A 110,087-nucleotide genomic window follows, 5' to 3' on the forward strand; every position below is an offset into this window, starting at 1 on the left:
GGCGTGCCCACGACACCTCTACGGCCCGGAAGATCGATTCCGGGTGGCCGTCGGAAGGGGGCGGACATAGCGTCGTACTAAAATTTCCGGCTTGTTACGGAGCTGGACCGGACAACCCCAGGCGCACTGCGGGCCCGCCGGCGCCCCGGAGGCTTCCGGGATCGAGACGCGAGGACCCGATGGCAGCCATGTACGAGAGCAGCGCTCTCGGTCTGCTCGACGAAGAGATCCGTGAGCGGTTCGGTGACACGGCACGTTTCTCCGGGGGCCCGGCGGCCTCCCCGCGCACGCTCGTCGACATCCTCGACGCGTCCGTACGCTCCTACCCGGACGAACTCGCCCTGGACGACGGCACCACGCGGCTGACCTACCGGGCGCTGGCGGCCGAGGTGGCGCGGGTGCGGCGGCTGCTCGCCGGGGCCGGGGTCGGACTCGGTGACCGGGTGGGCGTGCGGGTGCCGTCCGGGACCAACGATCTGTACGTCGCCGTCCTGGCGGTGCTCGCGGCCGGCGCCGCCTATGTGCCGGTCGACGCGGAGGACCCGGACGAGCGGGCCGAGCTGGTCTTCGGCGAGGCGGACGTCCGGGCCGTCATCGGGGCCGGGCACGAGATCACCGCGTACAGCCGGTCCGAGGTCCCCGCCGGGCGGCCCGGGGTGGAGCACGACGCGTGGATCATCTTCACCTCCGGTTCGACCGGCCGGCCCAAGGGTGTCGCCGTCAGCCACGAGAGCGCCGCCGCGTTCGTGGACGCCGAGGCCGCGCTGTTCCTCACCGAGGAGCCGATCGGGCCCGGGGACCGGGTGATGGCGGGGCTCTCGGTCGCGTTCGACGCGTCCTGCGAGGAGATGTGGCTGGCCTGGCGGTACGGCGCCTGTCTGGTGCCGGTACCGCGGTCGCAGGTGCGCAGCGGCGCCGATCTGGGGCCGTGGCTGGTCGAGCAGGAGATCACCGTGGTGTCCACGGTGCCCACGCTGGCCGCGCTCTGGGAGCCGGACACCCTCAACGAGGTCCGGCTGCTGATCTTCGGCGGTGAGGCCTGCCCGCCGGAGCTGGCGCAGCGGCTGGTGACCGAGGGCCGCGAGGTGTGGAACACCTACGGGCCGACCGAGGCGACCGTGGTGGCGTGCGCGTCGCTGATGTCGGGCGAGGAACCGATCCGGATCGGGCTGCCGCTGAACGGCTGGGAGCTGGCCGTCGTCGACGAGTCCGGGGAGCCGGTGCCGATGGGCGGCAGCGGCCAGCTGGTGATCGGCGGGGTCGGGCTCGCCCGGTACCTGGACGCCGAGAAGGACGCGGAGAAGTACGCGCCGCTGACGTCGCTGGGCTGGGACCGGGCGTACCGCAGTGGTGACCTGGTCAGGGCGGAGCCGGAGGGTCTGATCTTCCTCGGGCGGGCCGACGAGCAGATCAAGCTCGGCGGGCGGCGGATCGAGCTGGGCGAGGTCGACGCGGCCCTCCAGGCGCTGCCCGGGGTCGCCGGCGCCGCTGCCGCCGTGCGCACCGCCCGCAGCGGCAACCAGCTCCTCGTCGGGTACGTCGTCACCCAGGACGGCTGGGACCAGCCGGCCGCCGTCGAGAAGCTGCGCGCCGAACTGCCGGCCGCGCTGGTGCCGCTGCTGGCCCCGGTCGAGGACCTGCCGACCCGCACGAGCGGCAAGGTGGACCGCAACGCGCTGCCCTGGCCGCTGGAGGGCCTGGAGACGGGCAGCAAGACGGAGCGGCTCTACGGCACCGAGGCGTGGCTCGCCGAGCAGTGGACGGAGGTCCTCGGCATCCCGGTGACCGGTGCCCGGGACGACTTCTTCGCGATCGGCGGCAGCAGCCTGGCCGCCGCCCAGCTCACCACCCGGCTGCGCGAGCGCTACCCGAGCGCGGCCGTCCTCGACATCTACCAGCAGCCCACCCTGCGCAAGCTGGCCCGGCACCTGGAGGAGTCCGCGCAGGACGACGGCTCCCGGCGGACGATCGCCCCGGTGCCCCGGCGCGCGCAGGCGATCCAGCTCCTCGTGCTGCTGCCGCTGTTCACACTGCTCGGGCTGCGCTGGATGGTGCCGCTGGCGGCGCTCGGCAACGTCCTGACCGGGTACGGCTGGCTGCCGACCGCGCCCTGGTGGCTGGTGGTGGCCGGAGCGCTGGTGTTCTTCAGCCCGCCGGGACGGCTCGGCATCGCCGCGGGCGGGGCCCGGCTGCTGCTGCGGGGCGTGCAGCCCGGCCGGTACCGGCGCGGGGGCGGTGTGCACCTGCGGCTGTGGACCGCCGAGCGGCTCGCCGAGTTCAGCGGGGCGACCTCGCTGACCGGGGCCTGGCTGGAGCGGTACGCCCGTGCGCTGGGCGCCAGGGTCGGGCCGGACGTCGATCTGCACGCGCTGCCGCCGGTCACCGGCATGCTCAAGCTGGGCCGGGGCGCGGCCGTCGAGTCCGAGGTGGACCTGTCCGGGTACTGGCTGGACGGCGACCGGCTGGAGATCGGCGCCGTCAAGGTGGGCGCGCATGCCGTCGTCGGCACGCGCAGCCTGCTCTTCCCGGGCGCCCGGGTTGGCAAGCGGGCCGAGGTGGCGCCGGGTTCCGCGGTGACCGGAGGGATTCCGACCGGTCAGCGCTGGGCGGGGGCGCCCGCGGTGAAGCTGGGCAGGGCCAAGCGGAACTGGCCCAAGGACCGGCCGCGCCGCAGCGCGTTCTGGCGGGGCATGTACGGCGTGAGCGGGCTGGCGCTCAGTGCGCTGCCGGTGGTGTCGGGGGCGGCGGCGCTCGGTGTGGCGTATCCGCTCGTCGACGCCGATGCTCCTCTCACGGGTGCCGCGCTGGCGCTGGTGCCGGCCACGCTGGCCTTCGGGCTGACGTACGCGCTGCTGATCCTGATCGGCGTACGGCTGCTGAGTGTGGGCCTGAGCGAGGGCACGTACGCCACGCACAGCCGGGTGGGCTGGCAGGCGTGGACGGTCACGCAGCTCATGGACCGCTCCCGGGAGACGCTGTTCCCGCTGTACGCCGGTCTGGCCACGCCGGTGTGGCTGCGGCTGCTCGGCATGCGGATCGGCAAGGGTGCCGAGGTCTCCACGGTGCTGGCGCTGCCCGGCCTCACCACGGTCGGCGAGGGCGCCTTCCTGGCCGACGACACCCTGACCGCGCCGTACGAGCTCGGCGGCGGCTGGGTGCGGATCGGGCGCGCGGAGATCGGCCGGCGGGCGTTCCTCGGCAACTCGGGGATGACCGCGCCGGGGCGGAGCGTGCCGGACGACGGTCTGGTCGGGGTGCTGTCGGCGACGCCGAAGAAGGCCAAGAAGGGCACCTCGTACCTGGGGCTGCCGCCGGTGAAGCTGCCGCGCAGTGCGAGCGGCGGCGACCGGAGCCGGACGTACGATCCGCCGGCGCGGCTGCTGTGGGCGCGCGGTGCGGTGGAGCTGTGCCGGATCGTGCCGGTGTTCTGCTCGGCCGGGCTGGCCGTGCTGACGGTGGCGGCGCTGTGCGCGCTGGGCGGCTGGGCGTGGCCGCTGGGCGGTCTGGTGCTGCTCGCGGCGGGCGCGGCGGCGGGGCTGGTCTCGATGCTCGCCAAGTGGGCACTCGTCGGGCGGCACCGCGGCGGGGAGCATCCGCTGTGGAGCGGGTTCGTGTGGCGCAACGAGCTGGCCGACACCTTCGTGGAGGTGCTGGCCGTGCCGTGGCTGGCCGGTTCCGTGCCGGGGACCGCGGTGCTGACGGCGTGGCTGCGCGGGATGGGCGCGCGGATCGGCAAGGGCGTGTGGGTGGAGAGCTACTGGCTGCCGGAGACGGACCTGGTGACCCTGGAGGACGCGGCGACGGTGAACCGGGGCTGTGTGCTGCAGACGCACCTCTTCCACGACCGGATCTTGCGGACGGATACTGTGGTCCTCCGTGAGGGCGCGACGCTGGGTCCTGGCGGAATCGTCCTGCCCGGCAGCACGATCGGGGCCCGCACCACGCTGGGTCCCGCGTCGCTGGTGATGGCCGCGGAGTCCGTTCCCGACGACACGCGCTGGCTGGGCAACCCGATCGAGTCGTGGCGGCGTTGACCGGCGCCGCGGCGCCGGGGGGCGAGGAACGTCGTACGAGCGCAGCGCAGGGAGCAGACGCAGCAGTGGCAGTTCAGCAGTCCGTGGGTGCGGACCCGTACTTCCCCGACAACGGTGATCCCCGTTACCGGGTGCACCGGTACGAACTCGCGCTGGACTACCGCCCGGGCCCCAACCGGCTGTCGGGGACGGCCCGGATCAACGCCATCGCGGGCCGGTCGCCGCTGGCCGAGTTCCAGCTGAACCTGGCCGACTTCAGGATCGGCCGGGTCCGGCTGGACGGCCGGCAGGCGCACTACACGCACCGCGGCGGGCGGCTGCGGGTGAAGCCGGCCAAGGCGCTCCGGCCCGGGGCCGCGTTCACCGTCGAGGTGCACTGGTCGGGCAACCCCAAGCCGGTCGCCAGTCCTTGGGGCGGGCTCGGCTGGGAGGAGCTGGAGGACGGGGCGCTGGTGGCGAGCCAGCCGGTCGGGGCGCCCTCCTGGTACCCGTGCAACGACCGTCCGGCGGACAAGGCGTCGTACCAGATATCCGTCACGACGCCCTCGGCGTACGCGGTGGTCGCGGGCGGCCGGCTGCTCACCCGGACGACCAAGGCGTCGACGACGACCTGGGTGTACGAGCAGTCCGCGCCGACGTCCAGCTATCTGGTCGGGCTGTCGATCGGCAAGTACCAGACGGTGCTGCTGGGCGACCCGGGCCCCGGCGGGGTGCCGCAGCACGGGCACATCCCGGCGCAGCTGCTCCCCCGGTTCTCCCGGGACTTCGCGCGCCAGCCGCAGATGATGGAGCTGTTCCAGGAGCTGTTCGGGCCCTACCCGTTCGACGAGTACGCGGTCGTGGTGACCGAGGAAGAGCTCGATGTGCCCGTCGAGGCGCAGGGGTTGTCGCTGTTCGGCGCCAACCATGTGGACGGGGCGCGGGGTTGGGAGCGGCTGGTCGCGCACGAGCTGGCCCACCAGTGGTTCGGCAACAGCGTCTCGATCGCCGACTGGCGGCACATCTGGCTGAACGAGGGTCTGGCGAAGTACGCCGAGTGGCTGTGGTCGGAGCGGTCGGGCGGGCGTACGGCGCAGCAGCTCGCCGCCGCGGCGCACCGGTCGCTGGCCGCGCAGGCGCAGGACCTGAAGCTGGCCGACCCGGGCCGCAAGCTGATGTTCGACGACCGTCTCTACCAGCGCGGCGGGCTGACCGTGCACGCCCTGCGCTGCGCGATGGGCGACGACGCCTTCTTCCGCATGCTGCGCGGCTGGACGGGGCTGCACCGGGGCGGGGCGGTGAGCACGACGACGTTCACCGCGCACGTGGCCCGGTTCGCGAGCGAGCCGCTGGAGGAGCTGTTCGAGGCATGGCTGTACGGCACGGCGCTGCCGCCGTTGCCGGCGCCGGTGACGTCGTTGCCGGCGAAGCCGCCGTATCCGCCGAGCACGGGAGCCTCCGCATGAGCCGGTGTCCCTGTGGTGGGTCCGAGCCGTACGAGAAGTGCTGTGGCCGCTTCCACTCGGGTGCCGCCGCGGCGCCGACCGCCGAGGCGCTGATGCGGTCGCGGTACAGCGCCTTCGTGAAGGGGAACGTGCCGTATCTGCTGCGCACGTGGCACCCGCGGACCAGGCCCGCGCGGCTCGACCTGGACCCGTCGATGCGGTGGACCGGGCTGGAGATCCTGTCGGCCACCGAGGGCTCGGCGTTCCACTCCACCGGCACCGTGACCTTCCGGGCGTCCTTCCGGGGCGGCTCGCTGCACGAGCGGAGCCGGTTCGAGCGGGTGGACGGGGCGTGGGTGTACGTGGACGGGGAGTTCCCGGACCAGTAGGCGGGGACCGGCAGGCCGGGCTACGGGCCGGGGGCCAGGATGTCCAGTTCCTGGAGGGCGCCGACCGTGATCTCGCGGACCAGGTGTTCGGCGCGGGCCGCGTCGCGGGCGCGGACCGCCTCCGCCACCTGGACGTGCAGGGTGACGGCGGCGGGGTCGGGGTCCTCGAACATCACCTCGTGATGGGTGCGGCCGGCGAGGACCTCGGCGACCACGTCTCCGAGGCGGGCGAACATCTCGTTGCCGGAGGCGGTGAGGATGACCCGGTGGAAGGCGATGTCGTGGAAGAGGTAGCCCTCCAGCTGGTGGCCGCGGGAGTTGGCGACCATGCCGAGGGCGCACTCGGTGAGTTCGGCGCACTGTTCGGCGGTGGCGTTCCGGGCGGCGAGGCCCGCGGCGGCCGGCTCGATCGCGGAGCGCAGCACGGTGAGCGAGCGCAGCTGGTGGGGGCGGTCGGCGCCGGCCAGCCGCCAGCGGATGACCTGGGGGTCGTAGACGTTCCACTCGCACTTCGGGCGGACGGTCACGCCCACCCGGCGGCGGGACGCCACCAGATGCATGGACTCCAGGACGCGGACCGCCTCGCGCATCACCGAGCGTGAGACGTCGAACTGCTGGGCAAGTTCGTCGGTGCGCAGAACGCTGCCCGGGGGGTACTCGCCCGCGGTGATCGCGGGGCCGAGGGATTCGAGTACCTGTCCGTGCAGCCCCCGGCCCGTTGTGCTCATGCACACAGCGTACGGGGGAGCTCACAGGAACAAAAAGTCAGATTTATTTGTCACAGGCTCTTGAATTCGTCGTACCTAATGGGTTTCAGTGTGGCCGACGTCAGATGGCGACGTCGTATGTCGAGGAAGACAGCGAGGCAGTGATGCGTACCCCCTACGTCGTCGTGGTGATGGGCGTCGCCGGAACGGGCAAGACCACGATCGGTCCGCTGATAGCCGCCCGGCTCGGCGTCCCGTACGCCGAGGGTGACGACTTCCACCCGCAGGCCAACATCGCCAAGATGTCGGCCGGTACCCCGCTCGACGACGCGGACAGGTGGCCCTGGCTCGATGCCATCGGCGCCTGGGCGCACCAGCGGACGGGGCTCGGCGGGGTGGTCAGCAGCTCCGCGCTGAAGCGGTCCTACCGCGACCGGCTCCGGGCCGCCGCTCCCGGGGTGGTGTTCGTCCACCTCGCCGGCAGCCGCGAGCTGATCGAGGACCGGATGCGGCAGCGCAAGGGCCACTTCATGCCCACGGCCCTGCTGGACTCGCAGTTCGCCACGCTCCAGCCGCTCCAGGCGGACGAGGCGGGCGTCGTGGTGGAGGTCTCGGGCACGCCCGAGGAGATCGCCGCGCGTGCCGTGGCCGCGCTGGACGCCCTCGGCACTCCGCCGGACCCGGCGTCGTAACCCCCCACGCTCTCCTCTCCCCACCCCCGTAACCGCAAGGGAATCCCCCCGTGACCAGACTCAACGCCGAGCTGCTGGCAGCGGACACCGTCGAGCCGATCACCTCGGCCGGTCATGCCCAGCTGGGCATCGCCGTGCTGGCGGGCATCGCCGTCATCGTCCTGCTCATCACCAAGTTCAAGCTGCACGCCTTCCTGTCGCTGACCATCGGGTCGCTGGCGCTGGGCGCGTTCGCCGGAGCGCCGCTGGACAAGGTGATCACCAGCTTCACCACCGGGCTCGGCACCACCGTCGCCGGCGTGGGCGTGCTGATCGCCCTCGGCGCGATCCTCGGCAAGATGCTCGCCGACTCCGGCGGCGCCGACGAGATCGTCGACACGATCCTCGCCAGGGCGAGCGGCCGGTCCATGCCCTGGGCGATGGTGCTGATCGCCTCGGTGATCGGCCTGCCGCTGTTCTTCGAGGTCGGCGTGGTGCTGCTGATCCCGGTCGTGCTGATGGTCGCCAAGCGCGGCAACTACTCCCTGATGCGCATCGGCATCCCCGCGCTCGCCGGTCTGTCCGTGATGCACGGCCTGGTCCCGCCGCACCCCGGCCCGCTGGTCGCGATCGACGCGGTGCAGGCCAACCTGGGCGTGACGCTGGCCCTGGGTGTCCTGGTCGCCATCCCGACGGTGATCATCGCCGGTCCGCTGTTCTCCCGGTACGCCGCCCGCTGGGTGGACGTCCCGGCCCCCGACCGGATGATCCCGCAGCGCGCCTCGGAGGAGCTGGAGAAGCGCCCCGGCTTCGGCGCCACCCTCGCCACGATCCTGCTGCCGGTCGTGCTGATGCTGTCCAAGGCGCTCGTCGACATCATCATCGACGACCCCGAGAACACCACCCAGCGCGTCTTCGACGTCATCGGCTCCCCGCTGATCGCCCTGCTCGCCTCCGTCCTGATGGGCATCTTCACGCTGCTGCGCCCGGCCGGGTTCGGCAAGGACCGGGTCTCCGGCCTGGTGGAGAAGGGCCTCGCGCCCATCGCCGGCATCCTGCTGATCGTCGGCGCGGGCGGTGGCTTCAAGCAGACGCTGATCGACTCCGGGGTCGGCCGGATGATCCTGGAGATATCCGAGGACTGGTCCATCCCGGCGCTGCTGCTGGCCTGGCTGATCGCGGTGGCGATCCGGCTGGCGACCGGTTCGGCGACGGTCGCCACGGTCTCGGCGGCGGGCCTGGTCGCGCCGCTCGCGGCGGGCATGTCCACCGGCGAGACGGCCCTGCTGGTCCTCGCCATCGGCGCCGGCTCGCTCTTCTTCAGCCATGTCAACGACGCCGGTTTCTGGCTGGTGAAGGAGTACTTCGGGCTGAGCGTCGGCCAGACCATCAAGACCTGGTCGGTGATGGAGACGATCATTTCGGTGGTCGCGGGCGGCATCGTGCTGCTGCTGTCGCTGTTGATGTAGCGGCGTTGATGCAGCGGCCTTACGGCACCGCTGGGCCCATCCCGTCCTCGGCATCGAGGAAGGGGCGGGCCCTGCTGGTCACGGCCGCCACAGCGGATGCTCCCGCTGCGCCCACTCCCGGCTCACCGAGCCGGTGCGCATGCCGCGGCGGGCCTCCGGGTCGGCCAGGGCCATGCCGATGTGGCCCCCGAGGACGACGCCGATGGTCAGGGCCAGCCAGTCGTGGACGAAGGTGGCACCGGTACGCCAGGTCAGGGGCGTGAGGTGGGTGAACCACATCATCAGGCCGGTGCCGAGCATGACCAGCGTGGCGCCCGCGATCCAGGAGGCGTAGAGCTTCTGGCCGGCGTTGAACTTGGCGGCGGGCCGGGCACCGGGAGTCCGGTCGCGGCGCAGGGCGGCGCGCAGCCAGCGGCGGTCATGAGGGCCGAAGCGGTTCAGCCGGCCCAGGTCGGCGCGCAGGGCGCGGGAGACCAGGCCCGTCAGGAGCGGGACCGGAAGGGCGAGGCCCGCCCACTCGTGGACGCGGACCACCAGGGCGCGTCGGCCGACCAGCTCCGCGAGCTGGGGGACGTAGAGGCAGGCCGCCGTGGCCACGCAGAGGCCCATCAGGAGTGCGGTGGTGCGGTGGACCCACCTTGTCGCCCGGTCGAAGCGGCGGAGCGTCGGGGCGGGCGGGGGCTCAGTCCGTGGGTTCATCGTCGCGTCCGTTCGAGCGGCCCACCCAGGCGTCCACGTCGTAGCCGCGCTCCTCCCAGTAGCCCGGGCGCACGTCCTCGGTGACGGTGATGCCGGAGAGCCACTTGGCGGACTTGTAGAAGTACATGGGGGCCACATAGAGGCGGGCCGGGCCGCCGTGGCTGTGGCCGAGGTCCTTGTCCTGCATGCGCAGGGCGACCAGGACGTCCAAGCGGCGGGCCTGGTCGAGGGTGAGGCTCTCGGTGTAGACGCCGTCGAAGCAGGTGAAGCGCACCGCCCCGGCCGAGGAGCGCACCCCCGCCGCGTCCAGGAGCCGGGACAGCCGTACGCCCTCGAAGGGGGTGTCGGGGACGCGCCAGCCGGTGACGCACTGGACGTCGCGGACCAGGCGGGTCTGCGGCAGCGCGCGCAGCTCGGCCAGGGTGTAGGACCTCGGGCGGTCCACCAGTCCGTCGACGGTGAGGCGGTAGTTCCCGGCGCTCTTGCGCGGCACGGAGGAGGCGACGGAGTAGTAGCGGAAGCCGCCGCCGTTGGGGAGCAGCCCGGTCAGTCCGGTCGGGTCCCGCTCGGCGGCACCGGCGAGGAAGGACTCCAGGCCGCGCTGGAGGACGGGCGCGGCGGCCACGCCGAGGGCGCCCAGGCCCAGGGTGCCGAGGAGGACGCGGCGGCCGATCGGCGTGCCGCGCTCCTCGGGCCCTGCGGGGTCGTCGGGGTTCACCTGTTCATTCGAGCACCCGTGGCCCGGGGCGGGCCAGGGGCCGCGGGTGCCCGTCAGGGTTCCGTAATCTCGGTGCGTCGCCGTTCCGGGGTCTCAGTGCGTCGTCTCCGACGCCTTCTCCAGCTGGAACGCCTCGTTGCCCTGGCCGATGCGGGCGTGCGCCTCGGGGTCGCGGGCGCGCAGGACGAGGCCCTGGGCCAGGCCGCCGACCAGGGCGAGGGCGATGATGCCCGGCAGGAGCCAGTGCAGGGACGAGCCGGGTCCCGAGCCGACGAGGACGTCGAAGTCCTTGACGGTGTAGACGACGATGACGGACAGCGCGACCGTGGCGAGCCCGGCGGCGGTCAGCCGCCAGAACTGGCTGCCCGCGGCCCCGCGGCGGACGAAGAAGGCCACGACGGACACCGAGGCGATGGCCATCAGGAGCGTGACGCCGAGCGCGCCGACGTTGCCCATCCAGGTGAACAGGTGCAGCACCGGCGCGGTCGGGTCACCGGTCGGCTTGTCGTCGGCGAGCGCGAAGGCGCTCACCACCACCAGGGCGATCACCGTCTGGAGCAGGGAGCCGGTGCCGGGGGCGCCGCTCGCGCTGTTGGTGCGGCCGAAGACGGCGGGCAGCAGACCCTCACGGCCCATGGCGAAGGCGTAGCGGGCGACGACGTTGTGGAAGCTGACCATCGCGGCGAACATGCCGGTCACGAACAGGATGTGCAGCACGTCGGTGAAGGTCTCCCCGAGCAGGCCCTCGGTGAGGAAGAACAGCATTCCGGCGCTCTGCTCCTGGGCGGTGCCGACCACCGCGTCGGGGCCGGTGGCCACCGTGATCGCCCAGCAGCTGATCGTGTAGAAGACGGCGATGCCGCCGATGGCCAGGAACATCACGCGCGGCACGAGGACGTGCGGGCGGCTGGTCTCCTCGGCGTAGACGGGGGCCTGCTCGAAGCCGAGGAAGGCGGCGACGCAGAAGCAGAGGGCGGTGCCGATGCCGGCGCCGCTGAGCGTGTCCGGGTCGAAGGCGGCCAGGGACAGGCCCTCGGGGCCGGGGTCGCCGAGGGCGGCGATGTCGAAGATCACGACGAGCGCCACCTCGATGAGGAGCAGCACACCGAGCACGCGCGCGTTGAGGTCGATCTTCAGCAGGCCGAGCGCGCCGACGAGGAGCACGGCCAGCAGCGCCGGTATCCACCAGGCCAGCTCGATCTCCAGGTAGGTGGCGAAGAGGCTGGAGACCTCGAACCCGAAGATGCCGTAGATGCCGACCTGGAGGGCGTTGTAGGCGACCAGCGCGACCAGGGCCGCGCCGGAGCCGGCGGTGCCGCCGAGGCCCCGGGAGATGTAGGCGTAGAAGGCGCCGGCGTTGTGCACGTGCCGGCTCATCTCGGCGTACCCGACGCTGAAGAGGGCGAGCACCACGCCGAGCATCACGAACAGCAGCGGCTGCCCGGTGATGCCCATGACCCCGAAAGTCGTGGGCATGACACCGGCGACCACCATGAGCGGTGCGGTCGCGGCGAGCACGGACAGCAGCAGACCGAGGGTGCCGAGCCGGTCGGCGCGCAGGGCCCGGTCCTGGCCCTTGAACGTGCTGATGCCGCCGGCGGCGGGAGGACTGCTCGTTCTCGAACTGCCCGTGGTCATCGGGGGTGATCCTTTCGGGAGTGGCGGGGGTGAGGGGGTAACGGGTGGCAGGGGTGGCGGTGCGGGGCGTGCGGGTGCTTCACACCGTGCCGAGCGCGCTGTCGCGGGCGGCACGGAAGGCGGGGTAGGGGTCGCGGTCCGGGTACGACCAGGGCGCCGGGGTGACGTGGTCGCCGATGCGGTGGAACAGGGCGGCGGCCTCGGCGCCCCGGCCCTCGCAGTACTTGGCGTGGGCGAGGAAGTTCAGGTCGACCAGGCGGCGTGGATGGCCCTCGTGCTCCCACTCCAGCCACCAGTCGAAGGCGGCCTTCATCACCTGGCGGGCCCGGCGGCCGACCCAGTGCCCGGAAGCGGCGGGGTCGGCGGACTCGTGCCCGGCCGCGGCCAGCACCCGGTAGCGCTCGGCGTGCGCGATGACCGGCAGGATCGCGAGCGGGGAGTCGGCGGGTGCGCGGTCGGCGGCGCCGTTGGCGAAGTCGTAGACCTCGTGCAGCGGGTCCGGACCCAGGGCCGGGTGGCGCTCGGCGAGCCGGGCGACCATCAGGTGGTGGGCGTGGTGGTGGTCGGGGTGCCGGGCGCGGACCTCCTCGAAGAGCTTCAGCGCCTCCTCCTCGGTGCCGGTGCCCCGGGTGAGCATGAGCAGACCGAGCCAGGGGGTCGGGTCGGCCGGGGCGTGCGCGGCCGCGGTGTGGCAGGCCTCGCGGACGCGGTCCGGCTTCTCCTTGCCGCGCAGGGCGCGCTGGACCTGGGCGAGGGCGAGCAGGACGCGGGCGTCGGCGGACTCGGGTTCGGCGAGGAGCCACTCACGGGCCCAGGGGGCGCTGTAGGTCTCCTGGGCGAGGACGGCGACGCGATGGCCCCGGCGGTCCCAGTCGTCGGCGGTGTGCGCGAGCAGGGAGCGGGCGCTCTGCCACCGGCCCTGCGCCAGTGCCGCCCGCGCGGTGCTGAGGTCAAGGTCGTCGAGGGCGCCGTCTGGCGTCTGGGCCGCGCGCTTGCGGCCGCGGCCCAGGGGTGGGGGTGGAGACACCGCGGGAACATCCTCACGCGACGCGGGTCGACGTCTGTTTCGGTTTGCCATGGTTTCGGTTTGCCATCAAGCGATCACACACAGCCAACCCCCCGCCAATGCTTCGCGTCAAGGGCCACCGACGCGTTACACGCGTCAACTCCTGTGACGGATGAGGCAGTTGTGGCGTGTTGCGGGTCTTGCGATCGTCCGGATCGTGGGATTGGACCGTACCTGTGGCGTAGGCCATGGTGTTTCCGGCGCCGGGCGCGGACCATGGCGGGAAGTCCATCGCTCCCAGGGGCGCGCCGGCCCCCGGGAAGCCACGGTCGGCCACCGCGCGGTACGCGCCCCGAGCCCCGGCCGAACGATCGAGGAACGTCGCGTGTCGCTTCAGGTTCTGCTTCTCGCCGTGAGCGCCGCCTGCTGCCTGGGCTTCGGCTTCGTCCTCCAGCAGAACGCCGCCCAGAAGGCCCCGCTCAGCGACTTCCTCTCCCCGCGCCTCCTGCTGGACCTGGTGAGGGTGCCGCGCTGGCTCGGCGGCATCGCCCTGATGGCCGTCGGCATGGCGCTCGGCGCGGTCGCGCTCGGCCAGGGCCGGCTGTCCCTGGTGGAGCCGCTGCTCGCGACCAACCTGCTCTTCGCGATGGCCCTGTCCCGGTACCAGACCAAGCAGTCCCTGGGACGGCAGGGCTGGCTGGGTCTGCTGCTGCTCGCGGGGGGCGTGGCGACGTTCATCGTGGCCGGCGAGCCGACCGGTGGCGCCGCGCCGGCGGACCCGTTCCGGCAGTGGCTGATCATCGGCGTGATGACCGGCACGGCGCTGCTGCTCACCGCGTACGCCAGGCGCTCGCGCCTCGGCTCCGGGCCGGCCCTGCTCGCCACGGCGGCCGGTCTGCTCTACGGCGTCCAGGACGCCCTCACCCGGGTGACCGGCCAGCGCTTCGGCGAGGGCGGCCTCGCCGCGGTGCTGACCGGCTGGCAGCCGTACGCCGTGCTGGTGCTCGGGGTCACCGGTCTGGTGCTGGTGCAGAGCGCCTTCGAGACCGCGTCGCTGCGTGTGTCGCTGCCCGCCCTCACCGCCGCCCAGCCGCTGGCCGGCATCGCCTGCGGGGTCGGCTTCCTCGGCGACCGGCTGCGCACCGACGCGGGCGCCCTGGCCTGGGAGTCCGCGGGGCTCGCCGCGGTCGTCGTGGGCATCGTCCTGCTCGGACTGCACCCGGCGATGCCGTCCGGCCAGGCGGTCCGGGAACGGGCACGGGCCCTCCAGCCGAGCGCCTGACGTGGCGGGCCCTGCTTGGATGGCCCCATGAGCGCAGCTGACGAGATCCTCGACGTCGTCGACGAGAACGACCAGGTCATCGGCGTGGCCCCGCGCGGCCGGGTGTACGCCGAGGGGCTGCGGCACCGGTGCGTGTTCATCCAGGCCAGGGACGCCGACGGCCGCCTCTTCGTGCACCGCCGCACGCCGACCAAGCTGGTCTTTCCCTCCCTGTACGACATGTTCGTCGGCGGTGTCGTCGGCGCGGGTGAGTCCTACGCGCAGGCGTCCCTGCGGGAGGCGGAGGAGGAGCTGGGGGTGTCCGGGCTGCCGGAGCCGCGGTTCCTCTTCAAGTTCCTCTACGAGGACGACGCCGGCCACGGCTGGTGGTCGGCCGTGTACGAGGTGCGCTGCGAGCTGCCGGTGAAGCCCCAGGTGGAGGAGGTGGCCTGGCACGCCTTCCTGCCGGAGCCGGAGGTGGTGGCGCACCTCGCGGACTGGGAGTGGGTGCCGGACGGGCTCGCCGCGTACCAGCGGCTGCGGGCGCACCGGGCGGCGGAGGGCTCCCGGTAGGGTCCGGGGCGTGATCGAATTCGTACGGAACGTCCGGCTGTGGTTCGCGCCCGAGGAGATCCGGCGGGAGGGCGGCACACCGGACTACCGGTTCTCGCTGGCGAACGAGCGCACCTTCCTCGCCTGGCTGCGCACCGCGATGGCGCTGGTCGGCGGCGGTTTCGCGGTGGACCAGTTCCTGCCGGACCTGCGCTGGGGCTGGCGGGTCGGACTCGCGCTCGCGCTGCTCGCGGCGGGCGTGCTGTGCTCCCTGCGCGCGGTCAATCACTGGGTGGCCTGTGAGCGGGCGATGCGGCGCGGCGAGGATCTGCCGGTGTCCCGGTTCCCGGCGCTGCTGAGCGTGGTGGTCGCGGTGGTGGCGCTCGCGATGGTCGTGGTGGTGCTGGTCGGATGGGAGGGGTGACCCCGCCGCCGGCGCGGGACCCGGGGCTCCAGCCCGAGCGGACCCGGCTGGCGTGGCGTCGTACGACCCTGGCGGCCACCGTCGCCGCGGTGCTCGCCGTGAAGACGGCCCTGCACGGCGGGGTCTCGGCGCCGCGGATCGTGGTATGCGCCCTGTGCTGTGCGCTGTGGCTGGGCTTCCTCGCGGTCGCCAACCGCCGCATCCACACCCTCGCGGCGAGCCCGGAACCGACGGCCCTGGCCCCCCGGCACGCGACGGCGGCGGTGCTGTGCACGGTCGCGCTGGCGGTGTGCGGGGCGCTGCTGATCCTTTAGGGCGACGGCGACGGCCGGGACCGAGGGGAGTCCTCGTCCCACGGGACCGTCACCACGATCTTGCCTCTGGTGCGTCCCTCCTCGTTCGACCGGTAGGCCTCCGCCGCCCGCTCCAGCGGGTACGTCTCCGACACGTGGACCGTGATCACGCCCTGCTCGGCCAGCTCGGTCAGCCGCAGCAGGTCCTCGGCGTCGGGGCGGACGAAGTAGTAGCGGCCGCCGTAGTCGAAGACCTCCGCGTCGGCGAGGGACACCAGCCGCCCCTCCGGGCTCAGCACGTTCGCCGACGCCTTCAGCGCGTCGCCGCCGACGGTGTCGAGGACGGCGTCCACGCCCTCGGGGGCCAGGCCCCGTACCCGCTCGACCAGGCCCTCACCGTACTCCACCGGCTCACCGCCCAGGCCGCGCACGTAGTCGTGGTGGCGCGCGCTCGCCGTGCCGATGACCCGGGCGCCGAGGTGCCGGGCGAGCTGGACGGCGATGGAGCCCACCCCGCCGGCCGCCGCGTGCACCAGGACGGTCTCGCCGCGCCTGACCTGGAGCACCTTGACCAGCACCTGGTACGCGGTCAGCCCGACCAGCGGCAGCCCGGCCGCCTCCTCCCAGGTGAGGTTGCGCGGCTTGCGCGCGAGGGTGCGCAGCGGAGCCGCGACGTACTCGGCGAAGGTGCCGCGGGACAGGAAGTCCTCGCGCACGTACCCGATGACCTCGTCGCCGACGCCGAACTCGGTGACCGAGACCCCCGGTTGCACCACCACCCCGCACAGGTCCCACCCCGGCACCACCGGGAAGACCGCCGGCAGGGCACCGTCGAGCAGCCCCTCGCGGCACTTCCAGTCGACCGGATTCACGGCCGCGGCCCGCACCTTGACCAGCACCGAGTCGGGACCGACCTTGGGCTCGGCCAGCTCACCGTGCACCAGCACGTCGGGGCCGCCGTAGCGGGAGTAGCTGATCGCCTTCATGGCTCCGACCCTCCGGGGTACCCGGACGCCACGCAAGCCGAATGAGCGGATATGCGCCGTTCGCGTGGCAGCCTGTCCGACGTCATCCCCGCACCTCCGAAGGTGAGCACCATGACCACCCCCCACCAGGAACACGCCTCCCACGCCCACACCCACGGACCCGGCTGCGGACACACCGAGGTGCCGCACGGCGACCACGTGGACTACGCCCACGGAGGGCATCTGCACCGCGAGCACGGCGACCACTGGGACGAGTGCGAGCCGGACGGCCACGCCGGCCACGAGGGCCACGACCACCGGCACGGAGACGGCTGCGGGCACGAGAGCGTCCTGCACGGCGACCATGTCGACTATCTGCACGACGGTCACCGGCACGCCTCCCACGAGGGCCACTGGGACGAGCACTGACCCGCCGCCCCGGCCGGAAGGCACCCTCCGACAGCTCCCCGTCGCCCTGCGCGGGGAGCTGTCGGCCTATCGTGGCTCCGATCACTTTGGGCTCACCCCCTGGACGACATACCGACCGGTCGGCATCATTGGTCGGGACTCGTTCACCTGCCCGTAGGAGCCCCGATGAGCCCCGACCACCCGCCCGGACTCGATCTCGACCGGCTGCGCGCCCTGCTGGAGCGCGAGCGCCCCGGCCTGGTGCACGGCCCGCTGACCGGCCGGCTGATCGAGGGTGGACGGTCGAACCTCACCTACGCCGTCTCGGACGGCACCGCCCGCTGGGTGGTACGGCGGCCTCCGCTCGGCCATGTCCTCGCCACCGCGCACGACATGAAGCGCGAGCACCGGGTGATCAGCGCGCTGCACCCGACGAACGTCCCCGTGCCGGAGCCGGTGCTGCTGTGCGACGACGAGAGCGTACTCGGGGCGTCCTTCTACGTGATGGAGTTCGTCGAGGGCACCCCGTACCGCACCGCGGGCCAACTGGCCCCGCTGGGTGCCGCACGCACGCGGCAGGCGGTGCTCGGGCTGGTGGACACGCTCGTCGACCTGCACGCGGTGGACCCCGCCGAGGTGGGCCTCGCGGACTTCGGCCGCCCGGAGGGCTTCCTCGACCGCCAACTGCGCCGCTGGGGCAAGCAGTTGGACGCCTCCCGCAACCGTGACCTGGCTGGCATCGACGAGCTGCACGCCACCCTGGGACGCCGACTGCCCGGCTCCCCCGCGCCGACGGTGATCCACGGCGACTACCGCCTCGACAACGTCCTGATCGGCGACGACGACCGGATCAAGGCGATCCTCGACTGGGAGATGTCCACCCTCGGCGATCCGCTCACCGACCTGGGCCTGCTGGTGATGTACAGCCTGCCGCTGGACATGCCCGACTCCCCCGTCTCCACCACCGCCGAGGCCCCGGGGCACCCGGCTCCGGCCGAGCTGATCGAGCGGTACGCCGCGCGCTCGGGGCGCGATGTCTCCGCGGTCTCCTGGTACACGGCGTTCGCCTGGTTCAAGCTCGCCGTGATCCTGGAGGGCATCCACTACCGCTACACCCTGGGCCAGACGGTCGGACGCGGCTTCGACCGCATCGGCGACCTGGTCCCGGTCTTCATCGAGCACGGTCTGACCACCCTTCAGGAAGGCTGACGGCACATGGACTTCGCGTTCGACGCACGCACCGAGGAGCTGCGCGGCAAGCTGCTCGCCTTCATGGACGAGTACGTGTATCCGGCCGAGGCGGTGGCGGAGGAGCAGCGCGCCGCGCTGGCCTCGCCCTGGGACACCCCGGCCGTGGTCGAGGAGTTGAAGGCCGAGGCGCGCCGGCAGGGCCTGTGGAACCTCTTCCTCCCGGACACCGAGTACGGCGCCGGACTGACCAACCTGCAGTACGCCCCGCTCGCCGAGATCACCGGCCGTTCCCCGCACCTGGCGCCGACCGCGCTGAACTGCGCGGCGCCGGACACCGGCAACATGGAGGTGCTGTACCAGTTCGGCGACGAGCAGCAGAAGAAGCAGTGGCTGGAGCCGCTGCTGGCGGGTGAGATCCGCTCGGCGTTCGCGATGACCGAGCCCGATGTGGCCTCCTCCGACGCCACCAACATCACCACCCACATCGAGCGGGACGGCGACGAGTACGTCATCACCGGCCGCAAGTGGTACATCTCCGGGGCGATGAACCCGGACTGCAAGATCTTCATCGTGATGGGCAAGACGGACCCGGACGGCGAGGACCCCCGCCGCCAGCAGTCGATGGTCCTGGTCCCGCGCGACACCCCGGGCGTGACGGTCCGGCGCGCCATGCAGGTCTTCGGGTACGAGGACCACTCGCACGGCGGCCACGCCGAGGTGGTCTTCGACCACGCGCGCGTGCCGGTGGCCAACATCGTCGGCGAGGAGGGCGGCGGCTTCGCCATCGCGCAGGCCCGGCTCGGGCCCGGCCGTATCCACCACTGCATGCGGCTGATCGGCATGGCCGAGCGGGCGATCGAGCTGATGTGCCGCAGGGCGGTGGACCGTACCGCGTTCGGCAAGGCGCTGGCCCAGCAGGGTGTGGTGCACAACTGGATCGCGGACGCGCGGGTCACCGTGGAGCAGCTGCGCCTGCTGGTGCTGAAGACGGCCTGGATGATGGACACCGTCGGCAACCGGGGCGCCCACACCGAGATCCAGGCCATCAAGATCGCCACCCCGCGTGCGGTCGTCGACATCATCGACCGCGCGATCCAGCTGTACGGCGCGGGTGGTGTGAGCCAGGACTTCCCGCTGGCCGAGCTGTACGCGAGCGCCCGCACGCTGATGATCGCGGACGGGCCGGACGAGGTGCACCAGCGGTCGCTGGCGCGCCGGGAGCTGAAGAAGTACCGGTGAGGACCCTTACGGTCTGAGCGCCCTCAGCAGCAGGTCGGCCAGATGGTCGGCCAGCTCCTGGGGGCTCATCGGCCCGTCGGGGCGGTACCACGTCGACAGGTGGTGGACGGAGCCGAAGTGGTAGTCCACCACCAGGTCGGCCGGGGTCGCGGTGGAGAAGACCCCGGCCTGCTGGCCCTCCTCGATGAGCGCGCGGAAGCGCTCGTGGTAGCGGCGGCGCTCGGCGCGCACCTGCTTGTTCTTCTCGGGGCTCAGATGGTGCATCGAGCGGAAGAAGATCGACGCGTCGTCGAGGTTGTCGATCGTGGTCACGACGACGTCGGCCGCCGCGGCCCGCAGCCGCTTCTCCACCGGCTCGTCGGCGCCCGCGAGGGCGTCCAGACGCTCCTGCTGGACGCGCAGCACGCGCGCGTACACCTCGTGCAGCAGGTCGTCCTTGGAGCCGAAGTAGTGGTACAGCGCCCCCTTGGTGACGCCTGCCGCCTCCACGATCTCCTGTACCGAGGTCCGGTCGTAGCCCTGCTCGGCGAAGAGCCGGGTGGCGGCGGCCAGCAGCCGCTGCGGGACGGGGGTGCCGTCCGCGTCCGTCGTCCTGGGCACTGTGCCGCCACCTGCCTTTCGAGTTCTCACTGGCTGTCGTGCGCGCGGGAGCGCAGCTCCCGCCGGAGGATCTTCCCACTCGCCGTCTTCGGCAGGTCGGGCAGGATCTCCACCTGGCGCGGGTATTTGTAGGCGGCCAGTCTCTCCTTGCAGTACACCGCCAGTTCATCCGGGTCCGGCTCGGCGCCCGGGCGCAGGCTGATGTACGCCTTCACGGTCTCCCCCCGGTACCCGTCGGGCACCCCGACCACGGCCGCCTCGCGTACCGCCGGATGGGTGTACAGCACGTCCTCGACCTCACGCGGCCACACCTTGAACCCGGACGCGTTGATCATGTCCTTCTTGCGGTCGACGACGTACAGCCAGCCCTCGCGGTCCATGAACCCGATGTCACCGGTGCGCAGCTCACCGCCGGGGAAGGTCTCCGCGGTGGCCTCGGGCCGCCGCCAGTACCCGGGCACCACCTGCGGCCCGCTGACCACGATCTCGCCCTGCTCCCCGAAGGGCACCTCGGCGCCCTCGTCGTCGACGATCCGCACGAGCGTGTCGGGGCCGGGCACGCCCACCGCGAGCGTCCCGGAGGCCGGGTCGACCGGCGCCTCCCGGGCGGGCGGCACGGCGGCGCAGGGCGCGGTGCACTCGGTGAGGCCGTAGCCGTTGCGGATGTACGGACCGAAGCCGGCCCGGAACTTCTCCACCAGCGCGGGCGGCAGCGGCGCGCCGCCGGAGGAGATGATCCGGAAGGAGGCGAAGTGCTCCCGGGTCGCGGCCGGGTGGGCGGCCAGCGCCATGAAGGCGGTCGACGGACCGACGGTGTAGTGCGGGTGGTGCTCGGCGAACGCGTCCAGCACGACACCGGCCTCGAAGCGGTACGCGAGCACCAGGGTGCCCGCGCTGTTCAGGCAGGCGCCGAACTGGCAGACCATGCCGGTGATGTGGAACAGCGGGGCCAGCGCGAAGTACACCGGCGCCTCGGGCAGCGGCAGCCCGGTCCGCTGCCGCTCGGCGTTGTGCATGATGTTGCCGTGCGTGTTGGTGGCGCCCTTGGGGGCGCCGCTGGTGCCGGAGGTGTAGCTGATCAGGGCGAGGTCGGCGGGCAGCGGATCGCGTCCTTCGGGAGCCGGGTGCCCGGCGCGGGCGACGGCCGTCAGATCGTCGGCGTCGGCGGCCTGCGGCAGCCGCTCGAAGTTCAGCACGCGCGCGTCGCCCCGGGTCTGGAAGTCCAGCTCGCAGCCCGTGAGCACGATCCGCACCGGCGAGTCGGCGGCGGTCTCGCGCAGATACGTCTGCCAGGCGCGGTCCGAGCAGATCAGCGCGGCCACGTCGCCGTCCCGCAGGACGTGCGCCATCTCCCCCGACTTGTACATGGGGTTGACCGGCACGACGGTCGCGCCCGCCTTCCAGGCGCCGAGCACGGCGAGCACGAAGAGCGGGGAGTTCTGCAGCAGGACGGCCACCCGCTCGCCGCGTTCCAGCCCGCGCGCGGCCAGGTGCCCGGCGACGGAGTCGCTCAGCGCGTCGGCCTCGCGGTAGGAGAGCCGGCCGTCGAAGTAGGCGAGGAAGTCGCGGTCCGGATGCTCGGCGGTGGCCCGGCGCAGGGCGTGCACCAGGGAGTCGTCGGGGTCGATCGGGGCGCGCTGGGCGTCGTCGAGGAGGGCGAGCCAGGGCTTGTCGGCGTAGGAGGTGCTCATCGCGCGGCCTCCCACTTGCGCTGGATGTGGTTCATGGTGCCGAGCCAGCGCTCGGGATCCGCGGCCCGCCCCTGGTAGTACCCGGCGACCTCGGGGTGCGGGAGGATCAGGAACCGGTCCTCGGCCATGCCCTTGAAGAGCGCGTCGGCCACGTCGTCCGGCTCGATGGCGGTCGGCTGGAGGACCAGGTCGCCCGCGCTGCCGCTGGCGGTGAGCATGTCGGTGCGCACGCCTTGCGGGCAGATGGCGTGCACCTTGATCCCGCGGTGCCGGTAGGTCAGCTCCAGCCACTCGGCGAAGGCGTACGCGCCGTGCTTGGTGACGCTGTAGGGCGCGGCCCCGATCATGGTGAGCAGGCCGGCGGCGGACACGGTGGAGACGAACCGCCCGCTTCCCCGCTCCAGCCAGCCCGGGAGGAGTTCCTGGGCGGCCCGGACATGGGCCATGACGTTCACGTCCCAGGCCAGCGCCCAGACGTCCTCCCCGGCGGCCTCGGACCCGCCGGAGCCGACGCCGGCGTTGGCGCAGTACACGTCGACGACCCCGTCCAGGGCGTCCCGGGCCGCCCCGATCACGGTGGAGGCGTCACCGGGCACGGCGATGCCGCCGATCTCCTGCGCGACGGCTTCGGCCTTGCCTGCGTCCAGGTCGTTCACGACCACCCGGGCCCCGGCGCCCGCGAACCGCCGGGCGAGCGCGGCCCCGATGCCCCCGCCCGCTCCCGTGACGACGACTCCGGCATCCTGCAAGGCTTCCACCATCGGTCTCCTTCGACTGCGGCTCGGTCGGCACGGACAGACTAACCAGTCGGTATGTAACAAAGGAAGGGTGCGGCGGCGTCCGGGCAGGGGGCGCGGGGCGGGATGGATTTGCGGCTCCGCCGCAGCTTACGAACAGCCGCGACAACCCCTACGGTGCCGTCCATGCGCTTCACGAGACGAACTCTCCTAGCCGCAACCCCGGCCCTGGCGGCCACCGCCACCACCACGACCACCGCAGCAGCCGCAGAGACCGGCGGCCGCAGGCTGCACACCGGCTTCGAACGCCTGGTGGCCGACGGATACGCCGTCCTGGACGGCCGGCGCGTCGGCATCGTCACCAACCCGACCGGCATCACCCGGGAGGCCCGCCACATCGTCGACGTCATGCACGCCGACGAACGAGTGAACCTGAGTGCCGTCTTCGGCCCCGAGCACGGCTTCCGCGGCACCGCCCAGGCGGGCGGCTCCGAAGGCCGCTACGACGACCCGGCCACCGGTCTGCCCGTCTACGACACGTACCTCAAGAGCGGCCGGCCCCTCGCCGACATCTTCACCGCGTCCGGCGTCGACACGGTCGTCTTCGACATCCAGGACGTGGGCGCCCGCTTCTACACGTACATCTGGACGCTCTACGACTGCATGGAGGCGGCTCAGCTGGCGGGCAAGCGCTTCGTCGTGCTGGACCGCCCCAATCCGGTCACCGGCCGCTTCGCGCAGGGCCCGGTCCTGCACAAGGAGTTCGCCACCTTCATCGGCCGGCAGCCGATCGCGCAGGCGCACGGCATGACGGTCGCCGAGCTGGCCCTGCTGTTCAACGCCGAGTTCCTCGCCACCCCGGTCGCCCTGGAGACCGTGCCGATGACGGGCTGGCGGCGCTCGGAGTTCTACGACGCCGCGCGGCTGCCCTGGGTCCCGCCGAGCCCGAACATGCCGACGCCCGACACCGCCCTCGTCTACTCGGGCACCTGTCTCTTCGAGGGCACGAACCTCTCGGAGGGCCGGGGCACCACCCGTCCCTTCGAACTCCTCGGCGCGGAGGGCATCGACCGCCGCTGGGCCGCCGCCGCCAACGAACTCGGCCTGCCCGGCGTGCACTTCAGGGAGGCGTACTTCACGCCGACCTTCTCCAAGTTCCAGGGCAAGACCGTCGGCGGGGTGCAGGTCCACGTCCACGACCGGGCCGCCTACGACCCCGTCCGCACCGGGATCGGTCTCCTCGTGACCGCCAAGCGGACCTTCCCGGGCTTCGCCTGGCGCCCCGACAACTGGATCGACAAGCTCACCGGCTCCACCCAGGTCCGCACCGCGGTCGACGCGGGCGCGAGCACCGACGAGGTGGTGGCGGGCTGGCAGGAGGAACTGGCCGCGTTCCGGAGGATGCGAAAGGGATACCTCCTCTACCGGTGACCCGCGCCGTATGGCCAACTCCGCCCCGTGGCGGGACGATACGCCCACATCGCACCGCCACGGGGGACGGAGGGGTCCGTCATGGCACGACCGGCAGTGAGCGTATCCCCCTACTGGGAACTGGTCTTCGACGCGGACGGGGATCCGGACGCCCGCGCGAGGGACCGGCTGCTCGCCGGAGTCGCCCGGCACGGGGTGCGGGATCTGCTGGTCTTCGCGCACGGCTGGAACAACGACCGCCCGGGGGCGACGCGGCTCTACGACCGCTTCTTCGCACCGGTCCCCGAACTCGCGCCGGGTGCCCGCGTCGGCTACGTGGGCGTGGTGTGGCCGGCGATGCGGTTCGCGGACGAGCCGATCCCCGACTTCCCGCGCGCGGTGGCGGCCGAACTCGCTCCGCGCCCGGCCCTGGACAAGGACACCCGGCACGCGCTGCTGGAGACGTTCCCCGGGCGGGCGACCGTGATCGACCGGCTCGCCCGGCTGCTGGAGCGGCAGTCGCGCGAGGAGGCCGAACTGGAGGAGTTCGGGCGGCTGGTGCGGCTGCTGGTCGACCTGGTGCCGCCGGGCCCGCAGGCGCTGTTCGCGGCGGACACGCTGGCGCAGGGCGTGCCGCAGGACGCGCCGGTGATGTTCGACGGGACCACGACCGGGCGGTGCGAGGAGTTCGCGCGGGCGCTGGCGTGGCTGAAGGCGCCGGACGCGGCCCCGGACGCCTCCTTCACCTTGCCCGGTCCCTGGGCGGGGGCGCATGAACTGCTGCGGCAGGCCACGTACTTCGCGATGAAGCGGCGGGCGGGCACGGTGGGCGAGCGGGGCCTGGGCAGGGTGATCGGGCAGCTCGCCGCGCGGTCGCCCGGGGTGCGGGTGCATCTGGTCGGGCACAGCTTCGGCGGGCGGCTGGTGTCGTTCGCGCTGCGCGGGCTGCCCCGGGGGGTGCGGACGGTGAAGTCCGTGACGCTGCTCCAAGGGGCCTTCTCGCACTACGCCTTCTCGGCCAGGCTGCCGCACGACGCGCGCGCGGGCGGAGTGCTCCAGGGGCAGCACCACCGTATCGACGGACCTCTGGTGTGCTGCTTCTCCCGGCACGACGACGCCCTGGGCACGATGTATCCGCTGGCCTCGCGCATGGCGGGCCACGACCGGGAGTTCCACGGATTCGACGTCGGCCGGGCGCTGGGCGCCAAGTGGGGCGCGCTGGGCTTCGACGGGGTGCGGGCGGTGCCCGGCACCCGGCAGCTCAAGCTCGCCGAGGCGCTGCGCGGGCCGTTGCCCACGGCGGGGTGCGTGAACGTCGACGCCGCCGCGGTGGTCCGGCGCGGGGGCCCGCCGGCCGGGGCGCACAGCGACATCCTGCACCGGGAGCTGGCCCGGCTGGTGCTGGCGGCGGGCCGCGTGCGCTGATCCGCCGCCCGGGAAAGCGGCGGAAAAGGACCGGTGGCGGCAAAAGACCGGAATGAGCATGCATACCGATGCCGTCTCCTGGAACCCGTGCAATCCGCCGGGAGTTCTCAGTGTGTCGAGTGCGGTGCGGGGGAAGCACGCGGACCGGCTGTTGGGGACCATCGCACAACGGATGGAGCCGAATCGCGTGTCGATACGTCTATTCGTCAACGTCGCACGAAGTCCGTGCGGCGCGACGCCGAAGTGACCGAAGTACAGGTGCACGTGTGACGGAGGTGCAGGGCGATGGCCGGTTTCCGGAGTCTGGCGAGACAGGTACGAGACCCGCGCTGTGATCTGGCGCTACGCCGCTATTCGCTGCGCAAGTGCCTTGAACGGTTCGCCCCTTACGGGCACAGGGCGACCTGGGACCACTTGTGCTCGCGGGCCGGGTTCGGTCCGGAGGACCGGTCCCCCGATCCGGCGCGGCTCGTGGCCGCGTTGGAGGAGTTGGAGGAGGCGCGTTCGGTCTGGCTCGCCTACGAGGTCGAATTCGCCCACCGCCGCAAGAAGGAGAAGCACGACGGACTGCGCAGGCCGGGGAGTGTCGACGACTGGCACCGGCTGACCTGGGGCGGTTTCGGAGTGGCGTGGTGCGACGACCCGCGGGTGCACCCCCGTGAGCCGCTGGCCGAGGTGCTGCGCCGGCTGATCTCCGCCTTGGAGCGCGACCCGGGGGGAGAGTGCCCGGTGTGCGGCGGGGAGCGGCTGACCTGGAAGTACGACCTGGCCCATGAACCCTCCTCGGGCCCGGTCTGCACGAGCTGCGGGATCGTGGTCCCGCGTCCCGTGCTGACGCCGGAGGCCCTGGCGGCCGCCCGGCGCGAACGCCGGCTGCTGATGACGGCCTAGTACGACGGGGGTGCGACGGGGATGCCGCACCCCCACCCGAGGATGATTCCGGCATGGTGCAGGTCTGTCTGAACGGAGCCCGGTCGGCGGCCGACGGCGCGTCGGTGCCGCTGTCGCCGGAGGCGATGGCCGAGTCCGCGGCCGAGGCCGTGGCCGCCGGTGCCACGGATGTGCATGTCCATCCCAAGACGCCCTGCGGCCGGGACAGCCTGTCCCCGCGTGTCGTGGCGGCGACGCTGGAGGCGATCCGGGCGCGCGTTTCGGTGCCCGTCGGGGTGACGACGGGTGCGTGGGCGGAGCCGGATCCCGCGGTACGGGTGTCCCGGGTCCGGGCCTGGACGGTGCTGCCGGATCACGCCTCGGTCAACTGGCACGAGCCGGGGGCGGAGGAGGTCGCGGCCGCACTGGTCGACCGGGGGGTCGGGGTGGAGGCCGGTGTCTGGTCGGGGACCGACGGGGCCGCCCGGTTCGCGCGTTCGCCGCTCGGACCGAAGGTGCTGCGGGTGCTGGCGGAGGTGACGGACACCTCCCCGGAGACGGCCGAGGCCAGTGCGCGGAGTCTGCTGGCGGAGCTGGGGTCCGCTTTCGGCCGGCCCGTGCTGCTGCACGGTGAGGACGGCGGCGCGTGGCCGGTCCTGCGACTGGCGGCGCGGCTGGGTCTGGCGACACGGGTGGGCCTTGAGGACACACTGCTGCTCCCGTCCGGCGAACGGGCCTCGTCCAACACCCAGTTGGTGGCCCAGAGCCTGATCGAGCACACCCCCCGGGACGGTAACAGGTCCTAATTGAGTGGCTCCACACCATTCCGCTCCGGACAGTTGGAGGCGATGAGACCCAACTGACCGCAAGAACCCAGGAGTCACCGATGTCGACGCTGCGCGTCACCGCCGAAGTGCTGACCGTCCATGAGCATCCGAACGCCGACGCCCTCGAACTGGCCCAGGTGGGCCTGTACCGGGCGGTCGTGGCGAAGGGCGCCTACCGCAGCGGCGAGGCGGCCGTGTACATCCCCGAGCAGTCGGTGCTGCCGGCCGCGCTGATCGAGGAGCTGGGGCTGACGGGGCGGCTGGCGGGCGGCAACGCGGACCGGGTGAAGGCGGTACGGCTGCGCGGGGAGCTGTCGCAGGGGATCGTGTGCCGGCCCTCGGCGCTGGCGGGCGTGGACCTGGCGCGGGCGGCGGCGGACGGTACCGACTTCGCGGAGCGGCTGGGGATCACCAAGTGGGTGCCGCCGATACCGCCGTCGATGTCCGGGGACGTGGAGTCGGCGCCGGAACTGCTGCCGTGGGTGGACATCGAGAGCATCCAGCGGTATCCGGAGATCTTCGCCCCGGGTGAGCCGGTGGTGCTGACGGAGAAGCTGCACGGGTCGGCGTGCCTGGTGACGTATGTGGCGGAGGAGTCCCGGGTGTACGTGTCCTCCAAGGGCTTCGGCGCCAAGTCGCTGGCGCTGAAGGAGGATCCGCGGAATCTGTACTGGCGGGCCGTGCACGGGCACCGGGTCGCGGAGGCGGCGGCCCGGGTCGCGGAGCGGCTGGGGGCGCGGCGGGTCGGGATCTTCGGTGAGGTGTACGGGGCGGGGGTCCAGGACCTGACGTACGGGGCCGACGGCCGGCGGGAGTCCCTGGGGTACGCCGTGTTCGACATGTCGGCGGAGATCGACGGTTCGGTGCGGTGGCTGGACGCCGCGGAACTGGTCGGTGACGCGCTGCCGTTGGTGCCCCGGCTGTACGAGGGGCCGTACGACAGCGCGCGGGTGCTGGAGATCGCGAGCGGCCGGGAGACCGTGTCCGGGCGTGAGCTGCATCTGCGGGAGGGCGTGGTGATACGGCCCGCCGTGGAGCGGTACAGCCCGGTGACCGGCGGCCGGGCCATCGCGAAGGCGGTCAGCCCGGCGTACCTGACCCGCAAGGGCGGCACGGAGTACGAGTGACCCGCGACGCCGGGCGTCCGAGCGGGAGGGCCTAGTCCTTCTTCGTCAGGGCCCGGCGTTCCGCCAGGAGTCGGGAACCGGTGAGGCGTTCGCCGATGGCGTCGTCCGGGTTGGACAGGACGCAGGTGTCCAGGGAGAGGCAGCCGCAGCCGATGCAGTCGGTCAGGTGGTCGCGCAGGCGGTTCAGGCGGGTGATGCGTTCGTCGAGTTCGGCGCGCCAGGACTCCGAGAGGCGGGCCCAGTCCTCGTGGGTCGGGGTGCGCCCCTCGGGGAGTTCGGCGAGCGCGTCGCGGATCGTGGCCAGCGGGATGCCCACCCGCTGGGCGGCCCTGATGAAGGCGACCCGGCGCAGCGTGTCCCGGCCGTAGCGGCGTTGGTTGCCCGCTGTGCGGCGGCTGGTGATCAGGCCCTTGGCCTCGTAGAAGTGCAGGGCGGAGACGGCGGCACCGCTGCGCGCGGCGAGCTGGCCGACGGTGAGCTCGTGGATCTTCTCGGGAATCTGGGGCACCCCTCGGAGCCTACCCACCCCGGCGGACGGCAGGTCCGTTGACAGGGAGCCCGCTCCCGAGCATGCTAAGCAGTCGCTTAGACTTTTGGGAGGCCAGGGACATGGCAGAACCGAGGAGCTTCACCTCCGTCGACGACCTGAAGGCGGCGGTCGGCGAGCAGTTGGGGTACACCGACTGGCTGGAGGTCGACCAGAAGCGGATCGACCTGTTCGCCGAGGCGACCGGTGACCACCAGTGGATCCACGTCGACCCCGAGAAGGCCGCCGCCGGCCCGTTCGGGACGACCATCGCCCACGGATACCTCACCCTGTCGCTGCTGCCCCTGTTCGGCCCGCAGCTGCTGAAGGTCGAGGGTGTGAAGATGGGCGTCAACTACGGCACCAACAAGGTCCGTTTCCCGGCCCCGGTCCCGGTCGGTTCCCGGCTGCGCGCCACCGCGAGGATCGCCGGAGTCGACGACGTCACCGGCGGCGTCCAGGTGACCGTCGCCTTCACCGTCGAGCGCGAGGGCGGCGACAAGCCGGTCTGCGTCGCCGAGTCCGTCGCGCGCTACTACCTGTAGGCGCCGGGGCCTACTTCGCGCCCACCATCCGCAGCACGAGGTCGGCGTACAGCTCGCCGACCTCGTCGGGGGTCCGGGGTCCGTGCACGTTGAACCAGCGTGCCACGTCGATGCTCAGCGACAGGATGGCGAGGGTGGTGCCCTTGACGTCCGGCACGTCGAACTCCCCGGACGCCACCCCGTCCTCGATGATGCCCCGCACCTCGGCGTCGACCTGCCGGCGCAGCGCGAGGATCTCGGCGCGGGCCTCGGGGCCGAGCGAGTCCAGCTCGTACTGCACCACCCGGGCGGTCGTCCGGCCTCCGGCGTGCCAGCGGACGAAGGAGCTCACCGCGTTCGCGAGCCGCTCGGTGGGGCTGCCCTCGCCCGCCGCCGCCGTCCGCAGGATCTCCAGCGCCTTCTCGTGGCCGATCCGGCTGATCCGGTGCAGCAGCTCTTCCTTGGTCTTGTAGTGGATGTAGAGCGCCGCCGGGCTCATCCCGGCCCGGCCCGCGATGTCCCGGGTCGTCGTGGCGTGATAGCCACGCTCGGCGAAGGCCTCCACCGCGGCGATCAGCAGTCGCCGGGCCGCGTCGGGCGTGACCTCGCCCCACGCCGACCCCTCGCCGCCGGCCGTCTCCTCCGCCGTACTCATCGCTCGCTCGCCCCTCTCGCTGACAGAGGCACCACCATACCGCCGACGGTGAGCGGGCGCTTAGAGCAGCCGTTCAGAGCTTTTCGAACGGGCTGTAGGAATGAGCCGTCGACGCGTCCTGCCGGTCGCGGATGACCTTGGCGAGGGTGAAGGCGGAGGTCACCAGGTAGAGGACGGCTATGCCGAGGAAGGCGCGGACCCAGGGGTCGGCCTCCAGCTGGTAGATGCCGATGGCGGTGGCCGCCATGGCGACGGCGAACGAGGCGACGGACTGGCCGTAGAAGGCGGCCGTGTTCTGCTTGACCGGTGTGTCACTCATGGGGACAAGCTTCGGCGGACGTGGGCCGCGCCACATCCGCCGAAGTACTCAGCCGACGTACTCAGAAGGCGGAGACACCCGTCAGCGCACGGCCGATGACCAGCTTCTGGATCTGGCTGGTGCCCTCGTAGAGGGTCATCACCCGGGCGTCGCGCAGCAGCTTGCCCGCCGGGTACTCGTCGATGTAGCCGTAGCCGCCGAAGACCTGGAGGGCGTTGTTGGCGGCGCGGACCGCGGCCTCCGAGGCGAAGAGCTTGGCCTTGGAGGACTCGGTGGCGAAGGGCTGCCCCCGGTCGATGAGGTCGGCGACCCGCCAGGTCAGCAGGCGGGCGGCGTCGACGTCCACCGCGATGTCGCTGATCAGCTCCTGGACGAGCTGGTGGTGGGCGATCGTCTTGCCGAACTGCTCCCGCTCCCCCGCGTACCGCACCGCCACGTCCAGCGCGGCCTGGGCCAGGCCCACGCACCCCGCGGCCACCGACATCCGCCCCTTGGCCAGCGCCGACATGGCGACCGAGAAGCCCTTGCCCTCCTCGCCGAGCCGGGCGGAGACGGGCACCCGCACGCCCTCCAGGACGAGTTCGGCGGTGGCCTGGCCACGCAGGCCGAGCTTGCCGTGGATGGTGCGGCGGGACAGTCCGGGGGTGTCCGCCGGCACCAGGAAGGCGGAGACGCCCTTGTGGCCGGGGGCGTCGGTGGAGCGGGCGAAGAGCAGGACGACGTCGGCCCAGGTGCCGTTGGTGATGAACATCTTGGTGCCGTTGATGACGTAGTCCCCGCCGTCCCGGACCGCCCGGGTGGTGAGGTTGCCGGCGTCGGAGCCGGTGCCCGGTTCGGTGAGGCCGAAGCAGCCGACCTGCTCGCCGGAGGTCAGGCCCGGCAGCCACTGCCGCTTCTGCTCCTCGCTCCCCCAGGCGGCGATCGTCTTGGCGACCAGGCCCAGCGAGACCGAGACGATGCCGCGCACCGAGGAGTCGCCCCGCCCCAGCTCCTCGGTGACCAGGCAGTACGCGAGATGGTCGCCGCCGGAGCCGCCGTACTCCTCGTCGACGGTCAGCCCCAGGAAGCCGACCTCGCCGAGCTTCTTCACGATGCCCCGGTCGACCTCCTCGGCCCGGTCCCAGGCGACGACGTGCGGGGCGATCTCGCGGGCCACGAAGTCCCGGGCGAGCTGCCGTACGGCGGTCTGCTCCTCGCTGAGCTCCAGGTTCATACCGAGTCACCCCACTTGAAAGCCGTACATTTAAATTAGCACTGCTAGTTTCCGTGTGCAGCCCTACTATGTGCGCCATGGCCCGACCGCGCAAGCCCCTGCTGAGCACCGACCGGATCGTCGAGACGGCGCGGGTCCTCGTGGACACCGAGGGCCTCGCGGCCGTCTCCACCCGGCGGCTCGCCGCGGAGCTGGGCGTGAGCGGGCCGTCCCTCTACAACCACTTCCGCACGAAGGACCAGATCCTGGAGGCGGTCGCGGACTCGGTCAGCGCGCAGGTCGATCTGTCGATGTTCGAGGACGGGCGGGACTGGCGGACCGCGCTGCACGACTGGGCGGTCTCCTACCGGGCGGCCCTGCGGGACCATCCGAACATCGTGCCCGTCCTGGCCCGCGGGCCCGGGCGGCGGCCGGCCGCGCTGCGGCTCGCGGACGCGGTGTACGGGGCGATGGTGGCGGCGGGGTGGCCGCCGGCGCAGGCCACGTCGATCGGGGCGCTGATGCGGTACTTCATCATGGGGTCCGCGCTGGGGTCGTTCGCGGGGGGATTCGTCGACGACGTCAGTGCGTACGACCCCGCGGACTATCCGCATCTGGGGCAGGCGCATCTTCTTGCCGAGCGGCAGGAGAAGATCGACGAGCGGGCGTTCGAGACGGGCCTGACTGCGCTGCTGGACGGGTTGGAGCGGCAGTACGAAGGGGTGGTCGCCCCATCGTGACTTCCGCGGGCCGGTGAGGGCTGGTCGCGCAGTTCCCCGCGCCCCTTGAGGAGTTCCAGTGCCCCCGGTTCGGCCGTGACCGAAGTGTTCGGGCCCCATCCTGGTTGTCATGACCGACCGTGATCCCCGCGCGCCTCATCTGGCTCGGCTGGCCTCTCTCCTCGCCGATGAGACCCGGGCCGTCTGTCTGCTCGCGCTGCTCGACGGGCGGGCCTGGACCGCCGGGGAGCTGGCCCGGCACGCGGGGGTGGCCGCGTCCACGCTCAGTGAGCATCTGGGCAAGCTCGTCGCCGGTGGGCTGCTCGTCGAGGAGCGGCAGGGCCGGCACCGGTACGTGCGGCTCGCCGATGCCCGGGCCGCGCAGCTGGTGGAGGACCTGGCCGCGCAGGTGGCGCCCCAGGCGGTCGTACGGCCGCGGAGTCTGCGGCAGTCCAGTGCCGGGGCGGCGATGGCCCGCGGGCGGACCTGCTACGACCATCTGGCCGGGCGGCTCGGGATCGCGGTGACCGACGCGTTCACCGCGCGCGGGCTGCTGCGGCAGGACACCGGGTTCGCGCTCACGGACGCGGGGGTGGCCTGGTTCGACTCCGCCGGGATCCGGCTGGACCGGGCGAGCCGACGGCCGCTGGCGCGGGCCTGCCTCGACTGGACCGAGCGGCGCCCGCATCTGGCGGGGGTCGCGGGCGCGGCGGTGTGCCGGCATGCGCTGGAGGCGGGGTGGTGCGTGCGGATCGGGTCCGAGCGGGCGGTGAAGGTGACGGCGGCCGGGGAGCGGGCGCTGGCCCAACTGCTGGGGATGGACGCGACGACGTTGCGCTGAGCGCCCCGGCAGGGCACCGCACTCCCCGTCCGAAATCCGCGAGCCCCCGGAAAGCGGCCCGCCTAGCCTCTGGAGCATGATGAACGCCGTCCACCGCCGTACCGACCTGCTCGCCACCGGTGCCGCCACCGTCACCGTCGTCCTGTGGGCCTCGGCCTTCGTCTCGATCCGCAGCGCGGGTGCCGCGTACTCGCCGGGCGCGCTGGCGCTGGGGCGGCTGCTGGCGGGGGCGTTGGTGCTCGGGGCCATCTGCCTCGTCCGGCGCGCGGGATGGCCGCCGCGGCCGGCGTGGCGGGGGATCGGGATATCCGGGCTGCTGTGGTTCGGTTTCTACATGGTGGCCCTGAACTGGGGCGAGCAGCAGGTGGACGCCGGTACGGCGGCGCTGGTGGTGAACATCGGGCCGATCCTCGTCGCGCTGCTCGGGGCCCGGCTGCTCGGGGACGTCATGCCGCCGCGGCTGCTGGCCGGGATGGCGGTGTCCTTCGCGGGCGCGGTGACCGTGGGGCTGTCGATGTCCGGCGGGGGCGGCTCGTCGCTGCTCGGTGTGGTGCTGTGCCTGCTGGCGGCGGCGGGGTACGCCGGGGGCGTCGTCGCGCAGAAGCCTGCCCTGACGCATGCGAGCCCCTTGCAGGTGACGACGTTCGGCTGCCTGGTGGGCGCGGTGCTGTGCCTGCCGTTCGCCGGTCAGCTGGTCACGGAAGCGGCCGAGGCGCCGGTGCCGGCCACGCTCAACATGGTCTACCTGGGCGTCTTTCCGACCGCGCTCGCCTTCACGACGTGGGCGTACGCCCTGGCCCGGACGACCGCCAGCCGGATGGGGGCGACGACGTACGCGGTGCCCGCGCTGGTCGTGCTGATGTCGTGGCTGGCCCTGGGCGAGGTGCCGGGGGCGCTGACGCTGGCGGGCGGGGCGCTGTGCCTGCTGGGGGTGGCGGTGTCGCGGTCGCGGCCGTCTTCGGGCGCGGAGGACGCCGGGAGCACGGAGGACGCCGGGAGCACGGAGGACGCCGGGAGCGCCGAGGGTGTCGGGAGCGCCGAGGGTGTCGCCCCCGGGCTCCCGGTCGGTTCCGAAGCGGCCTCGTCGTCCGCCGCCGGACGGGGCGGGACCGACTGAACCGACGCTCCCCCGGGGCTCAGAACATGACCAGCGCCCGGCCGCCCTTGCCCGCCAGCATGTTGTCGAACGCCGCCGGGATGCCCTCGAGGCCGATCCGTTCGGTCACCAGCATCCCCAGGTCCAGGCGTCCCTCGCGGACGAGTTCGGCCAGCACCGGGACGTCCCGCGCAGGGTCCGCGTTGCCGTAGACGCAGCCGGAGAGGGTGCGGCCCCAGTGGAAGATCTCCAGGGCGTTGAAGGTGACCTCCTGGTCCTTGCCGCCGATGCCGACCACGGTCGTACGGCCGCCGCGGCGGGTGGAGTCCCAGGCGGTGCGGATGGTGGACGCGCGGCCCACGCACTCGATCGCCACGTCCACCCCCTGCTTGCCGGTCAGGCCCCGGATCTCGCGGGCGGTGTTCTCCGAGGCGATCACGAACTCGGTGGCCCCGGCCGCACGGGCCAGTTCCTCCTTGGCCGCGGAGACGTCCACCGCCACGATCCGCGAGGCGCCGGCGACCCGGGCCGACTGGAGCGCGGCGAGGCCCACTCCGCCGACGCCGTACACGGCCACCGTCTCCCCCTCGCGCACCCGCGCGGCGTGGTGGACGGCGCCGTAGCCGGTGAGCACCGCGCAGCCCAGCAGGGCCGCCTCGGTGAGCGGGACACCGTCGGGGGCGGGCAGGACGCAGGACTCCGCGACGACCGTCTCCTCGGCGAACGCGGCGACGTTCAGGCCCGGGTGCAGGCCGGTGCCGTCGGAGGCGCGGTGGGCGTAGACATCGGCGGCGCCGTTCAGGGCGTTGGCGCACAGCCAGACCTCGCCCAGTGCGCAGGCGTGGCAACTGCCGCAGGCGGGGGCCCAGTTGAGGACGACCGCGTCGCCCGGTGCCACCCGGGTGACGCCCTCGCCGACCGCGACCACCGTGCCCGCGCCCTCGTGACCGAGGACGGCGGGGACGGGCAGGCGCATCGTGCCGTTGGACAGGGAGAGGTCGGAGTGGCAGACGCCCGCGGCGGTGAGCCGGACGCGGACCTGGCCGGGGCCCGGGTCCGGCAGGTCGATCTCGGCGATCTCCAGCGGAGCGCCCACGGCGGGCAGGACAGCGGCGCGAACCATGGCGGTGAACTCCTCTAGAACTGGAGGGACTTGGTCTGCAGGTACTCGGCGAGACCGTGCGTGCCGAGCTCCCGGCCGACGCCCGACTGCTTGTAACCGCCGAAGGGGGCGAGGGGGTTGAAGCGGCCGCCGTTGATGTCGACCTGGCCGGTCTCCATCCGGCGGGCGAAGGCCACCGCCTCCGTCTCGTCGCCCCACACCGCGCCCGCGAGGCCGTAGACGGTGCCGTTGGCGATGCGCAGGGCGTCGTCCTCGTCCTCGTAGCACAGGATCGACAGGACCGGCCCGAAGATCTCCTCCTGCGCGATCGTCATCTCGGGGGTGACGTCGGCGAAGACCGTCGGGCTGACGAAGTAGCCCTGCTCGCGGGGGGATTCGGTGCCGCCCGCGACGACCCGGGCGCCCTCGGCGACTCCCTGGTCGATGTAGCCGCACACCCGCTCGCGCTGCCGCGCGTTCACCACCGGGCCGATGCGCTCGCCGTACTTCGCGGCTGCGGCGGAGGCGAGGGCCACCGCCTCGTCGTACTGGGAGGTGTGCACGAGCATGCGGGTCCAGGCGCTGCACGTCTGGCCGGAGTTGGACATGACGTTGGCGACGCCGACGTTGACCGCCTTGGCGAGGTCGGCGCTCGGCAGGATGACGTTGGCGGACTTGCCGCCGAGTTCGAGGGCGACCTTCTTGACCGCGGCGCCGGCCGTCGCGGCGATCTGCCGGCCGACGGCCGTGGAGCCGGTGAAGGAGACCAGGTCGACGCCCGGGTGCTCGACGAGGGCCTGGCCCGCGACCCCGCCGAGGCCGGTGACCAGGTTGAAGACGCCCGCCGGCACCCCGGCCTCGTGCACCGCCTCGGCGAAGAGCTGAGCGGTCAGCGGGGTGTCCTCGGCGGGCTTCAGGACGACCGTGCAGCCCGCGGCGAGCGCGGGGGCGACCTTGGCGACGATCTGGTGGAGCGGGTAGTTCCAGGGGGTGATCGCGCCGACCACGCCGATCGGCTCGTGCAGGACGGTGGAGTTGCCGACCTTCTCCTCGAAGGCGTACGTCGCCGCCAGCTCGGCGTACGAGCCCGCGACCGCGATCGGTACGGAGGCGTGGACCGCCTGGGAGAAGGCGAGCGGCGAACCGAGCTCCGCGGTGACCGTCTCGGCGATCTCGTCCTTGCGGGCGGTGAGGACGTCCCGCAGGGCGGCGAGGCGCTCCGCGCGTTCGGCGGGCGGGGTGGCGGCCCAGCCCGTGAGTGCGCCGCGCGCGGCGCGTACGGCGGTGTCCACGTCCTCCGCGGTTCCCGCGGGGACGAGGCCGATGACCTGCTCGTCGGCCGGGTTCACGACGTCGATCGTGTCCCGGCCGGGGGCGGGGTGCCAGGCTCCGTCGATGTAGAAGCCGTCGTGTGCCTTCATCGGGTTCCTTCCGGGCGTTGTGCGGCTGCGGGTGCGTGGGGGCCGGTCGCGCAGTTCCCCGCGCCCCTTACCGGCGTCAGCGAACCGCCCCTAAACTAGCGCCGATAGTTTTACGGCACCAGGGCTGCCGCCGTGGCACGGCTCACCCTGCCCCGAAGGAGCTCAGAAGTCGACCCGTGCCCGGTCGTCCACCCTGGCCACCGACTCCTGCCCGAACTCCTTCTCGTAGGCCCGGCGGATCTCCTCGATCTTGCGGTCACTGGTCCGCGCCGCCTCGACCGGATACAGCAGGATCAGCTCGTACGACCGCTCCTTCTCGATCGTGCCGCTCGCGTCCCGCCACTGACCGCGGCCGGTCTGGACGGTGAGGCCGTCCGGGAAGTCGGGGGTGACCTCCTCGTCGACGAAGTTCATGAACTGTTCGTCGGTGACGGCCGGGCCGCCGTCGGGGCGTTCGGTGCCGAACAGGAGGCGGCTCTCCACGTAGGGCTCGCCCCGCTGCGGGACGGCGGCGGTCCCGCCGTCGTCGAGGGTGGCGTACGCGGTGGGGGCGGCCACGGCGAGCAGGAGGCCGGCGGTCACCAGGACGGCGCGGCCACGGGTCACGGCGGGCTTCGGGGTGGGCTTCGCGGCGGGCTGCGGGGTGGGTGTCATGGGGAGGTTCATGCCCCATCCCTTACGGCCGCTACTCCTCCAGGTCCGGCAGCCGCGCCGGTGCCGGGCAGATCCGTTCGCCGTGCTGGTCGAAGACGAACAGGTGGGCGATGTCGACGAGCAGCGGCACCTGCATGCCGTGCCGGAGGTCGATGTCGGGGGTGGTGCGGACGATCAGGTCGCCGGGCAGCCGGCCCTCGGGCGGGACGGGCTCGGCCGGGCGTTCGGGGCGGGTGTCCCGCGGGTCCTCCAGCACCACCACCGGCCCGGCCCGCAGCGCGCCCGCCCGCTCCCGGAGCCGGTTCAGCACCGTGGTGCCGTCCCGCCTGCGCCGCCGAACCCTTCCGAGCGGTCGCGGGGCCTCCAGCTCGGGCACGACGGCCGGGCGGGACCCGGTGTTGAAGTGCACGAGCACCTCGTGGCCCTGGAACTCGACATGCTCCACCAGCCCGGTGATCAGCACCTCCCCCGGCCGGGCCTCCGCCGGCTTGGCGATCCGGACCGACTCCGAACGCAGTCCCACGATGACCTCGCGGCCCTGCTGGACCCGGAGCAACTGGTGATCCTGGGAGAGGGGTTCGGGCAGCCGCAGAAACTGCTTGCCGAGGCTGATGGTCATCGCCCCGTCGAGCGGGGCGCGGACGACTCCGCGCAGCAGGTTGATGCGGGGGATGCCGATGAAGGCGGCCACGAAGACATTGCGGGGCAGGGCGTAGACCTCGCGCGGGGTGCCGATCTGCTGGAGCACCCCGCCGCGCAGGACGGCGACCCGGTCGCCGAGCGACATGGCCTCGCCCTGGTCATGGGTGACGTAGACCGTGGTGACGCCCAGCTCGCGGGTGAGCTTGGTGATCTCGGCGCGCAGATGGTTGCGGAGCTTGGCGTCCAGATTGGACAGGGGCTCGTCCATCAGGAAGGCGGAGGGGTGGCGGGCGATGGCCCGGCCCATGGCGACGCGCTGGCGTTCGCCGCCGGAGAGCTGGGCGGGCAGCCGGTCGAGCAGGTCCTCGATGCCGAGCATGCGGGCGGTGGCGTCCACCCGGGGGCGGGGGTCCTCGCCGGGGGTCTCGATGCGCAGCGGGAAGCCGATGTTGTCGCGGCTGGTCATGCTCGGGTAGAGGGCGAAGTTCTGGAACACCATCGCCATGTCCCGGCCGGACGGGGGCAGGTCGTTGGCCCATTCGCCGTCGAGCCGCAGCTCGCCCTCGTCGATCTCCTCGAGTCCGGCGATCATTCGTAGCACCGTCGACTTGCCGCAGCCCGAGGGGCCGAGCAGGACGAGGAACTCGCCGGGCTCGATGTCCAACGTGAGCCGGTCCACCACGCGGACGCCCTTGGTGTAACTCTTGCTCACGTCGTGCAGAGAGATGGCGCGTGTCATGAGGGGTGCCCCCGGGGGCTACGTCGGCGGCCCTGGTACTCCGCGGCTTGACACCCCGTGCGGGTCGTACGGGGCCTGTGGGTCACGGAAGTTAACGGAATGTAGGCGGCCGGGGGAAGAGAATGGGCGGGATCGGACGCGGCCGTCCAGCAAGTGAGAAAGCGGACGGCCGAATTCAGCGCCGGGCGGGGGCGGCCGGGGCCTCGCGGACCTTCACGAGGTGGGCGAAGACGACCACGTTGCCCGAATAGCCGGTCTTGCGGTCGTAGTTCCCGCCGCAGGTGATCAGCCGCAGCTCGGGGCGGCTCCGGGCGCCGTACACCTCGCTGCTGGGGAACCGGTCCTTCTCGTACGACTTGATCGCGTCGACGGCGTAGACGGCGGTCCGTCCGTCGGCGCGCCGGATCTCGACCGTGCGTCCACGGCGCAGTTCGGTGAGTCCGGAGAAGACGGCGGGGCCGGTGTCGGTGTCGAGATGTCCCACGGCGACGGCGGTGCCCTGCTCGCCGGGCGACGGCCCGTCGGCGTACCAGCCGACCAGGTTGGGGTCGTCGTCGGGGGGTGCGGGCAGCCGGTGCTGACGGTCCAGGCGCAGATCCATGACCGGGGCGTCGATGTCGAGATAACCGATGGACAGGCGGGTCGCCCGGGAGCGCGGGAGGGGCCGGACCGCGGGCCGGGGGCGGGGGGCGGCCTTCGCCTTGGGCCCCGGTGACTCCGGAGCGGCCGAGCGACGCGGCTCGCCCGGCGGCCGGGACGCCCCACTCCGAGGGCCGGCCCCTGCCGGGGGGCGGGCGGTGTTGCGGGGGGTGGCCCCGGCTGGGGGGCGGGCGGTGTCAGGCGGGTTGGATCCTGCCGGGGGGCGGGCGGTGTTGCGGGGGTCGGCCCCTACCGGGGGGCGGGCTGTGTCACGCGGGTTGGCTCCTGACGGGTGCGGTGCTGCCCCGCGCGGGTTGGCCCCTGCCGGAGGGCCGCCTGTGCCACGCGGGTTGGCCCCTGCCGGGTGCAGTGCTGCCCCACGCGGGTCGCTTCCCGCCGGGTGCCGAGGGGTCGTCCCACGCGGGTCGGCCCCTGCCGGGGGGTGGGCCGCCCCACGCGGGTCGGCTCCCTCCGGCTGCCGCGCGCCTGCCCCGGCCCCGTGAGTCCCCTCCGGGCGCCGCGCCACCCCGTTGGGGTCGGTCCCCAGCGGGTGCTGCAGGGGCGTCCCCTGCTGACCGGTCCCCTGGGGACGCTGCTGCGGTGCACCCCGCGCGCCGGTCCGATCCCCGGCGCCCGGTGCCACCTCGGAGACCGGCGACGCACCAGAGCCCGGTGCCGCACCAGCCCCTGACGCCACACCGGCACCCGACTGCACACCAGAACTCGGCGCCACACCGGCACCCAACTGCACACCGGAGCCCGGTCCCGCACCGGCACCCGACTGCGCACCGAGGCCCGACGACGAACCAGAACCCGACTGCGTACCAGAATCCGGGTGCGCACCAGAGCCCGACCACGAGTTGGAGCCCGACGACGAACCGGAGACCGCCGACGAACCGGATACCAGCGCCGCGCCGGAGCCCGGCAAGGAACCCGGGCGGGCGGCCTCGGCCGTGCCGCCCGCCAGCGTCCCGCCGGGCTCCTCGCCCTGGCCCCACCAGACGACGCCCGCCATCAGCGAGACGGCCACCGCGACCGTTCTCGTCAGGCGGTAGGCGCGCGTCCGGAACCAGGGCCTGCGCCCGCGTCCCGGCGGACGCGGCGTGGTGGCCTGCGGCCCGGCGCCCGCGAGGGGCGCGGGGCCGCGTCGGCGTGCCGCTCCGCGGTGGGGTGCGGCCGGCCGCGACGGCCTCGCCGCACCCGACCGCCCACCGGCCCCGGCACCCCCGGCCCCGGTACCGGCACCCCTGGCCCCAGCACGCCCGGCCCCCGTACTGGCACCCCTGACCCCGACTCTCCCTTCCCCAGCCCCGGCTCTCCCGGCCCCGGTACCGCCACTCCTAGCCCCGGCACCGCCACCCCTGGCCCCAGCACCCCCGACCCCAGGACCGGCACCGCTAGCACCGGCCCCGGCACCCGCGGCACCGGCACCCCTGGCCCCAGTACCGGCACCCCTACCCCCACCACCGCCACCCCCGGCACCGGCACCCCTGGCCCCAGTACCGGCACCCCTACCCCCACCACCGCCACCCCCGGCCCCAGAACCCCCGACCCCGGCATTCCTACCCCCGGCCCGGCCCCCGGCTCTCCCAGCGGAGCGCTTACGCTCCATGCGGGCGGCGACGGAGTCGGAACCACACCACCCCGCTCACCGCGGCCAGGCCCACGGCGGCGGCGCCGGCGACCGGAGCGAAGGCATCGTCGCGCGCCATGCCGCCGCCACCGGCCGGCGGACCGCCGTTCGGCACGGGGGGCGCCGTGGGCTTGGACACCGGGCAGTTGACCTTGAACACCTTGTGCTTGCCCGCGCCGTGACCGAGGTTGGTCTTCCAGGTGAGCTTGTACTGCCCGTTGGGCAGAGCGAGCGGGATGGTCTGCGCGCTGCGGTTCTGCTCGATGGTGACGGTGTTGTCGGGGTAAGACGCGTTGGGCAGCTCGGCGCCGCCCGGAATCAGCGGCTGGGTCTTGATGGTCCAGGTGACCACCTCACCGGGGTCGAAGTTGAACGCGGCGAGGTAGAAGTCGCAGACCTGGGGCTCGTTGCGCTGGTCGTCGAAGGGGGTGCCCACCTTGTGGATCTTGACATCCCCGTTGTCAGGCTGGGCAAGGGCGGCGGGGGCCCCTACGGCCGTCCCGGCGAGGGTCAGGGCCGCGAGGGCGGCGGCGCGCGCTCCGGCGCGGCGTGGCAGAGACGTGGTGGGCATGCGAAGTCCTCCGAGTCAGATGATTGTCGTACAAGTCGCGCTTTACCTGACTCTTTGTCACATCTCGCGCACCAAGGGACGAAGCCGCGCCCTACGACCCGTCAGTCATCCCTCTTACGGCTCACAGCCGCCCGGGACCGGCGGCGCGAGGCACCCTCTCCGCCGTCGCCCTCGCCCTCCCCCCGCTCACCCTCCCCGGCCCCCGGCGACCGCGCGGCAACCCCCGCCGACGCCAGCAGCAGCGCGCCCAGCATCACGAACGGCGCCGCCACTCCGGCGACGCCCGCGACCAGGCCCGCCGTGGCGGGCGCGGCGACCTGGCCGAGGCGGTTGCCGGTGAGCCGCAGGGCGAGGGCGGTGGAGCGGGCGCCGTCGGGGGCCGCCTGGACGACCGTCGTCATGGACAGCGGCTGGCCGACACCGAGGCAGAACCCGAGCGCGGTGAGGATCAGGGCCAGCGCCCACACCGGCACCGGCAGCGCGACACCGGCGCACAGGACGGCCGCCAGCAGACAGGTGACCGTCAGCAGGGCGGCGCGCCCCAGCAGCCGGAGCAGCGGCGTCAGCACCAGCCGGCAGGCGATGGTGGCCGCGGCGCGCAGGCTCAGCAGCAGCCCGATCACCGAGGGGGCGATGCCCCGGTGTTCGCCGACCACCGGGAGGTAGGCGGTGAGGACGTCGGTCGCGGACAGCACCGAGAGGCTGATCAGGATGCCGGCGGGCACGCCCCGGCTGCGCAGGATGCGGTGGACGGGGACCCGGTCGCCCTGCCTCGTACGGGACTTGGGCGTCGTACGGCGGTCCTCGACGCGCCACAGGGAGGTGAGCGCGACCGCCGCCCCCGCGCCCGCGACGAGCAGCGCGAGCGCGCTGGTGCCCGCCATGTCCCGGCCGCCGATCAGCGCACCCGCCGCGATCGGGCCGACGAGCTGGCCCAGGGAGGCGCCGATGGTGAAGTGGCCGAAGTTGCGGTCCTGTTCGTGCGGGGCGGACTGGCGGGCGACCAGGGACTGGGCGCCGATCACGAAGGAGAGGTGGCCGAGGCCCATCACCCCGCTCCACAGGGCCATCGTCCCCAGCGAGTCGGCCAGTCCGCTCAGCGCGCAGCCGCCCGCGATCAGGGCCACGCCGGCCGGCAGCAGGGGCGCGCAGCGGCCGTGGTCGGTACGGCGGCCGAGGGGGACGGCGGCGAACAGCGGGAGCAGCGCGTACACCCCGGCGATGACGCCGACGGCCCGCTCGTCGGCGCCCAGCGCCAGGGCCCGGTAGGAGACGGCGGGCCGGGCCATCGACACCGCCCCCTGCGCGAAGCTGAAGGCGATGACGAGGCGGAGCAGCCAGCCGCGGTTCCCACCGGGCGCCATGGTGCAAGTCTCCTTGGCCGTCGGTCAGATGATGCCGAAGAGGATGCCCGCGCCGAGGATGACGAGGCAGGTGGCGGCGGCCCACTTGACCACGAACCTCGTGTGGTCGCCGAAGTCGACCCTGGCCATGCCGACCAGGACGTACACGGCCGGGACGAGCGGGCTCGACATGTGCAGCGGCTGGCCGACCAGCGAGGCGCGGGCCATCTCCAGCGGGGAGACGCCGTGCGCGGCACCGGCCTCGGCGAGGACCGGCAGGACGCCGAAGTAGAAGCCGTCGTTCGACATGAAGTAGGTGAGCGGGAGGCTCAGCAGGCCGGTCACCAGGGCCATGTGCGGGCCCATGCCCTCGGGGATGACGTCCACCATCCAGGTGGCCATGCTGTCGACCATGCCGGTGCCCTGGAGGACGCCGGTGAAGACGGCGGCGGCGAAGACCATGCCGGAGACGTTGAGGACGTTGTCGGCGTGGGCGGCGAGCCGGGCCCGCTGGTCGGGGATGCGGGGGAAGTTGACGGTGAGGGCCAGCGCGGCGCCGAGCAGGAACAGCACCGGGATGGGCAGCCACTCCAGGATCATGGCGGTCAGGAGCACGACCGTCAGCAGCGCGTTGAACCAGTAGAGCCTCGGGCGAAGGGTGGCCCGGTTCGGGTCGAGGCCCTGGAAGCCGTCGTCCTCGGTGTCCGCGCCGGTGCCGGAGCCGGCGGAGCCGGCGGGCAGCGTGCCCTGGCCGGAACCCGCGCCGACCAGCACGGTCTCGGTCTCCTTCTCCTCGACCAGCACCTCGTCCAGCGTGAGCACGCCGAGCCGCTTGCGCTCGCGCAGACCGAGCACGTACGAGAGGACGAACACGAAGAGCAGGCCGACCAGGAGTGCCGGGATCATGGGCACGAAGATGTCGCTGGCGTCCAGCTTCAGCGCGGTGGCGGCGCGGGCGGTGGGGCCGCCCCAGGGCAGGGTGTTCATCACGCCGTTGGCCATGGCGGCGACACCGGTCAGCACCACCAGGCTCATCTTCAGGCGCTTGTAGAGCGGGTACATCGCCGAGACCGTGATCATGAAGGTGGTCGAGCCGTCGCCGTCGAGGGAGACGATCGCCGCGAGGACGGCCGTACCGACGACGATCCGCATCGGGTCGGCCTTCGCGAACTTCAGGATCCCGCGCACGATCGGGTCGAAGAGGCCGACGTCGATCATCACCCCGAAGTAGACGATCGCGAACATGAGCATCGCCGCGGTGGGGGCGAGGCTGGTGACGCCGTCGATGACGTAGTCACCGAGGTGGGCGCCCTTCCCGACGAAGACGCAGAACAGTGCCGGGATCAGCACGAGCGCCGCGATCGGCGACATCTTCTTCATCATGATCAGGACCAGGAAGGTCGCGATCATGGCGAAGCCGAGGATGGTCAGCATGAAATGGATACCTAACGTTCGCCCTTGAACATCCCACCAGGGCCGGCGGTGCGACGACGTTAGGTCTCTGCAAACCGCGTTAACAAGACGTTGACGTGCGAGCAATAAGCGCAAAACTCCAGGTCAGGGCTTTGCTCAGGTCACCGGGGTGAGCTGGACGGGGAATCCGTTGAGGACGGCGTTGCCCGACAGCGGATCGAGCAGGCTGCCGTCGAGGAGCTGGTTGACGTTGGCTCCGGGCTCCTTGTGCGCATGGCTCAGCCGGGTCCCGGGCCGGTCGTGCCCCCACCCGTGCGGCAGGCTGACCACGCCGGGACGCACGGCCTCGGTGACCTCGGCGGGCGCGGTGACCTCTCCCCCGGCCCCCTTCAGCCGTACGGCCGCCCCGTCCCGCACGCCGAGCCGTTCGGCGTCGTCGGGGTGGATGTGCAGGGTGCAGCGGTTGCTGCCGCCGGTGAGGGCGGGCACGTTGTGCATCCAGCTGTTGTTGGAGCGCAGATGGCGGCGGCCGACGAGGACGAGGCCGTCGTCGGGGCGGCGCCGCAGGGCCTGCCGGAGCCGGGGCAGGTCGTCGGCGATCGGCCGGGGCAGCAGCTCGACCTTCCCGCTCCTGGTCTTCAGCCGCTGCGGCAGCCGGGGCCGGAGCGGGCCGAGGTCGATGCCGTGCGGATGCGCCAGCAGCTTGTCCAGGCTCAGCCCGTCGGGCCGGGCGCCGAAGCCGTCGCCGTAGGGGCCGAGGCGGAGCATCATGTCGAGCCGTCGCTCGGGCCCCGTGCCGCCGCTGAGCCGGGTCTGCAGCTCGCGCGGATCGCGGCCGTGGACCGGCGAGTGCGGCTCCTTGACCGCCTTGCCGAGCGTCTGGTCGATGACCAGCTGGTCGACGGCGGCCGGATCGGCGCCGTGCATCCCGCTCGCGGCGAGCACCAGCCGGGCCATGATCTCCGTCTCGGCCATGCGGCCGGGCTCCAGCGGGACGGCGGCCCGGGTGTAGCGGACCTGGTTGCGCACGGCGAGGGTGTTGAAGGCGAAGTCGTGGTGCGGGCTCTGGGAGGGCGGGGGCGGCGGCAGCACGACCGTGGCGTGGCGCGAGGTCTCGTTGAGGTACGGGTCGACGCTGACCATGAAATCCAGGGAGTCCAGCGCCTTGTCGAGCCGGTCGCCGTCGGGGGTGGAGAGCACCGGGTTGGCGGCGATGGCGACGAGCGCCCGGACGGGCTCGCCCTGCTCGGTCGGGGTGTCGATCTCCTCGGCGAGGGCGGAGATCGGCAACTCCCCCTTGGCCTCCGGGTACTGGCTCACCCGGGAGTGCCAGCGGGCGAGCTGGAAGCCGTGGCCGGGACCGGCGGGGCGGGGCGTGCGGTCGGTGGCCGCCTGGGGGAAGAGGGCGCCGCCGGGCCGGTCGAGGTTGCCGGTGAGGATGTTGAGGACGTCCACGAGCCAGCTGGCCAGGGTGCCGTGGGCGACCGTGCAGCTGCCGATGCGGCCGTAGACGGCGGCGGTCGGCGCGGCGGCGATTTCGCGGGCGAGCGTGCGGATCGTGCCGGCGTCGACGTCACAGGCGCCCGCGACGGCGTCGGGGGTGAAGTCCCGTAGCGCCTCCTGCAGTTCGTCGAGCCCGTCCAGATGAGCAGTCAACTCCCCGGTGCGCACGAGCCCTTCCTCGAACAGCACGGACGCCATGGCGGCGAGGAGCAGCGCGTCGGTGCCGGGGCGGACGGCGATGTGCCGGTCGGCGAGCCTGGCGGTACGGGTGCGGCGCGGGTCGATGACGGTGAGGGTGCCGCCGCGGGCCTTGAGGGCCTTGAGCCGGCCGGGGAAGTCGGGGGCGGTGCACAGACTCCCGTTGGACTCCAGGGGGTTGGCGCCGATCAGGAGGAGGTGGTCGGTGCGGTCGAGGTCGGGCACGGGGATGGCGTTGGCGTCGCCGAAGAGCAGGCCGCTCGACACGTGCTTGGGCATCTGGTCGACGGTGGACGCGGTGAACAGGCTGTGGGTGCCGAGGGCGCCGATCAGGAGGGGCGGGTAGAGGGCGCCGGCCATGGTGTGGACGTTGGGGTTGCCGAGGACGATCCCGACGGAGTGCGGCCCGTACCGCTCGACGACAGACCGGATCCCCGCGGCGACGGCGTCGAAGGCTTCCTCCCAGGTGGCCTCGCGCAGGACGCCGTCCTTGCGCACGAGGGGCCCGGTGAGGCGGTCCGGATCCCCGTCGACGGCCCCGAAGGAGGCCCCCTTCGGGCAGATGAACCCCTGGCTGAACACATCGTCCCGGTCCCCCCGGGCCCCGGTGACCCGGCTCCCCTCGACGGTGAGCGTCAGGCCACAGGTGGCCTCGCACAGCGGACAGATGCGCAGAGCGGTGCGGGACACGGGTCCTCCTGGGGCGGCGACGGCGGCGCGCGGACGTGAGAGCGAGCATACCGACCGGTAGGGATGCTGGGGAGGGGGTGGTGGCGGTCGGTCGAGCAGACCCCGCCCAGTGAAGCTCAGGGAAGCCCCAGCAACGGCACGCCCCCCGATCAGTCCAGAACCCTCGCCAGATACGCCCGCAGCAGCTCCCTCGCCTCGCCGATGATCCGTTCGTCCCCCTCGGGGGCGACCCGGAAGGCGAGGTGGACCAAGGTGTCGGCCGTTTCCACGGCGACCAGGAAGACGCGGCGCAGGTCCTCGTCGGGGGTGCGGTCGAGGTAGCCGGACAGCAGGTCGGTGAGGCGGTCGGCGACTCGGTGATTGGGTTCCGCCCGGCGGGCGCCGACCGGTATCTGGTTGCCGAAGTCGACCAGGGCGAAGCCGGGGGCGGTGCGCTTCATCAGCAGGTACTCGTCGAGTACGACATCCATGGCCGCCCGCCAGTCGCGGACGGCGCAGGCCGCCAGCCGCTCGGTGACGCGGTCGGCGTAGCGGTCGAGGTTGCGCTGGGCGAGGGCGTCGGCCATCTGGCGCTTGTTGCCGAAGAAGCGGTAGACCGAGCCGATGGGGACGCCGGCGCGCTGGGCGACCGCGCGGGTGCTCAGGCCGTCGTAGCCGACCTCGTCGAGGAGGCCGGCGCAGGCGTCGAGGATCCTGGTGAGCCGTTCGGCACTGCGTCGCTGGACGGGCGCGCGGCGGAGCGAGGTCGCGTGGGGCACGGGCTTCATGATGCCTTTCCGGCTCGGTCCGGTGAACCTTGCCCTCCTGTACGGACCCCGGTGGCCCCTGCACTCAGTCGCGGCTCCGCTCCGGAGGCCGTGATGTCGGCCGTACTCTCGATCGGCTCCCCGTCCACCGCCCACACCGTGCCGTCGTCCGCGTAGAGCCGGGCGGTGACGTGGTGCGTGCCGCGCGGGACGAGGTGGGCCGGCAGGCGGTACTCGGGGGTGCGCACCTTGGCGATCAGGCGGCCGTCGAGATAGAGGTGCGCCAGGCCCCGCCCGGCCACCGGCACCTCCTTGGCACCGGCGGGCGAGAAGCGGAAGCCGCGGACGGTCAGCCGTACGTCCCAGCTCTCGTCGGAGTTGGGCTGCACCTCGACGCCGACCTCGGGCGCCTGGTCCCCGTCCACCTCGCGGTAGAGCCGGCCCTCCTCGTCGGCGTCGTCGAGCAGCTCACCGACCGGCGAGGGCGACTCGCCGTTCTTCTGTTCCTGTGTGCCACTGGAGCCGCAGCCCACGGATCCGGTCAGCAGCAGGACACAGACCGCGAGCGCGGCGAGCAGCGCCCGCGTCCACGACATGCCCGGAGCGTAGAACACCGGTCCGACGACTCGGATCCCCCTGAGGTCTGGTTCCGGTCGTCCCTGATGAGGAGAACCCGGGGACCACCCGTCCCCCTCTTGCGTCCGCGGAGCCACAATCCTACGGTGATGCATAGGATTACTCAGGGCAAGGGAGCGATCATGAGCGGGGACGCGCGGAAGACCGCGGAGGGGCTGTCGTATCTCCAGGGATTCGGCAATGAACACACCTCCGAGGCGGTGCCCGGCACCCTGCCCGAGGGCCGCAACTCACCGCAGCGCGCGCCGCTCGGGCTGTACGCGGAGCAGCTGAGCGGTTCGGCGTTCACCGAGCCGCGGGCCCACAACCGCCGCTCGTGGCTGTACCGGATCCGCCCGTCGGCGGCCCACCCGGCGTTCACGCGCATGGACAACGGCCCGGTGCGCACCGCGCCCTTCACGGAGTCGGTGCCCGACCCGAACCGGCTGCGCTGGAACCCGCTGCCGGAGCCCGCGCCCGGGACCGACTTCCTGGCCGGCCTGTGGACCCTCGGCGGCAACGGCGACGCGACCCAGCGCACCGGCATGGCCGTGCACCTCTACAGCGCCAACGCCTCGATGGACCGCGTCCTCAGCGACTCCGACGGCGAGCTGCTGATCGTCCCGGAGCGCGGCGGGCTGCTGCTGCGCACCGAGTTCGGGCTGCTGCACGCCGAGCCGGGGCAGGTGGCGCTGCTCCCGCGCGGGGTGCGCTTCCGGGTCGAGCTGCTGGACGGCACCGCGCGCGGCTACGTCTGCGAGAACTACGGCGCCCCCTTCCAGCTCCCCGACCTCGGCCCGATCGGCGCCAACGGCCTCGCCAACGCCCGCGACTTCCGGGCGCCCGTCGCCGCGTACGAGGACGTCGAGGGCCCGGTGGAGGTCGTGAACAAGTTCTGCGGCAACCTCTGGAGGGCGACGTACGACCACTCCCCGCTCGACGTGGTCGCCTGGCACGGCAACCACGTGCCCTATGTGTACGACCTGCGCCGCTTCAACGTCATCGGGACGATCTCGTACGACCACCCGGACCCGTCGATCTTCACGGTGCTGACGTCGCCGAGTGACACCCCCGGTCTCGCGGGCGTCGACTTCGTCGTGTTCGCGCCGCGCTGGCTGGTGGGCGAGGACACCTTCCGGCCGCCGTACTTCCACCGGAACGTGATGAGCGAGTACATGGGCCTGATCGAGGGCGCCTACGACGCCAAGGCGGAGGGCTTCGTGCCGGGCGGGGGCTCGCTGCACAACATGATGTCGGCGCACGGCCCGGACCGGGAGACCTTCGACCGCGCGAGCGCCGCCGAGCTGACGCCGCAGAAGATCGACGACGGGCTCGCGTTCATGTTCGAGACGCGGTGGCCGGTGACCCTGACCGGGCAGGCGGCGGAGGCGGAGCACCTGCAGCGGCGCTACGACGACGTGTGGCAGGGTCTCGAACGCCACTTCCGCCCCTTGCACTGATCAACTCATGCCGGTACGGATGGCCACGTGACCTCCTTCGCCCCGGACTCCATCGTCCTCAACCGCAAGCTGCCGCTGTGGTACCAGGTGTCGCAGTCGCTGCGCGCCTCGATCCTCGGCCGCCGGCCCCAGGACCCGCTGCGCCTGCCCACGGAGGAGCAGTTGGCGGGGCACTACGGCGTGAGCGTGCTGACCATGCGGCAGGCGCTGAAGGAGCTGGAGGACGAGGGGCTGATCTCCCGGCACCGGCGCCGGGGCACGTTCATCGAGCCGCATGTGCAGCGGGGCGCGCCGGTGCGGCTGCTGGGGTCGGTGGACGCGATCGTGGCCCAGCAGTCGGGGATGACGACCCGGATGCTGGACCACGGCAAGGGGCCGGTCCCCGCCGAACTCGCCGAGTACTTCCCGGATCCGGGCGAGGTGGGGACGTACCACCGGCTGCGCAGCGACGAGAAGACGGGCGAGCCGACCAATCACGCCCGCAATTACGTCCGTCCCGAACTCGCCGCCCGTATCGATCCGGCGGACCTGGCGCGCTGGCCGATGACGAAGGTGCTGCGGGATGTCGTCGGGGCGGACATCAGCCGTATCACGGACACGGTGGAGGCGCGGCTGGCGGAGCCGGAGACGGCCCGGCTGCTGGAAGTGCCGCTGCTGAGCCCGATCTTGCACTACACGGGCGTTACGTACGATTCGGACGGCCGGGTGCTGGATGTGGCGGTCATCAATTACCGGGGTGACCGTTTCTCGTTCACGGTGACCCTCGACGCGACGTAGTCGGCCACGTCGTACGATGCCCAGCGTGACGCACGACGACGCGCCGCCGCTGGCGGACCTCATGCCGTGGTCCGTCGCACCGCTTCGGCTGGGGCGGGGGTGGCCGACGGGCCCCGACGCGGCCTGTCTGAAGGCCCGCTGGGACGCCTTCGTCAAGGCCGAGGGCCCCGACCGGGAAGCGCTGCTGGAACCGACCCGCTCCCGCACCCTGCACTCGGCGGTGGGCCAACTGCCGGGCCACCCGGGCGGTACGGAGAGACTGCTCCGCGCCTCGGGGCCGTGCCCGGAGCCGGTGCGGGTGCTGTGCGCGCCCTTCGACGAGCAGTGGCTGATCCCGGACCACCGGCTGATCGACGCGGCCCGGCCGGAGTTGTGGCGGGTGGCGGACGACCACCAGACGTTCCTGGTCGAGACCCCCGGCCGGCTCCTCGCCACCGCCCTGCTCCCCCTACTGCGCCCGGGCCGGATCCGCCCCCTCTACCGCCGCCCCGGCGGCACGGAACCCAACCTGGCCCCGGGCCTGCTGGACCACCTGGCGACCCGCCTGGGCCTGTCCCCGACCCCGGCCGACGTCCTGGCCTGGACCCTCACGGCGGCCCGCCCGGATCTCACGGTCCCCCTCCCCGAGGATCCCGGGCTCTGGGCGCGGGGCGTGGAGTCGGGCCACCGCCTCCTGTGGCTGATGCGCCGCGACGGCGACCGCCCCAGACTCCCCGGCGGCCGCCGCCCGTACGTCCGCGCCCCGCTGCCCTCCCGCCCGCTGACCCTCCGCTACGACCGCGAGGAGGAGACCCTGCACCTGGACGAGGGCCGCATCTCCCCGGTGCCGCCGGAGGCCTGGGACTTCGAGGCGGACGGCGTCCGTGTGCTGGAGCGGTGGTTCACGGTCCGTACGGCCGAGCCGGCGCAGCCGGGCACCCTGGCGGCGATCCGCCCCCCGGCCTGGCCGCAAGTGTGGACGTCGGAGCTGCTGGAGCTGATCACCATCCTCGCGCTGCGGGCCGAACTCCGGCCTTTCGAGGAGGAGTTGACGTCCCGGATCACCGCGACCGAGCTGCGCGAGGCGGGCGTGCTCCCGGTGCCGGACGCAGCACGCCGCCCGGCCTCGGTGCTGGACGGCCCCGAAGAGGGCCCCGAGGGGCAGCTCGCGCTGATCTAGCGGCCCATGGCGCCGGCCAGCCCCCACCGGGCATGATCGCCCGCATGGAATCGCAGCCGCTGCCCCTCGCCGGGATCACCGTCGTCGCCGTCGAACAGGCCGTCTCGGCCCCCTTCGCCACCCGGCAGCTCGCCGATCTCGGCGCTCGGGTGATCAAGGTCGAGCGGATCGACGGCGGCGACTTCGCGCGCGGCTACGACACCGCGGCCCGCGGGCTCGCCTCGCACTTCGTGTGGTGCAACCGCGGCAAGGAGTCCCTCGCCGTGGACCTGAAGGACCCCCGCGGCCTGGACGTCGTACGGCGCCTCGTGCGCGACGCGGACGTCTTCGTGCAGAACCTCGCCCAGGGCGCCGCCGCCCGGCTCGGCCTGGACGCGGCCACGCTGTGCGCCGCGCATCCGCGGCTGATCGCCGTGGACATCTCGGGGTACGGCGCCGGCGGCCCGTACGCGGACAAGCGGGCCTACGACATGCTCGTGCAGTGCGAGGCGGGCCTGGTGTCGGTGACCGGGACGCCGGGGCAGCCGGTGAAGGCGGGGATCCCGGCGGCGGACATCGCGGCGGCCATGTACGCCTTCTCCGGGGTGCTCGCGGCGCTGGTGCGCAGGGGCGTGACCGGGCGGGGCGGCCCGGTGGAGGTGTCGATGCTGGAGTCGCTGGCGGAGTGGATGGGACATCCGCTGCACCACGCGCTGCACGGCGGCACGGCACCGGCGCGCACCGGCCTCGCGCACGCCGTCATCGCGCCCTACGACGCCTATCCGACGGCGGACGGGGGCCGGGTGCTGCTGTCGGTGCAGAACGACCGGGAGTGGCGGCGGCTGGCCGAACAGGTGCTCCAGCGCCCGGAGTTGGCAACCGACCCGGCCTTCGCCACGAACGCGGCGCGGGTGGCGCACCGGGAGCGCACGGACGAGCTGGTCGGGCAGGCGCTGGGCGCGCTCGGCACGGACGAGGCGCTGGCGCGCCTGGAGGGGGCGGGTCTGGCGTGTGCGCGGTTGAGGGATCTGCACGAGGTGGCGGACCATCCGCAGCTGGCGGCCCGGGAGCGGTGGCGGGAGGTGGGATCGCCGGTGGGACCGCTCCGGGCGCTGCTGCCGCCCATCACGCTGCCGGGCGGGGACGCGGCACGCATGGGGGACGTGCCCGCGCTCGGGGAGCACACCGAGGAGCTGCTGCGCGCCGTGGGAATGACGGACGACGAGATCGCAGCGCTGCGCCGGGACGGTGTGGCCGCCTGAGCGCGGGGCGCGAACGCCTAGTGGCCGCCGAACAGCGAGCGGCGCAGTCGGCGCAGCGGCGCGAAGAGCGAGACGCGACGGACGCGCGCCCCCCGGTCGCTCTGCTGACGCACGGGCGCACGGGCGGTCAGCTCACGCATCAGTGAGGTCGCCTCGGCCGTCTCCCGCTGCGGTACGGCAGGGCCTGCCAGCACCGAGAGATGGCGGTCGAGGCGCGAACTGGTCGCGCTGCTCCCGCAGGTGATCGCAGGGACCCTGGCCCTGCTGCGCACTGTTATCTGTTCCATGTCACTCCCCACCCGTACGAGTCCACCCGGCCCGGGCAGGGTAACCCTATCGCCCCCTCGGGGCACTCGTGTATCGCGGTCACAGGATTCACCTTCCCCGTAAGGGTGTTGACGACTCTTCCGTGATTACTCTCCGAATCCAACCGATTTCAGGGCGAGTTGGACAACCGGCTGAGCAGTGGGCTGTAGCGATCCCCCGTCCGGCTCGACGGTCACAGCCAGTGACGTGGCGGAGGTGTCGAGGCCGGACGCGACCAAGGGCGTGTCGCCGTCGAAGAGCCCGAGGGAGCGCGGTTGCGCGCCCGGGCGCATGAGCCACAGTTGGCGCACCCGGTCGCCCGGAAGGTCGTCGTAGCCGCCGAGGGTGACGACCGCGCGCCCCTCCGACACGGAAGCGATCACCCCGATGCTCCGGCCCTCGGCGTCCCGCCCGGTGCTCGCGCGCGCGTCGGGGGCGGCGAGAACGTGGGCGATCTCACGCGCCCGCGCCCGCTCGGCGTCCAGCTGCTCCTGCTGCCGGTTCGCCTGCACGGCGAACAGGGAGGCGACGACGAGGGCAGCGGCGGCCGTGGCGGTGGCGAAGGGCACGAACAGCGGCCGCCGCTCCCGCACCCGGCCCGGCGGCGGCCGTGTCCCCCACACCTGCGGCGGCAACTGCGGCTCCCGCGCCCGCACGGGCTCCTGAGCGGTCGTCCGTACGGCGGCCAGGACCCGTTCGCGCAGCGCGGCCGGCGGCGGCGCGGACGTCGGCCAGGCCAGCCGTACCGCGTCCTCGGACAGGGTCCGTACCTCGGCGGCGCAGCGCGCGCACTTGGTCAGATGCTTCTCGAAGCGCACGCGCTCCCCCCGTTCCAGGGCGTCGAGGGCGTAGGGGGCGGCGAGGGAGTGGAGGCGCTCACGGCCGAAGAGGCTCATGCGGCACCTCCGAGGCACTCGCGCAGCCGGGTCAGGCCGTCCCGCATCCGGGTCTTGACCGTGCCCAGTGGCAGGGAGAGCCGTTCGGCGACCTCCCGGTAGGTGTAGCCGTCGTAGTAGGCGAGGGTGACGGACTGCCGTTGCAGGGCGGTGAGCCGGTCGAGGCAGCGGCGCACCCATTCGCGCTCCAGGCCGGCCTCGACCTCCTCGGACACCTGGTCGAAGGCGGGGTGATGGGACCGCCGTGCCTCGCGCTGCTCGCGTTCGCCGGCCGCGCGGGCGCTGCGCACCCGGTCCACGGCCCGGCGATGGGCGAGGGTGAGGATCCACGCCAGGGCGCTGCCCCGGCCGGGGTCGAACCGTCCCGCGGAGCGCCACGTCTCCAGCAGCACCTCCTGCGCCACCTCCTCCGACTGCGCCGGGTCCCGCACGACCCGCCGCACCAGGCCGAACACCGGCCCCGACACGATCCCGTACAGCTCCTCGAAAGCCCGCTGGTCGCCGCCGGCCACCAGCAGCAGCAGCTCGTCCGCCTCCAACTCGCCTCCCCCTCCCGCGAGACCGCATCTCGGCCGTCCCGTCCCACGAGGTATTCGCACCGCACCCACCTCCGGATGGGGTTACGGATCGGAGGGCCGAAAACGCGGGTCGGCGGGGCGCCGGATCAGTTTCGGCGCGGACCAATCCGCCCGGCACCCCGCTCCGAATCCCGGTGCGTCAGACAAGCTGAACCGAGGACGGACGGCATGACACCAATCTCCAGGAGCGGCGCGGGACGCGCGAGTGCCGCGACCCTCATCTGCGGGGCGCTGGCCGCCGGCGGGCTCGCGGCCGCCGGCGTGACCGCGCTGGAACCGGGGGCGGCCGCCGCCTCCAGCCACCGGGAGGCCCCGCTGATCTCGGGGACCCCGCAGTACGACAACACGGACGTGTACGCGTTCGTCAGCCCCGACAAGCCGGACACGACGACGATCGTCGCGAACTGGATCCCCTTCGAGGAACCGGCCGGCGGACCGAACTTCTTCACGTTCGCGGAGGACGCGCAGTACGACCTCCACATCGACAACGACGGCGACGCGCAGGGCGACCTGCTGTACCGGTTCACGTTCGAGACGCACGTGAAGAACAAGAAGACGTTCCTGTACAACACCGGGCCCGTCGAGAGCCTGGACGATCCCGACCTGAACATCACGCAGACCTACGACATCGACCTGCTGCGCCTGAAGAACCAGCACCTGGTGTCGCGGACGAAGGTCGCCAGCGATGTGCCGGTGGCGCCGTCGAACGTCGGCAAGGCGTCGATGCCGGACTACGCGACCCTCCGGTCGCAGGCCGTCCATCAACTGGCCGGTGGCGCCTCGTCGTTCGCCGGTCAGGCCGACGACCCCTTCTTCCTCGACCTGCGGGTCTTCGACCTGCTGTACGGGGGAGATCTGAGCGAGGTCGGCAACGACACGCTCAAGGGGTACAACGTCAACTCCATAGCCCTCCAGGTGCCGACGCACCTGATCACGGAGTCGGCGGAGCAGCCGATCGTGGGGATCTGGTCGACGACCCAGCGGAAGAACGCGCGGGGGCACTTCACCCAGGTGTCCCGGCTGGGCATGCCGCTGGTGAACGAGGTCGTCAATCCGATCAAGGACAAGGACAAGTTCAACGCGAGCGCGCCCTGGGACGACGGGCGGTTCCTGAGGAACGTGACCGAGCCGGAGCTGCCGAAGCTGATCGAGGGGATCTACAGGATCCCCGCACCGGCCGAGCCGCGGAACGACCTCGTGGAGGTGTTCCTGACGGGCGTGAAGGGACTCAACCAGCCGCCGCACGTGCGTCCCGCGGAGGAGCTGCGGCTGAACACCTCCATCGAGCCGGCCGCCGAGCCGAAGCGGCTGGGTGTGCTGGACGGGGACAACGCCGGGTTCCCCAACGGGCGGCGGCTGACGGATGACGTGATCGATGCGTCGCTGCAGGTCGTCGAGGGTGAACTGGTGGGCTCCGAAAACGACTTGGGGGACGCGGTCGACACGAACGACAAGGAGTTCGAGAAGGCGTTCCCGTATGTCGCGTTGCCGACGGAGGGGTCCCGGGGGCCGCTGGCGGAGGGGACGGCCGGGGGGAACGACGTGCGCAATCAGCTCGGCGACGCGGTGTCCTCCGGGGGTTTGGCGGACGACTCCACGCTGATGGCGGCTTCCGCGGGGGCGGGGGCTGTCGGGGTGGTTCTGGTCGGGGCCGGGTTGGTGTGGTGGCGGCGGATGCGGGGGCGGGCGTACTAGGCGCGCCGCTGTATCCCTACCGTTTCTTCGTCAGTGATCTAGGAGAGGGCATGACATCGCGCGTCCGACTTGGGCTTTGTGGCGGGCTGTTGGCCGTTGCGCTTACCGCCGGGGCCGTTGCCTTCGGAGGGGGCCAGGGTGCTCCGGAGCGTGGCGTCGCCGCTGTGTCGCCGGTGGCACTGAGGTCCGGTGACCTTGAGGCGCTTCAGGAGCATCTTCGGGTCCAGCCACGGGATTTCACCGGATGGGCGACCCTTGGTCTCGCGTACGTGGAACAGGCCCGCACGACCGGCGACGCCTCCCGCTACCCGTACGCCGAGCGGGCGCTGAAGCGGTCGCTCGCGGTGGAGCCCGGTAATGATCCGGCCCTCGCCGGGCAGGCCGCCCTGGCCGCCGCCCGGCATGACTTCCCCGGTGCCCTCAGGTACGCGGACCGGGCCCTGGCCGCCAACCCCTACAACGAGCACGCCCTGGCCACCCGCATCGACGCCCTCGCCGAACTCGGCCGCTACGACGCCGCCGCACAGGCCGCCGACACCGCCGACGCACGCCGGCCGGGCGTTCCCGTCTTCACCCGGTACGCCTACGTGCACGAGCTGCGCGGCGAGGTGGGGACCGCGCGGCGCGTGCTGGAGCAGGCCCTCTCCTCCGCCACCGCTCCCCCGGACGTGGCGTACGTGGCCACGCAGCTCGGCCAACTCGCCTTCAGCCAGGGCGACTACGAGGAGGCGCTGGGCCGGTTCGCCCGCGCCCTCGCCGCCGACGACACCTATCTGCCCGCGCTGGAGGGCCGCGCCCGCGCACAGGCGGCCGGTGGGGACCCGGAAGCGGCCGTACGGGGCATGGAGGCCGTCGTCGAGCGGGCGCCGCTCCCCGGGCCGCTCGTGGTGCTCGGCGAGTTGTACGAGGCGGCCGGCCGGGAAGAGCGCGCCCGTGACCAGTACGCCCTCGTCGACGCGTGGACCGCGCTCGCCCGGGCCAACGGCGTCAACGCCGACCTCGACACCGCGCTCGCCGCCGCCGACCACGGCGACCCCGACACCGCCCTGCGCGCGGCCCGCGCCGAGTGGGACCGGCGCCGCACCGTGCACACCGCGGACGCCCTGGCCTGGGCGCTGCACAGGAGCGGCCGTGCCGAGGAGGCGCTGCCCTACGCGCGCCGGGCCACGGCGACCGGCTACCGGAACGCCGCGTTCCTCCACCATCGCGGCATGATCGAGCGCGCCACCGGTCACGAGCGGGAGGCGCGGAAGCACCTGGCGGCGGCCCTGCGCCTCAACCCGGGCTTCTCCCCGCTCGGCGCCCGCGAGGCCCGTACCGCCCTGAAGGATCTGGAGGCGGGCGAGTGACCCTCCGTCGAACGGTCGCCTCCGGCGCGGCCCTGCTCACGGCCGTCGGCGCGCTGGTGCTGGCCGGTTCCCCGTCCGCGAGCGCGCACCCCCTCGGCAACTTCACGGTGAACCGCTACGACGGACTCGTGGCCGCGCCCGGCACCTTGCGCGTGCACCATGTCGAGGACCTGGCCGAGATCCCGGCGACGCAGGCGAAGCCGGACGTCGAACGGCTGGGCCTCGACGCCTGGGCCGGGCGGCGGTGCGCCACCGCCGCCCGGGACAGCGCCCTCACCGTCGACGGCCGGAGCGTCGCCCTCACCGTGGAGACCAGTCACGCCCGCCGGGGGCCCGGACAGGCCGGGCTCGACACGCTCCGGGTCGAGTGCGTGCTGTCGGCTCCGCTGCCCGACGCCGACAGCCTCGCGCTGGACTTCCGGGCCGCCGGCGCCGAGTCCGGGCCCGGCTGGCGGGAGGTCACCGCGCGCGGCGACCGGATGACGCTCACCGCCTCCGACGTACCCGAGGAGTCGCTGTCCCGCGAACTCAGCGACTATCCCGAGGAGTTGCTCTCCTCCCCCGCCGACACCGCGGCCGCCTCCCTGAGCGTGCGGCCGGGCGGTCCCGCGCTGGCCGGGCAGGAGCGGGACGCGCCCGCCGCCTCGGTGCTGCCGCGCGGCGCCGACCGCTGGACGCGGGCCCTGGACTCCCTGGTGGCCCGCAGCGACCTCACCGTCGGCTTCGCCGCCCTCGCCCTGTGCGTCGCGGTCGGTCTCGGCGCCCTGCACGCCCTCGCGCCGGGCCACGGCAAGACGCTCATGGCGGCGGTGGCCGCGGCCCGCGGTGGACGCGCCCGGCTGAAGGACGTCCTGCCGCTCGCCGCCTCGGTGACGGTCACGCACACGCTGGGCGTGGTCGCCCTGGGGCTGCTGATCACCGCGGGCTCCACCGCGGCACCGGCCGTGATCGGCTGGCTGGGCATCGCCGGCGGCGCCCTGGTCACCGCCGCGGGCGCGACGCTCGTACGGCGGGCCTGGCGCGGCCGGAGCCACCGGCACACGCACACCCCGGCGCACGTGCCCGCGCGCACGCCCGTCCTGGTCGGCGCGCATGCCCACGAGCACGCCCACCCGGTCACCCACACCCATCGCCACAGCCACGGGGGCCGTACGCACACCCACGCCACCGCCCCCACCGTGCGCGGCACGATCCTCCTCGGGTTCGCCGGAGGGCTCGTGCCCAGTCCCTCGGCCGTCGTGGTCCTGGTCGGGGCCGCGGCGCTCGGGCACGCCTGGTTCGGGCTGCTGCTCGTCTTGGCGTACGGCGTCGGGCTCGCGCTCACCCTCAGCGCCGCGGGGTTCGCCGTGGTCCGCCTGGGAGGCGGGGCGAGCCGGGCGCTGGAGCGGCGCCCGCGCTGGGCCGCCCGCCCGTCGGCGGCCCTGGTCCGCCGTACCGCACCGCTGGTGTCCGCGGTGGTCGTCGTAGCTCTTGGGGTCGGATTGGTGCTCAAGGGGGCGGCATCCGCACTCGGTTGAGCTACTTTGTGAGGAAAAGGTGATTTCGCGCGCATGCGAATGGGGGCGCCCGTGTCCGACGCACCGGGCAGTGAACGAGTGATCGCGGGCCGCTACCGTCTCCTGTCCCCCCTCGGCGAGGGCGGCATGGGGACGGTCTGGCGCGCCCGGGACGAGGTGCTGCACCGCGAGGTCGCCGTCAAGGAGGTGCGGGCGCCGCACGGTCTGCCGGCCGCCGATGTGGAGCGGCTGTACGCCCGTCTGGAGCGCGAGGCGTGGGCGGCGGCCCGGGTCGCGAACCGGAATGTGGTGACGGTGTACGACGTGGCCGTGCAGGACGGCCGGCCGTGGATCGTGATGGAGCTGGTCCGGGGTATCTCGCTGGCCGAACTCCTGGACTCCGAGGGCCCGTTGCCCCCGCGGCGCGCGGCGCACATCGGGGCCGAGGTGCTGGCCGCGCTGCGCGCCGCGCACGAGGCCGGGGTGCTGCACCGGGACGTGAAGCCGGCGAACGTCCTGCTGTCGAACGACGGCCGTGTGGTGCTCACCGACTTCGGGATCGCCACGGTGGAGGGCAGTTCCGCGCTGACGATGACCGGTGAGGTGATCGGCTCGCCCGAGTTCCTCGCGCCGGAGCGGGCGCTGGGGCGCAGGCCGGGACCGGAGTCGGACCTGTGGTCGCTCGGTGTGCTGCTGTACGCGGCCGTCGAGGGCAACTCCCCGTTCCGCCAGGACACCCCGCTCTCCACCCTGCGCGCGATCGTCGACGAGGAGCTGCCGGCGCCGCGCCGGGCCGGTCCGCTCGCGCCCGTGATCGAAGGGCTGCTGCGCAAGGACCCCGCCGAGCGGCTGCCGGCGGAGCGGGCGGAGCAGGAGCTGCGGATCGTCGGCTCGGGCGGGACCCCGCGGGCGGGGACGGTCCGGGCGTCGCCGTACGCCCCGACCCTCGCCGGGCACCGGGAGCCGCCGCCGACCCCGCCCCTGCCCTACCCCGCGGCGGCCACCGCTCGCACCCACCCCACCGCCGAGGAGCGCCCCGGCCGCAACCGCCGTGCCGCCGTCGTCCTGGTCGCCGGTCTCGCGGTGCTCGCGCTGGCGCTGGCCGGTGTGATGTGGGCGCTGCTGAACGGCGAGAAGGACGGCGGCCGCGCCGGGAGCGGCACCACCAGCCAGGCGGAGACGGAGCCGGAGGCGACCCCGTCCGAGACGGCGGACGACAGCACCCCGGAGCCGACGCCGAGCGAGACGCGGACGGAGTCGAGCCCGCCGCCGCAGTCGGTGGAGGTCTCCCTGGCCGGCTCGCGCACGGAGTACGAGGGTGCCTGTCCGCCGCCGGAGGCCGAGGCCCCGGCCTTCACGGCGACGTTCACGGTGGGCCGGCTGCCCGCGGAGGTCAGCTATCGCTGGGTGTCGCGGGACGGCGAGGTGATGGACCAGGGCTGGAAGACGCTGTCGTTCCCCGAGGGCGGCTCCCGCACCAAGGAGGACCGCGCGTTCGTGACGACATCCGCCGACGATTCGGACAGCGGTACGTTCGAGAACGAGATCAGTGTCGAGGTCCGGGATCCGGTGGAGACGACGTCGGAACCGGTGCCGTTCTCGGTGACGTGTGTGACGGAGACCCCGACGGACGGGGTCTCCCCTTCACCCTCGCCGAGCGACTGAAGGATCAGGCCGCGCTGTTGAGGACCGGCAGGTAGCCGCCGGACTGGCCGGCCGCGGTCGGGTGGTACGAGTCACCGATGTTGAGCCAGTTGACACTGTGCAGCCAGGAGCTGCCGGAGCAGATCTCATGGCCGGTGAAGGTGGGGCGGACGTCGCCGAACGTGAAGGAGTGCGCGGCGGCGCGGCGGGCGACGGCGGCGTCCAGGTAGTCGGCCGCGTCGTTGATGGCCTTGCGCTTGGTCTCCGACAGGCCGAGGCAGGCCTGGCCGAGCTGGTAGAAGCGCGGGTAGCCGAGCACGACCACCCGGGCGGACGGGGCCTTGGCGCGGATCGCCGAGTAGACGCTGTCGAGCTTGCCGGGGAGCGTCGAGTCGACGTACGCCTTGGCGGTGTTGATGCGGGAGATGCAGGAGCTGTCGGACTGGAGCACACAGGTCGTCATGACGTCGGCGAACCCGGCGTCGTTGCCGCCCACGCTGATGGAGACCAGGGCGGTGCTGGAGCTGAGCGGGCCCAGCTGGTTGGCCAGAACATCACCCGTTCGAGCACCCGAGCAGGCGGTGAAGGCGAACGACGAGGGTGAGTTGGCGGCCGCCCAGAGGTAGGGGTGGGCCTTCGTGCTGCGCTTGCAGTCACCGCTGGAGCTGATGTAGCTCCCGGCGCCGACGCCCGAGGCGTAGGAGTCGCCGAGGGCCACGTACGGGCCGGGGGCTGCCTGGGCCGGGCCGGCGCCGGTGAGCACGGCGCCGGCGGCGAGGAGGAGTGCGCTGACGTAAGCGGCGATTCGGGAACGTCTCATGGAACCTCCCTTTAGCAGGATCTCTGCCATAACTGTGGTAGCAGCTACGCGTGTTGACGGGAAGTGTGCATGTCAACAATTCAGTCGTGCGCCCCCCTCGCCGTCTTGACGCCGTCGCGGGCCTGCGCCACATTGAAGCCCGGCATCCGGCGCTTCGGGGGGCAAAGTCGCCAATGCAGACGTTCAGGCTGAAGTCATCTTCATCGGACGGCGTTCAGCGCGTGCGACCGGGACCTGAGGACCTGGCGCCGCTGCTGGCGGGCGCCGCGACGGCCGTGGGGGCGGCCGGAGCGCTGCTCGCGCTGGCCGACAGCGATTCCCCGCTGCGCGGCCCGCTCACGCTGTTCTTCCTGCTCGCGGCACCGGCCGCGGCCATCGCCGCCGCCCTGCGCGGGCTCGACCCCTTCGGCCGGACGCTCGCCTCGCTGGCGGGCGCGGTCGTCGTCAACATGCTGGTGGCCCAGGGGATGCTGACCCTGCACCAGTGGTCGGCCACCGGCGGCATCGTGGCCGTGACCGCGCTGAGCTCCCTGCTCTTCCTGCTGGTTCTGGCGCGACGGCTGCGCGGCCGTACGGAAAGAAAGCGGAATCCCTGACGTGGACATCAGCGTGTACCGTCCCGGCGAGCTGACGGCCGCCGACCGGACGGCATGGACGGCGATGCAGTCCAAGGCCCATCTGCACGGCTCGCCCGAGCTGGCGAACCCGTTCCTGTCACCCGAGTTCGCGCTGGCCGTCGGCCGCTGCCGCTCCGGCGTGCGGATCGCCGTCGTACGGGAGTCCGGCGAGCCCGCCGCGTACTTCGCCTACCAACGCACGGCCGGCGGAGTGGGCCGGGCCGTCGGGCTCGGGGTCTCCGACGCCCAGGGCGTGGTGCACCGGCCCGGGTTCACCTGGGACGCCAGGGAACTGCTGCGCGCCTGCGGGCTCGCGGTGTGGGAGTTCGACCACCTCGTCGAGGGCCAGCCGGCGTTCCGCGCCGGGGCCACCGGATCCTTCCCGTCACCGGTCATGGACGTGGAGCAGGGCTACGAGGTGTACCTCGGCCAACTCCGCGAGCGGGCACCGAAGTTCACCCGGACCACGCTCGCCAAGGAGCGCAGGCTGGGGCGCGACCACCCGGGCGTGCGGTATGTGCACGACGAGCGCGACCCGGCCGCGCTGCGCACCCTGATGGGCTGGAAGTCGGCGCAGTACCGCAGGACCGGGCGCAGCGACCGGTTCGCCCAGGACTGGATCACCCGCCTGGTGGAGCAGCTGTTCCACACCCGCACCGAGTCGTTCGCCGGGGTCCTGTCGGTGCTGTACGCCGGGGACAAGCCGATCGCGGCGCACTTCGGGCTGCGCAGCGAGCGGGTGCTGGCCTGCTGGTTCCCGGCGTACGACCCGGCGTTCTCGAAGTACTCCCCCGGCCTGGTGCTGCACCTGCGGATGGCCGAGGCGGCCGCCGCGGACGGCATCGCCCATCTGGACCTCGGCCGGGGCCGGAAGGAATACAAGGACTCCCTGAAGTCGCGTGAACTGAGCGTGGCCGAGGGATGGGTGACACGGCGTCACCCGGTGGCGTTCGGACACCGGGCACGCCGTGCCCCGGTACGGGCCCTGCGCAATGTCGTGGTGTCCCGGCCGGAGCTGTTCGAGCCCGCCGACCGGCTGCTCAAGAAGGTGGGAAAGATCAGGTCAGGTCGGCGGTAACGGATAAACCATCAAAAACGTGAGGCCTCGTTCCAGGTCTTGCCATACAGACGCAATCGTCAATATCGTCGTACATCTCACCCGCATCGGACCACCATTCAGCGGACCAGGGGAGGGCTCAGGGCCGCGGTGGCAGCCGGCGCGGGGCGCGGTAGGGGGGTGCCGCACTCGGCCGGCGTACTTCGAGTACGGGTGACCGAGGCGTGCCGCGCAATCGGCTGCCGCTTCGCGGGAGCCGATGAGCTATGCCAGTAATAACCCCCCTTTCGAACCGGACACACAGCCGGGCCGCCCCAGGGGCGGGCGGTCCACCGGACGAGAGGGACCAGACTCATGAGCTCAGTTCTGCGCCCGGCGACCACGGGTGACGAGTACGAATACCGCACGGCCCGGACCTACCGGCCCGTCTCCTCGCATCTGGCGATAGCGCCGCCGGTGAGCGTGGTGATCCCCGCCATGAACGAGGCGGAGAACCTGCCGTACGTCTTCAAGACCCTGCCGGACTGGATCCACGAAGTGGTGCTGGTCGACGGCAACTCCACCGACGGCACCGTCGAAGTGGCCCGCTCCCTGTGGCCGGAGGTGAAGGTCGTGGAGCAGCGGGGCAAGGGCAAGGGGGATGCCCTGATCACCGGGTTCGAGGCGTGCTCCGGCGACATCATCGTGATGGTCGACGCGGACGGCTCGGCCGACGGGCAGGAGATCGTCAGCTATGTCTCGGCGCTGGTCTCGGGCGCCGACTTCGCCAAGGGCTCCCGCTTCGCCAACGGCGGCGGCACCGACGACATGACCTTCGTCCGCAAGCTCGGCAACTGGGCGCTGTGCACGATCGTCAACCGCAAGTTCGGCGCCCGCTACACCGACCTGTGCTACGGCTACAACGCCTTCTGGCGGCACTGCCTGGACAAGATCGACCTCGACTGCACCGGCTTCGAGGTGGAGACCCTGATGAACATCCGGGTGGTCAAGGCGGGCCTGAAGGTGCAGGAGATACCCAGCCACGAGTACTTGCGCATCCACGGCACCAGCAATCTGCGCGCGGTGCGGGACGGGTTCCGGGTGCTCAACGTGATCCTCAGGGAACGCTCCAACCGGCGGGCCCTGCGCCGCCGCGCCGGGCGCTCCGTGCTGCTCGACTCGGTCCGGGGAGAGGTGTCTTGAGCGGTCCCGGCATCTCCGTGGTGATCTGCGTCTACACCGAGGACCGCTGGGAGGACATCCTCGCGGCGGTCGCCTCGGTGCGGGCGCAGTCCCGCCCGGCGCTGGAGACGCTGCTGGTCGTCGACCACAACGGCCCGCTGCGGGAGCGCCTGGCCCAGGAGTACAAGGAAGCCACCGACGTACGGGTGCTCGCCAACGCGGGTCCCCGCGGCCTGTCCGCCGGCCGCAACACCGGTATCGCCGCCTCCCGGGGCGAGGTGATCGCCTTCCTCGACGACGACGCCGTGGCCGAGCGGGACTGGCTCCGGCACTTCGCCGCCTCCTACGCCGACCCGCGGGTCATGGCGGTCGGCGGACGCACCGAGCCGATCTGGGCCTCGGGCCGCCGGCCGGCCTGGTTCCCCGAGGAGTTCGACTGGGTGGTCGGCTGCACCTACCGCGGCCTGCCGCCGGGGCGGGTCCGGGTCCGCAACGTCCTCGGCGGCAACGCCTCCTTCCGGCGTACGGCGTTCGACGCGGCGGGCGGCTTCGCCACCGGTATCGGGCGCGACGGCGACAAGCGCCCGCTGGGCTGCGAGGAGACGGAGCTGTGCATCCGGCTCAGCCGGGCCAGGCCCGACGCCGTGCTGCTGATCGACGACCGCGCGGTGATCCACCACCGGGTGCCCGAGGCACGTGAGCACTTCGGGTACTTCCGCACCCGCACCTACGCCGAGGGCCTGTCGAAGGCGCTGGTGGCCCGGAGTGTCGGCGCGGACAAGGGACTGGAGTCCGAGCGCCGGTACACCACCCGGGTGCTGCCGGCCGGGGTGGTCCGCGGGCTGCGGGACGCGGTGCTGGCCCGGCCGGGGGGTGCGGGCCGGGCGGGCGCGATCGTCGCCGGGGTGCTCACCGCGGCCGGTGGGTATGTCGTCGGGAGCGTGCGGGCGCGCCGGGGTGCGGTGACGTACTCGGTGGCGGCGATCGGCGACGGCCGAGGGGGCGGGGATGGGTGAGCCAGGTGTGCCGGTCCTCATGTACCACGCCGTGTCGGCCGAGCCGAGCGAGGCCACCCGCACGCTGTCGGTGACGCCCGAGGCGTTCGCCGAGCAGATGGCGGCCGTCGCGGATCTCGGCCTCACCCCGCTCGGCACGGCCCGGCTGGCCGCCTGTTGGCGCACGGGACGCCCGCTGCCCGCCCGGCCCGTGCTGATCACCTTCGACGACGGCTACGAAGGCGTGCACCGGCACGCCCTGCCCGTGCTCGCCCAGCACGGCTTCCCGGCCACCGTGTTCGTCTCGACCGGCTGGCTGCGCGGCCCGTACGACACCGGCGGCGCCCCGGACACCATGCTCGACTGGGACCAGGTCCGTGAACTGGCCGCCGCCGGGGTCGAGATAGGCGGCCACAGCCACACCCACCCGCAACTCGACCAACTCCCGGACCAGGCGCTGCGCCGGGAGCTGATCCTGTGCAAGGAGATCGTCTCGGACCGGCTCGGCGCGGCCCCGGCCTCGTTCGCCTACCCGTACGGCTACTCCAGCCGCCGGGTGCGCGAGGCGGTGCGCGAGACGGGGTACGCCCAGGCGCTCGCCGTCGGCAACGTCCTCGCCCGGCGCCGGCAGGGACCGTACGCGCTGCGCCGGGTCACCGTGCGGCGCGGCACGGACGCCGAGGAGTTCCTGCGGCTGCTCGAAGGCCGCGCGCTCACCCGTACGTTCGCCCGGGACCGCGCCCTCACCAAGGGCTACGCCATGGTCCGCAGAGCCCGACAGGTCCGCCGGAAGGCCATCCGTTCCCGTGTCTGACACGACGACCACGACCGAGACCCCGCAGTCCGAGACCGAGCCGCCCGAGCAGTCGGGGCGCGGCAGCCCGCTGTTCCGCAACGCCTACGCCCTGATGCTCAACACCGGCATCTCCGCGGTGCTCGGTCTCGGCTTCTGGCTGGCCGCGGCCCGCTACTACTCCGAGTCGGCGGTCGGCCAGGGTTCGGCCGCGATCGCCGCGATGAAGTTCCTCGCGGGCCTGACCGCGGTGACCCTGACCGGGGCGCTGGCCCGGTTCATCCCGGTCGCGGGCCGGGCCACCGGACGGCTGATCCTCCGTACCTATGCGGGCAGTTCGGTGCTCGTGGCGCTGGCGGCGGGCGTCTTCCTGGTCACGCTGGACCTGTGGGGGCCGTCGTACCGGTTCCTGGACGGGCCGGTCAACGGGCTCGGGTTCATCGTGGCCGTCGTCGCGTGGAATCTGCTGACCCTCCAGGACGGGGTGCTGACCGGGCTGCGCAGCGCGCTGTGGGTGCCGGTGGGCAACACCGCGTTCTCGGCGGTGAAGCTGGGCCTGCTGGTCGCCTTCGCGGCGGCTGTCCCGACGACCGGGGTGTTCGTCTCCTGGGTCGCGGCCATCGCGGTCTCGGTGCTGCCGCTGGGCTGGCTGGTGTTCCGGCGGCTGGTGCCCCGGCACGTGAAGTCGACCGGGGAGCGCGCCGCGCCGCCCTCGCTGCCGGAGATCGGCAGGTTCCTCGCGGGCGACTACACCGGCTCGCTGTTCTCGCTGGCCGTGGTCTATCTGATCCCCGTGATCGTGGCCGCGCAGGTCAGCTCCGAGAACAACGCCTACTTCTACATCACCGCCACCATCGGCGGCACGGTCAACCTGCTCGCCATCAACATGGGCGCCTCCCTCACCGTCGAGGGCTCGCACGATCCGGGCCGGCTCGCCGCCAACACCCGGGCCGCGCTCAGGCGCATGGCGAAGATCATGATTCCGGTGGCGGCGGTCCTGTTCTTCGGGGCGCCGTGGATCCTCGGTGTGTTCGGCTCGGGGTACGCGGACGCGGCGACCCCGCTGCTGCGCTGGTTCGCCCTCGGCGGGCTGCTGCGGGTCGTGATGGAGACGTACTTCGCGGTGCTGCGCGCGCAGAGCCGCACCGCTGGACTGGCCTGGCTCCAGGGCCTGTTGTGCGCGCTGGTGCTCGGGCTGACCCTGCTGCTGCTCCCCCGGATGGGGCTGACCGGTGCGGGGGTCGCCGAGGTCTGCGCGCTGGCGGTGATCGTGGCCATCGCCGCGCCCAAGCTGTACCGGACGGTGCGGACCGCCCAGGACGAGGTGCCCGAGGGCCCGGCGGCCGACGGCGACCTGGGGGCGCACGAGTCCGCCGGGCGAGGCCCCGCCCGGGTGCTGGACAGCGAAACCCTCGCGCTCGGCATCCACGTCGACTTCGACCACCTGGACCGCCGCCCCGACGTCCGGCCGGGGCCCGGCACCCCGCCCACCGGGCTGCCCGCGGTGCGCCGGCCCACCTGGGCGGCCGGGCTCCCGGCGGAAAGACGCGAACCGGAGGTGGACGCGCCGTTCGAGACGGAGGAGAGAGCGGTCGTACCGGAAGTGCCGGAGCCCGTACGGGAGGAGCCCCCGGCCACAACGGGCCCGACCCTGCTGCCCACCCGCATCGGAGTCGTCCTCGGCTGTCTGCTGACCGCCGCCCTGCTGCTGTACTGGGTGCCCGCGCTGCGGCTCGGCGAGGCCGACCTGGACGAGATGGGCGGGCTCGGCCTGGTCTCCGTGCTGCCGATGCCGACGCTGGTCGGCGCCGGGCTGCTGGTCACGGTCTTCGCCTCGCTGCTCTGGCTCGGCCGTGAGCACCGGGCCCTGCTGCTGGTCACCCTGCTGGCGACCGTCGTCTCGCTGCACGCCCTGCCCGCGCTGATCGAGACCGAGCCGCGGTTCGCCACGGCCTGGCAGCATCTGGGCTTCCTCGACCACATCGACCGCACCGGATCGGCCGTACCGGACCTGGACGCGCGCTGGAGCTGGCCCGGCTTCTTCGCGGTCGCCGCGTTCGTGGCGCAGTCCTGCGGGGTCTCGGATCTCACCGAGGTCATCCGCTGGTGGCCGCTGACCATGCAACTGCTGTACCTGGTCCCGATGTTCCTGCTGACCCGCTCCCTGCGGGCGAGCTGGCGGGCGCGCTGGACCGGCATCTGGGTGTTCGTGCTGAGCGGCTGGGTGGGCCAGGACTACTTCTCGCCGCAGGGCTTCACCTACCTCCTCTACCTGGCGTTCGCGGCGATCCTGCTGGTCTGGTTCCGGGCGCCGCGGGTGATCTGGACGAGGATGCGGCCGGGCGAGCTGGAGGTGGAGCCGACGGACCGGCGGCAGCGGGCGGTGCTGCTGCTGGTGGTCATCGGGCTGTTCGCGGTGAGTGTGCCGGCCCACCAGCTGACCCCGTTCGTGATGCTCGGCGTGCTGGCGGTGCTGGTCCTGGCCGGCCGCAGCGAACTGCGCGGCCTGCCCGTGCTGTTCGGGGTGATGGTGGTCTCCTGGATCGGCTTCATGGCCGAGCCGTACTGGTCGGGACACTTCGACGAACTCTTCGGCGGGGTCGGGGGCGTGGGCTCCAATGTGTCCTCGTCGGTCTCCGGCCGGATCGAGGGCGGCAGCTCCACCCACACCCTGGTGCTGTACACGCGCGTGCTGCTGGCCGGCTCGGTGCTGGCCATGGCGTGCTGGGGCTGGTGGCGCCGCCGCGACCACAAGTACCGCGAGCGTTCCCTGCTGGTCCTCACCTTCGTCCCGTTCCTCGGCTTCGGCATGCAGAGTTACGGCGGCGAGATGGCGCTGCGCGTCTTCATGTTCGCGCTGCCCGGCGCGGCCCTGCTGGCCGGGCTCGCCCTGTTCCCGCGCACCGGCGTCACCGCCGAGGAGCGCGACAAGGACCGGGTGAGCCTCGCGCCGCTGGCCGCGTTCCTGGCGGGCCTGGTGCTCATGGGCGGGTTCCTGGTGGCCCGTTGGGGCAACGAGCCGTTCGAGCGGGTCCGGCCGGGCGAGGTCGCGGCCATGGAGTACGTGTACGCCCATGACGATCCGAGTGTGCGGCTGCTGTGGCTGAGCAATGACCCGGTCAACGTCGTGACGCCGTCGATGCCGTGGGGCGCGCGGGACATGGAGAAGGTCGAGTACCTGCCGACGCTCGCGCCGGTCGACCCGGTGCTGGTGTCGGGCCTGGTCAAGGCGCTGAAGGACGCGGGCCCGAACTCGTACCTGATGATCAACCGCGGTCAGGTCACCTATCTGCGGATGGACGTCGGCTACTCGGAGAGCTGGGAGCCGCGGCTCCTGCGGAACCTGGACCGGCGCCAGGAGCTGAAGAAGGTCTTCGTCAACGAGGACGTGACCATGTACGCGCTGCGCAAGCAGCCCGCCGGCGAGGTCCCCGAGGCCGATCCCGGGCCGATCGGACCCCGGGTGACCTGGACGCCCTGGTCGGTGGTCGGGGCGCTGGCGGCGCTCGCGCTGATCGTGCTGCTGGCGGCGCGCGAGGTGGTCCGGGTGGCGGTGCGGCCGAGCGTGCGCCAACTGCGCTGGCTGCAGGGCAGCTTCTGGTTCTCGCTGCCGCTGCTGGCGGTGCTGCTGGCCTCGCTGGTGCAGCGGTTCCTGACGATCAAGTAGGGGGTCAGGTGGCCAGGTCGAGCCACCTGACCTCGTAGGCCTGCAGCTTCAGACGCCTGCCGTCCACCGTGGCGGTCGTGGACCGGTCGAGGGTGTTGACGACCAGGGCCGTCCTGTCGGTGGCCAGGATCTTGACCTGCGGCGAGCCGGAGAGCGTCCGGTACTCGGTGCCCGGCGGGAACTCCTCGGCGAACCGGGCCAGCAGGTCGTACAGGGGCAGGGCCCGCCCGCCGTCCGCGCCGCTGGTGGGCGTCCACAGGCAGCCGGGGCAGTCGGCGCCCTCCTCGGCCTGCGGGTTCCAGTAGAAGCCGGAGGTGGCACCGCCCTTGGCCATGGCGATCAGTCCGGTGGCGTGGACGGCGGCGCGCCGGGCCTCGGACCAGTCGTGGCGGTTGTCGTCGCCGTCGGCGGGCTCGACGTAGTACTCGGCCCACCACAGCGGCAGTTCGCCGCCGGTCTGCCGGCGCACCCACTCTCCGACGGCCGTGAACTTGTCGGTGGCCGCGAACTCGTCGGGCAGCAGCTCGTCGTCCCGGGTGTAGCTGGAGCCGTCCACGACGACGAAGTCCGCGCCCGCCTTGTGCTCGTTCCAGTAGGAGAAGGCGTCGAGGACCCGTCGGTCCAGCGCGCCCCAGCTGCCCCTGAAGCTCGGGGAGGCGTGCTCCTCGCGGGGATCGAGGCTGTCCATCACCAGATACGGCCCGCCGACCATGATGTCCGGGTCGACCTTCTTCAGCGCCCGGTGGACCAGGTTGTACAGCTCGGTGTAGCCCTCGTGGTCCCAGCGGGCCTCGGCGTCGTTCCAGAAGCCCTTGAACTCGTTCCAGACGATGAAGTGCCGTACGTCCGGATAGCGTCGGGCGACGGTCGCCGCGAGCGCGGCGAAGTCGTCGAAGTGCTCCGGCTCGGGCGCGGTCTCCAGGGCGGCCTGGCTCCAGTCGGTGCTGTCGACGCCGGCCTCGCCGCCCTTCATCCAGTCCGGGGCGCAGCACAGGGTGACGACGGGGGTGCCGCCGGAGGCGCGGACGAAGTCGATCCGGCGGTCCATCGCCTCGAAGTCGTAACGGCCCGGCACGGGCTCGGGGTTGTCGGCGCCCCAGCCCATGATGTGCTGGATCTGCGGCATCCCGTCGGGCAGCCGCCGCTCGACCCGCCGCACGGCCGCCGCGTCGCCCTCGTCGGCGCTGGACCGGGTGTGGGTGAACCCCCAGCCCACCTCCGGATCCGTGGCGTCCGGCGGGGTGGCCGGGGTGCCGTGCACCTTGCCGCCGTCGCGTGTGGTGCCCTCGGTGCTCGCGCCGCCGCCGGGCAGGGAGTTGAACAGGGACACCACCAGGGCCAGAGCGGCCACCCCCACACCGAGCAGCGCGGTGAGCCGCCACCGCCGTGCCCCCGAATTCCACCCATGCCGTCCCATCGAGGGCAACGGTACGGGGGTGACGGGCGCGAGGGCAGGCTTCTGCGGAGAACAGTTCCGCGGCCCTGTCCAGGGATGGCGTCCGGGGCAATTCCGGTGCGCGAGGAGCGTTCGTGCCGGATCATGACGGCATGTCTGCGAACCCACACGACGCTCTGCCGATCCGGCTCAACGTCGACGACAGCGACTCGCCGTCCGACGTCGTCGACGCGCTGTTCCTCGGCCGCTTCGCGACGGGCGAGCAGCCTTACTCGCACGCGGCGAACATCGACCGCGTACGGTCCGGCGCGACCCTGATGCCGCCCTGCGCCCGGGTGCTGCGGGTGGCCCGCGACGACGACCGCAGCGCGACCCTCGCCGAGGGCGACGGCTGGACCGTGCTGGTCTCCCGCTGGAACCGCGGCGCCGACGTCACGGTCACCGCGACCAGCGCGGAGCTCGCCGAGAAGATCCTCGACCAGGCCACGGACGGCGCGGCGGACGAGCCCGAACCGCAGCCGGAGAACGTGACCATGGGCTTTTGGTACGTCTCCCCCAGGCGCGGCCCGCACCGCACGACCCGCCAGATCTCGGCCGGCACCTGGGACGAGGTCCGCGCCAACTACACGGCGCCGGTGGCGGACGCGATGGACCGCCTGATGAAGACCACCCCGGAGGACATCGCGGGCCGGCTGCTCCTGCTGCACGGCCCGCCGGGCACCGGCAAGACGTCCGCGCTGCGCACGCTCGCCCGGTCCTGGCGGGACTGGTGCCAGGTGGACTGCGTCCTGGACCCCGAGCGACTGTTCAGCGACGTCGGCTATCTGATGGACATCGCGATCGGCGAGGAGGACGGCACCGGCAAGGGGCGCTGGCGGCTGCTGCTCCTGGAGGACTGCGACGAACTGATCCGCGGCGAGGCCAAGCACACCGCGGGCCAGGCGCTGTCCCGGCTGCTGAACCTCACCGACGGACTGCTCGGGCAGGGCCGCAACGTCCTGGTCGGCGTCACCACGAACGAGGACCTGGAGCGCCTGCACCCGGCCGTGGTCCGCCCCGGCCGCTGTCTGGCCCGGATCGAGGTCGGCCCGCTGACCCGCACCGAGGCGGTGGGCTGGCTGGGCGCCGAGGAGGGCGTGGGCCGCGAGGGCGCCACCCTGGCGGAGCTGTTCGCGCTGCGCCGGGGCACGTCCCCGACGTCACTGCCGGAGCCGCGGCCCGGGGCGGACGCGGGCCTGTACCTGTAGTGCTTTCATGAAGGTATGACCGTCTACGTCGGCACCTCGGGCTGGCAGTACAAGGACTGGCGGGACGTGCTGTACCCGTCGGGCTGTCCGATGCGGCTCTGGCTGGAGGAGTACTCGGCCCACTTCACGACGGTCGAGCTCAACAACGCGTTCTACCGGCTGCCGTCCCGGGAGAACTTCGAGGCGTGGCGGGAGCGGGTGCCCGGGGACTTCGTGGTGGCGGTGAAGGCGAGCCGCTATCTGACGCACATCAAGCGGCTGCGGGAGCCGGAGGAGCCGGTGGACCGCCTGATGACGCACGCGCGGGGACTGGGCGACCGGCTGGGCCCGGTGCTGCTCCAGCTCCCCCCGACCCTGCGCGGGGACCCGGGCCTGCTGGACGCGTGCCTCGCCTGCTTCCCGGCCGGCACCCGGGTGGCGGTGGAGCCAAGGCACGACTCGTGGTGGACGCGGTCGGTGCGGGAGGTCCTTCAGTCCCGGGGCGCGGCCCTGTGCTGGGCGGACATCCAGGCCCGCCCGGTCACCCCGCTGTGGCGCACCACCGACTGGGGCTACGTCCGCTTCCACCAGGGCCGGGCCCAGCCGTGGCCGCGCTACGGCCGGCAGTCGCTGGCGACGTGGGCGGCCCGGATCGCGGACACCTGGCCGGACGGCCGGGACGTGTACGCGTACTTCAACAACGACCCCACAGGGGCGGCGGTGCGGGACGCGGCGGTGTTCGCCCGGCTGGCGACGAAGGCGGGGCTGACGGTGACCCGGACACCCGACCGGGTGCCCGCTTCCTAGATCACTCCTCGTAGACCGCCCGCAGCGCGTCCCGTACGGCGTCCAGGGCGTCCCCCTCGGCCAGCCCCAGCCGCCGCACCCGCTCCGCGTACGCCTGGGCGGCCGCCGCTGCTTCCCGTTCCGCGGCGGAGCCGGCCGCGGCCACGAAGGTTCCGTTGCGACCCCGGGTCTCGATCACGCCGTCCGTCTCCAGCGCCCGGTACGCCTTGGCGACCGTGTTCGCGGCGAGCCCCAGCGACTCCGCGAGCCCGCGCACCGTGGGCAGCCGGTACCCCACCGGCAGCACCCCGGTCCGCGCCTGCTCGGAGATCTGGGCCCGCACCTGCTCGTACGGCGGCGCGCTGTCATCGATGTGGATCTTCAAGGTCACGGCACCGATTGTCCCGTACCGGCGGGAAAATCAGAGGCACACGGGTGCGGAGCGCCCGTAACGTGCGCGCCATGACCGTCATCGTGCGCGAGATCAGACCCGAAGCCCGTGCTGACCTGGAGGGTTTCGCCGCTGTCCGGCACAGCGCGCTGCCCTTCTACCTCATCACCCCGGACTCCCTGGCCCATGACCTCGCCCACTCGCATCCCGACGCCCGCTACCGGCCGCTCGCCGCCGAGGAGGACGGCGAGATCATCGGGTCCGCGCAGGTCGGCCTGCTGCACGAGAACCCCGATCCGGTCCAGGGCTTCGTCAACGTGTACGTGCGCCCGGATCGCACCCGCCGCGGCGCCGGCGCGCTCCTGGTCCGCGCCGCCGAGGAGTACCTGGCCGGTCTCGGCGCGACCCGGCTGCTCGCCTGGGTCCTGGACGAGCCCGGCAACCGGGCCTTTGCCGAGGCCCACGGCTACCGGGCGGGCCGTTCCGCCCACTTCCTGCGGCTCGACCTGGCACACGGCACGCTGCCGCCGCTCCAGGACCCCCCGCCCGGCGTCGAACTGCGCCCCGCCTCCGATTTCGCGGGCGATCCGCGCCCGGTGTACGCACTGGACGCGGAGACGACGGCCGACGAACCCAGCGAGGCCGGCGCCGCCGAGCTCACGGACTACGAGTCGTGGCTGGAGGAGACCTGGCACCACCCGCTCACCAGCCTGGAGCTGACCACGATCGCCCTGGTGGACTCCGTGCCCGCCGCCTTCACCGCCGCCCGCACGGACGGCGGCACCCGGTACCACACCGGCATGACCGGTACGGCCCGCGCCTTCCGCGGCCGGGGCCTGGCCAAGCTCGCCAAGAACGACTCCCTGCACCGGGCGCGCGCGGCCGGGTACACGGAGGCTTTCACCGGCAACGACACCGGCAACGAGCCGATGCTCGCGATCAACCGGTGGTTCGGATACGAGGTCTGCGCGACGGAGGTGCGCTATGTCCGCGAACTCGGCTGAGCCCGGAACCACGGTCGACGTGGTCCTGCTCAAGGGCGGCCGGCAAAAGATCCGCTACCCCGCCGAGCTGCTCCAGGACGACGGCACCCGGATCGTCGTGCGGGCGGACTTCGCGGGCGCCCAGGTCCGCGACTTCGGGTTCGTGCGCTTCGAGCCGGGTGACGTCTTCACCGAGTACTACTGGCGGGACCGCTGGTACGCGGTGATGGAGGTACGCGGCCCGCACGGCACCCTCAAGGGCTGGTACTGCGACATCGCCCGCCCGGCGACGCTCTCCGGCACGGAGCTGACCGTGGAGGACCTGGACCTGGACCTGTGGCGCTCGGCGGACGGGACGGATGTGAGGCGGCTGGACGAGGACGAGTTCGAGGAGAGCGGTCTGCGGGAATCGGACCCACAGGCGGCGGCCGCGGCACTGGCCGCCCTCGACACCCTGGGGAAGCTGGCCGTGGAGGGGGGCTTCGAGGCACTGCTGGCCTGACCGGACCGACGAAACTCGCGCAGCGTACTCAGCGCGTCACCGCACGTCACAATTCCGCGGTGCGTGCCCAGGATTGACGCGCCCCACTCACGGTCGCATCGTGAGAACGGCCACTGACAGAACGCCGCCGATGAGGAACCCTCAGCACAAGGGTCTACCTCCGTGACAACGCGGAACACGGTAGGCACTGAAGGAGGCAGCCATGCGCCGCATGACCGTGCAGAAGCCCCTGAAGAAGACGGACTCGCGCCGGATGGCGGGCGAGGAGGCCGACGATCGTCCCGCGGGACGACCCGAGGTCCGCAAGGACATCGCGCGCACATGGTGGCCGGACGGCTGACCAGCCCTTCACCCCAGCAGCCACGAACTCCAGCAGCCGTCCCCCCGACGCCCGTCCCCGGGCGTCGGGGGGACGGCGTTGTCGTCGGCGCACACGGTCCGCGCGCCTACCTGAGCGCAGTCTGAGCACTCCCTTAAAGGGACCATAAGGATCTCCTCCACCCGCCTCCAGCAGGCGATTTCACGGTTTTCTCGGGCTAGCTTGCTGATCGCCCCCACGGGTTTCCGCCAAGCAACCGACGACCGTTCCCCAGGAGTTCCTCATGCCCGCACGCCGCAGGGTCGCCACCGCCGCCTCCGTCGCCGTGGTCGGCGTCGCGCCGCTCGCACTGACCGCGCTGGCCGCCGCGCCCGCCGCCGCGCACGGTTCGATGGGCGACCCGGTCAGCCGGGTGTCGCAGTGCTACGCGGAGGGCCCGGAGAGCCCGACGTCCGCGGCGTGCAAGGCGGCCGTCGCGGCCGGGGGGACCCAGGCGCTCTACGACTGGAACGGCGTCCGGATCGGCGACGCCGGCGGCCGGCACCAGGAGCTGATCGCCGACGGCGAGCTGTGCAGCGCGGGCAACGACACGTTCAAGGGCCTGGACCTGGCCCGGGCCGACTGGCCGGCCACCGGCGTGCGCAGCGGGTCGTACACCTTCAAGTACCGCGTGACCGCCCCGCACAAGGGCACCTTCAACGTGTACATCACCAAGGAGGGCTACGACCCCGCCCAGCCGCTGGCCTGGGACGACCTGGACCTGAAGAACCCGGTGGCGACGGTCACCGACCCGGCCGCGTCCGGCGGCTTCTACACCTTCTCCGGCACCCTGCCGAACCGTTCCGGCAAGCAGCTGCTGTACGCGGTGTGGCAGCGCTCGGACAGCCCGGAGGCGTTCTACTCCTGCTCGGACGTCACCTTCGGCGCCACGAGCGGCGGCGGTACGACGGAGGAGGGGGCGGAGGAGGAGGCGGGAGAGGAGGCGGGAGAGGAGGCCCCCGCCGCGCCCATCGCCTCCGCGCCCTCCGAGGAGCAGATCGAGGACGGCGCCGACGAGTCGACGATCGAGCACAACGGCCACGGCGACCAGGACGCCGAGACCTCGGCCGAGCCGGTCGCGGAGACCACGGCGGCGCCCACCGAGGCGGCCCCGGAGGCCGTCGCCAACCGGCCCAAGGCGGCCGGTGCCACCGAGAACCTCGCCGAGACCGGCGGCGACAGCAGCACCTCCTACCTCGCGATGGGCGGCGCCGGGGCGCTGGCCGTCGGCGCGGCGGCCCTGTTCCTGTCGGTCCGGCGGCGCGCCGTCGGCGGTGCCCGGCACGGCCGCTGACCCCTTGGCTCCGGGGGCCTGACCGGCGGCTCAGGCCGGTCAGGCCCCCGGCGGGCTCAACTGAACGCCGACGCGCAGGTGGTGGGCCGGGCCCGCGCCGGATCGAGGGCGTTGGCCACCTCGTGGAAGGCGATCCGGTCGAAGAGGCCGATCGCCAGATGCTCGGACAGGTCCACCGGGCACAGCTCCTGGAGCAGGACGTTGCGTACGTTCGCCCCGTCGAGGAACTGGCTGCGGTACGGCGTGACCACCTGGTCGTACTTGGTGGCGATCACCGTGTAGCGGACGCCGGGGACGGTGTCGCCGCCCTCGTTCAGCTTGGTGAGGAACGCGGAGCCGGCGATCTGGTCGGCGAGGGCGGGGGTGGCGGTGGAGAGCAGGTCCTCGGCGCCGGGGAAGTACGGCAGCAGGTTCGTCAGGCCGGACAGGTCGGTGCCGTGGTTGTCCGGCGCGATGCCGACGAGGGCGTTCACCTCGGCCGCTCCGCCGAGGAACCGCAGGTAGTAGCGGGGCATCATGCCGCCCTGCGAATGGCCGACGAGGTCGGCCTCGGCGGCGCCGGTCGCGGCGAGCACCTTGTCGACGAAGGCGTCCAGTTGCTCCGCCGACTTGTCGATCGGGCCGAGGCCGTGGAAGAACGGCACGCCCGGCAGCCGGCCGTAGTCGAGCGAGAAGACGCAGTAGCCGCGCTGGGTCAGATAGGGCGCGAGGCCCAGCCAGTTGTCGACGGAGTTGCCGAAGGTGCCGTGCACCAGGACGACGGGCCGGGGGTGGGCGGCGGACGGCTTGCAGGAGTAGTCGTTCCATCCGCTGCTCGGCGCCTCGGCGGCCTGCGCGGTGGTGGCGGGGACGACGGCGACCGCGGCGGTCAGCAGCAGCGTGGTCAGGGGTCTGAGCAGTCTCTTCCAGGGCAGCATCGGGTGATCTCCTTGCGGCTCAAGGGAGTTGCGATGGCCTTACGCCCTGTGATCCGGATCACGGGATGCTGGTTCACTTGTCAAGTTACGAGTGAGTAGTTCAAGGGGGAAGTTACGCGTCAGTAAAAACTTCCAGTGGTAGTTGATGGACCCTCACCAGGAGGGGCGCACCGGCCCCTTGGGGGCGATGTGCAGCAACTGCTGCCCCAGCGCGCGCACTTCCGCCTCCCCCAGCGCCGCGCTCCACTCCCGCACGACGTCCGCCGCCGCCTCCTCCGCGGCCCGGGTATGGGCCCACCCGCGCTCGGTCAGGATCAGCAGCCGGGCGCGCGCGTCCCGCGGGTGGGGCCGTCGCTCGACGTACCCCTTGCGCACGAGCTCGTCCACGAGCTGGCTCGCGGCCTGCTTGGTGACACCGAGATGCCCGGCGAGGTCGGTGACGGTGGCCCCGCCCGCCGCGATCCGGGTGAACGCGAACCCATAGGCGGACCTCCCCTCGAAACCGCGCGCGACCACCCCGTCGTTGATGCGTCGCACCAGCTCGCCCGCGGTGGCGAGCAGCGCGAAGGACAGGGAGAGGGCCTCGGAGTTCTGCAGGGGAGCATCGGAGTTCTGCACGGGAGCATTGAAACACCCTTGACGAAAAGGTCAAGCAGCTTGACTATAGGGCTGCACAACCAGTCAACCCACTTGACCATCACTTACCCAGGGGGAGGGCCATGCCCGTCATCCGCTCGACCGACGCCGTCACCCACGAGATCCACGGCGCCCGTTTCGTCTCGTACGCCACACCCCGCGCCGGCAGCAAGGAGCTGTGCGCCTGGCGCGGCGAGATCCCGCCGGGCACGAAGGCACCGGCGCACACCGTGAACAGGGAGGAGATCCTGCACGTCCTGATCGGCAACCTGCGGATCACCCTGGACGGCACCACGACCGACATCACGGCGGGCGACACCCTGATCATCAACCCGGGCGCGACCCTGGCCGTCGAGAACCCGGCCGATCAGACCGCCCTGACGTGGGTCACCACCTCCATCGGCCTGACAGCGGACCTGCCCGACGGCACCCGCCTCACACCCCCATGGGCCAACTAGCCCCACTCCACCAGCAGTTCGGAGCGCACCCCAGCCGCTCACGCCGCCAGCGTCCCCGGCATGATCGCCCGGGGGCCGAACTTCGCCCGTGCCCGGTCCGCGACCTCCTCGATCCTGCGGACCTTCTCGTCGACAGGGTCGAAGCTGAGCTGATGGGAGGCCTGCTCGGCGGGGTCGAGTCCCTCCGCCCGCAGTGCCAGCACCCGCACCCGGGCGCGCTGCAGCCCCAGCCCCTCGTACATCCCGTACGCCACCCGGGTCAGCGCGGCGGAGTGCGCGGTCGGCTCCTTCAGCGACCGGCTGCGCGTCGTCGCCGACCGGTCCGCGTACCGCACGGTCAGCGTCAGCGTCCCGCACACCTTGTCCAGCGCCCGCAGCCGGGCCCCCAGCTCCTCCGCCGCCGAGAGCAGCGCCCGACGGTGCCGGTCGGCATCCAACTCGTCGCGTTCGAAGGGCCGTTCGGTGACGAGGGAGCGCGCCGCCCCGTTCGGCACCACCCGCCCGCGGTCCACCCCGTTCGCCTTCTCGTGCAGCTCGCGCCCCGCCTTCGCGCCGACCAGCCGCTGAAGCGTGGAGAGTGGCGCGGCGGCGACCCGGCCGAGGCTGTCCAGGCCGTACTCGCACAGCGTGCGGGCCGTGGCCGCCCCGACCCCCGGGAGCGCGGTGACGGGCTTGTCCGCGAGGAACTCCACCACGCCGTCCCGCTCCTCGGGGACGGCACAGGTCACCCCGGGGCGGGCCTCCCGCAGCGCCATCCGCGCCGGCATCGTCCCCGGCCCCGCCCCGATCACGCAGTCCACGCCGTACCGGGCGAGCGCCCGCACCCGGATCACCGAGGCCAGTTCCACCGCGCTGCGCCCGAAGTACCGCTCGGCACCGCGCAGATCGGCCAGCGCCCCGTCCGGCGGCAACGCCTCGACGACGGGCGTGAACTCCTCCAGCAACCCGAGCAGGCCGGGCAGCGCCGCCTCGTACATCGGCGGCAGGTGGAAACGTACGCAGAGGATGGTCATCCCGCACTCCCCGGACTCTGGTGCCACAACTTCCTTGTCTGCGAGGGCTCCTGACCCGCAGGACGCAGATCGGCCCACGGATGCATTTCGTATCCGGTCGGCAGCTGGATGCGCCGGCCGCCGGTGGCGTCGCCCCTCCCCTCGGGCACGGGCTCCGCGAGCCGCGCCGCGACCACGTCGAGGCCGCCCTGCGCCCGCAGTTCGGCCAGCTCGGCGAGGTTCCACGCGGCGGCGCCCACCACACTGAGGCTGCGCGGCCCGCGCCGCTGGACGACCCCGCGCACCAGCAGCAGCCAGGAGTGGAAGACGGTGTGCGCGCAGGCGTCGTGGGAGTCGTCGAAGAAGGCTAGGTCGACCAGGCCCGTGCCGTCGTCGAGAGTGGAGAAGATGACCCGCTTGCCGGACCGGATCGGCGGCGTCTGGGTGGCCGCCTTGGCGCCCGCCACCAGCACCGTCTCCCCGTGCCGCGCCTCGCGCAGCCGGCGCGCGCTGACCACGCCCAACTCCTCCAGGAACTCCCGGTGGTCGTCCATCAGATTGCGCGAGGCGTCCATGGACAGCACACCCAGCTCGGCGCTGAGCTTCTCGGCGGAGGACAGATCGGGCAGCCCGGCGGAGGCGGTCTTCCGCCCTCCCGCCAGCGGGAGTTGACCACCACCGACACCCCGCGCTCCCCGGTGCAGCTCGGTCAAGTGCAGTTGCAGATCACGCCGGTTGGCGCCGAAGGCGTCCAGCGCGCCGACCTGCGCGAGCCGTCCGGCCAGGGGCCGGCTCGGCCGCGCCCGCTCCCAGAAGTCCAGCAGCGAGGCGTAGGGCTGCCCGGCCGCGATCCGCGCCGCCTCGGCCTCGCTGATGCCGTGCACGTCGGAGAGGGCGAGCCGCAGCCCCCACACCGCCGGGGATTCAGACACCAGTTCGATACGGTGGGCGACCGCGGACCGGTTCACGTCCAACGGCAGGATCGGCACCCCCCGCCGCCGCGCGTCCGCCAGCAGCAGCCGCTTCGGGTACATCCCGGGGTCATGGGTGAGCAGCCCGGCGTAGAAGGCGGCCGGGTGGTGCGCCTTCAGCCAGGCCGACTGGTAGGTCGGTACGGCGAAGGCGACCGCGTGCGCCTTGCAGAAGCCGTACGACCCGAAGGCCTCGACGATCTCCCAGGTCCGCTGGATCGTCTCGGCGTCGTACCCCCTGGCCGCCGCGTGCTGCGCGAACCAGAACCGGATCCGCCCCTGCGACTCCGGGTCGGAGAGCCCGCGCCGCACCCGGTCCGCCTCGGCGCGCCCGCAGCCGGTCATGATGTCGACGATGTCGATGATCTGCTCGTGGAAGACGACGACTCCGTACGTCCCCTTCAGCGGCTCCTCCAGATCCGGGTGCGGACAGCGGACCGGCGCCCGCCCGTGCCGGGCCTCGATGAACGGCCGCACCATGTCGGCGGCGACCGGCCCCGGCCGGAAGAGCGAGATGTCGACGACGAGATCGTGGAAGGTGGCCGGCTGAAGCCGCCCGACCAGATCCCGCTGCCCCGGCGACTCGATCTGGAAGCAGCCGAGCGTCTCGGTGGAGCGGATGAGTTCGTACGTCGCCGGATCGCCCGGCGCCACCCCGTCCAGGTCGATCCGTTCCCCCGTCGCCCGCTCCACCTCCGCGACCGCGTGCGCCATCGCCGACTGCATCCGCACCCCGAGCACGTCCAGCTTGAGCAGCCCGAGGTCCTCCACGTCGTCCTTGTCGAACTGCGCCATGGGAAAGCCCTCGCCGCTGGTCGGCATGACCGGCGTACGGGCGAGCAGGGAGGCGTCGGAGAGGAGCACGCCGCAGGGGTGCATGGCGACTCCGCGCGGCAGGGCGTCCAGGGCCTCGGTCAGCTCCCACAGCCGCCCGTACTTCTCCTTCTCCCCCGCCAGCGCGCGCAGTTCGGGCAGTTCCTCCAGCGCGGCCCGGGCGTCGCGGGCCCGGATGTGCGGGAAGGACTTGGCGATGCGGTCGATGTCGGCGGGGTCCATCGACAGGGCCGCGCCCACGTCCCGGATGGCGTGGCGCACCCGGTAGGTCTCCGGCATCGCGACCGTCGCCACCCGCTCGGTGCCGAACCGGCCGATGATCGCGCGGTAGACCTCCAGACGGCGGGCGGACTCCACGTCGATGTCGATGTCGGGCAGGACGAGCCGGCGCTTGGACAGGAAGCGCTCCATCAGCAGCCCGTGCTCGACGGGGTCGGCCTGCGCGATGCCGAGGAGATGGTTGACGAGCGAGCCGGCGCCGGAGCCGCGCGCGGCGACTCGGATGCCCATGTCCCGTACGTCGTCCACCACTTGAGCGACCGTCAGGAAGTAGGTGGCGAAGCCGTGATGGGCGATGATGTCCAGCTCGCGGTGCATCCGCTCCCAGTAGGCGCGCCGGCCCGCATACCCCTTGCGCACCATGCCCGCCGCCGCCCGGGAGGCGAGCACCCGCTGGGCGGTACGGTGCCCCGCGCCGACGAGGTGCGGTTCGGGGAAGTGGACGGTGCCGATGCCGAGGTCGTCCTCGGGGTCGACCAGGCACTCGGCGGCCGTCGCCCGCGTCTGCTCCAGCAGCCGGTGGGCGGTGTCGCGCCGGAAGCCCGCGGCCTCCACGATCCGCTCGGCGGCGTGCAGCATGGCCCCGGGGTCCTTGAGCCAGGCCTCACCGGAGTCCAGTTCCTTGGTGGGGTCGATGGGGACGAGCCGGCGGGCGGCGTCCAGGACGTCGGCGACCGGGCCCTGGCCGGGGTCGGCGTAGCGGACGGCGTTGCTGAGCACCGGCCGGATCCCCTGCTCGGCGGCGAAGCCGACGGTACGGGCGGCAAGGCGCAGGGAGCCGGGTCCGGTGCCGTTGCGGCCGTGCCAGACGGCTTCCAGGCGCAGCGCGTCGCCGTAGACCTCCCGCCAGGGGGCCAGCAGCCGGGCCGCGTGGTCGGGGCGGCCGGCGGCGAGGGCACGGCCGACGTCGGAGTCGGGGCCGAGCAGGACGGTCAGGCCGTCGCCCCGGTTGGCGGCCCAGGGCAGCAGCGGTGAGCCGTCGCCGGCGTGCGATGCGGTGACGATTCCGCAGAGGTCGGCCCAGCCGCGGGCGCCGTCCCGGGCGAGGAAGGCGACCCGGGGTGTCGACTCGTCGACGAAGGCACCCCCGCGCACCGGGGCGCGGCGCTTCTCGTCCCGTAGAGGCCGCACGGGCTCGACGGGCTCCACCGCCAGCTCCGTGCCGAACAGCGGGCGCACCCCCGCCTTCGCGCAGGCCTTGGCGAAGCGGACCGTGCCCGCGAGGGTGTCGCGGTCGGTGAGGGCGAGGGCGTCCATGCCCCGTTCGGCGGCACGCTCGGCCAGCCGCTCCGGATGCGAGGCGCCGTAGCGCAGGGAGAACCCGGAGACGGTGTGCAGATGCGTGAACCCGGGCATCCACACCTCCGATATCGAACATCAGTTCCCGACTGCCTCATCTCCACCATAGACCAAAACTCGAACGCTTGTACGACAACCGTTCGGCCCTCCCCCACCTGCGGAAACGCCCTCCTCCTCGGACTGTGGGGACATGACACAGAACGGCTTTCTCGGTGAGGTGAAGGACGCGGTCACCCCGCGTGCCACGCTGCTCGTCCTCGGCGTGATCGCCCTCCAGCTGCTGTTCATCGCGTCCTATGTGGGGGCTCTTCATGATCCGAAGGCGAAGGACGTGCCGTTCGGTGTGGTCGCGCCGGGGGCCGCGGCCGAGCAGGCGGTGACCCGGCTGGACCGGCTGCCCGGCTCACCGCTGGACCCGCGCACCGTCGCCGACGAGGCGACGGCCCGGGAGCAGATCATGAACCGGGACATCGACGGGGCGCTGATCGTCGACCCGGCCCGGACCACCGACACCCTCCTGGTCGCGAGCGGCGGCGGCGCCGTCCTCGCCACCACCCTGGAGCGGTACCTCACCACCCTGGAGTCCTCCCAGCAGCGGACCCTCCGGACGGTGGACGTGGCCCCGGCCTCACCGGACGACTTCGACGGGCTGTCGTCCTTCTACGTGGTCGTCGGCTGGTGCGTCGGGGGCTATCTGTGCGCCTCGATCCTGGCCATCAGCACCGGCGCCCGGCCCGCCAACCCGCGCCGCGCGGTGATCCGGCTGGTCGTGATGGCGCTGGTGGCGATCGCCGGCGGGCTCGGCGGTGCGGTGATCGTGGGGCCGATCCTGGACGCGCTGCCCGGCAGCGTCCTGGCGCTGTGGGGGCTCGGCGCCCTGGTCACCTTCGCGGTGGGGGCGGCCACGCTCGCCCTCCAGGGGGTCTTCGGCATCGTCGGCATCGGCCTGGCGATCCTGCTCGTGGTGATCGCGGGCAACCCGAGCGCGGGCGGCGCCCTGCCGCTGCCGCTCCTGCCGCCGTTCTGGCAGGCGATCGGCCCGGCGCTCCCCCCGGGCGCCGGCACCTGGGTGGCCCGCTCGATCGCCTACTTCGACGGCAACGCCACGACGGCCCCCCTACTGGTCCTGTCGGCCTGGGCGGCGGCCGGCATCGCGATCACGCTGGGGGCGGCAACCCTGCGCAAGAAACGGAAGACGGAACCCCTACCGACGGAGGCAAGGTAACGCCACCAGGAAGAGACAGGCCCCCAGCCGCCGACGGCGCCCCACCCCCACCAGGGCCACCCGCACCCGTCCACGCACCCGCACGCAAAAGTCCCGCCCCTCGCGCGGGGGGCGGGACTTCACGAAGCGAAAAGAACCGTCAGCCGATCTGCGTCCCCGTCGCCGACAACGCCTCCGTCACCGACTGGAAGAACGTCTCCCCACCGGAGGTGCAGTCACCGCTCCCCCCGGACGTGAGACCGATCGCCTTGTCACCGGAGAACAGCGAGCCCCCGCTGTCCCCGGGCTCGGCGCAGACATCGGTCTGGATCAGCCCGTTGACGATGTCCCCGTTGCCGTAGTTCACCGTGGCGTCGAGCCCGGTCACCTTCCCCGAGTGCACCTGCGTGGTCGAGCCGCTCCGGGTGACCTCCATCCCGACCGTGGCCTCGGCCGCACCCGAGATCGCCTGGGTGGACCCGTCGTAGAGATTGACCTCGCTCGGGTGCTCGACCTCGCCCGCGTACTTGACCAGGCCGTAGTCGTTGTCCGGGAAACTGGACACCTCGTTGGCCCCGAGCGCGTTCCCCTGCGCGTCCCGCCAGTTGGTGATGCCCTCCGTGCAGTGCCCCGCGGTCAGGAAGTACGGCTCACCGCCCTTGACCACGTTGAAGCCGAGGGAGCACCGGCCGCTGCCGTCGGTGATGGCGTCACCGCCCGCGATGAAGGGCTTGAACTCCCCCTCGGTGCGCTGGAGTTCCGCCACGGATCCGAGCCCGTCGACGACCTCGCCGAGCTTGCGCCACTCGGCGTCGGAGACCGTGCGGTCGGCCGTGACGACGATTCTGTTGGTCGTCGGGTCGGTCACCCAGGAGGTGCCCGGAATGGTCGCGTCCTGCTTGAGCGTGCCGCGCGCGCTCTTGAGCTCCGCCAGGGAGTTCGCCACGACCCGCGCCTCGGCGCCGGCCGCCTCGACGGTTTCGGCCGCGGCCTTGTCCAGCACGTTCACGACGAGGTTCTTGTCCTGCGCGTCGTAGTAGGTGCCGGCCGCGGCGGTCCCGAGATCCTCGGCCAGCGTCGAGGCGAGCTTTCCGGCCGCCGTGACCGACAGGGTCTCGGGCATGGCGGTCGGCGAGGGCTCACTGGCGTTCGCAGTCTGGAAGGTGACACCCGCGGCCACCAGTGCGGCGATGCCCGCACCTGCCGCGGCGGCCCGCCGCTTGGGTATGCGTCGGTGCTTCAACTCACGTCCTCCTGTGGGGGGTCGGTCCGGAGGCTGTGGGGGCCCCGCGAACCGGAAGGCGTACGGACACGGATGCGGCGTACAGCAAAAAGCCGCGTCCGTGCCGGTTGATCGGCGCCTACTATTCCGAGGCGCACAGGCCGCACACAAGGTCGACTTCCGGACGTGCACACGGCCACCACACCGCGCCCCCGCCGCCTTGACCGTGCACAGTCACCCCAGGCGGCTTCGCACTGCAAACACTACGGGCGAGTAACTCGTATGCGGCGCGTGAGGTCTACTCCTGTCCTGAAATCGCCCTTCGCGCCGTGGACATGGGTGAGCCCCCGCACGACACCGCGTGCGGGGGCTCGGTTGCTGCCGGCTGTGGAGCGGAGAGCGGGGTGTCTCTAGTGGACGCTCATCCCGTAGGCGTTCAGGGCCTCCACGACGGGCTGGAAGAAGGTCGTGCCGCCGGAGGAGCAGTTGCCGCTGCCGCCGGAGGTCAGACCGTACGCGGTGCCGTTGCTGCCGTAGAGCGGGCCACCGGAGTCGCCGGGCTCGGCGCAGACGTTGGTCTGGATCATGCCGTAGACGACGTCACCGCCACCGTAGTTGACGGTCGCGTTGAGAGCGGTGACCCGGCCGGTGCGGATACCGGTGGTGGAGCCGTCACGGATGACGCTGGTGCCCACGGCCGGGTTGGCCGCCCGGACGATGTCCGTGTTGCCGGCGGTGCCCGACTTGGCGATCGAGGTGTTGGTGTAGCGCACCAGACCGTAGTCGTTCGTCGGGAAGCTGGAACCGGCGGTCGGCCCGAGGACCGTCGTACGGCCGGAGTTGGCGTACCAGGTGCCCGCGCCGTCGGTGCAGTGACCGGCGGTCAGGAAGTAGTCGGCGCCCGCGCTGTTGCGGACGTTGAAGCCGAGGGAGCAGCGGCCGGTGCCCGAGTAGATGGCGTCGCCGCCCGCGATGTACTTCTGGAACTTGCCCGGGGTGTGCTTGATGGTGAGGGCGTCGGCGTCGCCGCCCGCCTGCTGCCGGATCTTGGCGATCTCGGCCTTGGAGACCGTGCTGTCGACGGTGACGACGACACGGTTGGTCTTGCTGTCGACGGCCCAGGCGGTGCCCGGCACGTCGGCCTTGAGCACGGAACCGCTCACGCTCTTCAGCTCGGCGGAGCTGAAGGTGCTGGGGGCGTCGGCCGCGGTCGCGCTGGGGATCGCGACGGCTGCTGCGGCTACGAGGCCGGTCGATACGGCGATCAGCCGGGTCCGTCTCGTCATGCCACTGCGGGGGGTGGTGCGCTTGATCCTCACTTTTCGTTCCTCCACATGGGAAGTCGGGGGCCCTCGTGGGGTTTCGGGCCCGTGAGGCGCAGCCAGGAGCCGGAGTGTCCGGATTCCGAACACGCCGTGCCCCTGACAAGCGCTGTGGGGGAGTATTCGGCGGCACGCCCGGCCCGCGCAAGAGCGCCTTTCGGCCGTCAATTTTTGAACGACCTGAGCGGCCGCCCCGGTTGCGGGCGCTCGACGGCGGCTCCGTTCAGCAGTTGCACCCACAATCGCAGCCGTCGCAGCCGCAGCTGTCACAGCAGTTCCCGCAACAGTCGCAGCAGCTGCAGCAGTCGCCGCACCCGCTGCAATCGCAACTTGTACAGAGCCCTTCCCGGCGCTGCCGCGACCAGGGATCCTCGAACTCCCCGCAACACATCTGACAGGTACAAGCCAATCCGGCCCATACAGCGCACCCCGCGAGCAGTCCCCGGCGATCCCGCCGGGGCGGCTCCGGGGGCAGCGGCGGGCCGCCCGGCCCTCCGGGCGGCGCGTACGGCCCCGCCATGTGCGAGCACGACGCGCCGCCGAACGCCCGGTCCACCGACCGCCGCAGCTCGTGCACCAGCAGCAGGTGCGCCAGCTTCGGATCGGTGAAGGACACCTCGCGCAGCGCCAGCCGGATCCCGTGCAGCGCGTCATCGGCCAGCCGCCGGGCCTCCGCCAGGGACGTCCCCGTGGCGGTCAGCGGATTCCACGCCCCCGACGCCGCGTCGGCCTCCCTGTCCTCCACGGCGTCCAGCAGATGCGCCAGCCGTCCGAACAGCCGCCCCGCCTCGGCGAGCGGCTCGGCGTTGAGCGGACGCCCCGCCAGCACCGCCGTATGCGCGAAGGCCGCCGCCGTCGCCGTCTCGGTCGGCTCGGTCACCACCAGCAGCGAGGTCCCCGGCCCCGCCAGCGCCTCGATCCCGACCTGCCGGTCCACCGCGTCGACCAGCAGCCCGGTGTCGAACCCCACGGCGAGGCCACCGCGCGCCCCCGCGGCGCCCCAGCTCGAAGCGACGCGGCGCGCGGCCACCGCCACCGGCTTGCGCGCCAGCAGGCCGTCCCCGTCGGCGAGATGGTCGCGCACCTTCGCGGAGGCCAGCACCAGCGACACCGCCGCCGCCAGCCGCGCCCCCTCCCCGCGCGCGACGGACGCGGTCCGCATCCCGCGCAGCGGACACGGCCCGGCCGTACGCCGCAGCCCTTCGTCCGCGCCGGCCTGAGCCTCCGTCAGAACGGAGATCAGCAGGCCGTCATAGTTCGTCACCACCCGTGCGAACTGTCCGTGGTCCCCGCGCAACGCCAGGCAGAGACCGCACAGATGAGCCATCCACTGACCGGCGAGACGCTCCCCGAGCCGATGGCGGCAGGGCCTGACTATTCCGAACACGACGCTCCCCCGTGGTTCGTACGACATTGAGCCGCCGCATCGTATCGGCCACCTCCATGGCCGCTTTCACACCCTCCCGCTTCACCCGTACGCCCCGCGTCTCACCCATACGCCGCGAAGAATCATATTTCACTCACAGTCAGCAGCCATGCGTGGCAGGCCCCTTGGCACGCCTGGGCTCTCGACGTATGCGCTGTGCACCAGTACCGTCACAAACCCCCCGCGCGGCGTCTATTCACTTGGCGCGCCGTCCGCATCATGGATGACCATAGGGATGCGGAAAGCAAGCAAGACCGCTGTGAGAGGAGGCGTCCATGGGATCGGTGCGCAAGGCGAGTGCCTGGCTGGGCCTCGTTGACGACAACGATGACGAGCGTTACTACGACGACGACTACTCTGAGGGGACCGATTCCGGGGATGCCTGGGTCACCGACCCGAGGGTCAAGGTGGCGGCCGACGTCGCCGAGGAGAAGGGCCGCCGGATCGGCACGGTCACCCCGGACAGCTTCCGGGACGCCCGGGCCATCGGCGAGCTGTTCCGGGACGGCGTCCCGGTCATCATGAACCTCACGGCCATGGAGGCCGCCGACGCCAAGCGCGTCGTGGACTTCGCGGCCGGCCTGATCTTCGGTCTGCGCGGTTCCATCGAGCGCGTCTCCACCCGGGTGTTCCTGCTGACCCCGGCCGACACGGAGATCATCAACGGTGAGCCGGCCGCCCACCGGACGGACGGCTTCTTCAACCAGAGCTGAGGCAGGGCCGATCGCCGGCCCTGCCCCTTCGGGGTTCACCGGAAGGCATCGAGCCCGGTGAGCGCCTTGCCCAGCACGAGCTGGTGCATCTCGACGGTGCCCTCGTAGGTGAGCACCGATTCGAGGTTCGTCGCGTGCCGCATGATCGGGTACTCCAGCGAGATCCCGTTGGCACCGAGGATCGTCCGCGCCGTACGGCAGATGTCGATGGCCTCCCGGACGTTGTTGAGCTTGCCGAAGCTGACCTGCTCGGGACGCAGGCGGCCGGCGTCCATGCGCCGCCCCAGATGGTGGGCGAGCAGAATCCCCTTGTGCAGTTCGACCGCCATGTCGGCGAGTTTGGCCTGGGTGAGCTGGAAGCCACCGATGGGCCGCCCGAACTGCTCCCGCGACTTCGCGTACTCGATCGCGGTCTCGAAACAGGAGCGGGCCGCGCCCATGGAACCCCAGACAATGCCGTAGCGCGCGTGCGAGAGGCAACTGAGCGGTCCGCGCAGGCCGGTGACCTCGGGAAGGACCGCGTCGGCGGGCAGCCGCACCTCGTCCAGCACCAGCTCGCTGGTCACCGAGGCGCGCAGGGACAGCTTGTGCTTGATCACGGGGGCCGAGAAGCCGGGGCTGTCGGCCGGCACGACGAAACCGCGGATGCCGTCCTCGGTCTGCGCCCAGACGACGGCGACCCCGGCGACGGATCCGTTGGTGATCCACATCTTGCGGCCCGTCAGGACCCAGTCGCCGCCGTCGCGTTTGGCGTACGTCCGCATGGAGGCGGGGTCGGAGCCGTGGTCCGGCTCGGTGAGCCCGAAGCAGCCGATGACCTCGCCGGAGGCCATCCGGGGCAGCCAGTTCTGCTTCTGCTCCTCGCTGCCGTAGCGGTGGATGGCGTACATGGCGAGGGAGCCCTGCACCGAGACCAGGGACCGGATGCCGGAGTCGGCGGCCTCCAGCTCCAGACAGGCGAGCCCGTACTGGACGGCGGAGGCGCCCGCGCAGCCGTAGCCGCTCAGCGACATCCCGAGGGCGCCGATGGAGCCGAGTTCACGGGCCAGTTCACGGATGCCGGGCAGTTCGCCGGTCTCGTACCACTCGGCCACGTACGGCAGGACACGGTCGGCGGCCCAGCGGCGTACGGTGTCGCGGACCGCGAGGTCCTCGGGCTGGAGGAGGTCGTCGATCCCCAGCGGATCGGCGGGATCGAACGGGGGCAACGGCATGGGAGACCCTCCGGCAGCTCAAAACTAGCAGCGCTAGTCACGGGTTGAAGGCCGACGTTACGACGCAGTCTTCCACCCCGTCCAGGGGGTCAGGCCGTGACCCGGGACTCCGCGACCTCGCGCGGTGCCGGCACCTCCACCGCGGCCGCCGGCTCGCAGCTCATCGCGCGCGGCAGCCTCAGCGCCATCACCGCGCCGAGCAGCAGCAGCCCGGCACTGACCAGCAGCGTCACATGCAGCCCGTGGACGAAGCAGTTGCGCGCCGCCTCACGCAGGGTCTCCCCGGCGGCGCCGCCCAGCTGCCCGGCCACCTCGTAGGCCTCGCCCAGCGAATGACTCGCGGACGCGGACGCCGAGGCGGGCACGCCGGGCACGGAGGACAGACCGGGCGCGTACGCCGCGTTCATCACGGTGCCCAGCAGCGCGATGCCGATGCCCGCGCCCAGCTGGTAGGAGGTCTCGCCGATCGCCGCCGCGCCGCCCGCCTGCTCCGGCGGTGCCTCGCTCAGCATCGACTCGTACGCCCCGAACAGCGTGGTCTCCAGACCGAAGCCCAGCAGGACGAACCCGGACAGCATCAGCGCGGGATCGTCCGTGCCGCCCATCGCCGTCAGCAGCACCACCGCGAACGCCGTCAGACAGAACCCCGAGCACACCATCCGCCGCGGCCCGAACCGGCGCAGCATCCGCGCTCCGGCGAGCCCCGCGCCCATCGCCGCGAAGGTCAGCGGCAGCAGCCGCAGCCCGGTCTCCAGCGGCGACAGGCCGAGCACCAGCTGCAGATACTGCGCCGCGATCAGCTCCAGGCCGACCAGCGCGAGCATCGCCAGCACGATGCAGCCCACCGAGGTGCTGAACGCGGGGCGGGCGAACATCCGCAGGTCCACCAGGGGATGCGCGCGGCGCCGCTGGCGTCGGACGAACAGGACCAGCAGGGCGGCGCCCACCAGCAGGGGCAGCACGCCGGCGCCGTCGAAGTCGCCGCCGCCGAGCCGCTTGACGCCGAGGACGACCCCGAAGAGGCCGGCCGCCGCCATCAGCGCGCCGATCACGTCCCAGGGACCGCGGCCGTCGCCCTTGGACTCGGGCAGCAGCAGCCGGCCCACCGGCAGGCTGACCAGCATCAGGGGGATGTTGACGAGGAAGACCGAGCCCCACCAGAAGTGCTCCAGCAGGAAGCCGCCGAGCAGCGGTCCGACCGCCGCGCCGACCGCGGCGACCGCGCTCCAGATGCCGATGGCGAGCGCGCGCTCACGCCGGTCGGGGAAGACCTGGCGGAGGATCGAGAGGGTGGCCGGCATGATCATCGCGCCGCCGACCCCGAGCAGCGCCCGCGCCGCGATCAGCACCTGGGCGGTGTCGGCGAGGGCGGCCAGCGCGGAGGCGACGCCGAACAGGGCGTATCCGAGGAGCAGGATCCGTCTGCGGCCCACGCGGTCGCCCAGCGTGCCGAAGAGGATCAGCAGCGAGGCGCAGACGAGGGGGTAGACGTCGACGATCCAGAGCAGTTCTATACCGCCGGGCCTGAGGTCCTCGGTGACGGCGGGCACCGCCACGTGCAGCACGGTGGCGTCGACGGCGACCAGCAGCAGGCTGGCGCAGAGGACCACGAGGACGACCCAGCGGTTGGCACCGGCCCCGGCCGCCCGACGGCGCAGCGCAGCGGCCGTGGTCGTCCCGGACATGTACGTACCTCCCAGATGTTCCCTCGCGTTCGGCGGGCTCACGGGGTGGGGACTCCCCGTGACTCGGCCGGAGAGGAGCGGTGGTCTCCGGCCCGCGCAACGAAGCGAGTGACTCGTCAGAGTACGCGAGTCCGTGCCGGTGCCTAGTGGTGGAGCTCTCAGACTCCGGACGGAACACGTGTGGCGTACGCCACTCACTTCACCCGCCGAGCAGGCCCGTCGGCACGCCCCGGCGGGCCGCCCCGTGCGCCTCCCTCAGATGATCGAGCCCGTGACCGATCTTTCTGCGCGCGTGCGACGCGCGGCGCCGGCCCTCCTGGGATACGCCACCGTGCGCGCCCTGGGCCTGCTCGCCCTGGCCCTGTGGCTACGAGGTGCGGCTGCCCAACGGCGACGTGCACTCGAACCTACGCGGTGCTGACGGGCCGCTGGGTGACCGCCGGCACCCTGGCCCTGCTGGCCGGCCTGACCCGTCCGGTCGGGCTCGCCGTCGTGGCGGCGGTGTGGGCGGCCGGGATTGCCTCGTTCGTGCGGGAGCGAAGCGCGGCGCCCGCCGACCGCGCGCACGGCTCCGGGCACGCCCCCTCACCCACCGGCGGCCCTCCCCCACCGGGCGCGTCCGTCACCCGGCGCGCCCTGGGCATGCTCCTCGCGCCCCTGGGAGCCGCCGGTTACGTCCTGTGGGTCGGCCACCACACCGGCAAGGGCCAGCTCGGCTATCTCGAGGTCCAGGCCGGCTGGCGCGCCGGCTTCGACGGCGGCTACGCTTCGCCCGTTTCGTCGCGGACAAGTTGACGTCGTTCCCGTCGGCCCTCGCCGGGCCGGCCCTGCTCGTCGTCTGTGCGCGTCGAGCTACTTCGGCTCCAAACCGCGTTTGCTGCTGCCCGCCTTCCCGCTGCTCCTGCCCCTCGCCGTGGCCTGGCCCGGCTGCGCATACGCCGGTCGGCCACGATCCTGGCGCTGACCGCGGTGGCCTCGGCGGGCTACGGGGTGTTCTGGCTGAACGGCTCGGGTCCGCCGTGATGATCGGCAGGAGAATTCCGGGCCGGCTTCCGGTGAACGAATTCGTACGCCCCATAAAACGGTGCTCTGGAATGATCAAAGGAATTGAAGGGCGCGGCGGCCGCTGATTGCGAAGTCGTAGGAAATAAGCCCCTCTTTGAGATGAATCCCACATCACATCGTCATCACAAACCGGCGGTATCGACGGGGTTGAGAGCTCACTCGCTGTAACGTCGATTGGGTGCGTACCGAACGAAACCTCACCCGCCTGGACCGGGTGTTCGCGAGGCTGGACCGCGAGCCGGAACGGCCGGCCCACATCGATGTGCCGAGGATGAGCCGGCACAGGGTCGCCCTTTTCGCGGCGACCCTGGCCTTCTACGGGGCCATCGTGTGGGCCGTGGTGATCACCTCGTGGCTGGTCCGGCTCGACTGGCAGGTCATGTTCTTCCGGCCCTACCAGCAGTGGTCGGAGATCCACGCATTCGTCGACTACTACGTGGTCCTCGGCCAGCGCGGCCCCACCGCCGTGATGATCGCGGCCTGGCTGGGCTGGCGTTCCTGGCGGCAGCACACCCTGCGGCCGCTGCTCGCGCTCGCCACCTCGTTGCTGCTGCTGAACGTCACCGTCGGCGCCGCCAAGCTCGGCATGGGCCGTCTCGGACCGCACTACGCGACCACCGTGGGCTCCAACGAGATGTGGCTGGGCGGCGATATATTCCCCAGCGGCCACACCGCCAACGCCGTGGTGACCTGGGGAATCCTGGCGTATCTGGCCTCCACCCCGGCGGCCCGCCGGTGGCTGTCCGCCCTGTCGGCGGTGACCTCGCTGGGCGTCGGCCTGTCCACGGTGTATCTCGGTACGCACTGGCTGAGCGATGTGCTCCTCGGCTGGGCCGCGGGCCTGCTGATCCTGCTGGCGCTGCCCTGGTTCGAGCCGCTGATCGCCCGCGCCGAATCGGTGATCTTCGATCTGCGCGACCGGCTGCGGGCCCGCCGCGCCGGCACGGCAGCCGTGCCGGCCGCTCCGGTCGAGGTCCCGGTGCGGGTCAAGCCGCGCGACTCGGCGCAGGACGTCTCCCCCACGGCCCGTTCGCCGCGGGCGCCGGCCCATCTGGCGCCGGGGCCGCACACGGCCCGCTCGGAGCGCACTCCGGTCACCCCGGCCGGCAGCCGCAGACCACCGCAGACCGACCGCGTCACACGCGGTACGACGTCGGCGGCCCGCCCCCTCACGGGCGGCTAGCCGCAGCAGGACAGCGGGGCCCGGTACGCACAGCCACCCCGCGGCGACGGCCCCGGTTCCCCTTCGCGAGGAGCCGGGGCCGTCGCGCTGCGTCAGCCCTTCCAGGCCCGGGTCACCAGGCCGTCCCGCACCTCGAAGTTCAGCCGTCCCACGCGGTACTCCATGGTGATGATCGCGCCCGGCGGCAGCGACCGTACGGTCGTCCAGCCCCGTTCGCGGGCGAGTTGCTCGGCTCGGTCGGCGCCCAGGCCGAGGTAGCCGTCCGGCTGGTCCTGGGGTTCGGCGGGGGGTGTCGGTATCGGTGCCATGCCGCCACGCTAGGCCCTGTGCGGCGGCCGGGGCCAGAGCGGCGCCCACGCCCTGTCACTCATCCCTCTCCGGTCACGCTTCTGTCACAGGATCACGACACGCGTTTCAGCCGGGCTCACTCACACGTACGAGCGGTCGCCCACGTCTTACACAGGAATTCGAACGCAATTCCCGCGTGTCCCGAAGGCGTCCCCTGTACCGGGCGGAAAGGACCGAGGGAAATTCCCTCCGGACTCCTTTTGTCCTCGCGTCACTTCACCACTCCGCGCCGGATCCGCTCGGCGTCCCCGGCGTTCGATCCGCCCGCTCCCAGGTACGCGGCACTCGCTCCAGAGCCCGGGAAAGCCGGTCCCGGGCGGTCCTGATCGCGTCCGTGAGCTCGACGGGCTCCAGCACCTCGAACTCGAAGCCCAGCAGCATCACATGGATCACCATCACATCCAGGCTCGCCGCTCCGGTGCGCAGCAGACAGCTGCGCGGGCCCTCCGGTTCCAGCACGCCGGCGGAGGGCGAGATGTGCTCGGTGGCCTCCCGCAGGGGCACCAGCAGCCGGACGAGGGCGTGGGTGGCGTACGCGCGCGTGGAGACGCCCTGGGAGACATAGGCGGCGAGGTCGTCGGCGGGCGGGCGGCGCGGGGTGAAGCGGGGGCCGTGCGGGGGCTTGGGCGTGATGCGGTCGGCGCGGAAGATGCGCCAGTCGTCCCGGTCGAGGTCCCAGGCCACCAGGTACCAGCGGCGCTCGGTGCAGACCAGGCGGTGCGGTTCGGCTCTGCGGCGGGTGAGCGTGCCGTCGTGGCCCCGGTACTCGAAGCGCAGCCGCTCGGCGTCCCGGCACAGATGGGCCAGTTCGGTGAGGAGGCCGGGGTCGACGGGGGAGGGCTGGCCGCGCAGCATCGGCACGGTGAAGGCGTTGAGGGCGCTGATCCTGTGGCGCAGCCGGTTCGGCAGGACCTGCTCCAGCTTGGTGAGGGCCCGCACCGAGGTCTCCCCGATGCCCTCGATGCCCTGTCCCGCGGCCGTGCGCAGCCCCACCGCGACGGCGACCGCCTCGTCGTCGTCCAGGAGCAGCGGCGGCAGCTCGGCGCCCGCGCCCAGCTGGTACCCGCCGCCGGTGCCCGGGCTGGCGTTGACCGGGTAGCCGAGCTCGCGCAGCCGCTCCACGTCCCGCCGGACCGTGCGGGGGGTCACCCCGAGACGGTCGGCGAGTTGCGCGCCGGACCAGTCCCGGTGGGCCTGGAGGAGCGAGAGCAGGCGCAGCAGTCGTGCCGAGGTGTCCAACATGGCGCCGAGTCTGCCAGCGCAACCGGACAGTAACGGTCCGCAATGCTCAACTCGCGGATACAACTGGGCAACTGGCTGTCACACCGGCCCCGGGCGCCCCTCGTTCAGGGCGAGTAGGACAACTGCGGAACCTCGAAGCACGTGCGGTCCATGTCCCCCTGGGAGACCCAGCCCCGGTCGTCCGTCCAGCGCGCCACCGACAGACACGTCCGGCGGGTCGCGGGCGGCTCGGCCAGCCGCTCGAAGCGGACGGGGAGCAGCAGACCGCCGGCGGTCCAGCCCTGGCTGCGGCTCATCCAGCCGTCGACGCACGCGCGCGTGACGCCCGTCCTCGCGCAGGACCGTGCGGCTTCGGTGAACCACTGCGCGGCCGCCCACCCCTCCACCTGCCACTGCGCGTGCGTCTTCAGCCCCTCGGTGGCCTCCCGGAACTCCCGTACGGCCTCGTGGCCGGTGTCCTCGAAGTTGCGGCTGGCCCCGGTCGCCCACAGGGCGTTGCGGCAGCGCGGGGCGTCCTTGTAGTCGTCCGCCACGGTGGAGGTCCAGTTCTGTACGTTCGTCACCTTGGCGGTGAGCTCGACGCCGGCGTCGTCCAGGGCCGCGCACAGCCGGGCGTTGCCGTGGCTGTCGATGGCGTCGAAGACGAGGTCGGCGCCCCTCTCCTTCAGATCGGCCGCGACGGCGCGGAAGTTGGGCAGCGCGAAGTCGACCTGCTCGGTGACCACCTCGTAGCCCTCGGCCCGCAGACCCCGCTCGACGAGCCGGGCGTAGGAGGCGGACGCGGCCTGGTTGTAGGAGACGACGGCGGCGGTACGGGCGCCGTGCTCGCGCTTGAAGTAGCGGTAGACCTCGGTGCCGCCGTAGAGCTCGCCGTCCCAGCCGGCCGTGCCGTCGCGCGGCGCCAGGCTGCCGTAGATGCCGTACAGGTGCGGCCAGGTGTCGTAGGCGGCGCCGATGGGCTGGCCGCCGATGTCGGGCACGCGCGCGCGGGAGACGCGGGAGGCGCCCGCGTAGTCGAGGACCGTGGTGGCGACCAGGGCGACCACCCGGTCCTCGTCGATCAGCCGGTGCACGCACTCGTTGTTGCCGACGCCGCTGCCCCCGTCGTCGCACAGGCGCACCTCGACCGGGCGGCCGTCGATGCCCCCGCGCGCGTTGAGCCGCTCGAAGTACGCCTTCGCCCCGTCGCGCGGGCCGGTGAAGGCGTCGCCGCCGACCGGGCTGGTGGCGCTGGTGATCACGCCGACCCGGATCGGGGCGGTGTCCCGCGCGGGAGTCGCGCGCCCGCGGTCCTCGAAGTCGCTCTCCGGAAGCCGGCTGCCGCAGGCCGCGCTCAGGACGAGCAGCAGCACCGCGACAACGGCCTCAGCAGCCCGGGACCGGCGAGGCCGGGCCATTGCCGCTCAGTTGCACCAGCGCGCACAGCGTCTTGGCGGACACCTTCCAGGTGCCGTCCTGCTCCACGGCCGTCCCCGCGGCGTCCGGCAGGGCGGTGGCGCCGTTCAGGGTGAGCGTGTACGTCACGTCCGCCTCGGTCGGCGAGGTGAAGGCGACCTCGCTGACCCGCGCCCCGACCTGTCCGCCGCGCTCGTCGCCGCTGAACGCCCGGAGCACCGGGGCCATCCGGTCGCCGTTCTCCAGGACGGTCTCCTTGTCCTCCAGGGAGGTGCCGGGGTCGAAGAACTTCTGCCAGTTCCGCTCGATCTCCTGCTCGGCCGCCCCGGCGTCGGCGGGCGCGGTCGCCGCGGGGGCGCTCGTCGTCCGCTCGGCCGAGGGGGCGGGCGGGGTGGCGTCCGAGCCGCCTCCCTCGTCGTCGCCGCAGGCCGCGAGGGCCGGGGCGAGGAAGAGAAGCAGGGCGGCCGCCAGTGCCGTACCGCGTCGTGTGTTCCGCCGACTGAGGTCGCTCCCGAGAACCATCTGGCTCACCACCGGGTGTCGGTCCGGGCCGTGCACGCCCGGTTCTTTCAGGGTCAGCTGACAGAAGGCATAGTGCAAGCCATCGGCTGGCATGGACAGACACATGACGTGTGAAGCCTGAGGAGCCACAGATGCGGACAGCCCGACTGCGGACCGTGCATCCCCTCCTGTGGGCCGGCTGGGCCGCTCTCGCCGCGGGCGCGGTGCTCTGTGTACTCGGCTGGTACGGCGTCTCGGGCGAGCGGTTCGCCGAGCGGCAACTGCCCTATCTCGCCTCCTGCACGGTCCCCGGCGCCGCGCTGATCGTCGCCGCGGCGGTGCTGCTCACCCAGGGCCGCAACGCGCTCGCCGCCGCGCGCGTGGAGGAGCTGTACGGCCTGCTCGTGGCCGCCGGAGCGCCGGACGCCGAGGCGTCGGGGTCCTCGCCGGCCGCGCCCCTCGCGGTCAGCGGGGACCGGCTGATGGTGCCGGGCGGCACGCTGTTCCACCGCGCGGACTGCCCGCTGGTGAGCGGGAAGGCGGAGGCGGTGCCGGTGGACGCGAAGCTGGTCGGCAGCGGCGACCTGGGGCCCTGCCCGATCTGTGAGCCCGCCGCGGCGGACGACTGATGTCGTCCCTGACGTACGACCTCACCCTGGCCGGCCTGTCGGTCGGCAGCGCCGCCGCCCTCACCGGGATCGGTCTGGTCGTGACCTACCGCGCGACCGGGGTGCTCAACTTCGCGCACGGTGCCGTCGCCATGGTGTGCGCCTATGTGCTGCGGCAGCTCGTGGTGGAGTGGGGCTGGCCCCTGTGGGCGGGGGCCGCGGTGACCCTGCTGGTGCTGGCGCCCGCGATCGGGATGGCGCTGGAACGGTTCGTCTTCCGTCCGCTGTCCGTCCTCGGCGGTGATCCGGCGCAGACCCTGGTGGCGTCGATCGGGGTGTTCGTGCTGCTGGTGGGCGGGGCGGCGCTGCTGTGGGGGCAGGGGGCGCGGGAGGACGCCCCGGAGCTGCTGGTGGCGGCGGACCCCTGGGGACAGCTGGCGGTGGTCCTCGTGCTGGCGGCGGCGGTCGGTGCGGTCATCCGGTGGACCCGGTTCGGGCGGGAGCTGCGCGCGGTCGTGGACGACCGGCGACTCGCCGTGCTGGGCGGGATCGACGCGGACCGGGTGGCCGCGGCGGGCTGGGCGTTCGGCTCGTTCACCGCGGGCCTGACCGGCGTGCTGCTGGCCCCTTACGTCCGTCTGGACCCGTACGGACTGCCGCTGCTGGTGATGGAGGTCGTGGCGGTGGCGGTGGCCGCCCGGATGCGGAGCCTGCCGGTCGCGGTGGTGACGGCGCTCGGCATCGGGGTGGCGCAGAGCCAGTTGACGCGGCTGCATCCGCGGGGCTGGGGAGAGCCGCTGCTGCAGGCGGTGGGCGCGAACCTGTTCGTGGTGGCGCTGCTGATCGCGGCGCTGGCCCTCCCCCGTGTCGGCACCCGCGACGCCCTGCCCCGCACGGCCACCGCGCGCGTGCCGACGCCGCCGGGCGCCTGGATCGTGGCGTGGGTGCTGTTCCTGCTTCCGCTGGGCTTCGCGGGCTCGGACCTGCACACCTCGGTCCAGGTGCCGGCGCTGGCCGTGGTGCTGCTCTCCCTGGTGGTGGTCACCGGCCGCGGCGGCCAGATCTCCCTGGGCCAGGCGGCCTACGCGGGCCTGGGCGCCCTCTTCACGGCCCTGCTGGCGGCGGGCCGGTTCCCGGGCCTGCCCCGCCTGCCCGAACTGGCGGCGCTGGCGCTGGCGGTGCTCCTGGTGGCCCCCCTGGGGCTGCTGACCGGCTGGCCCGCGATCAGCCGCAGGGGCCTGGCGCTGGCGCTGGCGACGTTCGCGGTGGGTGTCGGGGTGAGCCGCTTCGTCTTCGCGCAGCCGTACGCGACCTCGGGCCTGGCGCTCGGCCGCCCGGCGGGCTTCGACGACGACCGCGCCTACTACGTCCTGGAGTTGGCCCTGCTGGGCGCGGCCCTGCTGGCGGCCCGCGCGCTGCGCACGGGCCGTACCGGGCGGGCCCTCGCGGCCATGCGCGACCACGAGCCGGGCGCGTCGGCCTCCGGAGTCCGCGTCCCGGCCCTGAAACTCGCGGCCTTCGTCTCGGGCGCGGCGCTGGCCGCCCTGGGCGGCGGCATGCTCGGCATGGGGCTGCGGGCCTTCGACCCCGCCGCCTTCGACCCGGTCCGGGGCCTGCTCTGGTTCGCCGCGGTGGTGGTCCTGGGCGCCGACAGCACCCTGGGCGCGCTGGCCGCGGCGGCCCTGCTGGTGGGCCTGGACGCCGGGGCCCGGGGCGGGGTGGCGGCGGCCCTGATCGGCGTACTGGCGGTCCTGGTGGGCCGCTTCCCGGGCGGCCCGTACGAGGCGCTGCGCAGCGCGGCGACCCGGCTGCGGCCGGCCGGACGGGCGAGCCTGACGGAGCGGGGCGGGGCGGTACGCCGGCACCTGCGGGCGACCGCCACCGGCCCCCCGCCGGTCGAACCCACGCCGCCGGCCGTGGCCGCCGGCTCCCCCGGGCCCTCCCGGCAGCCACCCACCTCCGACAGGCCCATCCTCAGCGCTCACGCCCTCCGGGCCGGTTACGGCGGCTTCCGAGCCCTCGACGGCGTGGACCTCCAGGTGGCCCCCGCGCGGATCACCGCGATCGTCGGCCCGAACGGCGCCGGAAAGAGCACCCTCTTCCACTGCCTCGCGGGCACTCTCCTCCCCGCCCACGGCCGGATCCGCTGCGGCGACCGGGACATCACCCGGCTCCCCGCCCACACCCGCGCCCGCCTCGGCATCGCCCGCACCTTCCAGCAGCTGGCCGTCTTCCCCACCCTCACCGTGGCCGAGAACATCCGCGTCGGCGCGGAGCAGGGCCGCGTCAGCGACCCGGCGGCCGTGGAGCGGGCCCTGCGCCTGCTGGGCCTCGACTCCGTACGGGACGCCCCCGCCGCCGGCCTGCCCACCGGCACCCTCCGCCGGGTCGAGCTGGCCCGAGCCCTGGCCGGGAGCCCTCGCGTCCTGCTCCTGGACGAACCCGCGGCGGGCCTGGACACCGCGGAGGTCGCCGCCCTGGCCCGCCTCCTCAAGGCGCTCGCCGCCGACGGCACCGCCCTGCTCGTGGTGGAGCACGACCTGGACCTGGTGGCCGACCTCGCGGACGTCGTGCACGTCATGACGGCCGGCCGCATCGTCGCTTCGGGCCCCCCGGCCCACGTCCTCGACGCACTGGACGCCCGGGAGACCCCCGTATGACCCTCTCCCTGCGCCACGCGCGCGTGCGCTACGGCCCGCTGGAAGCCCTGCACGGCATCACCCTCGCCGCGCCCGCCCCGGGCCTGACCGTGCTCCTCGGCCGCAACGGATCGGGCCGTACGACCGCCCTGCGCGCCCTGGCCGGGATCGTCCCGCTGTCCGGGGGCGCGGTGGTGTGGGACGGCGTGGACGTGACCCGCGTACCGGCGTACGAGCGGGCCCGCCGGGGCCTGTGCCTGGTCCCGGACCGGCAGGCGGTCTTCGGCTCGCTCACCGTCCGCGAGAACCTCGAACTCGCCGCCCCCGCCCTCGACGCCGCCCTGGCCGCCTACCCGCCCCTGGAGGCGCTGCTCCCCCGCCGGGCGGGCACCCTCTCCGGCGGCGAGCAGCGCATGCTGGCCCTCGCCCGGGCCCTGCTGGCCCGCCCGCGCGTGCTGCTCGTGGACGAACCGGCGCAGGGCATGGCGCCCGCGGTGGCGGCCCGGACGTACGGACTGCTCGCCGGGCTGGACGCGTGCGTGGTCCTCGCCGAGCAGCGGCTGCCGCCCGTGCCGCGCGACCGGCCGACGCTGGTGTACGAACTGCGCCGCGGCGCGGTGGTGTTCAGCGGTGAGGCGACTGAGCCGCGGCATCCGCCCGGGACGGGCCTCAGAGCGCGGCGGAGCGGGTCGCGCTCTGCGGAATGACCAGCAGCATGTCCGGCCGCAGCCGGTCCGGGGAGGGGCCGACGGTCTTCTTGTTGGCCTTGTAGAGGGCCGGCCAGCCGCCCTTGATGCCGTAGGTGCGAGCGACCGACGAGAGCGTGTCGCCGGGTTTCACCGTGTGCATCCGGCCCTTCAGCCCGTACCGCTTCGAGCACACGGGCCAGGCCTTCCAGCCCTGGACGGCGAGCACCTTCTGGGCGACCGTGATCTGCTGCTGCCGCGTGGCGAGATCCGCGCGCGGGGCGTACTTCAGGCCGCCGAACGCCTTCCACGTGGGCTGCCAGAACTGGAGTCCGCCGTAGAAGCCGTTGCCGGTGTTGATGTGCCAGCGTCCGCTGCTCTCGCACTCGGCGATACAGCCCCAGGGCCACTGGTCCTTGGCGCAGGCGTAGGGCGGGAGCGGGGCCGCCGGTGCGGAGACCGTCGGAGGCGGTGCCGCGTGGGCGGCGCCGGGGGCGAGGAGGGGCAGCAGGGCGGTCGCGAGGGCGAGCGTGATCGGCGTGCGGATCATCGGCCCACGCTAAGCAGCGCCACGCGCGGCGCCGCCCCGGCGCGTCGGTGCGCCCCGGGGGCCCCACCCGGTCGGCGGACCGGCGGGCGGGGAGGAAGTCGCCCTTCGGCGACCCATTTCATTCGCCGATTTCATGATTTGTCGACCTGTCACCTCACCGATCTGTCGCTCACCTCGCGGCACCAACTGCCCTGACGGAGCGCGCACTTGACCACGAATGCCCGATTCCGCCCCCAGGTGACCGAGCCCCTTGCCTGGTTCGATTCCGTTCGCCCTGATGCGTGACTCCCGCCGCAGATCACCCGTTGTCATCTTCATGAGCCCGGGGCCCACCCGGTTCACGGGCCGGGAGCCACCCGGCCGCGCCACGCACCACATCCCGAGGGAGCCACCCGTGCCGCGCATGCTCGACGTCAGCGACGAGGTACGCGCCGAGATCGGCGACGAAGAAGCCGACCGGCTGCTCGCCGGAGAGAACGCCCCCGGCAGTTACGACTGCACGTCCTGCCGCACCCCGGGCGACTCCGAACAGGAGCGCACCAGCACCGTCCTGTTCATCGGGGACGAGACCGCCGTCCTCGCCTTCGCCCACGCCACCTGCCTGCCCTCGCAGGTCGTCCAGGTCACCGAGGAGCAGCTCAAGGGGGCCGTGCGGTCCATCACCGGCGACCAGGTCGACCTGGAGCCGGAGAAGGTCGTACCCGAGCAGGCGGTGCTCGGGGTGACCAGCGGACTCATCCTGATCGCCGGGGAGTTGCACCCGGCGCTGGTCGTGGAGCCGACCGGGCCCATCGTCCGGCCCGGGTCCACCGCCCTCGGCGACGACTTCCTGCCGCTGCTCATCGAGCAGGGGTTCATGCCGCTGACGGCCATCGACTCGGTGCCGCCGGTGCTGCACGGCTGGTCGGTGCTGCTCGCCATGGGGCAGCTGCACGCGGTGCTCCAGCCGGGCACCAACGGCGGCCAGTCGGTGGCCTGGTGGCAGGCGCACCAGCCGCTCCAGGTCACCGAGGGATGGCGGACCGCGGCCAACAAGCACCAGCAGGTGCTGATGTTCGCGGCCCCGGTGGGGACCATCGGGCGGCAGCCGCGGGAGGACCTGCTGCGGGACGCGCTGGACAAGGCCGCGGCCAACGGCAAGCTGGTCGCTTCCGCGCTGCCCCTCGCCGGGACCTGAGCGCCCCCGAAGGCCCGCGCCCCGGCCGCATCCCTTGCTGTGCCCGGTCGTTTGGACATACGTGCACGCATACGATGTTTCGCCATCGGCCACGCCGATCTACGACGCGCTCTACGCCGAGTACGTCAAGTCCTTCCGGACGCTGCCGGGTGACCGCAGCGGCGAGGAGGAGCTGGGGTTCACCGCCTTCGGGAGCATCCCGCACAGTACGGGCTCGTACGGCGGTCACCGGTCGGGGTCCTTCTCCAGTTCGTACAGCGCCTACAGCGCGGGCGCGCACAGTGCCCGGCAGTCGCAGTGGCAGCGGGTCGGACACATCGGGCCGCAGGGGACGGGAACGCATCCGGCCCTGCAGCCCGTTCCACGCAGAAGCATCTGAACGACGAAGAGGGCGGCCCCTTCCCGGGCCGCCCTCTTCGTCGTCGTACGCCTACTTCTTCTTGCCGCGCTTCTCGCGGACCCGGACCGAGATGTGGATCGGGGTGCCCTCGAATCCGAACTCCTCGCGCAGCCGGCGCTCGATGAAGCGCCGGTAGCCCGCCTCGATGAAGCCGGAGGCGAAGAGCACGAACCGCGGCGGCTTGGTGCCGGCCTGGGTGCCGAAGAGGATGCGCGGCTGCTTGCCGCCCCGGATCGGGTGCGGGTGGGCGGCGACCAGCTCACCGAGGAAGGCGTTGAGGCGGCCGGTCGGGACCCGGGTCTCCCAGCCCGCGAGGGCCGTCTCGATCGCCGGGACCAGCTTCTCCATGTGCCGGCCGGTGCGCGCGGAGACGTTCACCCGCGGCGCCCACACCACCTGGCCGAGCTCGGTCTCGATCTCCCGCTCCAGGTAGTAGCGGCGCTCCTCGTCGAGGGTGTCCCACTTGTTGAAGGCCAGGACCACCGCGCGTCCGGCCTCGACGGCCATCGTCACGATGCGCTGGTCCTGCACCGAGATGTTCTCGGAGGCGTCGATCAGAATGACCGCCACCTCGGCCTTCTCGACGGCGGCGGCGGTGCGCAGCGAGGCGTAGTAGTCGGCGCCCTGCTGGAGGTGGACGCGCTTGCGGATACCGGCCGTGTCGACGAACTTCCAGGTGACACCGCCGAGTTCGATCAGCTCGTCGACCGGGTCCCGGGTGGTGCCCGCCAGCTCGTCGACGACGACGCGCTCCTCGCCCGCCACCTTGTTCAGCAGCGAGGACTTGCCGACGTTCGGGCGGCCGATCAGGGCGATGCGGCGGGGGCCGCCGACCGCGGTGCCGAAGGTCTGCTCCGGGGCGTCCGGCAGCACCTCCAGCACGGCGTCCAGCATGTCGCCGGTGCCGCGGCCGTGCAGCGCCGAGACCGGGTGCGGCTCGCCGAGCCCGAGGGCCCACAGGTACGAGGCGTCCGCCTCGCCGCTCGGGCCGTCCACCTTGTTGGCGCACAGCACCACGGGCTTGCCGGCCTTGCGCAGCAGTCGTACGACCGCCTCGTCGGTGTCGGTGGCGCCGACCTTGGCGTCGACGACGAAGACGACGGCGTCGGCGGCCTCGATGGCGTACTCGGCCTGGGCGGCGACGGAGGCGTCGATGCCGAGGACGTCCTGCTCCCAGCCGCCGGTGTCGACGACCTTGAAGCGGCGGCCCGCCCATTCGGCCTCGTAGGTGACCCGGTCACGGGTGACGCCGGGCTTGTCCTCGACGACGGCCTCGCGGCGCCCGATGATGCGGTTGACGAGGGTCGACTTGCCGACATTGGGGCGGCCGACGACGGCGAGCACGGGCAGCGGGCCGTGGCCCGCCGCTTCGAGGGCGCCCTCGACGTCCTCCAGGTCGAAGCCCTCTTCCGCGGCGAGCTCCATGAACTCCGCGTACTCGGCGTCGCCAAGTGCTCCGTGGTCGTGCGCCTCGCCCGAGCCCTCGGAGGGGATCTGGTCGTTCATGAAGTCCGTACCTCGTTCAGTGTGGTGATCGGTGGAACCCCCCGTTTCGGGTGATCCACTACTCAAGTGTCGACTGGCGGCCGGTGAGCCGCCTGGCGTTTTCCAGGTGCTCGGTCAGCTGCTTCTGGATGCGCACGGTCGCCTCGTCCAGCGCCGTGCGGGTGCGCCGTCCGCTGCCGTCGCCCGCCTCGAAGGGGTCGCCGAAGACGACGTCGACGCGGGAGCGCAACGCGGGCAGCGCCTTGATCAACCGTCCGGGCCGCTCGGCGCTTCCCAGTACGGCGACCGGGACGATCGGGGCGCCGCTGCGCACCGCGAAGTACGCGAGCCCGGCCCGCAGAGCGGCGAAGTCGCCCTCGCCGCGGGTGCCCTCGGGGAAGATCCCGAGCACGCCGCCGGACGCCAGCACGTCCAGCGCCTGGGTGATGGCCGTACGGTCGGCGGTCGAGCGGTCCACCTTCAGCTGGCCGACGGCCCGCATGAAGGGATCGAGCGGGCCGACGAACGCTTCCTTCTTGACCAGGAAGTGCGACGGCCGGGGCGCCACGCCGATGACCATCGGGCCGTCGATGACGTGCGAATGGTTGACGGCGAGGATCACCGGGCCGGTCGCGGGGACCTTCCAGGCACCCAGGACGCGCGGCTTCCACAGCCCGTACATCAGGCCGACGCCGATGCGCCGCCCGACCTCCGCACCCCGCTCCGACGGTGCCGTCACTTCCCGGCCCGCTTCTCCTCGACGAGGGTCACGACGCACTCGATGACCTGCGCGAGGGTGAGCTCGGTGGTGTCCACCTCGACCGCGTCGCCGGCCTTGGCCAGCGGCGAGGTCTTGCGGCTGGAGTCGGCCGCGTCCCGCTTGATCAGGGCCTCGCGGGTGGCGTGCACGTCGGCGCCCTTGAGCTCACCGCTGCGGCGGGCGGCGCGCGCCTCCGGGGAGGCGGTGAGGAAGATCTTCAGATCGGCGTCGGGCAGCACGGTCGTACCGATGTCCCGGCCCTCGACGACGATGCCGCCCTCCGCGGACGCGGCGATCGAGCGCTGCAGCTCGGTGATCCGCGCCCGCACCTCGGGCACCGCGCTGACCGCGCTGACCTGGGAGGTGACCTCCTGGGTGCGGATCGGGGCGGCGACATCGATGCCGTCGACGGTGATCGTCGGCTTCTCCGGGTCGGTGCCCGAGACGATGTCGGGCTTCCCGGCGACGGCGGCGATGGCGTGCGGATCGTCGATGTCGATGCCGTTGGTCACCATCCACCAGGTGATCGCCCGGTACTGGGCGCCGGTGTCGAGGTAGCTCAGGCCGAGCTTGGCGGCGACGGCCTTGGAGGTGCTCGACTTACCCGTGCCGGAGGGGCCGTCGATGGCGACAATCACGGGCTGGGCGGCGCCGTTTTCCACGGGAGGACACCTTCCTGGTGCGGTGCGGAGGGGTGTAGGGGCGCGAGGGTGCCCCGCACAAGGTTACTGGGTGCGGGTCACTCGTCCGGACGCGCGCGCCTCACTGGCGGATCGCCCAGCCCCGCTCCCGCAGCGCCGCCGTCAGCACCGGCACCGCGTTCGGCTCCACCATCAGCTGGACCAGACCGGCCTGCTGACCCGTCGCGTGCTCGATGCGGACGTCCTCGATGTTGACCCCGGCCCGGCCCGCGTCGGCGAAGATGCGCGCCAGCTGGCCCGGCTGGTCGTCGATCAGGACCGCCACGGTGTCGTACACCCGCGGCGCGGACCCGTGCTTGCCCGGCACCCGGACCTGCCCGGCGTTCCCGCGGCGCAGGACGTCCTCGATACCGGCCGTGCCCTCGCGGCGCTTGGCCTCGTCGGAGGACTGCAGCGCCCGCAGCGCCTGCACCGTCTCGTCGAGGTCCGCGGAGACGTCCGCGAGGAGGTCGGCGACCGGCCCCGGGTTCGCGGACAGGATGTCGATCCACATCCGGGGATCGGAGGCCGCGATCCGCGTCACGTCCCGGATGCCCTGGCCGCACAGCCGTACGGCCGCTTCCTCGGCGTTCTCCAGCCGCGCGGCGACCATGCTGGACACCAGGTGCGGCATGTGGGAGACCAGCGCCACGGCCCGGTCGTGGGCGTCGGCGTCCATGACGACCGGCACCGCCCGGCAGTGCGAGACCAGCTCAAGGGCGAGGTTCAGGACCTCGGTGTCGGTGTCCCGGGTGGGGGTGAGCACCCAGGGGCGGCCCTCGAACAGGTCGCCGGAGGCGGCCAGCGGGCCGGACTTCTCACGGCCCGACATCGGGTGGGTGCCGATGTACGCCGACAGGTCGAGCCCCAGTGCCTGGAGCTCCCGGCGCGGACCGCCCTTGACGCTGGCCACGTCCAGGTAGCCCCGGGCCACCCCGCGCCGCATGGCGTCGGCCAGCACCCCGGCCACGTGGGCGGGCGGCGCGGCGACGATCGCGAGGTCCACCGGGCCCGTGGGCGCCTCGTCCGTGCCGGCGCCGAGCGCGGCGGCCGTGCGGGCCTGCTCGTGGTCGTGGTCGGCGAGATGGACGACGACGCCGCGGCTCACCAGGGCGAGTGCGGCGGACGTGCCGATGAGGCCGGTGCCGATGACGAGTGCGGTTCTCACTGGGCGATGTCCTTGCGCAGGGCGGCCGCGGCGCCGAGGTAGACATGGGCGACCTCGGACCGGGGCAGGTCGGACTCGATGTGCGCGAGGACGCGGACCACGCGGGGCATGGCGCCCTCGATGTCCAGCTCCTGCGCGCAGATCAGGGGCACGTCGACGATGCCGAGCTTGCGGGCGGCGGCCGCGGGGAAGTCGCTGTGCAGATCGGGGGTGGCTGTGAACCAGATGCTGATCAGGTCGTCCGTGGTCAGGCCGTTGCGTTCGAGGACGGCGGTGAGCAGGGCTCCGACCCGCTCGTCCATGTGGCCGGCCTCGTCCACGTCGAGTTGGACGGCGCCCCGGACCGCTCGTACCGCCACGGCTTGGCTCCCTTGCTGCTGTACGGATCGCTCTGTGCGCGTCCAGCCTAGTCAGCGCCCGGCGGACCGGGGCGCGACGCCCGCCCGCTGAGATGCGGTGCGGGTCCGCCGGGCTTGCGCGATTTATGGCATTCCCTCCCGGGTTGCTTCTTCTTCGGTGCTTTCAGTGCCAAGATGCTGGTCCTACCGGCCCTGCGCCCCCTGGTTCCGCCACACACTCGGAGTGACGACATGACCATCCGTCCGAACCGGCGCACCATCCTCCTCGCCACGGGCGCGGCGGCACTCGTCGCGGGCTGCGGCGACTCAGGCGACGACGACAGCGGCTCCGCCACCACCGACCGGACCGCCGGGACCACCGGGACCGCCGAGACCTCGGGCGCGCCCGAGGCGGGGGGCGAGGAGCTGACCACGACGGACGCCATCCCGGTCGGCGGCGGCAAGGTCTTCAAGGACCAGGAGGTCGTGGTGGTCCAGCCGGAGGACGGTGAGTTCAAGGCCTTCTCCGCCATCTGCACCCATCAGCGGTGCACGGTCGCCGGCGTCTCGGACGGCACGATCAACTGCTCCTGCCACGGCAGCAGGTTCAGCATCACCGACGGTGCGGTGGCCAACCCGCCGGCGACGCGGCCGCTGCCGGAGAAGAAGATCACGGTGGAGGGAAATTCGATCCGCCTGGCGTGAGGCGCCGCGTACGCTCCGGGCCATGCACCCCGAGGCCCTGGTACGCGACCACACGATCTACGCCTGCGTGATGGGTTCGCGCGCCTTCGGTCTGGCGACGGACGGCAGCGACACCGACCGGCGGGGCGTCTTCCTCGCCCCCACTCCCCTGTTCTGGCGCTTCGGCAAGCCGCCGACGCACGTCGAGGGCCCCGGCGAGGAGCGGTTCAGCTGGGAGCTGGAGCGCTTCTGCGAGCTGGCGCTGCGCGCGAACCCCAACATCCTGGAGTGTCTGCACTCCCCGCTCGTGGAGCACGCCGACGACACCGGACGCGAGCTGCTCGGCCTGCGCGCGGCGTTCCTGTCCCGCCAGGCCCACACCACCTTCGCGCGGTACGCCGTCGGCCAGCGCAAGAAGCTGGAGGCGGACGTCCGCAACCACGGCGCCCCGCGCTGGAAGCACGCGATGCATCTGCTGCGCCTGCTGATGAGCGCCCGCGATCTGCTGCGCACCGGCGAACTGCGGATCGACGTCGGTGATCAGCGCGAGCCGCTGCTCGCGGTCAAGCGGGGCGAGCCGGCCTGGCCGGAGGTGGAGGCGTGGATGACCCGGCTGGCGCAGGAGGCGGAGGCCGCTTCCCGGCGCAGTCCGCTGCCCGCCGAGCCGGACCGGCGGCGCGTGGAGGACTTCCTGGTGCGCGTCCGCCGTGCCTCAGCGCTCCAGCCGGATCCGTACGACGAGGTCGTGCAGGGCGTCGTGGACGGTCGCCGCCTCGGGCAGGGCTGAGGCGGCCTGCGCCTCGTCCAGCACGCCGTGCAGCCGTTCCACGTCGGCCGCCACGCGCGCGTGGTCCGCCTCGGCCGGCCCGTGTTCCCGCTCCGCCTTGGCCGCGATCAGCTCGGGCAGATACCCGGGCGCCTCGCTCACCTCGCCGAGCAGGGTGGGCAGATGGGCCTGCACCTCACCGGTGCGCATCAGATGGACGCCGGTGAGCAGGACCCGGAAGGTGTAGAGCAGCGGCTTGAGCTCCCCGGTCTTGGAGTGGAGCCGCCACTGGGTGTTCGCGAAGCCCCGGTAGTGATGGGCGTGGTGGCGGGTGACGGTTCCGGGGGCGAGCGCGACCAGCTCGCGGTGCGCGTCGGTGGTGTGCACGACGAGCGGGGAGAGCAGCTGTTCCAGGACATAGCCGTTGCGGCGGAGCATCAGCCGGACGAACTTGCGCAGGTCATGGGTGACCAGGTCCATCTCCACGCCGTCCCGGTCCCACATCCTGGACCGGGTCTCGTGCGGTTCGCGCAGCCCGAGCAGTTCGGCGGCGGACAGCAGGTGCACCCCGCGCAGGTCCACGTCCGAGTCGCGGGACGGGAAGCCGTACAGATGGGCGCCGGAGACGGTGGCGAAGAGCACCGGGTCGGGCTGCTCCGCGACGACGGGGGCGAGGTCGATGTCCAGGGCGTCGATCATCCGCTAAGCGTCCCAGAGCGCGCCGAGGGCGAGCAGGTCGCCCCGGTACTCGATCCGGTCCGCCCACGCGCGGGGCCATGCGTCGGCCCCGAGGTAGGCCCCCGCGAAGGCGCCCGTCAGGCAGGCGATGGAGTCCGAGTCGCCGGAGGAACAGGCGGCGCGCCGGAGCGCGGTCACCGGTTCGTCGACGAAGAGCAGGAAGCACAGCAGCCCGGTCGCCAGCGCCTCCTCGGCGATCCATCCGGCGCCGGTCGCGAGGCACGGGTCGGTCTCGGCCGACCCCGCGCGCACAGCCTCCTGGAGCCGCTCCAGCACGCCCAGGCACTCGTCCCACCCGC

General features: G+C 72.7%; 104 protein-coding genes and 2 pseudogenes (1 of these 106 cut by a window edge). 55 read left to right on the top strand and 51 right to left on the bottom strand.

The annotated features are described in order from the left end of the window. Nucleotides 1-179: 179 nt before the first annotated feature. From ACWD1Z_RS21395 to ACWD1Z_RS21405, 3 genes are all read left to right on the top strand, one after another. Nucleotides 180-4,034, top strand: a complete 3,855-nt coding sequence (locus tag ACWD1Z_RS21395; protein WP_451120764.1) for a Pls/PosA family non-ribosomal peptide synthetase — start codon at nucleotides 180-182, stop codon at nucleotides 4,032-4,034. Nucleotides 4,035-4,099: 65 nt separating this feature from the next. Continuing rightward, nucleotides 4,100-5,479 carry a M1 family metallopeptidase gene (locus tag ACWD1Z_RS21400; RefSeq protein ID WP_451120766.1) on the top strand — a complete coding sequence of 460 codons (1,380 nt, stop codon included), beginning with the start codon at nucleotides 4,100-4,102 and terminating at the stop codon, nucleotides 5,477-5,479. Beyond that, nucleotides 5,476-5,847 (top strand): YchJ family protein, encoded by a 372-nt coding sequence (locus tag ACWD1Z_RS21405; RefSeq protein WP_451120768.1) that lies wholly within the window; start codon nucleotides 5,476-5,478, stop codon nucleotides 5,845-5,847. Before ACWD1Z_RS21400 ends, ACWD1Z_RS21405 begins: the two co-directional genes overlap by 4 nt. Before the next feature lie 20 nt (nucleotides 5,848-5,867). Here the strand turns inward: ACWD1Z_RS21405 and ACWD1Z_RS21410 are convergent, their stop codons facing one another. Further along, nucleotides 5,868-6,575, bottom strand: a complete 708-nt coding sequence (locus ACWD1Z_RS21410; protein WP_451120770.1) for a FadR/GntR family transcriptional regulator — start codon at nucleotides 6,573-6,575, stop codon at nucleotides 5,868-5,870. Nucleotides 6,576-6,718: 143 nt separating this feature from the next. Between ACWD1Z_RS21410 and ACWD1Z_RS21415 the strand changes: the two genes are divergently transcribed. Together ACWD1Z_RS21415 and ACWD1Z_RS21420 are read left to right on the top strand one after the other, a co-directional pair. After that, nucleotides 6,719-7,246 (top strand): gluconokinase, encoded by a 528-nt coding sequence (locus ACWD1Z_RS21415; protein ID WP_451120995.1) that lies wholly within the window; start codon nucleotides 6,719-6,721, stop codon nucleotides 7,244-7,246. A 50-nt stretch (nucleotides 7,247-7,296) separates the two neighbouring features. After that, nucleotides 7,297-8,694 carry a GntP family permease gene (locus ACWD1Z_RS21420; protein ID WP_451120772.1) on the top strand — a complete coding sequence of 466 codons (1,398 nt, stop codon included), beginning with the start codon at nucleotides 7,297-7,299 and terminating at the stop codon, nucleotides 8,692-8,694. A 78-nt stretch (nucleotides 8,695-8,772) separates the two neighbouring features. Here ACWD1Z_RS21420 and ACWD1Z_RS21425 read toward each other — a convergent pair whose 3' ends face one another. From ACWD1Z_RS21425 to ACWD1Z_RS21440, 4 genes are all read right to left on the bottom strand, one after another. Continuing rightward, nucleotides 8,773-9,393 (bottom strand): cytochrome b/b6 domain-containing protein, encoded by a 621-nt coding sequence (locus ACWD1Z_RS21425; protein ID WP_451120774.1) that lies wholly within the window; start codon nucleotides 9,391-9,393, stop codon nucleotides 8,773-8,775. Beyond that, nucleotides 9,377-10,111, bottom strand: coding sequence for a molybdopterin-dependent oxidoreductase (locus ACWD1Z_RS21430; protein ID WP_451120776.1), 735 nt, complete (start codon nucleotides 10,109-10,111; stop codon nucleotides 9,377-9,379). The genes ACWD1Z_RS21425 and ACWD1Z_RS21430 overlap by 17 nt, the downstream gene beginning before the upstream one ends. A gap of 93 nt (nucleotides 10,112-10,204) precedes the next feature. Next, complete coding sequence (locus ACWD1Z_RS21435; protein WP_451120778.1) at nucleotides 10,205-11,749, bottom strand: APC family permease; 1,545 nt, start codon at nucleotides 11,747-11,749, stop codon at nucleotides 10,205-10,207. Between the two features lie 79 nt (nucleotides 11,750-11,828). Further along, the gene (locus ACWD1Z_RS21440; RefSeq protein WP_451120780.1) at nucleotides 11,829-12,776 is read right to left on the bottom strand and encodes a hypothetical protein; all 948 of its coding nucleotides are present in this window, start codon (nucleotides 12,774-12,776) and stop codon (nucleotides 11,829-11,831) included. A 364-nt stretch (nucleotides 12,777-13,140) separates the two neighbouring features. Between ACWD1Z_RS21440 and ACWD1Z_RS21445 the strand changes: the two genes are divergently transcribed. From ACWD1Z_RS21445 to ACWD1Z_RS21460, 4 genes are read left to right on the top strand one after another with little or no spacing between them, the layout of a single operon-like run. Further along, nucleotides 13,141-14,037 carry a DMT family transporter gene (locus ACWD1Z_RS21445; protein WP_451120782.1) on the top strand — a complete coding sequence of 299 codons (897 nt, stop codon included), beginning with the start codon at nucleotides 13,141-13,143 and terminating at the stop codon, nucleotides 14,035-14,037. A 27-nt stretch (nucleotides 14,038-14,064) separates the two neighbouring features. Beyond that, nucleotides 14,065-14,589 carry an NUDIX hydrolase gene (locus ACWD1Z_RS21450; RefSeq protein WP_451120784.1) on the top strand — a complete coding sequence of 175 codons (525 nt, stop codon included), beginning with the start codon at nucleotides 14,065-14,067 and terminating at the stop codon, nucleotides 14,587-14,589. A gap of 10 nt (nucleotides 14,590-14,599) precedes the next feature. Then, nucleotides 14,600-14,992 carry a YidH family protein gene (locus ACWD1Z_RS21455; protein ID WP_451120786.1) on the top strand — a complete coding sequence of 131 codons (393 nt, stop codon included), beginning with the start codon at nucleotides 14,600-14,602 and terminating at the stop codon, nucleotides 14,990-14,992. Then, nucleotides 14,980-15,306, top strand: coding sequence for a DUF202 domain-containing protein (locus ACWD1Z_RS21460; protein ID WP_451120788.1), 327 nt, complete (start codon nucleotides 14,980-14,982; stop codon nucleotides 15,304-15,306). The genes ACWD1Z_RS21455 and ACWD1Z_RS21460 overlap by 13 nt, the downstream gene beginning before the upstream one ends. On the opposite strand, the gene ACWD1Z_RS21465 is transcribed toward ACWD1Z_RS21460, so the two are convergent. Continuing rightward, a complete protein-coding gene (locus tag ACWD1Z_RS21465; protein WP_451120790.1) occupies nucleotides 15,303-16,271 on the bottom strand; it encodes an NADP-dependent oxidoreductase in 969 nt (322 codons plus the stop codon). The genes ACWD1Z_RS21460 and ACWD1Z_RS21465 overlap by 4 nt on opposite strands. Before the next feature lie 111 nt (nucleotides 16,272-16,382). On the opposite strand from ACWD1Z_RS21465, the gene ACWD1Z_RS21470 reads away from it, so the two are divergent. The 3 genes from ACWD1Z_RS21470 to ACWD1Z_RS21480 all read left to right on the top strand — a co-directional run bounded on the left by ACWD1Z_RS21470 (nucleotide 16,383) and on the right by ACWD1Z_RS21480 (nucleotide 19,088). Beyond that, the gene (locus tag ACWD1Z_RS21470) at nucleotides 16,383-16,679 is read left to right on the top strand and encodes a hypothetical protein (protein WP_451120792.1); all 297 of its coding nucleotides are present in this window, start codon (nucleotides 16,383-16,385) and stop codon (nucleotides 16,677-16,679) included. A 165-nt stretch (nucleotides 16,680-16,844) separates the two neighbouring features. Further along, the gene (locus tag ACWD1Z_RS21475) at nucleotides 16,845-17,867 is read left to right on the top strand and encodes a phosphotransferase family protein (RefSeq protein WP_451120794.1); all 1,023 of its coding nucleotides are present in this window, start codon (nucleotides 16,845-16,847) and stop codon (nucleotides 17,865-17,867) included. A 6-nt stretch (nucleotides 17,868-17,873) separates the two neighbouring features. Next, nucleotides 17,874-19,088, top strand: a complete 1,215-nt coding sequence (locus ACWD1Z_RS21480) for an acyl-CoA dehydrogenase (RefSeq protein WP_451120796.1) — start codon at nucleotides 17,874-17,876, stop codon at nucleotides 19,086-19,088. A gap of 6 nt (nucleotides 19,089-19,094) precedes the next feature. Here ACWD1Z_RS21480 and ACWD1Z_RS21485 read toward each other — a convergent pair whose 3' ends face one another. The 3 genes from ACWD1Z_RS21485 to ACWD1Z_RS21495 are packed head-to-tail and all read right to left on the bottom strand — an operon-like array spanning nucleotide 19,095 to nucleotide 22,140. Continuing rightward, a complete protein-coding gene (locus tag ACWD1Z_RS21485) occupies nucleotides 19,095-19,688 on the bottom strand; it encodes a TetR/AcrR family transcriptional regulator (RefSeq protein WP_451120798.1) in 594 nt (197 codons plus the stop codon). 26 nt (nucleotides 19,689-19,714) lie between these two features. Then, the gene (locus ACWD1Z_RS21490; protein WP_451120800.1) at nucleotides 19,715-21,379 is read right to left on the bottom strand and encodes a class I adenylate-forming enzyme family protein; all 1,665 of its coding nucleotides are present in this window, start codon (nucleotides 21,377-21,379) and stop codon (nucleotides 19,715-19,717) included. Beyond that, nucleotides 21,376-22,140, bottom strand: a complete 765-nt coding sequence (locus ACWD1Z_RS21495; protein WP_451120802.1) for an SDR family oxidoreductase — start codon at nucleotides 22,138-22,140, stop codon at nucleotides 21,376-21,378. Before ACWD1Z_RS21495 ends, ACWD1Z_RS21490 begins: the two co-directional genes overlap by 4 nt. A gap of 162 nt (nucleotides 22,141-22,302) precedes the next feature. Here ACWD1Z_RS21495 and ACWD1Z_RS21500 point away from each other — a divergent pair, with 162 nt between their 5' ends. The 5 genes from ACWD1Z_RS21500 to ACWD1Z_RS21520 all read left to right on the top strand — a co-directional run bounded on the left by ACWD1Z_RS21500 (nucleotide 22,303) and on the right by ACWD1Z_RS21520 (nucleotide 27,775). Then, nucleotides 22,303-23,547 (top strand): exo-beta-N-acetylmuramidase NamZ family protein, encoded by a 1,245-nt coding sequence (locus ACWD1Z_RS21500; protein ID WP_451120804.1) that lies wholly within the window; start codon nucleotides 22,303-22,305, stop codon nucleotides 23,545-23,547. Between the two features lie 81 nt (nucleotides 23,548-23,628). Next, entirely contained in the window at nucleotides 23,629-24,951 is a 1,323-nt protein-coding gene (locus ACWD1Z_RS21505; RefSeq protein ID WP_451120805.1) for a serine-threonine protein kinase, read from the top strand. 285 nt (nucleotides 24,952-25,236) lie between these two features. Further along, the gene (locus tag ACWD1Z_RS21510; protein WP_451120807.1) at nucleotides 25,237-25,842 is read left to right on the top strand and encodes a hypothetical protein; all 606 of its coding nucleotides are present in this window, start codon (nucleotides 25,237-25,239) and stop codon (nucleotides 25,840-25,842) included. A 53-nt stretch (nucleotides 25,843-25,895) separates the two neighbouring features. Next, complete coding sequence (locus tag ACWD1Z_RS21515) at nucleotides 25,896-26,627, top strand: 3-keto-5-aminohexanoate cleavage protein (RefSeq protein ID WP_451120809.1); 732 nt, start codon at nucleotides 25,896-25,898, stop codon at nucleotides 26,625-26,627. A gap of 80 nt (nucleotides 26,628-26,707) precedes the next feature. Continuing rightward, nucleotides 26,708-27,775, top strand: a complete 1,068-nt coding sequence (locus ACWD1Z_RS21520; RefSeq protein ID WP_451120811.1) for an RNA ligase (ATP) — start codon at nucleotides 26,708-26,710, stop codon at nucleotides 27,773-27,775. A gap of 31 nt (nucleotides 27,776-27,806) precedes the next feature. Here the strand turns inward: ACWD1Z_RS21520 and soxR are convergent, their stop codons facing one another. Further along, nucleotides 27,807-28,283: a redox-sensitive transcriptional activator SoxR gene (gene soxR, locus ACWD1Z_RS21525; protein WP_451120813.1), complete on the bottom strand. Its 477-nt coding sequence runs from the start codon at nucleotides 28,281-28,283 to the stop codon at nucleotides 27,807-27,809. A 101-nt stretch (nucleotides 28,284-28,384) separates the two neighbouring features. Here soxR and ACWD1Z_RS21530 point away from each other — a divergent pair, with 101 nt between their 5' ends. After that, complete coding sequence (locus ACWD1Z_RS21530) at nucleotides 28,385-28,846, top strand: MaoC family dehydratase (RefSeq protein WP_451120814.1); 462 nt, start codon at nucleotides 28,385-28,387, stop codon at nucleotides 28,844-28,846. Between the two features lie 10 nt (nucleotides 28,847-28,856). On the opposite strand, the gene ACWD1Z_RS21535 is transcribed toward ACWD1Z_RS21530, so the two are convergent. From ACWD1Z_RS21535 to ACWD1Z_RS21545, 3 genes are all read right to left on the bottom strand, one after another. Then, nucleotides 28,857-29,480: a TetR family transcriptional regulator gene (locus ACWD1Z_RS21535; RefSeq protein WP_451120815.1), complete on the bottom strand. Its 624-nt coding sequence runs from the start codon at nucleotides 29,478-29,480 to the stop codon at nucleotides 28,857-28,859. A gap of 73 nt (nucleotides 29,481-29,553) precedes the next feature. Then, nucleotides 29,554-29,799: a YiaA/YiaB family inner membrane protein gene (locus tag ACWD1Z_RS21540; protein WP_389419426.1), complete on the bottom strand. Its 246-nt coding sequence runs from the start codon at nucleotides 29,797-29,799 to the stop codon at nucleotides 29,554-29,556. Between the two features lie 61 nt (nucleotides 29,800-29,860). After that, complete coding sequence (locus ACWD1Z_RS21545; RefSeq protein ID WP_451120817.1) at nucleotides 29,861-31,012, bottom strand: acyl-CoA dehydrogenase family protein; 1,152 nt, start codon at nucleotides 31,010-31,012, stop codon at nucleotides 29,861-29,863. 77 nt (nucleotides 31,013-31,089) lie between these two features. Between ACWD1Z_RS21545 and ACWD1Z_RS21550 the strand changes: the two genes are divergently transcribed. The 3 genes from ACWD1Z_RS21550 (at nucleotide 31,090) to ACWD1Z_RS21560 (ending at nucleotide 33,668) form a co-directional block, all read left to right on the top strand. Next, nucleotides 31,090-31,731 carry a TetR/AcrR family transcriptional regulator gene (locus ACWD1Z_RS21550; RefSeq protein ID WP_451120819.1) on the top strand — a complete coding sequence of 214 codons (642 nt, stop codon included), beginning with the start codon at nucleotides 31,090-31,092 and terminating at the stop codon, nucleotides 31,729-31,731. A 109-nt stretch (nucleotides 31,732-31,840) separates the two neighbouring features. Further along, entirely contained in the window at nucleotides 31,841-32,551 is a 711-nt protein-coding gene (locus ACWD1Z_RS21555; RefSeq protein WP_451120820.1) for an ArsR/SmtB family transcription factor, read from the top strand. Nucleotides 32,552-32,627: 76 nt separating this feature from the next. After that, entirely contained in the window at nucleotides 32,628-33,668 is a 1,041-nt protein-coding gene (locus tag ACWD1Z_RS21560) for a DMT family transporter (protein ID WP_451120822.1), read from the top strand. 19 nt (nucleotides 33,669-33,687) lie between these two features. On the opposite strand, the gene ACWD1Z_RS21565 is transcribed toward ACWD1Z_RS21560, so the two are convergent. The 5 genes from ACWD1Z_RS21565 to ACWD1Z_RS21585 form a co-directional block, all read right to left on the bottom strand. Beyond that, nucleotides 33,688-34,770 (bottom strand): Zn-dependent alcohol dehydrogenase, encoded by a 1,083-nt coding sequence (locus ACWD1Z_RS21565; protein ID WP_451120824.1) that lies wholly within the window; start codon nucleotides 34,768-34,770, stop codon nucleotides 33,688-33,690. A 14-nt stretch (nucleotides 34,771-34,784) separates the two neighbouring features. Further along, complete coding sequence (locus ACWD1Z_RS21570; protein WP_451120826.1) at nucleotides 34,785-36,170, bottom strand: aldehyde dehydrogenase family protein; 1,386 nt, start codon at nucleotides 36,168-36,170, stop codon at nucleotides 34,785-34,787. 162 nt (nucleotides 36,171-36,332) lie between these two features. Further along, on the bottom strand, nucleotides 36,333-36,836 hold the full coding sequence (locus tag ACWD1Z_RS21575; RefSeq protein ID WP_451120828.1) for a DUF3574 domain-containing protein: 504 nt from the start codon (nucleotides 36,834-36,836) through the stop codon (nucleotides 36,333-36,335). Nucleotides 36,837-36,855: 19 nt separating this feature from the next. Further along, complete coding sequence (locus ACWD1Z_RS21580; protein WP_451120830.1) at nucleotides 36,856-38,205, bottom strand: ABC transporter ATP-binding protein; 1,350 nt, start codon at nucleotides 38,203-38,205, stop codon at nucleotides 36,856-36,858. 175 nt (nucleotides 38,206-38,380) lie between these two features. Beyond that, a complete protein-coding gene (locus tag ACWD1Z_RS21585) occupies nucleotides 38,381-39,595 on the bottom strand; it encodes a class F sortase (RefSeq protein ID WP_451120997.1) in 1,215 nt (404 codons plus the stop codon). Nucleotides 39,596-39,704: 109 nt separating this feature from the next. On the opposite strand from ACWD1Z_RS21585, the gene ACWD1Z_RS21590 reads away from it, so the two are divergent. Next, nucleotides 39,705-39,899 carry a hypothetical protein gene (locus ACWD1Z_RS21590; protein ID WP_451121010.1) on the top strand — a complete coding sequence of 65 codons (195 nt, stop codon included), beginning with the start codon at nucleotides 39,705-39,707 and terminating at the stop codon, nucleotides 39,897-39,899. Between the two features lie 546 nt (nucleotides 39,900-40,445). Here the strand turns inward: ACWD1Z_RS21590 and ACWD1Z_RS21595 are convergent. The 6 genes from ACWD1Z_RS21595 to ACWD1Z_RS21620 all read right to left on the bottom strand — a co-directional run bounded on the left by ACWD1Z_RS21595 (nucleotide 40,446) and on the right by ACWD1Z_RS21620 (nucleotide 47,537). After that, nucleotides 40,446-41,048: a hypothetical protein gene (locus ACWD1Z_RS21595; protein ID WP_451120832.1), complete on the bottom strand. Its 603-nt coding sequence runs from the start codon at nucleotides 41,046-41,048 to the stop codon at nucleotides 40,446-40,448. A gap of 101 nt (nucleotides 41,049-41,149) precedes the next feature. Further along, nucleotides 41,150-42,412 (bottom strand): MFS transporter, encoded by a 1,263-nt coding sequence (locus tag ACWD1Z_RS21600; RefSeq protein ID WP_451120834.1) that lies wholly within the window; start codon nucleotides 42,410-42,412, stop codon nucleotides 41,150-41,152. Nucleotides 42,413-42,436: 24 nt separating this feature from the next. Beyond that, entirely contained in the window at nucleotides 42,437-43,825 is a 1,389-nt protein-coding gene (locus ACWD1Z_RS21605) for a CitMHS family transporter (RefSeq protein WP_451120836.1), read from the bottom strand. Nucleotides 43,826-43,960: 135 nt separating this feature from the next. Continuing rightward, the gene (locus tag ACWD1Z_RS21610; protein ID WP_451120837.1) at nucleotides 43,961-46,195 is read right to left on the bottom strand and encodes a molybdopterin oxidoreductase family protein; all 2,235 of its coding nucleotides are present in this window, start codon (nucleotides 46,193-46,195) and stop codon (nucleotides 43,961-43,963) included. 149 nt (nucleotides 46,196-46,344) lie between these two features. After that, nucleotides 46,345-46,962 (bottom strand): TetR family transcriptional regulator, encoded by a 618-nt coding sequence (locus ACWD1Z_RS21615; RefSeq protein WP_451120839.1) that lies wholly within the window; start codon nucleotides 46,960-46,962, stop codon nucleotides 46,345-46,347. Beyond that, nucleotides 46,959-47,537: a hypothetical protein gene (locus ACWD1Z_RS21620; protein ID WP_451120841.1), complete on the bottom strand. Its 579-nt coding sequence runs from the start codon at nucleotides 47,535-47,537 to the stop codon at nucleotides 46,959-46,961. Before ACWD1Z_RS21620 ends, ACWD1Z_RS21615 begins: the two co-directional genes overlap by 4 nt. Nucleotides 47,538-47,699: 162 nt before the next feature. Between ACWD1Z_RS21620 and hmgA the strand changes: the two genes are divergently transcribed. From hmgA to ACWD1Z_RS21640, 4 genes are read left to right on the top strand one after another with little or no spacing between them, the layout of a single operon-like run. Beyond that, complete coding sequence (hmgA, locus tag ACWD1Z_RS21625; RefSeq protein ID WP_451120842.1) at nucleotides 47,700-49,016, top strand: homogentisate 1,2-dioxygenase; 1,317 nt, start codon at nucleotides 47,700-47,702, stop codon at nucleotides 49,014-49,016. Between the two features lie 27 nt (nucleotides 49,017-49,043). After that, entirely contained in the window at nucleotides 49,044-49,793 is a 750-nt protein-coding gene (locus tag ACWD1Z_RS21630) for a GntR family transcriptional regulator (protein WP_451120844.1), read from the top strand. A gap of 16 nt (nucleotides 49,794-49,809) precedes the next feature. Beyond that, nucleotides 49,810-50,952: a type ISP restriction/modification enzyme gene (locus ACWD1Z_RS21635; protein ID WP_451120846.1), complete on the top strand. Its 1,143-nt coding sequence runs from the start codon at nucleotides 49,810-49,812 to the stop codon at nucleotides 50,950-50,952. Between the two features lie 44 nt (nucleotides 50,953-50,996). Next, nucleotides 50,997-52,193 (top strand): CaiB/BaiF CoA transferase family protein, encoded by a 1,197-nt coding sequence (locus ACWD1Z_RS21640; RefSeq protein WP_451120848.1) that lies wholly within the window; start codon nucleotides 50,997-50,999, stop codon nucleotides 52,191-52,193. Between the two features lie 17 nt (nucleotides 52,194-52,210). Here ACWD1Z_RS21640 and ACWD1Z_RS21645 read toward each other — a convergent pair whose 3' ends face one another. The 3 genes from ACWD1Z_RS21645 to ACWD1Z_RS21655 form a co-directional block, all read right to left on the bottom strand. After that, on the bottom strand, nucleotides 52,211-52,480 hold the full coding sequence (locus ACWD1Z_RS21645) for a hypothetical protein (protein WP_451120850.1): 270 nt from the start codon (nucleotides 52,478-52,480) through the stop codon (nucleotides 52,211-52,213). Between the two features lie 126 nt (nucleotides 52,481-52,606). Beyond that, on the bottom strand, nucleotides 52,607-53,395 hold the full coding sequence (locus tag ACWD1Z_RS21650) for an anti-sigma factor (protein ID WP_451120852.1): 789 nt from the start codon (nucleotides 53,393-53,395) through the stop codon (nucleotides 52,607-52,609). After that, the gene (locus ACWD1Z_RS21655; RefSeq protein WP_451120854.1) at nucleotides 53,392-53,934 is read right to left on the bottom strand and encodes a sigma-70 family RNA polymerase sigma factor; all 543 of its coding nucleotides are present in this window, start codon (nucleotides 53,932-53,934) and stop codon (nucleotides 53,392-53,394) included. Before ACWD1Z_RS21655 ends, ACWD1Z_RS21650 begins: the two co-directional genes overlap by 4 nt. A 207-nt stretch (nucleotides 53,935-54,141) precedes the next feature. Here ACWD1Z_RS21655 and ACWD1Z_RS21660 point away from each other — a divergent pair, with 207 nt between their 5' ends. From ACWD1Z_RS21660 to ACWD1Z_RS21675, 4 genes are all read left to right on the top strand, one after another. Beyond that, nucleotides 54,142-55,668 (top strand): DUF4331 domain-containing protein, encoded by a 1,527-nt coding sequence (locus ACWD1Z_RS21660; RefSeq protein WP_451120856.1) that lies wholly within the window; start codon nucleotides 54,142-54,144, stop codon nucleotides 55,666-55,668. 269 nt (nucleotides 55,669-55,937) lie between these two features. Next, on the top strand, nucleotides 55,938-57,017 hold the full coding sequence (locus tag ACWD1Z_RS21665) for a tetratricopeptide repeat protein (RefSeq protein ID WP_451120858.1): 1,080 nt from the start codon (nucleotides 55,938-55,940) through the stop codon (nucleotides 57,015-57,017). Further along, nucleotides 57,014-58,534, top strand: coding sequence for a nickel transporter (locus tag ACWD1Z_RS21670; RefSeq protein WP_451120860.1), 1,521 nt, complete (start codon nucleotides 57,014-57,016; stop codon nucleotides 58,532-58,534). The genes ACWD1Z_RS21665 and ACWD1Z_RS21670 overlap by 4 nt, the downstream gene beginning before the upstream one ends. Before the next feature lie 33 nt (nucleotides 58,535-58,567). After that, on the top strand, nucleotides 58,568-60,178 hold the full coding sequence (locus tag ACWD1Z_RS21675; protein ID WP_451120862.1) for a serine/threonine-protein kinase: 1,611 nt from the start codon (nucleotides 58,568-58,570) through the stop codon (nucleotides 60,176-60,178). Nucleotides 60,179-60,182: 4 nt separating this feature from the next. On the opposite strand, the gene ACWD1Z_RS21680 is transcribed toward ACWD1Z_RS21675, so the two are convergent. Then, nucleotides 60,183-60,977, bottom strand: coding sequence for an SGNH/GDSL hydrolase family protein (locus ACWD1Z_RS21680; protein WP_451120864.1), 795 nt, complete (start codon nucleotides 60,975-60,977; stop codon nucleotides 60,183-60,185). A gap of 221 nt (nucleotides 60,978-61,198) precedes the next feature. Here ACWD1Z_RS21680 and ACWD1Z_RS21685 point away from each other — a divergent pair, with 221 nt between their 5' ends. The 6 genes from ACWD1Z_RS21685 to ACWD1Z_RS21710 all read left to right on the top strand — a co-directional run bounded on the left by ACWD1Z_RS21685 (nucleotide 61,199) and on the right by ACWD1Z_RS21710 (nucleotide 69,267). Next, complete coding sequence (locus ACWD1Z_RS21685) at nucleotides 61,199-61,573, top strand: hypothetical protein (RefSeq protein WP_451120866.1); 375 nt, start codon at nucleotides 61,199-61,201, stop codon at nucleotides 61,571-61,573. Between the two features lies 1 nt (nucleotide 61,574). Then, on the top strand, nucleotides 61,575-62,672 hold the full coding sequence (locus ACWD1Z_RS21690) for a GNAT family N-acetyltransferase (protein WP_451120868.1): 1,098 nt from the start codon (nucleotides 61,575-61,577) through the stop codon (nucleotides 62,670-62,672). Nucleotides 62,673-63,005: 333 nt separating this feature from the next. Then, complete coding sequence (locus tag ACWD1Z_RS21695) at nucleotides 63,006-63,833, top strand: glycosyltransferase family 2 protein (protein ID WP_451120870.1); 828 nt, start codon at nucleotides 63,006-63,008, stop codon at nucleotides 63,831-63,833. After that, nucleotides 63,830-64,828, top strand: a complete 999-nt coding sequence (locus ACWD1Z_RS21700; RefSeq protein WP_451120872.1) for a glycosyltransferase — start codon at nucleotides 63,830-63,832, stop codon at nucleotides 64,826-64,828. Before ACWD1Z_RS21695 ends, ACWD1Z_RS21700 begins: the two co-directional genes overlap by 4 nt. Next, entirely contained in the window at nucleotides 64,821-65,621 is an 801-nt protein-coding gene (locus ACWD1Z_RS21705) for a polysaccharide deacetylase family protein (protein ID WP_451120874.1), read from the top strand. The genes ACWD1Z_RS21700 and ACWD1Z_RS21705 overlap by 8 nt, the downstream gene beginning before the upstream one ends. Further along, nucleotides 65,614-69,267 (top strand): lipopolysaccharide biosynthesis protein, encoded by a 3,654-nt coding sequence (locus tag ACWD1Z_RS21710; protein ID WP_451120876.1) that lies wholly within the window; start codon nucleotides 65,614-65,616, stop codon nucleotides 69,265-69,267. The genes ACWD1Z_RS21705 and ACWD1Z_RS21710 overlap by 8 nt, the downstream gene beginning before the upstream one ends. Nucleotides 69,268-69,271: 4 nt before the next feature. On the opposite strand, the gene ACWD1Z_RS21715 is transcribed toward ACWD1Z_RS21710, so the two are convergent. Continuing rightward, complete coding sequence (locus ACWD1Z_RS21715) at nucleotides 69,272-70,684, bottom strand: GH39 family glycosyl hydrolase (protein WP_451120878.1); 1,413 nt, start codon at nucleotides 70,682-70,684, stop codon at nucleotides 69,272-69,274. Between the two features lie 131 nt (nucleotides 70,685-70,815). On the opposite strand from ACWD1Z_RS21715, the gene ACWD1Z_RS21720 reads away from it, so the two are divergent. Beyond that, a complete protein-coding gene (locus tag ACWD1Z_RS21720; protein WP_451120880.1) occupies nucleotides 70,816-71,910 on the top strand; it encodes a DUF5925 domain-containing protein in 1,095 nt (364 codons plus the stop codon). 15 nt (nucleotides 71,911-71,925) lie between these two features. Further along, a complete protein-coding gene (locus ACWD1Z_RS21725) occupies nucleotides 71,926-72,696 on the top strand; it encodes a DUF72 domain-containing protein (RefSeq protein WP_451120882.1) in 771 nt (256 codons plus the stop codon). 1 nt (nucleotide 72,697) lies between these two features. Here the strand turns inward: ACWD1Z_RS21725 and ACWD1Z_RS21730 are convergent, their stop codons facing one another. Further along, complete coding sequence (locus tag ACWD1Z_RS21730; protein WP_451120884.1) at nucleotides 72,698-73,066, bottom strand: GntR family transcriptional regulator; 369 nt, start codon at nucleotides 73,064-73,066, stop codon at nucleotides 72,698-72,700. 71 nt (nucleotides 73,067-73,137) lie between these two features. On the opposite strand from ACWD1Z_RS21730, the gene ACWD1Z_RS21735 reads away from it, so the two are divergent. From ACWD1Z_RS21735 to ACWD1Z_RS21750, 4 genes are all read left to right on the top strand, one after another. Next, on the top strand, nucleotides 73,138-74,070 hold the full coding sequence (locus ACWD1Z_RS21735; protein WP_451120887.1) for a GNAT family N-acetyltransferase: 933 nt from the start codon (nucleotides 73,138-73,140) through the stop codon (nucleotides 74,068-74,070). Beyond that, a complete protein-coding gene (locus ACWD1Z_RS21740) occupies nucleotides 74,051-74,551 on the top strand; it encodes a DUF402 domain-containing protein (RefSeq protein ID WP_451120889.1) in 501 nt (166 codons plus the stop codon). Before ACWD1Z_RS21735 ends, ACWD1Z_RS21740 begins: the two co-directional genes overlap by 20 nt. Nucleotides 74,552-74,753: 202 nt before the next feature. Further along, nucleotides 74,754-74,891 (top strand): hypothetical protein, encoded by a 138-nt coding sequence (locus ACWD1Z_RS21745; protein WP_389419463.1) that lies wholly within the window; start codon nucleotides 74,754-74,756, stop codon nucleotides 74,889-74,891. 262 nt (nucleotides 74,892-75,153) lie between these two features. Next, nucleotides 75,154-76,203 carry a lytic polysaccharide monooxygenase auxiliary activity family 9 protein gene (locus ACWD1Z_RS21750; RefSeq protein ID WP_451120892.1) on the top strand — a complete coding sequence of 350 codons (1,050 nt, stop codon included), beginning with the start codon at nucleotides 75,154-75,156 and terminating at the stop codon, nucleotides 76,201-76,203. Between the two features lie 56 nt (nucleotides 76,204-76,259). Here ACWD1Z_RS21750 and ACWD1Z_RS21755 read toward each other — a convergent pair whose 3' ends face one another. After that, entirely contained in the window at nucleotides 76,260-77,120 is an 861-nt protein-coding gene (locus ACWD1Z_RS21755) for an esterase/lipase family protein (protein ID WP_451120894.1), read from the bottom strand. 153 nt (nucleotides 77,121-77,273) lie between these two features. Further along, a complete protein-coding gene (locus tag ACWD1Z_RS21760; RefSeq protein WP_451120999.1) occupies nucleotides 77,274-77,717 on the bottom strand; it encodes a MarR family winged helix-turn-helix transcriptional regulator in 444 nt (147 codons plus the stop codon). Nucleotides 77,718-77,839: 122 nt separating this feature from the next. Between ACWD1Z_RS21760 and ACWD1Z_RS21765 the strand changes: the two genes are divergently transcribed. Beyond that, the gene (locus ACWD1Z_RS21765; protein ID WP_451120896.1) at nucleotides 77,840-78,214 is read left to right on the top strand and encodes a cupin domain-containing protein; all 375 of its coding nucleotides are present in this window, start codon (nucleotides 77,840-77,842) and stop codon (nucleotides 78,212-78,214) included. Nucleotides 78,215-78,252: 38 nt separating this feature from the next. Here the strand turns inward: ACWD1Z_RS21765 and ACWD1Z_RS21770 are convergent, their stop codons facing one another. Together ACWD1Z_RS21770 and ACWD1Z_RS21775 are read right to left on the bottom strand one after the other, a co-directional pair. Continuing rightward, nucleotides 78,253-79,227, bottom strand: a complete 975-nt coding sequence (locus ACWD1Z_RS21770) for a DNA polymerase Y family protein (protein WP_451120898.1) — start codon at nucleotides 79,225-79,227, stop codon at nucleotides 78,253-78,255. Further along, nucleotides 79,224-82,646, bottom strand: coding sequence for a DNA polymerase III subunit alpha (locus ACWD1Z_RS21775; protein ID WP_451120900.1), 3,423 nt, complete (start codon nucleotides 82,644-82,646; stop codon nucleotides 79,224-79,226). Before ACWD1Z_RS21775 ends, ACWD1Z_RS21770 begins: the two co-directional genes overlap by 4 nt. 133 nt (nucleotides 82,647-82,779) lie before the next feature. Here ACWD1Z_RS21775 and ACWD1Z_RS21780 point away from each other — a divergent pair, with 133 nt between their 5' ends. Then, a complete protein-coding gene (locus ACWD1Z_RS21780; protein ID WP_451120901.1) occupies nucleotides 82,780-83,814 on the top strand; it encodes a DUF3533 domain-containing protein in 1,035 nt (344 codons plus the stop codon). 139 nt (nucleotides 83,815-83,953) lie between these two features. Here the strand turns inward: ACWD1Z_RS21780 and ACWD1Z_RS21785 are convergent, their stop codons facing one another. The 3 genes from ACWD1Z_RS21785 to ACWD1Z_RS21795 form a co-directional block, all read right to left on the bottom strand. Beyond that, a complete protein-coding gene (locus tag ACWD1Z_RS21785) occupies nucleotides 83,954-85,036 on the bottom strand; it encodes a S1 family peptidase (RefSeq protein WP_451120903.1) in 1,083 nt (360 codons plus the stop codon). A 389-nt stretch (nucleotides 85,037-85,425) separates the two neighbouring features. Further along, a complete protein-coding gene (locus ACWD1Z_RS21790) occupies nucleotides 85,426-86,334 on the bottom strand; it encodes a S1 family peptidase (protein ID WP_451120905.1) in 909 nt (302 codons plus the stop codon). 226 nt (nucleotides 86,335-86,560) lie between these two features. Further along, nucleotides 86,561-87,724 carry a DUF5685 family protein gene (locus ACWD1Z_RS21795; protein ID WP_451120907.1) on the bottom strand — a complete coding sequence of 388 codons (1,164 nt, stop codon included), beginning with the start codon at nucleotides 87,722-87,724 and terminating at the stop codon, nucleotides 86,561-86,563. 314 nt (nucleotides 87,725-88,038) lie between these two features. Here ACWD1Z_RS21795 and ACWD1Z_RS21800 point away from each other — a divergent pair, with 314 nt between their 5' ends. Further along, entirely contained in the window at nucleotides 88,039-88,476 is a 438-nt protein-coding gene (locus ACWD1Z_RS21800; RefSeq protein ID WP_451120909.1) for a cell division protein SepF, read from the top strand. Nucleotides 88,477-88,511: 35 nt separating this feature from the next. Here ACWD1Z_RS21800 and ACWD1Z_RS21805 read toward each other — a convergent pair whose 3' ends face one another. After that, a complete protein-coding gene (locus ACWD1Z_RS21805) occupies nucleotides 88,512-89,690 on the bottom strand; it encodes an acyl-CoA dehydrogenase family protein (RefSeq protein WP_451120911.1) in 1,179 nt (392 codons plus the stop codon). An 89-nt stretch (nucleotides 89,691-89,779) separates the two neighbouring features. Next, nucleotides 89,780-91,375 carry an MFS transporter gene (locus tag ACWD1Z_RS21810; protein WP_451120913.1) on the bottom strand — a complete coding sequence of 532 codons (1,596 nt, stop codon included), beginning with the start codon at nucleotides 91,373-91,375 and terminating at the stop codon, nucleotides 89,780-89,782. Between the two features lie 408 nt (nucleotides 91,376-91,783). Here ACWD1Z_RS21810 and ACWD1Z_RS21815 point away from each other — a divergent pair. After that, nucleotides 91,784-92,398, top strand: a pseudogene (locus ACWD1Z_RS21815) (hypothetical protein); the annotation flags it as partial. Nucleotides 92,399-92,618: 220 nt separating this feature from the next. Beyond that, complete coding sequence (locus ACWD1Z_RS21820; RefSeq protein WP_451120915.1) at nucleotides 92,619-93,623, top strand: phosphatase PAP2 family protein; 1,005 nt, start codon at nucleotides 92,619-92,621, stop codon at nucleotides 93,621-93,623. A gap of 92 nt (nucleotides 93,624-93,715) precedes the next feature. Here ACWD1Z_RS21820 and ACWD1Z_RS21825 read toward each other — a convergent pair whose 3' ends face one another. The 4 genes from ACWD1Z_RS21825 to ACWD1Z_RS21840 form a co-directional block, all read right to left on the bottom strand. Beyond that, on the bottom strand, nucleotides 93,716-93,931 hold the full coding sequence (locus tag ACWD1Z_RS21825) for an I78 family peptidase inhibitor (RefSeq protein WP_451120917.1): 216 nt from the start codon (nucleotides 93,929-93,931) through the stop codon (nucleotides 93,716-93,718). A gap of 256 nt (nucleotides 93,932-94,187) precedes the next feature. Beyond that, complete coding sequence (locus tag ACWD1Z_RS21830) at nucleotides 94,188-95,213, bottom strand: helix-turn-helix transcriptional regulator (protein WP_451120919.1); 1,026 nt, start codon at nucleotides 95,211-95,213, stop codon at nucleotides 94,188-94,190. A 104-nt stretch (nucleotides 95,214-95,317) separates the two neighbouring features. After that, nucleotides 95,318-96,610, bottom strand: a complete 1,293-nt coding sequence (locus tag ACWD1Z_RS21835) for an ABC transporter substrate-binding protein (RefSeq protein ID WP_451120921.1) — start codon at nucleotides 96,608-96,610, stop codon at nucleotides 95,318-95,320. Then, the gene (locus ACWD1Z_RS21840) at nucleotides 96,579-97,130 is read right to left on the bottom strand and encodes a hypothetical protein (RefSeq protein ID WP_451120923.1); all 552 of its coding nucleotides are present in this window, start codon (nucleotides 97,128-97,130) and stop codon (nucleotides 96,579-96,581) included. Before ACWD1Z_RS21840 ends, ACWD1Z_RS21835 begins: the two co-directional genes overlap by 32 nt. A 131-nt stretch (nucleotides 97,131-97,261) precedes the next feature. Between ACWD1Z_RS21840 and ACWD1Z_RS21845 the strand changes: the two genes are divergently transcribed. Genes ACWD1Z_RS21845 through ACWD1Z_RS21855 form a run of 3 tightly spaced genes read left to right on the top strand, consistent with a single transcriptional unit; the run spans nucleotide 97,262 to nucleotide 101,063 of the window. Further along, nucleotides 97,262-97,738: a hypothetical protein gene (locus ACWD1Z_RS21845; RefSeq protein ID WP_451120924.1), complete on the top strand. Its 477-nt coding sequence runs from the start codon at nucleotides 97,262-97,264 to the stop codon at nucleotides 97,736-97,738. Then, entirely contained in the window at nucleotides 97,738-100,377 is a 2,640-nt protein-coding gene (locus ACWD1Z_RS21850; RefSeq protein WP_451120926.1) for an ABC transporter permease subunit, read from the top strand. The genes ACWD1Z_RS21845 and ACWD1Z_RS21850 overlap by 1 nt, the downstream gene beginning before the upstream one ends. Then, complete coding sequence (locus tag ACWD1Z_RS21855; protein ID WP_451120928.1) at nucleotides 100,374-101,063, top strand: ATP-binding cassette domain-containing protein; 690 nt, start codon at nucleotides 100,374-100,376, stop codon at nucleotides 101,061-101,063. Before ACWD1Z_RS21850 ends, ACWD1Z_RS21855 begins: the two co-directional genes overlap by 4 nt. On the opposite strand, the gene ACWD1Z_RS21860 is transcribed toward ACWD1Z_RS21855, so the two are convergent. After that, nucleotides 101,026-101,592, bottom strand: a complete 567-nt coding sequence (locus ACWD1Z_RS21860) for a transglycosylase family protein (RefSeq protein ID WP_451120929.1) — start codon at nucleotides 101,590-101,592, stop codon at nucleotides 101,026-101,028. The genes ACWD1Z_RS21855 and ACWD1Z_RS21860 overlap by 38 nt on opposite strands. A 394-nt stretch (nucleotides 101,593-101,986) precedes the next feature. On the opposite strand from ACWD1Z_RS21860, the gene ACWD1Z_RS21865 reads away from it, so the two are divergent. Both ACWD1Z_RS21865 and ACWD1Z_RS21870 read left to right on the top strand, forming a co-directional pair. Beyond that, nucleotides 101,987-102,769, top strand: coding sequence for a hypothetical protein (locus ACWD1Z_RS21865; protein WP_451120931.1), 783 nt, complete (start codon nucleotides 101,987-101,989; stop codon nucleotides 102,767-102,769). A 61-nt stretch (nucleotides 102,770-102,830) separates the two neighbouring features. Next, nucleotides 102,831-103,148 carry a hypothetical protein gene (locus tag ACWD1Z_RS21870; protein WP_451120933.1) on the top strand — a complete coding sequence of 106 codons (318 nt, stop codon included), beginning with the start codon at nucleotides 102,831-102,833 and terminating at the stop codon, nucleotides 103,146-103,148. A gap of 51 nt (nucleotides 103,149-103,199) precedes the next feature. Here ACWD1Z_RS21870 and der read toward each other — a convergent pair whose 3' ends face one another. From der to aroH, 5 genes are all read right to left on the bottom strand, one after another. Then, complete coding sequence (der, locus tag ACWD1Z_RS21875) at nucleotides 103,200-104,675, bottom strand: ribosome biogenesis GTPase Der (RefSeq protein WP_451120935.1); 1,476 nt, start codon at nucleotides 104,673-104,675, stop codon at nucleotides 103,200-103,202. A 58-nt stretch (nucleotides 104,676-104,733) separates the two neighbouring features. Continuing rightward, a complete protein-coding gene (locus tag ACWD1Z_RS21880) occupies nucleotides 104,734-105,336 on the bottom strand; it encodes a lysophospholipid acyltransferase family protein (protein ID WP_451121001.1) in 603 nt (200 codons plus the stop codon). A gap of 53 nt (nucleotides 105,337-105,389) precedes the next feature. Then, nucleotides 105,390-106,076: a (d)CMP kinase gene (gene cmk / locus ACWD1Z_RS21885; RefSeq protein ID WP_451120937.1), complete on the bottom strand. Its 687-nt coding sequence runs from the start codon at nucleotides 106,074-106,076 to the stop codon at nucleotides 105,390-105,392. 100 nt (nucleotides 106,077-106,176) lie between these two features. Continuing rightward, a complete protein-coding gene (locus ACWD1Z_RS21890) occupies nucleotides 106,177-107,262 on the bottom strand; it encodes a prephenate dehydrogenase (protein ID WP_451120939.1) in 1,086 nt (361 codons plus the stop codon). Beyond that, complete coding sequence (gene aroH / locus ACWD1Z_RS21895; RefSeq protein WP_451120941.1) at nucleotides 107,259-107,621, bottom strand: chorismate mutase; 363 nt, start codon at nucleotides 107,619-107,621, stop codon at nucleotides 107,259-107,261. Before aroH ends, ACWD1Z_RS21890 begins: the two co-directional genes overlap by 4 nt. A gap of 114 nt (nucleotides 107,622-107,735) precedes the next feature. Here aroH and ACWD1Z_RS21900 point away from each other — a divergent pair. The 3 genes and pseudogenes from ACWD1Z_RS21900 to ACWD1Z_RS21910 form a co-directional block, all read left to right on the top strand. Continuing rightward, nucleotides 107,736-107,801, top strand: a pseudogene (locus ACWD1Z_RS21900) (DUF6529 family protein); the annotation flags it as partial. 51 nt (nucleotides 107,802-107,852) lie between these two features. Beyond that, complete coding sequence (locus ACWD1Z_RS21905) at nucleotides 107,853-108,305, top strand: Rieske (2Fe-2S) protein (RefSeq protein ID WP_451121003.1); 453 nt, start codon at nucleotides 107,853-107,855, stop codon at nucleotides 108,303-108,305. 22 nt (nucleotides 108,306-108,327) lie between these two features. Then, nucleotides 108,328-109,071: a nucleotidyltransferase domain-containing protein gene (locus ACWD1Z_RS21910; RefSeq protein ID WP_451120942.1), complete on the top strand. Its 744-nt coding sequence runs from the start codon at nucleotides 108,328-108,330 to the stop codon at nucleotides 109,069-109,071. Here the strand turns inward: ACWD1Z_RS21910 and ACWD1Z_RS21915 are convergent. Together ACWD1Z_RS21915 and ACWD1Z_RS21920 are read right to left on the bottom strand one after the other, a co-directional pair. Then, on the bottom strand, nucleotides 108,997-109,749 hold the full coding sequence (locus ACWD1Z_RS21915) for a nucleotidyltransferase domain-containing protein (RefSeq protein ID WP_451120944.1): 753 nt from the start codon (nucleotides 109,747-109,749) through the stop codon (nucleotides 108,997-108,999). The genes ACWD1Z_RS21910 and ACWD1Z_RS21915 overlap by 75 nt on opposite strands. A 3-nt stretch (nucleotides 109,750-109,752) precedes the next feature. After that, nucleotides 109,753-110,087: the final stretch of an ADP-ribosylglycohydrolase family protein gene (locus tag ACWD1Z_RS21920; protein ID WP_451120946.1), read on the bottom strand. The gene runs 673 nt beyond the window's last position; the window shows 335 of its 1,008 coding nt (coding positions 674-1,008); the start codon falls outside the window, past its right edge; it ends in the stop codon at nucleotides 109,753-109,755.

This window comes from Streptomyces sp. NPDC002784 (assembly GCF_053592135.1).

What these genes read in the sequence shown, in the direction of transcription:
- ACWD1Z_RS21855 (WP_451120928.1), top strand. Translation starts at nt 100,374, where the DNA reads ATGACCCTCTCCCTGCGCCACGCGCGCGTGCGCTACGGCCCGCTGGAA.
- ACWD1Z_RS21675 (WP_451120862.1), top strand. Translation starts at nt 58,568, where the DNA reads ATGCGAATGGGGGCGCCCGTGTCCGACGCACCGGGCAGTGAACGAGTG.
- ACWD1Z_RS21475 (WP_451120794.1), top strand. Translation starts at nt 16,845, where the DNA reads ATGAGCCCCGACCACCCGCCCGGACTCGATCTCGACCGGCTGCGCGCC.
- ACWD1Z_RS21465 (WP_451120790.1), bottom strand. Translation starts at nt 16,271, where the DNA reads ATGAAGGCGATCAGCTACTCCCGCTACGGCGGCCCCGACGTGCTGGTG.
- ACWD1Z_RS21660 (WP_451120856.1), top strand. Translation starts at nt 54,142, where the DNA reads ATGACACCAATCTCCAGGAGCGGCGCGGGACGCGCGAGTGCCGCGACC.
- ACWD1Z_RS21550 (WP_451120819.1), top strand. Translation starts at nt 31,090, where the DNA reads ATGGCCCGACCGCGCAAGCCCCTGCTGAGCACCGACCGGATCGTCGAG.
- ACWD1Z_RS21410 (WP_451120770.1), bottom strand. Translation starts at nt 6,575, where the DNA reads ATGAGCACAACGGGCCGGGGGCTGCACGGACAGGTACTCGAATCCCTC.
- ACWD1Z_RS21800 (WP_451120909.1), top strand. Translation starts at nt 88,039, where the DNA reads ATGGGATCGGTGCGCAAGGCGAGTGCCTGGCTGGGCCTCGTTGACGAC.
- ACWD1Z_RS21745 (WP_389419463.1), top strand. Translation starts at nt 74,754, where the DNA reads ATGCGCCGCATGACCGTGCAGAAGCCCCTGAAGAAGACGGACTCGCGC.
- ACWD1Z_RS21835 (WP_451120921.1), bottom strand. Translation starts at nt 96,610, where the DNA reads ATGGCCCGGCCTCGCCGGTCCCGGGCTGCTGAGGCCGTTGTCGCGGTG.
- ACWD1Z_RS21845 (WP_451120924.1), top strand. Translation starts at nt 97,262, where the DNA reads ATGCGGACAGCCCGACTGCGGACCGTGCATCCCCTCCTGTGGGCCGGC.
- ACWD1Z_RS21605 (WP_451120836.1), bottom strand. Translation starts at nt 43,825, where the DNA reads ATGCTGACCATCCTCGGCTTCGCCATGATCGCGACCTTCCTGGTCCTG.
- ACWD1Z_RS21810 (WP_451120913.1), bottom strand. Translation starts at nt 91,375, where the DNA reads ATGTCCGGGACGACCACGGCCGCTGCGCTGCGCCGTCGGGCGGCCGGG.
- ACWD1Z_RS21505 (WP_451120805.1), top strand. Translation starts at nt 23,629, where the DNA reads ATGGCACGACCGGCAGTGAGCGTATCCCCCTACTGGGAACTGGTCTTC.
- ACWD1Z_RS21615 (WP_451120839.1), bottom strand. Translation starts at nt 46,962, where the DNA reads ATGAAGCCCGTGCCCCACGCGACCTCGCTCCGCCGCGCGCCCGTCCAG.
- ACWD1Z_RS21450 (WP_451120784.1), top strand. Translation starts at nt 14,065, where the DNA reads ATGAGCGCAGCTGACGAGATCCTCGACGTCGTCGACGAGAACGACCAG.
- ACWD1Z_RS21395 (WP_451120764.1), top strand. Translation starts at nt 180, where the DNA reads ATGGCAGCCATGTACGAGAGCAGCGCTCTCGGTCTGCTCGACGAAGAG.
- ACWD1Z_RS21545 (WP_451120817.1), bottom strand. Translation starts at nt 31,012, where the DNA reads ATGAACCTGGAGCTCAGCGAGGAGCAGACCGCCGTACGGCAGCTCGCC.
- ACWD1Z_RS21905 (WP_451121003.1), top strand. Translation starts at nt 107,853, where the DNA reads ATGACCATCCGTCCGAACCGGCGCACCATCCTCCTCGCCACGGGCGCG.
- ACWD1Z_RS21500 (WP_451120804.1), top strand. Translation starts at nt 22,303, where the DNA reads ATGCGCTTCACGAGACGAACTCTCCTAGCCGCAACCCCGGCCCTGGCG.
- ACWD1Z_RS21780 (WP_451120901.1), top strand. Translation starts at nt 82,780, where the DNA reads ATGACACAGAACGGCTTTCTCGGTGAGGTGAAGGACGCGGTCACCCCG.
- der (WP_451120935.1), bottom strand. Translation starts at nt 104,675, where the DNA reads ATGAACGACCAGATCCCCTCCGAGGGCTCGGGCGAGGCGCACGACCAC.
- ACWD1Z_RS21840 (WP_451120923.1), bottom strand. Translation starts at nt 97,130, where the DNA reads ATGGTTCTCGGGAGCGACCTCAGTCGGCGGAACACACGACGCGGTACG.
- ACWD1Z_RS21765 (WP_451120896.1), top strand. Translation starts at nt 77,840, where the DNA reads ATGCCCGTCATCCGCTCGACCGACGCCGTCACCCACGAGATCCACGGC.
- ACWD1Z_RS21635 (WP_451120846.1), top strand. Translation starts at nt 49,810, where the DNA reads ATGCCCAGCGTGACGCACGACGACGCGCCGCCGCTGGCGGACCTCATG.
- ACWD1Z_RS21435 (WP_451120778.1), bottom strand. Translation starts at nt 11,749, where the DNA reads ATGACCACGGGCAGTTCGAGAACGAGCAGTCCTCCCGCCGCCGGCGGC.
- ACWD1Z_RS21510 (WP_451120807.1), top strand. Translation starts at nt 25,237, where the DNA reads ATGGCCGGTTTCCGGAGTCTGGCGAGACAGGTACGAGACCCGCGCTGT.
- ACWD1Z_RS21860 (WP_451120929.1), bottom strand. Translation starts at nt 101,592, where the DNA reads ATGATCCGCACGCCGATCACGCTCGCCCTCGCGACCGCCCTGCTGCCC.
- ACWD1Z_RS21540 (WP_389419426.1), bottom strand. Translation starts at nt 29,799, where the DNA reads ATGAGTGACACACCGGTCAAGCAGAACACGGCCGCCTTCTACGGCCAG.
- ACWD1Z_RS21680 (WP_451120864.1), bottom strand. Translation starts at nt 60,977, where the DNA reads ATGAGACGTTCCCGAATCGCCGCTTACGTCAGCGCACTCCTCCTCGCC.
- ACWD1Z_RS21830 (WP_451120919.1), bottom strand. Translation starts at nt 95,213, where the DNA reads ATGTTGGACACCTCGGCACGACTGCTGCGCCTGCTCTCGCTCCTCCAG.
- ACWD1Z_RS21805 (WP_451120911.1), bottom strand. Translation starts at nt 89,690, where the DNA reads ATGCCGTTGCCCCCGTTCGATCCCGCCGATCCGCTGGGGATCGACGAC.
- ACWD1Z_RS21460 (WP_451120788.1), top strand. Translation starts at nt 14,980, where the DNA reads ATGGGAGGGGTGACCCCGCCGCCGGCGCGGGACCCGGGGCTCCAGCCC.
- ACWD1Z_RS21490 (WP_451120800.1), bottom strand. Translation starts at nt 21,379, where the DNA reads ATGAGCACCTCCTACGCCGACAAGCCCTGGCTCGCCCTCCTCGACGAC.
- ACWD1Z_RS21720 (WP_451120880.1), top strand. Translation starts at nt 70,816, where the DNA reads ATGTCTGCGAACCCACACGACGCTCTGCCGATCCGGCTCAACGTCGAC.
- ACWD1Z_RS21515 (WP_451120809.1), top strand. Translation starts at nt 25,896, where the DNA reads ATGGTGCAGGTCTGTCTGAACGGAGCCCGGTCGGCGGCCGACGGCGCG.
- ACWD1Z_RS21555 (WP_451120820.1), top strand. Translation starts at nt 31,841, where the DNA reads ATGACCGACCGTGATCCCCGCGCGCCTCATCTGGCTCGGCTGGCCTCT.
- ACWD1Z_RS21915 (WP_451120944.1), bottom strand. Translation starts at nt 109,749, where the DNA reads ATGATCGACGCCCTGGACATCGACCTCGCCCCCGTCGTCGCGGAGCAG.
- ACWD1Z_RS21910 (WP_451120942.1), top strand. Translation starts at nt 108,328, where the DNA reads ATGCACCCCGAGGCCCTGGTACGCGACCACACGATCTACGCCTGCGTG.
- ACWD1Z_RS21530 (WP_451120814.1), top strand. Translation starts at nt 28,385, where the DNA reads ATGGCAGAACCGAGGAGCTTCACCTCCGTCGACGACCTGAAGGCGGCG.
- ACWD1Z_RS21620 (WP_451120841.1), bottom strand. Translation starts at nt 47,537, where the DNA reads ATGTCGTGGACGCGGGCGCTGCTCGCCGCGCTCGCGGTCTGTGTCCTG.
- ACWD1Z_RS21750 (WP_451120892.1), top strand. Translation starts at nt 75,154, where the DNA reads ATGCCCGCACGCCGCAGGGTCGCCACCGCCGCCTCCGTCGCCGTGGTC.
- ACWD1Z_RS21405 (WP_451120768.1), top strand. Translation starts at nt 5,476, where the DNA reads ATGAGCCGGTGTCCCTGTGGTGGGTCCGAGCCGTACGAGAAGTGCTGT.
- ACWD1Z_RS21770 (WP_451120898.1), bottom strand. Translation starts at nt 79,227, where the DNA reads ATGACCATCCTCTGCGTACGTTTCCACCTGCCGCCGATGTACGAGGCG.
- ACWD1Z_RS21425 (WP_451120774.1), bottom strand. Translation starts at nt 9,393, where the DNA reads ATGAACCCACGGACTGAGCCCCCGCCCGCCCCGACGCTCCGCCGCTTC.
- ACWD1Z_RS21695 (WP_451120870.1), top strand. Translation starts at nt 63,006, where the DNA reads ATGAGCTCAGTTCTGCGCCCGGCGACCACGGGTGACGAGTACGAATAC.
- ACWD1Z_RS21570 (WP_451120826.1), bottom strand. Translation starts at nt 36,170, where the DNA reads ATGAAGGCACACGACGGCTTCTACATCGACGGAGCCTGGCACCCCGCC.
- ACWD1Z_RS21645 (WP_451120850.1), bottom strand. Translation starts at nt 52,480, where the DNA reads ATGGAACAGATAACAGTGCGCAGCAGGGCCAGGGTCCCTGCGATCACC.
- ACWD1Z_RS21705 (WP_451120874.1), top strand. Translation starts at nt 64,821, where the DNA reads ATGGGTGAGCCAGGTGTGCCGGTCCTCATGTACCACGCCGTGTCGGCC.
- ACWD1Z_RS21755 (WP_451120894.1), bottom strand. Translation starts at nt 77,120, where the DNA reads ATGCTGCCCTGGAAGAGACTGCTCAGACCCCTGACCACGCTGCTGCTG.
- ACWD1Z_RS21850 (WP_451120926.1), top strand. Translation starts at nt 97,738, where the DNA reads ATGTCGTCCCTGACGTACGACCTCACCCTGGCCGGCCTGTCGGTCGGC.
- ACWD1Z_RS21740 (WP_451120889.1), top strand. Translation starts at nt 74,051, where the DNA reads ATGTCCGCGAACTCGGCTGAGCCCGGAACCACGGTCGACGTGGTCCTG.
- ACWD1Z_RS21565 (WP_451120824.1), bottom strand. Translation starts at nt 34,770, where the DNA reads ATGGTTCGCGCCGCTGTCCTGCCCGCCGTGGGCGCTCCGCTGGAGATC.
- ACWD1Z_RS21495 (WP_451120802.1), bottom strand. Translation starts at nt 22,140, where the DNA reads ATGGTGGAAGCCTTGCAGGATGCCGGAGTCGTCGTCACGGGAGCGGGC.
- ACWD1Z_RS21775 (WP_451120900.1), bottom strand. Translation starts at nt 82,646, where the DNA reads ATGCCCGGGTTCACGCATCTGCACACCGTCTCCGGGTTCTCCCTGCGC.
- ACWD1Z_RS21480 (WP_451120796.1), top strand. Translation starts at nt 17,874, where the DNA reads ATGGACTTCGCGTTCGACGCACGCACCGAGGAGCTGCGCGGCAAGCTG.
- ACWD1Z_RS21520 (WP_451120811.1), top strand. Translation starts at nt 26,708, where the DNA reads ATGTCGACGCTGCGCGTCACCGCCGAAGTGCTGACCGTCCATGAGCAT.
- ACWD1Z_RS21415 (WP_451120995.1), top strand. Translation starts at nt 6,719, where the DNA reads ATGCGTACCCCCTACGTCGTCGTGGTGATGGGCGTCGCCGGAACGGGC.
- ACWD1Z_RS21560 (WP_451120822.1), top strand. Translation starts at nt 32,628, where the DNA reads ATGATGAACGCCGTCCACCGCCGTACCGACCTGCTCGCCACCGGTGCC.
- ACWD1Z_RS21575 (WP_451120828.1), bottom strand. Translation starts at nt 36,836, where the DNA reads ATGAACCTCCCCATGACACCCACCCCGCAGCCCGCCGCGAAGCCCACC.
- ACWD1Z_RS21880 (WP_451121001.1), bottom strand. Translation starts at nt 105,336, where the DNA reads ATGTACGGGCTGTGGAAGCCGCGCGTCCTGGGTGCCTGGAAGGTCCCC.
- ACWD1Z_RS21600 (WP_451120834.1), bottom strand. Translation starts at nt 42,412, where the DNA reads ATGGCGCCCGGTGGGAACCGCGGCTGGCTGCTCCGCCTCGTCATCGCC.
- hmgA (WP_451120842.1), top strand. Translation starts at nt 47,700, where the DNA reads ATGAGCGGGGACGCGCGGAAGACCGCGGAGGGGCTGTCGTATCTCCAG.
- ACWD1Z_RS21580 (WP_451120830.1), bottom strand. Translation starts at nt 38,205, where the DNA reads ATGACACGCGCCATCTCTCTGCACGACGTGAGCAAGAGTTACACCAAG.
- ACWD1Z_RS21825 (WP_451120917.1), bottom strand. Translation starts at nt 93,931, where the DNA reads ATGGCACCGATACCGACACCCCCCGCCGAACCCCAGGACCAGCCGGAC.
- ACWD1Z_RS21650 (WP_451120852.1), bottom strand. Translation starts at nt 53,395, where the DNA reads ATGAGCCTCTTCGGCCGTGAGCGCCTCCACTCCCTCGCCGCCCCCTAC.
- ACWD1Z_RS21715 (WP_451120878.1), bottom strand. Translation starts at nt 70,684, where the DNA reads ATGGGACGGCATGGGTGGAATTCGGGGGCACGGCGGTGGCGGCTCACC.
- ACWD1Z_RS21470 (WP_451120792.1), top strand. Translation starts at nt 16,383, where the DNA reads ATGACCACCCCCCACCAGGAACACGCCTCCCACGCCCACACCCACGGA.
- ACWD1Z_RS21735 (WP_451120887.1), top strand. Translation starts at nt 73,138, where the DNA reads ATGACCGTCATCGTGCGCGAGATCAGACCCGAAGCCCGTGCTGACCTG.
- ACWD1Z_RS21595 (WP_451120832.1), bottom strand. Translation starts at nt 41,048, where the DNA reads ATGCCCACCACGTCTCTGCCACGCCGCGCCGGAGCGCGCGCCGCCGCC.
- ACWD1Z_RS21640 (WP_451120848.1), top strand. Translation starts at nt 50,997, where the DNA reads ATGGAATCGCAGCCGCTGCCCCTCGCCGGGATCACCGTCGTCGCCGTC.
- ACWD1Z_RS21725 (WP_451120882.1), top strand. Translation starts at nt 71,926, where the DNA reads ATGACCGTCTACGTCGGCACCTCGGGCTGGCAGTACAAGGACTGGCGG.
- ACWD1Z_RS21535 (WP_451120815.1), bottom strand. Translation starts at nt 29,480, where the DNA reads ATGAGTACGGCGGAGGAGACGGCCGGCGGCGAGGGGTCGGCGTGGGGC.